The organism is Nonomuraea rubra (assembly GCF_014207985.1).
GTDB classification, from domain to species: Bacteria; Actinomycetota; Actinomycetes; order Streptosporangiales; family Streptosporangiaceae; genus Nonomuraea; species Nonomuraea rubra.
This window is the reverse complement of sequence record NZ_JACHMI010000001.1, coordinates 9,200,666-9,316,008: the sequence shown is the minus strand read 5'-3', so window position 1 is coordinate 9,316,008 and position 115,343 is coordinate 9,200,666. Positions and strand designations below refer to the sequence as shown.

At 73.2% G+C, this 115,343-nt stretch carries 98 protein-coding genes (2 of these 98 running past the window's edge); 40 read left to right on the top strand and 58 right to left on the bottom strand.

The annotated features are described in order from the left end of the window. From HD593_RS42505 to HD593_RS42485, 5 genes are all read right to left on the bottom strand, one after another. On the bottom strand, positions 1-1,135 hold the 5' portion of the coding sequence (locus HD593_RS42505; RefSeq protein ID WP_185108187.1) for a cytochrome P450 family protein. The gene continues 74 nt to the left of window position 1, outside the view; the window shows 1,135 of its 1,209 coding nt (coding positions 1-1,135); the start codon lies at positions 1,133-1,135; the stop codon falls past the left edge of the window. 66 nt (positions 1,136-1,201) lie between these two features. Further along, positions 1,202-3,382 (bottom strand): xanthine dehydrogenase family protein molybdopterin-binding subunit, encoded by a 2,181-nt coding sequence (locus HD593_RS42500; RefSeq protein WP_185108185.1) that lies wholly within the window; start codon positions 3,380-3,382, stop codon positions 1,202-1,204. 40 nt (positions 3,383-3,422) lie between these two features. Next, positions 3,423-4,427: an FAD binding domain-containing protein gene (locus tag HD593_RS42495; RefSeq protein WP_185108183.1), complete on the bottom strand. Its 1,005-nt coding sequence runs from the start codon at positions 4,425-4,427 to the stop codon at positions 3,423-3,425. 3 nt (positions 4,428-4,430) lie between these two features. After that, positions 4,431-4,925 carry a (2Fe-2S)-binding protein gene (locus HD593_RS42490; RefSeq protein ID WP_185108181.1) on the bottom strand — a complete coding sequence of 165 codons (495 nt, stop codon included), beginning with the start codon at positions 4,923-4,925 and terminating at the stop codon, positions 4,431-4,433. A gap of 89 nt (positions 4,926-5,014) precedes the next feature. Beyond that, on the bottom strand, positions 5,015-5,476 hold the full coding sequence (locus HD593_RS42485) for a hypothetical protein (RefSeq protein WP_185108179.1): 462 nt from the start codon (positions 5,474-5,476) through the stop codon (positions 5,015-5,017). Positions 5,477-5,699: 223 nt separating this feature from the next. Between HD593_RS42485 and HD593_RS42480 the strand changes: the two genes are divergently transcribed. The 3 genes from HD593_RS42480 to HD593_RS42470 all read left to right on the top strand — a co-directional run bounded on the left by HD593_RS42480 (position 5,700) and on the right by HD593_RS42470 (position 8,892). Continuing rightward, a complete protein-coding gene (locus HD593_RS42480) occupies positions 5,700-7,370 on the top strand; it encodes a purple acid phosphatase family protein (protein ID WP_221525266.1) in 1,671 nt (556 codons plus the stop codon). Positions 7,371-7,453: 83 nt separating this feature from the next. Next, positions 7,454-8,107 (top strand): hypothetical protein, encoded by a 654-nt coding sequence (locus HD593_RS42475; protein WP_185108176.1) that lies wholly within the window; start codon positions 7,454-7,456, stop codon positions 8,105-8,107. Then, entirely contained in the window at positions 8,104-8,892 is a 789-nt protein-coding gene (locus HD593_RS42470; RefSeq protein WP_185108174.1) for a nickel/cobalt transporter, read from the top strand. The genes HD593_RS42475 and HD593_RS42470 overlap by 4 nt, the downstream gene beginning before the upstream one ends. Here HD593_RS42470 and HD593_RS42465 read toward each other — a convergent pair. Together HD593_RS42465 and HD593_RS64750 are read right to left on the bottom strand one after the other, a co-directional pair. After that, positions 8,873-9,847, bottom strand: a complete 975-nt coding sequence (locus HD593_RS42465; protein WP_185108172.1) for an NAD(P)-dependent alcohol dehydrogenase — start codon at positions 9,845-9,847, stop codon at positions 8,873-8,875. The genes HD593_RS42470 and HD593_RS42465 overlap by 20 nt on opposite strands. A gap of 21 nt (positions 9,848-9,868) precedes the next feature. Beyond that, positions 9,869-11,341 carry an IclR family transcriptional regulator domain-containing protein gene (locus HD593_RS64750; RefSeq protein ID WP_185108170.1) on the bottom strand — a complete coding sequence of 491 codons (1,473 nt, stop codon included), beginning with the start codon at positions 11,339-11,341 and terminating at the stop codon, positions 9,869-9,871. 179 nt (positions 11,342-11,520) lie between these two features. Here HD593_RS64750 and HD593_RS42455 point away from each other — a divergent pair, with 179 nt between their 5' ends. Genes HD593_RS42455 through HD593_RS42420 form a run of 8 tightly spaced genes read left to right on the top strand, consistent with a single transcriptional unit; the run spans position 11,521 to position 18,314 of the window. Then, the gene (locus HD593_RS42455) at positions 11,521-12,273 is read left to right on the top strand and encodes a CoA transferase subunit A (protein WP_185108168.1); all 753 of its coding nucleotides are present in this window, start codon (positions 11,521-11,523) and stop codon (positions 12,271-12,273) included. Further along, on the top strand, positions 12,270-12,902 hold the full coding sequence (locus HD593_RS42450) for a CoA transferase subunit B (protein WP_185108166.1): 633 nt from the start codon (positions 12,270-12,272) through the stop codon (positions 12,900-12,902). The genes HD593_RS42455 and HD593_RS42450 overlap by 4 nt, the downstream gene beginning before the upstream one ends. Continuing rightward, complete coding sequence (locus HD593_RS42445) at positions 12,899-14,047, top strand: thiolase family protein (RefSeq protein ID WP_185108164.1); 1,149 nt, start codon at positions 12,899-12,901, stop codon at positions 14,045-14,047. Before HD593_RS42450 ends, HD593_RS42445 begins: the two co-directional genes overlap by 4 nt. 5 nt (positions 14,048-14,052) lie before the next feature. Beyond that, positions 14,053-14,793 carry a protocatechuate 3,4-dioxygenase subunit beta gene (gene pcaH / locus HD593_RS42440; RefSeq protein ID WP_185108162.1) on the top strand — a complete coding sequence of 247 codons (741 nt, stop codon included), beginning with the start codon at positions 14,053-14,055 and terminating at the stop codon, positions 14,791-14,793. Next, the gene (gene pcaG / locus HD593_RS42435) at positions 14,790-15,314 is read left to right on the top strand and encodes a protocatechuate 3,4-dioxygenase subunit alpha (protein WP_185108160.1); all 525 of its coding nucleotides are present in this window, start codon (positions 14,790-14,792) and stop codon (positions 15,312-15,314) included. Before pcaH ends, pcaG begins: the two co-directional genes overlap by 4 nt. Further along, positions 15,301-16,503, top strand: a complete 1,203-nt coding sequence (gene pcaB, locus HD593_RS42430) for a 3-carboxy-cis,cis-muconate cycloisomerase (protein ID WP_246547014.1) — start codon at positions 15,301-15,303, stop codon at positions 16,501-16,503. Before pcaG ends, pcaB begins: the two co-directional genes overlap by 14 nt. Further along, positions 16,503-17,597: a bifunctional 3-oxoadipate enol-lactonase/4-carboxymuconolactone decarboxylase PcaDC gene (gene pcaDC, locus HD593_RS42425; protein ID WP_185108158.1), complete on the top strand. Its 1,095-nt coding sequence runs from the start codon at positions 16,503-16,505 to the stop codon at positions 17,595-17,597. Before pcaB ends, pcaDC begins: the two co-directional genes overlap by 1 nt. A gap of 57 nt (positions 17,598-17,654) precedes the next feature. Further along, positions 17,655-18,314, top strand: coding sequence for a TetR/AcrR family transcriptional regulator (locus HD593_RS42420; RefSeq protein ID WP_185108156.1), 660 nt, complete (start codon positions 17,655-17,657; stop codon positions 18,312-18,314). A 51-nt stretch (positions 18,315-18,365) separates the two neighbouring features. Here HD593_RS42420 and HD593_RS42415 read toward each other — a convergent pair whose 3' ends face one another. Next, positions 18,366-19,481, bottom strand: a complete 1,116-nt coding sequence (locus HD593_RS42415) for an acyltransferase family protein (protein ID WP_185108153.1) — start codon at positions 19,479-19,481, stop codon at positions 18,366-18,368. Positions 19,482-19,548: 67 nt separating this feature from the next. Then, entirely contained in the window at positions 19,549-20,121 is a 573-nt protein-coding gene (locus HD593_RS42410) for a TetR family transcriptional regulator (protein ID WP_185108151.1), read from the bottom strand. 36 nt (positions 20,122-20,157) lie between these two features. On the opposite strand from HD593_RS42410, the gene HD593_RS42405 reads away from it, so the two are divergent. Next, positions 20,158-21,078 carry an SDR family NAD(P)-dependent oxidoreductase gene (locus tag HD593_RS42405; protein ID WP_246547011.1) on the top strand — a complete coding sequence of 307 codons (921 nt, stop codon included), beginning with the start codon at positions 20,158-20,160 and terminating at the stop codon, positions 21,076-21,078. Here HD593_RS42405 and HD593_RS42400 read toward each other — a convergent pair. Continuing rightward, positions 21,070-21,330, bottom strand: coding sequence for a hypothetical protein (locus tag HD593_RS42400; protein WP_185108149.1), 261 nt, complete (start codon positions 21,328-21,330; stop codon positions 21,070-21,072). The two genes, HD593_RS42405 and HD593_RS42400, sit on opposite strands and share 9 nt — an antisense overlap. Here HD593_RS42400 and HD593_RS42395 point away from each other — a divergent pair. Then, positions 21,329-24,310, top strand: a complete 2,982-nt coding sequence (locus HD593_RS42395) for a helix-turn-helix transcriptional regulator (protein ID WP_185108147.1) — start codon at positions 21,329-21,331, stop codon at positions 24,308-24,310. The two genes, HD593_RS42400 and HD593_RS42395, sit on opposite strands and share 2 nt — an antisense overlap. Positions 24,311-24,337: 27 nt before the next feature. Here HD593_RS42395 and HD593_RS42390 read toward each other — a convergent pair whose 3' ends face one another. After that, on the bottom strand, positions 24,338-24,520 hold the full coding sequence (locus HD593_RS42390) for a hypothetical protein (RefSeq protein WP_185108145.1): 183 nt from the start codon (positions 24,518-24,520) through the stop codon (positions 24,338-24,340). Positions 24,521-24,729: 209 nt separating this feature from the next. Here HD593_RS42390 and HD593_RS42385 point away from each other — a divergent pair, with 209 nt between their 5' ends. The 7 genes from HD593_RS42385 (at position 24,730) to HD593_RS42360 (ending at position 30,584) form a co-directional block, all read left to right on the top strand. Then, on the top strand, positions 24,730-26,193 hold the full coding sequence (locus tag HD593_RS42385; RefSeq protein WP_185108143.1) for an FAD-dependent monooxygenase: 1,464 nt from the start codon (positions 24,730-24,732) through the stop codon (positions 26,191-26,193). Positions 26,194-26,278: 85 nt separating this feature from the next. Beyond that, positions 26,279-26,824 (top strand): hypothetical protein, encoded by a 546-nt coding sequence (locus HD593_RS42380; RefSeq protein ID WP_185108141.1) that lies wholly within the window; start codon positions 26,279-26,281, stop codon positions 26,822-26,824. A gap of 168 nt (positions 26,825-26,992) precedes the next feature. Then, positions 26,993-27,430: a M14 family zinc carboxypeptidase gene (locus HD593_RS60705; protein ID WP_221525265.1), complete on the top strand. Its 438-nt coding sequence runs from the start codon at positions 26,993-26,995 to the stop codon at positions 27,428-27,430. 23 nt (positions 27,431-27,453) lie between these two features. Further along, positions 27,454-27,621: a hypothetical protein gene (locus HD593_RS60700; protein ID WP_221525264.1), complete on the top strand. Its 168-nt coding sequence runs from the start codon at positions 27,454-27,456 to the stop codon at positions 27,619-27,621. Next, positions 27,600-27,818 (top strand): hypothetical protein, encoded by a 219-nt coding sequence (locus HD593_RS42370; RefSeq protein ID WP_185108139.1) that lies wholly within the window; start codon positions 27,600-27,602, stop codon positions 27,816-27,818. Before HD593_RS60700 ends, HD593_RS42370 begins: the two co-directional genes overlap by 22 nt. A gap of 60 nt (positions 27,819-27,878) precedes the next feature. Continuing rightward, positions 27,879-28,709 carry a hypothetical protein gene (locus HD593_RS42365; RefSeq protein ID WP_185108137.1) on the top strand — a complete coding sequence of 277 codons (831 nt, stop codon included), beginning with the start codon at positions 27,879-27,881 and terminating at the stop codon, positions 28,707-28,709. 156 nt (positions 28,710-28,865) lie between these two features. Beyond that, entirely contained in the window at positions 28,866-30,584 is a 1,719-nt protein-coding gene (locus HD593_RS42360) for an ABC-F family ATP-binding cassette domain-containing protein (RefSeq protein WP_185108135.1), read from the top strand. Between the two features lie 8 nt (positions 30,585-30,592). Here HD593_RS42360 and HD593_RS64745 read toward each other — a convergent pair whose 3' ends face one another. The 11 genes from HD593_RS64745 to HD593_RS42305 all read right to left on the bottom strand — a co-directional run bounded on the left by HD593_RS64745 (position 30,593) and on the right by HD593_RS42305 (position 43,079). Beyond that, positions 30,593-31,468, bottom strand: coding sequence for a carbohydrate ABC transporter permease (locus HD593_RS64745; RefSeq protein WP_221525263.1), 876 nt, complete (start codon positions 31,466-31,468; stop codon positions 30,593-30,595). Then, the gene (locus tag HD593_RS42350; protein WP_221525262.1) at positions 31,465-32,391 is read right to left on the bottom strand and encodes a carbohydrate ABC transporter permease; all 927 of its coding nucleotides are present in this window, start codon (positions 32,389-32,391) and stop codon (positions 31,465-31,467) included. Before HD593_RS42350 ends, HD593_RS64745 begins: the two co-directional genes overlap by 4 nt. Positions 32,392-32,406: 15 nt before the next feature. Next, positions 32,407-33,714: an ABC transporter substrate-binding protein gene (locus HD593_RS42345; protein ID WP_185108133.1), complete on the bottom strand. Its 1,308-nt coding sequence runs from the start codon at positions 33,712-33,714 to the stop codon at positions 32,407-32,409. 63 nt (positions 33,715-33,777) lie between these two features. Continuing rightward, positions 33,778-35,874, bottom strand: coding sequence for a glycoside hydrolase family 36 protein (locus tag HD593_RS42340; protein ID WP_185108131.1), 2,097 nt, complete (start codon positions 35,872-35,874; stop codon positions 33,778-33,780). Between the two features lie 164 nt (positions 35,875-36,038). Next, positions 36,039-36,866 carry a hypothetical protein gene (locus HD593_RS42335; RefSeq protein ID WP_185108129.1) on the bottom strand — a complete coding sequence of 276 codons (828 nt, stop codon included), beginning with the start codon at positions 36,864-36,866 and terminating at the stop codon, positions 36,039-36,041. A 51-nt stretch (positions 36,867-36,917) separates the two neighbouring features. Continuing rightward, positions 36,918-37,973 carry a LacI family DNA-binding transcriptional regulator gene (locus HD593_RS42330; RefSeq protein ID WP_185108127.1) on the bottom strand — a complete coding sequence of 352 codons (1,056 nt, stop codon included), beginning with the start codon at positions 37,971-37,973 and terminating at the stop codon, positions 36,918-36,920. 27 nt (positions 37,974-38,000) lie between these two features. Continuing rightward, positions 38,001-39,518 (bottom strand): acyl-CoA synthetase, encoded by a 1,518-nt coding sequence (locus HD593_RS42325; RefSeq protein WP_185108125.1) that lies wholly within the window; start codon positions 39,516-39,518, stop codon positions 38,001-38,003. Between the two features lie 12 nt (positions 39,519-39,530). Beyond that, entirely contained in the window at positions 39,531-40,835 is a 1,305-nt protein-coding gene (locus tag HD593_RS42320) for an MFS transporter (protein ID WP_185108123.1), read from the bottom strand. A 35-nt stretch (positions 40,836-40,870) separates the two neighbouring features. Then, positions 40,871-41,329 (bottom strand): MaoC family dehydratase, encoded by a 459-nt coding sequence (locus HD593_RS42315; protein ID WP_185108121.1) that lies wholly within the window; start codon positions 41,327-41,329, stop codon positions 40,871-40,873. Further along, on the bottom strand, positions 41,326-42,204 hold the full coding sequence (locus tag HD593_RS42310) for an amidohydrolase family protein (RefSeq protein WP_185108120.1): 879 nt from the start codon (positions 42,202-42,204) through the stop codon (positions 41,326-41,328). The genes HD593_RS42315 and HD593_RS42310 overlap by 4 nt, the downstream gene beginning before the upstream one ends. Then, positions 42,201-43,079 (bottom strand): SDR family oxidoreductase, encoded by an 879-nt coding sequence (locus tag HD593_RS42305; protein ID WP_312904112.1) that lies wholly within the window; start codon positions 43,077-43,079, stop codon positions 42,201-42,203. The genes HD593_RS42310 and HD593_RS42305 overlap by 4 nt, the downstream gene beginning before the upstream one ends. Before the next feature lie 114 nt (positions 43,080-43,193). Here HD593_RS42305 and HD593_RS42300 point away from each other — a divergent pair, with 114 nt between their 5' ends. Then, entirely contained in the window at positions 43,194-44,030 is an 837-nt protein-coding gene (locus tag HD593_RS42300; RefSeq protein ID WP_312904110.1) for a PaaX family transcriptional regulator, read from the top strand. A 239-nt stretch (positions 44,031-44,269) separates the two neighbouring features. Further along, positions 44,270-44,710 (top strand): proteasome activator, encoded by a 441-nt coding sequence (locus HD593_RS63880; protein WP_185108116.1) that lies wholly within the window; start codon positions 44,270-44,272, stop codon positions 44,708-44,710. Positions 44,711-44,725: 15 nt separating this feature from the next. Here HD593_RS63880 and HD593_RS42290 read toward each other — a convergent pair whose 3' ends face one another. Beyond that, positions 44,726-45,898 (bottom strand): serine hydrolase domain-containing protein, encoded by a 1,173-nt coding sequence (locus HD593_RS42290; RefSeq protein WP_185108114.1) that lies wholly within the window; start codon positions 45,896-45,898, stop codon positions 44,726-44,728. Between the two features lie 139 nt (positions 45,899-46,037). Next, on the bottom strand, positions 46,038-46,880 hold the full coding sequence (locus HD593_RS42285; protein WP_185108112.1) for an SDR family NAD(P)-dependent oxidoreductase: 843 nt from the start codon (positions 46,878-46,880) through the stop codon (positions 46,038-46,040). Between the two features lie 72 nt (positions 46,881-46,952). Here HD593_RS42285 and HD593_RS42280 point away from each other — a divergent pair, with 72 nt between their 5' ends. Continuing rightward, positions 46,953-47,912, top strand: coding sequence for a LysR family transcriptional regulator (locus HD593_RS42280; RefSeq protein WP_185108110.1), 960 nt, complete (start codon positions 46,953-46,955; stop codon positions 47,910-47,912). Here the strand turns inward: HD593_RS42280 and HD593_RS42275 are convergent. From HD593_RS42275 to HD593_RS42255, 5 genes are all read right to left on the bottom strand, one after another. Continuing rightward, positions 47,899-48,480, bottom strand: a complete 582-nt coding sequence (locus HD593_RS42275; RefSeq protein WP_185108108.1) for a GTP-binding protein — start codon at positions 48,478-48,480, stop codon at positions 47,899-47,901. The two genes, HD593_RS42280 and HD593_RS42275, sit on opposite strands and share 14 nt — an antisense overlap. Then, positions 48,461-48,811, bottom strand: coding sequence for a DUF742 domain-containing protein (locus HD593_RS42270; protein WP_221525261.1), 351 nt, complete (start codon positions 48,809-48,811; stop codon positions 48,461-48,463). Before HD593_RS42270 ends, HD593_RS42275 begins: the two co-directional genes overlap by 20 nt. Further along, positions 48,808-49,233, bottom strand: coding sequence for a roadblock/LC7 domain-containing protein (locus HD593_RS42265; RefSeq protein WP_080041457.1), 426 nt, complete (start codon positions 49,231-49,233; stop codon positions 48,808-48,810). The genes HD593_RS42270 and HD593_RS42265 overlap by 4 nt, the downstream gene beginning before the upstream one ends. Further along, positions 49,226-51,667: a sensor histidine kinase gene (locus HD593_RS63875; protein WP_185108106.1), complete on the bottom strand. Its 2,442-nt coding sequence runs from the start codon at positions 51,665-51,667 to the stop codon at positions 49,226-49,228. The genes HD593_RS42265 and HD593_RS63875 overlap by 8 nt, the downstream gene beginning before the upstream one ends. Positions 51,668-51,892: 225 nt before the next feature. Then, positions 51,893-53,068, bottom strand: coding sequence for an acyl-CoA dehydrogenase family protein (locus HD593_RS42255; RefSeq protein WP_185108104.1), 1,176 nt, complete (start codon positions 53,066-53,068; stop codon positions 51,893-51,895). A gap of 113 nt (positions 53,069-53,181) precedes the next feature. Between HD593_RS42255 and HD593_RS42250 the strand changes: the two genes are divergently transcribed. Further along, complete coding sequence (locus HD593_RS42250) at positions 53,182-54,369, top strand: aminotransferase class I/II-fold pyridoxal phosphate-dependent enzyme (protein WP_185108102.1); 1,188 nt, start codon at positions 53,182-53,184, stop codon at positions 54,367-54,369. Positions 54,370-54,375: 6 nt separating this feature from the next. Here HD593_RS42250 and HD593_RS42245 read toward each other — a convergent pair whose 3' ends face one another. From HD593_RS42245 to HD593_RS42205, 9 genes are all read right to left on the bottom strand, one after another. Then, the gene (locus HD593_RS42245; protein WP_185108100.1) at positions 54,376-56,067 is read right to left on the bottom strand and encodes a hypothetical protein; all 1,692 of its coding nucleotides are present in this window, start codon (positions 56,065-56,067) and stop codon (positions 54,376-54,378) included. Then, the gene (locus HD593_RS42240) at positions 56,067-57,071 is read right to left on the bottom strand and encodes a hypothetical protein (RefSeq protein WP_185108098.1); all 1,005 of its coding nucleotides are present in this window, start codon (positions 57,069-57,071) and stop codon (positions 56,067-56,069) included. Before HD593_RS42240 ends, HD593_RS42245 begins: the two co-directional genes overlap by 1 nt. Further along, positions 57,068-58,069 (bottom strand): protein kinase family protein, encoded by a 1,002-nt coding sequence (locus tag HD593_RS42235; protein ID WP_185108097.1) that lies wholly within the window; start codon positions 58,067-58,069, stop codon positions 57,068-57,070. Before HD593_RS42235 ends, HD593_RS42240 begins: the two co-directional genes overlap by 4 nt. Next, positions 58,059-59,894, bottom strand: coding sequence for a hypothetical protein (locus tag HD593_RS42230; protein WP_185108095.1), 1,836 nt, complete (start codon positions 59,892-59,894; stop codon positions 58,059-58,061). Before HD593_RS42230 ends, HD593_RS42235 begins: the two co-directional genes overlap by 11 nt. Before the next feature lie 2 nt (positions 59,895-59,896). Next, positions 59,897-63,010 carry a tubulin-like doman-containing protein gene (locus tag HD593_RS42225; RefSeq protein WP_185108093.1) on the bottom strand — a complete coding sequence of 1,038 codons (3,114 nt, stop codon included), beginning with the start codon at positions 63,008-63,010 and terminating at the stop codon, positions 59,897-59,899. Between the two features lie 7 nt (positions 63,011-63,017). Beyond that, entirely contained in the window at positions 63,018-65,195 is a 2,178-nt protein-coding gene (locus HD593_RS42220) for a vWA domain-containing protein (RefSeq protein WP_185108091.1), read from the bottom strand. 321 nt (positions 65,196-65,516) lie between these two features. Next, a complete protein-coding gene (locus tag HD593_RS42215; protein ID WP_185108089.1) occupies positions 65,517-68,156 on the bottom strand; it encodes an MGH1-like glycoside hydrolase domain-containing protein in 2,640 nt (879 codons plus the stop codon). Between the two features lie 140 nt (positions 68,157-68,296). After that, on the bottom strand, positions 68,297-69,244 hold the full coding sequence (locus HD593_RS42210) for a pectate lyase family protein (protein WP_185108087.1): 948 nt from the start codon (positions 69,242-69,244) through the stop codon (positions 68,297-68,299). Positions 69,245-69,412: 168 nt separating this feature from the next. Then, on the bottom strand, positions 69,413-71,131 hold the full coding sequence (locus tag HD593_RS42205) for an HAL/PAL/TAL family ammonia-lyase (RefSeq protein ID WP_185108085.1): 1,719 nt from the start codon (positions 71,129-71,131) through the stop codon (positions 69,413-69,415). A 182-nt stretch (positions 71,132-71,313) separates the two neighbouring features. Between HD593_RS42205 and HD593_RS42200 the strand changes: the two genes are divergently transcribed. Continuing rightward, positions 71,314-71,667 carry an ArsC/Spx/MgsR family protein gene (locus HD593_RS42200; protein ID WP_185108083.1) on the top strand — a complete coding sequence of 118 codons (354 nt, stop codon included), beginning with the start codon at positions 71,314-71,316 and terminating at the stop codon, positions 71,665-71,667. A 153-nt stretch (positions 71,668-71,820) separates the two neighbouring features. Here HD593_RS42200 and HD593_RS42195 read toward each other — a convergent pair whose 3' ends face one another. Further along, on the bottom strand, positions 71,821-73,401 hold the full coding sequence (locus HD593_RS42195; protein WP_465264304.1) for an MDR family MFS transporter: 1,581 nt from the start codon (positions 73,399-73,401) through the stop codon (positions 71,821-71,823). Between the two features lie 109 nt (positions 73,402-73,510). On the opposite strand from HD593_RS42195, the gene HD593_RS42190 reads away from it, so the two are divergent. Beyond that, a complete protein-coding gene (locus HD593_RS42190; RefSeq protein WP_185108081.1) occupies positions 73,511-74,092 on the top strand; it encodes a TetR/AcrR family transcriptional regulator in 582 nt (193 codons plus the stop codon). A gap of 46 nt (positions 74,093-74,138) precedes the next feature. On the opposite strand, the gene HD593_RS42185 is transcribed toward HD593_RS42190, so the two are convergent. The 4 genes from HD593_RS42185 to HD593_RS42170 form a co-directional block, all read right to left on the bottom strand. Further along, positions 74,139-76,220: an iron ABC transporter permease gene (locus HD593_RS42185; RefSeq protein WP_185108079.1), complete on the bottom strand. Its 2,082-nt coding sequence runs from the start codon at positions 76,218-76,220 to the stop codon at positions 74,139-74,141. Next, positions 76,217-77,230 carry an ABC transporter substrate-binding protein gene (locus HD593_RS42180; protein ID WP_185108077.1) on the bottom strand — a complete coding sequence of 338 codons (1,014 nt, stop codon included), beginning with the start codon at positions 77,228-77,230 and terminating at the stop codon, positions 76,217-76,219. Before HD593_RS42180 ends, HD593_RS42185 begins: the two co-directional genes overlap by 4 nt. Positions 77,231-77,241: 11 nt before the next feature. Continuing rightward, positions 77,242-78,060, bottom strand: a complete 819-nt coding sequence (locus HD593_RS42175; RefSeq protein WP_185108075.1) for an ABC transporter ATP-binding protein — start codon at positions 78,058-78,060, stop codon at positions 77,242-77,244. A 62-nt stretch (positions 78,061-78,122) separates the two neighbouring features. Beyond that, positions 78,123-78,824, bottom strand: coding sequence for a helix-turn-helix domain-containing protein (locus HD593_RS42170; protein WP_185108073.1), 702 nt, complete (start codon positions 78,822-78,824; stop codon positions 78,123-78,125). A 130-nt stretch (positions 78,825-78,954) separates the two neighbouring features. Between HD593_RS42170 and HD593_RS42165 the strand changes: the two genes are divergently transcribed. Continuing rightward, the gene (locus HD593_RS42165; RefSeq protein ID WP_185108071.1) at positions 78,955-80,100 is read left to right on the top strand and encodes an MFS transporter; all 1,146 of its coding nucleotides are present in this window, start codon (positions 78,955-78,957) and stop codon (positions 80,098-80,100) included. A gap of 57 nt (positions 80,101-80,157) precedes the next feature. On the opposite strand, the gene HD593_RS42160 is transcribed toward HD593_RS42165, so the two are convergent. After that, positions 80,158-80,754 (bottom strand): cadmium resistance transporter, encoded by a 597-nt coding sequence (locus HD593_RS42160; RefSeq protein ID WP_185108069.1) that lies wholly within the window; start codon positions 80,752-80,754, stop codon positions 80,158-80,160. Between the two features lie 166 nt (positions 80,755-80,920). Between HD593_RS42160 and HD593_RS42155 the strand changes: the two genes are divergently transcribed. The 7 genes from HD593_RS42155 (at position 80,921) to HD593_RS42125 (ending at position 88,365) form a co-directional block, all read left to right on the top strand. Next, positions 80,921-82,285, top strand: coding sequence for a glycoside hydrolase family 43 protein (locus HD593_RS42155; RefSeq protein WP_312904108.1), 1,365 nt, complete (start codon positions 80,921-80,923; stop codon positions 82,283-82,285). A gap of 82 nt (positions 82,286-82,367) precedes the next feature. Then, positions 82,368-83,885 (top strand): alpha-N-arabinofuranosidase, encoded by a 1,518-nt coding sequence (locus HD593_RS42150; RefSeq protein WP_185108065.1) that lies wholly within the window; start codon positions 82,368-82,370, stop codon positions 83,883-83,885. 68 nt (positions 83,886-83,953) lie between these two features. Then, positions 83,954-84,949, top strand: a complete 996-nt coding sequence (locus HD593_RS42145) for a LacI family DNA-binding transcriptional regulator (RefSeq protein ID WP_221525259.1) — start codon at positions 83,954-83,956, stop codon at positions 84,947-84,949. A 17-nt stretch (positions 84,950-84,966) separates the two neighbouring features. Next, a complete protein-coding gene (locus tag HD593_RS42140) occupies positions 84,967-85,836 on the top strand; it encodes a helix-turn-helix transcriptional regulator (protein ID WP_185108063.1) in 870 nt (289 codons plus the stop codon). An 83-nt stretch (positions 85,837-85,919) separates the two neighbouring features. Then, the gene (locus tag HD593_RS42135; RefSeq protein WP_185108061.1) at positions 85,920-86,927 is read left to right on the top strand and encodes an alcohol dehydrogenase catalytic domain-containing protein; all 1,008 of its coding nucleotides are present in this window, start codon (positions 85,920-85,922) and stop codon (positions 86,925-86,927) included. A 15-nt stretch (positions 86,928-86,942) separates the two neighbouring features. Continuing rightward, positions 86,943-87,839 (top strand): SDR family NAD(P)-dependent oxidoreductase, encoded by an 897-nt coding sequence (locus tag HD593_RS42130; protein ID WP_185108059.1) that lies wholly within the window; start codon positions 86,943-86,945, stop codon positions 87,837-87,839. Between the two features lie 10 nt (positions 87,840-87,849). After that, the gene (locus HD593_RS42125) at positions 87,850-88,365 is read left to right on the top strand and encodes an XdhC family protein (protein WP_185108057.1); all 516 of its coding nucleotides are present in this window, start codon (positions 87,850-87,852) and stop codon (positions 88,363-88,365) included. A gap of 87 nt (positions 88,366-88,452) precedes the next feature. Here the strand turns inward: HD593_RS42125 and HD593_RS42120 are convergent, their stop codons facing one another. From HD593_RS42120 to HD593_RS42105, 4 genes are all read right to left on the bottom strand, one after another. Next, positions 88,453-89,658 carry a cytochrome P450 gene (locus HD593_RS42120; protein WP_185108055.1) on the bottom strand — a complete coding sequence of 402 codons (1,206 nt, stop codon included), beginning with the start codon at positions 89,656-89,658 and terminating at the stop codon, positions 88,453-88,455. A 39-nt stretch (positions 89,659-89,697) separates the two neighbouring features. Continuing rightward, on the bottom strand, positions 89,698-90,186 hold the full coding sequence (locus HD593_RS42115) for a GbsR/MarR family transcriptional regulator (RefSeq protein WP_221525258.1): 489 nt from the start codon (positions 90,184-90,186) through the stop codon (positions 89,698-89,700). 65 nt (positions 90,187-90,251) lie between these two features. Continuing rightward, positions 90,252-90,722: a hypothetical protein gene (locus HD593_RS42110; RefSeq protein WP_185108053.1), complete on the bottom strand. Its 471-nt coding sequence runs from the start codon at positions 90,720-90,722 to the stop codon at positions 90,252-90,254. A gap of 90 nt (positions 90,723-90,812) precedes the next feature. After that, positions 90,813-91,850 carry a methyltransferase gene (locus HD593_RS42105; protein WP_185108051.1) on the bottom strand — a complete coding sequence of 346 codons (1,038 nt, stop codon included), beginning with the start codon at positions 91,848-91,850 and terminating at the stop codon, positions 90,813-90,815. Between the two features lie 139 nt (positions 91,851-91,989). Here HD593_RS42105 and HD593_RS42100 point away from each other — a divergent pair, with 139 nt between their 5' ends. Beyond that, complete coding sequence (locus HD593_RS42100; RefSeq protein WP_185108049.1) at positions 91,990-95,430, top strand: AfsR/SARP family transcriptional regulator; 3,441 nt, start codon at positions 91,990-91,992, stop codon at positions 95,428-95,430. A 56-nt stretch (positions 95,431-95,486) separates the two neighbouring features. On the opposite strand, the gene HD593_RS42095 is transcribed toward HD593_RS42100, so the two are convergent. Together HD593_RS42095 and HD593_RS42090 are read right to left on the bottom strand one after the other, a co-directional pair. Continuing rightward, complete coding sequence (locus HD593_RS42095) at positions 95,487-96,458, bottom strand: hypothetical protein (RefSeq protein WP_185108047.1); 972 nt, start codon at positions 96,456-96,458, stop codon at positions 95,487-95,489. Continuing rightward, complete coding sequence (locus HD593_RS42090) at positions 96,458-97,858, bottom strand: phenylacetate--CoA ligase family protein (protein WP_185108045.1); 1,401 nt, start codon at positions 97,856-97,858, stop codon at positions 96,458-96,460. Before HD593_RS42090 ends, HD593_RS42095 begins: the two co-directional genes overlap by 1 nt. Positions 97,859-98,212: 354 nt before the next feature. On the opposite strand from HD593_RS42090, the gene HD593_RS42085 reads away from it, so the two are divergent. Further along, positions 98,213-99,274 (top strand): Glu/Leu/Phe/Val dehydrogenase, encoded by a 1,062-nt coding sequence (locus HD593_RS42085; protein ID WP_185108043.1) that lies wholly within the window; start codon positions 98,213-98,215, stop codon positions 99,272-99,274. 14 nt (positions 99,275-99,288) lie between these two features. On the opposite strand, the gene HD593_RS42080 is transcribed toward HD593_RS42085, so the two are convergent. Next, positions 99,289-100,461: an MFS transporter gene (locus HD593_RS42080; protein WP_185108041.1), complete on the bottom strand. Its 1,173-nt coding sequence runs from the start codon at positions 100,459-100,461 to the stop codon at positions 99,289-99,291. Positions 100,462-100,746: 285 nt separating this feature from the next. Between HD593_RS42080 and HD593_RS42075 the strand changes: the two genes are divergently transcribed. From HD593_RS42075 to HD593_RS42060, 4 genes are all read left to right on the top strand, one after another. Beyond that, a complete protein-coding gene (locus tag HD593_RS42075; protein ID WP_185108039.1) occupies positions 100,747-102,552 on the top strand; it encodes a rhamnogalacturonan lyase family protein in 1,806 nt (601 codons plus the stop codon). Between the two features lie 82 nt (positions 102,553-102,634). Then, on the top strand, positions 102,635-105,346 hold the full coding sequence (locus HD593_RS42070; RefSeq protein ID WP_312904106.1) for an exo-rhamnogalacturonan lyase family protein: 2,712 nt from the start codon (positions 102,635-102,637) through the stop codon (positions 105,344-105,346). 84 nt (positions 105,347-105,430) lie between these two features. Next, positions 105,431-105,892, top strand: coding sequence for a hypothetical protein (locus HD593_RS42065; RefSeq protein ID WP_185108037.1), 462 nt, complete (start codon positions 105,431-105,433; stop codon positions 105,890-105,892). A 62-nt stretch (positions 105,893-105,954) separates the two neighbouring features. After that, positions 105,955-106,497: a dihydrofolate reductase family protein gene (locus HD593_RS42060; RefSeq protein ID WP_185108035.1), complete on the top strand. Its 543-nt coding sequence runs from the start codon at positions 105,955-105,957 to the stop codon at positions 106,495-106,497. 16 nt (positions 106,498-106,513) lie between these two features. Here the strand turns inward: HD593_RS42060 and HD593_RS64740 are convergent, their stop codons facing one another. The 7 genes from HD593_RS64740 to kdpA all read right to left on the bottom strand — a co-directional run. Continuing rightward, positions 106,514-107,521 (bottom strand): hydroxyacid dehydrogenase, encoded by a 1,008-nt coding sequence (locus tag HD593_RS64740; protein WP_185108034.1) that lies wholly within the window; start codon positions 107,519-107,521, stop codon positions 106,514-106,516. Positions 107,522-107,757: 236 nt separating this feature from the next. Continuing rightward, a complete protein-coding gene (locus HD593_RS42050; protein ID WP_185108033.1) occupies positions 107,758-108,621 on the bottom strand; it encodes a hypothetical protein in 864 nt (287 codons plus the stop codon). A gap of 130 nt (positions 108,622-108,751) precedes the next feature. After that, a complete protein-coding gene (locus HD593_RS42045) occupies positions 108,752-109,387 on the bottom strand; it encodes a TetR/AcrR family transcriptional regulator (RefSeq protein ID WP_185108032.1) in 636 nt (211 codons plus the stop codon). Between the two features lie 43 nt (positions 109,388-109,430). After that, entirely contained in the window at positions 109,431-111,950 is a 2,520-nt protein-coding gene (locus HD593_RS42040; RefSeq protein ID WP_185108031.1) for a sensor histidine kinase, read from the bottom strand. 1 nt (position 111,951) lies between these two features. Then, positions 111,952-112,758, bottom strand: coding sequence for a potassium-transporting ATPase subunit C (locus HD593_RS42035; protein ID WP_185108030.1), 807 nt, complete (start codon positions 112,756-112,758; stop codon positions 111,952-111,954). After that, the gene (gene kdpB / locus HD593_RS42030; RefSeq protein WP_185108029.1) at positions 112,759-114,858 is read right to left on the bottom strand and encodes a potassium-transporting ATPase subunit KdpB; all 2,100 of its coding nucleotides are present in this window, start codon (positions 114,856-114,858) and stop codon (positions 112,759-112,761) included. A 1-nt stretch (position 114,859) separates the two neighbouring features. Beyond that, positions 114,860-115,343 carry the final stretch of a potassium-transporting ATPase subunit KdpA gene (gene kdpA / locus HD593_RS42025; protein ID WP_185108028.1) on the bottom strand. The gene runs 1,178 nt beyond the window's last position, so 484 of the gene's 1,662 nt are visible here — the last part of the coding sequence; the start codon falls outside the window, past its right edge; its stop codon occupies positions 114,860-114,862.

Here is a 115,343-nt window from a genome sequence, read left to right as displayed (position 1 = left end):
CCACCGCCAGCCGCATCCCGGGGAACCGGCCGAACAGCGCGGGCAGCGCCACCGCCGCCTCCAGCCTGGCCAGCGGGGCGCCGAGGCAGAAGTGCATGCCGTACCCGAAGGCGAGGTGCTGGCGGTCGTGCCGGTCGATGTCGAACCTGGCGGGGTCGGGGTTCACCAGCGGGTCCCGGCCGTGGGCGCCGAACCCGATCAGGATGAGCTCGCCCTTGGCGATCGTGACGCCGTCGCCGAGGTCGATGTCCGCGGTGGCGAACCGCAGCGGCAGGTGCATGACCGGCGAGTCGCGGCGCAACGACTCCTCGATCACGTCCGTCCAGCGGGCCGGCGTGCGCAGGACGGTCGCGAGCTGGCCGGGATGGGTCAGCATGGCGACGATCGCGTGGTCGATGAGCGACACCGCGGTCTCGCTGCCCGCCCCGATCATCAGGAGCAGGGTGCTGACCACCTCGTCCATGCCGAGCCGGTCGCCGTCGGCCTCCTGCGCGGTCAGCAGCAGCGTCGTCATGTCGTCGCCGGGCTCGGCCCGCTTGGTCTCGATCAGCCGGTGCATCGCCGCGTACATGCCCTGCTGGACCGCCGTGGCCTGCTCGGGGGTGAGCGTGTTGTCCAGGACGGAGTCGATGGCCGCCAGCATGGCCGGGCGCTGGTCGCCGGGCACGCCGAACAGGTCGCAGATGACGCCGCTGGGGATCGGGTAGGCGTACCGGGCGCGCAGGTCCACCGGCTCGCCCGGCGGGGTGGCGGCGAGCTCGTCCAGCAGCGTCGCGGCGATCCGCTCGACGGACGGGCGCATCGCCTCGACCCGGCGGGCCGTGAACGCCTTGCCGACCAGGCTCTTCAGCCGCGCGTGGTCGTCGCCGTCGGCGGTCAGCATGCTGACGACGTCCACCCAGGCGGTCAGCCAGGCGATCGCGAACGGCTGATAGCCCGGCCACGACCTGCGGGCGTCCTTGGAGACGTCCGGGTGGGTCAGCAGGTGCCTGACCACGTCGCCGCGGGTGACCGACCAGGCGACGAGTCCGGCGGGCAGCCGTACGGGGACGGCGGGGCCGGCCGCGCGCAGCCGGTCGACCTGGTCGTAGAGGTGGATCCCCGAGGTGTCGAGGATCGTCGGCGCATCGGTCACGGGGACCTCCTGCGGGCACGGTTGGGGGGAATCCGGCGGTAGAGGTCTACCCCGCGCGGACCCCCGCTACAGCAGGTCCTCGATGCGGATCGGGAGGCGGCGCGGGCGGTGGCCCGTGGCGTGGAAGACGGCGTTGGCGATGGCCGGGGCGACGCCCACCAGGGCCACCTCGCCGAGGGTCTTGACGCCCATCGGGTTGAGCGTGAAGTCGGGCTCGTCGATGAAGTCCACCTCGATCCCGCCCACGTCGGCGTTGACCGGGATCACGTAGTCGGCCAGGTCGGCGTTGACGAAGCCGCCGTAGCGGGGGTCCACCTCGCTGTGCTCGCTCAGCGCCGCGCCGATGCCCCACACCACCGCGCCGCGCACCTGGGCGTCCGCGGTGACCGGGCTGGCCACGCGTCCGCAGTCGGCCACGCTGACCACCCGCGAGACCCGTACGCGCGGCGCGGCCGGCTCCACCCGCACCTCGACGAAGTGCGCGATGAAGCTGAACGCCACGTGATCCGGATAGTCGGGGCCGGCGGGGGCGACCAGGCCCGCGCGCATCCGGTCGATCGCCTCGGGCGGCTGCCCGGGGCCCTGGGTGACGGCCTCGGCCACCACCTCCTCCGCGCCGGTCGCCCGGACGGCGGCGGCCACGTCCACGGGGCCCTCCGACGGCACCCTCAGGCGTTCGCGCAGGTCGCGCAGGGCGGCGTGGACCGCCAGCAGCGTGCTGTTGGTGCCCCACGCACCCGCCGTCAGGTGGTGGGGCACGGCCCGGGTGTCGCCGACGACCACCCGTACGGACTCCGCGCCGATCCCGAGATCACCGGCGACGGCGCGGACGAGGGCGGTCGTCATCCCCTGACCCATCTCGTGCCCGCCCACCTCGGCCACCACCCCGCCGTCCGCGCCGGCCCGCAGGCGGGCGAGCACGGGCACCGTCATCGCCGGGTACGCCCCGGCCGCCACCCCCCAGCCCACCGGCGTGCCGTCGGGCGCGCGCATCGAGCACGGGTCCGGCGAGCGGCCCGCCCAGCCGAACAGTTCCGCGCCCCGCCGCAGGCACGCCGCCAGGTGCCGGGAGGAGAACGGCTTGCCCGTGACCGGGTCCGCCCCCGCGTCGTTGGCCAGGCGCAGCTCCACCGGGTCCCGGCCCGCGGCGTGGGCGAGCTCGTCCACCGCCGACTCCAGCGCGAACGCCGCCGGATGCTCGAACGGCGCCCGCATGTAGCCCGGCGTCTGGGTGTCGGTCCTGACGTGGCGCTGGCGGCCGCGGAAGTTCCTGATGTCGTACAGGCGAGAGGTGATCTCCGTGTACGTCGCGGGCAGCAGGTCGTGGCGGGAGGCCTGCTGGTCCACCTCGTGGATCGCGGCCAGCAGCCGGCCCGACCGGTCGGCGCCCAGGCGGACGCGGTGCCGGGTCATCGGGCGGAAGCTCGCCGCGTGGAACGTGTGGGCGCGGGGCAGGACCAGCTTGACCGGCCGGCCCAGCCTGCGGGCGGCCACCGCGAGGGGCGCGAGGTGCGGCTGCAGCGAGTTCTTCTGCCCGAACCCGCCTCCCACGTACGGCGCGATGACCTCGACGTGCTCCGGGTCGATGCCGAGCTGGCGGGCCAGGCCGCCGCGCAGCGCGCCGACGCTCTGCGACCCCTCGTGGACCACCACCGTGTCCCCGTGCCACTCGGCCACGCCGCCGATCAGCTCCATCGGCACCTGGTGCTGCGGGCCCGCCTCGTAGACGGCGTCCACCCGCAGAGGGCTGCGGTCGTAGGCGCCGTCGGCGTCGCCCACGACGACGTCCGCCAGGAACGGCAGCGGCAGGGCCTCCTGCTGGAGCACCGTCTCGGTGCCGTCCGCGTCCAGCTCGACCGCGAACGGCTCCTCCTCGTACGCCGCCCGCACCAGCCCGGCCGCCTCCGTGGCCGCGACCAGCGTGTCGGCCACGACCAGCGCGATCGGCTGGCCCCGGTAGGCGACGCGGTCGTCCAGCAGCGGCTGCAGGCTCTGGAAGGCGTAGCCGCCGGCCATGATGTAGCCGGCCGGAGTGATGTCCAGCTCGTCCAGGTGGGACAGGATGAGCAGGACGCCGGGGACGGCGGCGGCCTCGGCGGTGTCGAGACCGGTGATGCGGCCCTTGCCCACCGTCGAGACGACCGGCATCGCGTAGGCGACGCCGGGCGGCGTGTGGTCGGCGCCGTAACGGGCCGACCCGGTGACCTTCTCCCGCGCGCCGACGCGCGGCATCCCTGCGTTCGTCATCGCACGACCCGCCCTCCGGCCCGTGGTATTCCTCGACTGGTCATCGCACGGCTCGCTCTCCCGCGATCCGCAGCGCCTCGGCGACGGTGCGGATGCCCAGCTCGACCCGGAACGCGTTGTGCCTGCCCGGACGCGCGCCGGCGAACGCCGACTCCCCGGCCCGCCGCGCGCTGCGCCTGTCCAGCACCGCCCCCACCAGCTCCCGCTCGGCGGAGTGGCAGCGCCAGGGCCGGGTGGCGACGCCGCCCACCGCGATGCGGCACTCCTCCACGGCCCCGCCCTCGCCCAGGGTGACGGCCACGGCCGCCGAGGCCAGCGCGAACGCGTACGACGCCCGGTCCCTGACCTTGTGGAACGTCGACCCGCGGCCGGCGGCGGTGACCGGCACGCGGATGCGGGTGACGATCTCGTCCCAGGCCAGCGTGTGCTCCCGCTCCGGCCTGTCACCGGGCTCCACGTGCAGGTCGGCGAGCGGCAGCGTGCGCCGGCCGCGCGGCCCCGCCACGTCCAGCGCGGCGTCGAACGCGATCAGCGCGACCGCCCAGTCACCCGGGTAGGTGGCGATGCACGCGTCGCTGCCGCCGAGCAGGGCGTGCCCGCGATCCAGCCCCCCGATCGCCGCACACCCGCTGCCGGGCCGCCGCTTGTTGCACGGGAACGCGAGGCCGCCGCGGAAGTAGGGGCACCGGGTGCGCTGCAGCAGGTTCCCGCCCACGGTGGCCATGTTGCGCAGCTGCTGGGACGCCGCCTTGGCCAGCGACTCGGCCAGCGCCGGATAGTCCCGCCGCAGCACCGGGTCCGCCGCCACGTCGGCCATCAGCGCGCCCGCGCCGAACGACAGCTCGCTCGATCCGGCCGTGTCGATGCCGGCCAGCTCGGGCAGCGCGCGGATGTCCACGACGGCGGGCGGGGTCTCGACGTCCAGCTTCATCAGGTCGTAGAGCGTGGTGCCGCCGGCCAGCACCTTCGTGCCGGGGCCGGACTCCGACAGGGCGCGGAGGGCCTCGTCGAGGGTGGCCGGGGCGGCGTAGCCGAACGGGCGCACGCCTCAGCCCTCGCCCGCCGGCGCGTCCGTCCGCCCGGCCGCCGCGCGGATGGCCGCTAGGATGCCCGTGTACGCCCCGCACCGGCACAGGTTCCCGCTCATGTGCTCGCGGATCTCGTCGTCGTCACCGGCGTTCCCCTCGGCGATGCAGGCCAGCCCGGACATCACCTGCCCGGGCGTGCAGTAGCCGCACTGCAGCGCGTCATGATCCACGAACGCCTGCTGGAGCGGATGCAGCGCCCCGTCGGGCCCCGCCACGCCCTCGATGGTCCGTACCGACCGGTGGTTCGCCTGCACGGCGGGGAACAGGCAGGACACGACCCGCCGCCCGTCCACGTGGACCGTGCACGCGCCGCACTGCCCGTGATCGCAGCCCTTCTTCGACCCGGTCAGCCCCAGCCGCTCGCGCAGCACGTCGAGCAGCGACTCCCGCGGATCGAGGTCCAGGCGCACGTCCTGGCCGTTGACCGTCAGCTCGGTCGCTACCTCCGAGGTCATACGCGCCACGCTAGTGCCGAACGCCGCTTTTATCCCCATATGGCGGGATAAGGGCCGGTCAAGACACCTTTGGCGACGCGACCGGCGGGTCAGGGCAGCACTGAGCCCGTGAGGCGCCCGGTGCGGCGGTAGACGGCGCACATGATGTCGCGATCGCCGTCCGCCCACGTCTCCACCGTGGGCATGATCGGGTAGTACGGCAGGTCCGCGCGATCCCGCCCCCACAGCTCGGCGTGCCGCTCACCGCAGCTCTTCCAGGCGAACGCCGCCAGCGCCGCCCGGTCGTACGGGCCGTCGGCGGCGTGCGTGAAGCCGTACGACTGGTTGTCGGCCCCGCCGTCGCACGGCGTGTAGAGCACGATCCGCTCGCCCGCCCCGCGCGAGTACGCCGGATCGCTGAAGCACTCGCCGCCCTCGATCAGCAGGATCCCGGTCGTCTCCGCCGTGATGAACGACTCCGTCTTGGTCACCGGCTGCGCGGGCGGCACCACGAACAGGGTGCCGAGCGCGGCCACGGCGGGCAGCAGCCCCCAGCGGCGGGTCGCCGCCATCCGTTCACCTCCCGCTCACGCGCACGATCATCCGGGGCCGATCGTAGGCGGCGGCCGGAGAACGGCGGGCCAACGCCCGATGACGCCCACATTTCCGATCGTGAATTCATCTCGCGGACAGTCTTGGGACAGATGAGTGTCAGCGATGCCTGGGTGAATGCGCTGGCGCCCATCTCGCACTCGCGGATGGGCGAATACCGCTTCTCGATGGAGTGAACACGAAGTGAATCAGCCCACGAAGCCGCGGGCCTTCGGCTCCCGGCAGACGAAGCTCGCCGCGGCCGGCGCCGGCGTGCTGCTGGTCGGCGCGTTAGCGTTCGGCCCGGCGGCCGTCGGTGCGGCGGCGCCGCCCGTCTATCCGGCTGCCGAGGTCCACAAGCCCACGCCGATCCCCGACCGCGTCATCCTCATCCCGACGACCACGCCCGCCACCACCCAGCGCGTGTCGTGGCGCGCCGAGGCGACGGCCGACACCGCGCAGGCCCAGATCCTGGAGGCGCCGCGCGCGCTCGGCCAGGTCCAGCCCGCCGCGGGCGCCGTGGCCACCGTCCGGGCGCTGGCCAGCACCCCGGTCAACACCACGCTCGGGTACGCCTCCACGTACCACACCGCCGAGTTCACCGGCCTGAAGCCGGACACCCGCTACACCTACCGGGTCGGCGACGGCACGAACTGGAGCGCGTGGACCGACTTCACCACCGCCGCCGAGGGCTTCGAGCCGTTCTCGTTCATCTACTACGGTGACGCGCAGAACTACCTCGACTCGGCCGTGCCGCGCGTGTTCCGCCAGGCGTTCGCCGACCGGCCGCAGGCCAAGGCGATCGTCAACGCCGGCGACCTCATCGACTCCGCCAACAGCGAGGAGCAGTGGGGCCAGTGGTTCAAGGCGGGCGGCTTCATCGACGGCCAGGTCAACAACATCTCGATCCCGGGCAACCACGAGTACAGCGGCGGCCTGTCGGCCTTCTGGCGTCCCCAGTTCCCGTATCCGGACAACGGCCCCGGTAACGCCGAGCTCAAGCAGACCGCCTACACGCTCGACTACCAGGGCGTACGGTTCATCGGCCTGGACACCAACTACCAGAGCAACGCCACCCTCATGGCCGCGCAGACCGCGTGGCTGGAGAACCTGCTCAAGGACAACCCGAACAAGTGGACCGTGGTGACCTTCCACCACCCCGTCTACTCGACCACGGGCACCCGCAACAACCCGAACGTCCGCGCCCAGTGGGCGCCGCTCTTCGAGAAGTACGGCGTGGACCTGGTGCTTCAGGGCCACGACCACTCGTACGGGCGCGGCAACCCCGTCTCCGCCCGCAGGTCGGCGACGGTGCACAACGGCGTCGCGTACGTGGTGTCGGTCTCGGGCGGCAAGATGTACGCGCTCAACGGCGGCGAGAACTGGACCGGCAACGGCGCCGAGGTGCGCAGCACCAGCCAGAACACGCAGCTCTACCAGCTCGTCGACGTCACCGGGGACACCGTCACGTTCGAGGCCCGCTACGCCAACGGCGAGCACCACGACGGGTTCGTGATCCGCAAGAACGACAAGGGCGAGCGCACCGTCAACGACCTGCGCACCCCCGAGAACACGGTCGGCGAGCAGGTCACCGTCGACAAGACCTCGGTCCGGCGGCTGGAGACCCTGAAGGTGTCGGCCTACGGGTACGACCCGGGCGAGAGGGTCGCCATCTGGTGGCGCGAGAAGGGCGGCGACGAGGCTCGCCACGGCCGCGACGGCACGCTGATCGGCTACGAGAAGGCCGATGAGCTGGGCCGGGTCGAGGAGACCGTCCGGGTGCCCGCGATGGTGAAGAGGGGCGGCGTCTACGAGGTGTACCTGGACAGCCAGAACCAGAAGATCACCAGCCCCGCCATCACCGTGACCAAGTGATCCACCCTGGGCGGGGCCGCGACGCCGTGCCGCCTGCCCGGTGACGCGGCCCCGCCCAGGCGCCTTCGTACAGGAGCTTCCCCTTGATCTTCCCGCTCGTCGCACGCCGGCTGTGCGTGCTGCTCATCACCGCCGCCGCGGTTCTGGCGCCCGCGCACGCGGCCGTGGCGCACCCGTTCGGGCCGCCGTCCACGGCCAGGGTCGGCGCCGACGGCAACCGGGTGACGCTCGCCTGGCTGCCCGCCGAGGACGACTGGGTGGCGCTCGGCCGCTCGGTCGGTGCCTTCGAGGACCCGGCCGCCGGGGCCGACACCTCCCTGACCGGGGAGCAGAAGCTGGCCCGCTCCGCCGCCGTCCGCACGTACCTGCTGGCCCGCGTGGGCGTCACCCAGGCGGGACGGCCCTGCGCCGCCGAGCTGGCCCCGCTGGAGCGGCTGCTCGCCGAGGGGGCCCGGTTCAGCTTCGAGTGCCCGGAACGGGTGGTGGACGTGGACGTCCGGGTCGGCGCGCTGACCGACCTGCACGAGGCGTACCGCACGATGCTCACCGCCGAGACGCCGGCCGAGCCCGCGAAGGCGCTGCTCACGGCGGAGGCCGACACCCGCAAGCTGCGCTTCGACCCGTCGGCGGCCGGCGGGGTGCCGCTCGTGGTGCCCGCCGTCGCGCTGGTGGCCGTGCTCGGCGTGCTGGCCGCCCTCCTCGTCCGCCGGCGGCGGCACTCGGACGTGCGCGCATGAGCGGCCTCACCGGGCCGGAGAGCTACCTGATCGGGCTGTTCGACGGGGCGGGCGCGTTCTGGCTGGCCCTCGTCGTCGCGCTCGGCGTGGGCGCGCTGCACGCGGTCGCACCCGGGCACGGCAAGAGCGTGACGGCCGCGTACCTGATCGGCACCCACGGGCGATACCGGGACGCGCTGCGGCTGGGCGTGGTCGTGGCGTTGATGCACACGGTCTCGGTGCTCGCGCTGGCGCTGGCGTGGGTGGGGCTGAGCAGCGCGGCCGCCGTCGGCACCGAGGCCGTCACCGCGTGGCTGCAGGTGGTGGCGGGAGTGGTCGTGATCGGCGTGGGAGCCCACCTGACCTACCGCCACCTCCGGCAGCGCACCACGCACGGGTATGGGCACGGTCATGGGCATGGGCATGGCCACGGTCACGGTCACGGTCATGGCCACGGGCATGAGCAGTTGGACGACCCGTGGTCGGCGCGGGGGCTCACCGCGCTCGCGCTCTCCGGCGGCCTGGTGCCGTCGCCGTCGGCGTTCATCGTGCTGGTCAGCGGCCTGCTCACCGGGCGGTCGGCCGGCGCGGTCGTGCTGGTGCTGGCGTTCGGCGCCGGGATGGCCGTCACGCTGACCGCCGTCGGGATCGTGACCGTGCGGGGGGCGGCGGTGCTGAGCAGCCGTACGCCCCGCGTGCGCCTGCTGCGGACGGTGGCGGCGTGGATGCCGGCGCTGGCGGGCGTCGCCGTGGCGATCGGCGGCTGCCTCTACCTGGCCACGGCGGTCACGACTCTGGCGTCGTGACCGTGATCACCACGTTCCCCGTCTTCTGACCCGTCTCGACGTAACGGTAGGCGTCGACGATCTCGTCCAGCGGATACTGCCGGTCGATGACGGGCCGGAACTCGCCGGACTCGATCAGCTCCTTGAAATGCCGCGCCGTTCCCGCGTCGTGCTTGGGAAACGGGAACCTGACCCGCCTGCCGCCGAACAACGGGGTGACGGCCGTCAGGAACAGGTTCTGCCATAAGGGGCCCACGTCGGAGGCGACATAGATGCCGCGCGGCTTCAGCAGCCGCCGGCACCGCCCGAACGTGCTCTTGCCCACCGCGTCGATGACGACGTCATATCGCTGCTCGTCCGCGGTGAAATCGGTGGCCGTGTAGTCGACGGCCCTGTCCGCCCCGAGGCGCCTGACCAGGTCGAGGTGTTTCGTGCCGCAGACCGCGGTGACCTTCGCGCCGGCGTTCTTCAGCAGTTGCACCGCCGCCGAGCCGATGGCCCCGGTGGCGCCGTACACGAGCACGTCGTGCCCGGCGCGGACCTTCGCCCACGTGATCATCGACAGCGCGTAGTGCGCGCCCTCCGTGCCGGGAGCGGCCTCCTCGTACGACAGGCCCCGCGGGAGCGGCGCCAGCGTGCCGCCCTGCGGGATCACCATGTACTCCGCGTGCGCCCCGAACCGCGCGTCGTTGTAACCGAACACCTTGTCGCCCGGTCTGAACGCGGTGACGCCGCCGCCCACTTCTTCGACGTCCCCCGCGAATTCCGTGCCGAGAACGGGGACGTTCGGCCTGACGAGCCCCGTCATGAATCGCCAGATGAAAGGCTGGGCGGCCCGCATCGCGCAGTCCGTACGGTTGACGGTCGTCGCCCGTACCTTGACGAGCACGTCACCGTCCTTGACGACCGGCTTTTCGACGTCCGAAACGCTCACCACTTCCGGCGGGCCATATCTGGCGCGCACTGCGGCCTTCATGCCCGGGATTCTAGCCACCGATCAGCCGTCGACAGCGGCGTGAACGTGCGCGAGATCCGCCTCCATGCGCGCCGCCGTCTCCCTGAGCGCCGGCAGCACGTCGCGCAGGAGCGTGGCGTTGGAGGCGCGGCCGGCGTGCGTGGCCACGTTCACCGCCGCCACCGTACGCCCCCGCCGGTCGCGGACCGGCACCGCGATGGACCGCACGCCCTCCTCCAGCTCCTGGTCGACCAGGGCGTACCCGTCCTCGGCGGCCTGGCGCACCAGGGCCCGCAGCTCGGCCTTGGAGGTGACGGTCCTGGGCGACAGGCGCCGCGGCACGATCGCGGCCAGCCGCTCCCCGGGCAGCTCGGCCAGCAGCACCCGGCCCATGGAGGTCGCGTACGCGGGGAACCGCGTGCCCACCGTGATGTTGATGCTCATCAGGCTGACCGTCTGCACCCTGGCCACGTACACGACGTCGTCGCCCGACAGCACCGCCACGGACGCCGACTCCCGTACGCGGGCCACCAGGTCGGCCAGGTGCGGCTGGACGACCTCCCCGAACGTCAGCCCGGACAGGTGCGCGTACCCCAGCTCCAGCACCCGGGGGAGCAGCGTGAACCGGGCCCCGTCGGCGCCGGCGTAGCCGAGCCGCTCCAGCGCCTGCACCGCCCGCCGCACGGTCGCCCTGGGCAGGCCGGTGGCCTTGGCGCAGTCGGCGAGGGTCAGGCCGCCGCGGGCCGTGCCGAGGGCGACCATGACGGCCAGGCCGCGGGCCAGCGACTGCAGGAATCCCATCCCCAGCTCCTGCTTGTCGCCGCGCGAACGATCGACCCCGCCTGTCAGCCCCGCCCGAGCCGGATCCGGCGTGGGGGCGGCGAGTGCCGCTTCCATCTCGCCCACCGTCTTGCGCAACGCGCCCGCACAGTGGTCACGCAGCTCGCCCACGGTGTGCCTGCTGGTGTGGCTGACCACGCTGACCGCGCAGACGGCCCGCCCCTCCCCGTCGCGCACCGGCATCGCCACCGCGATCAGCCCGGGCTCGATGAGCTGATCGTCCTCCGCCCACGGCGTCGCCGGGTCGAGCAGGGCCAGGCCGGCCGCGCACCGGTCCGCGGGCAGCAGGTCGCCGACGCGGAAGGTGACCGACATGGTGCGCCGCCGGGTGCACTGCACGATGAACCGCACCCCGTCCCCATCGCGCACGGCCAGCGACACGGACTCGTCCAGCTCGTCCGCCAGCCGGCTCGCCAGCGGCGCGAGCGCGTCGCGCAGGCCGCTGCCCGCCAGGTACGCCTCGCCCAGCTCCATCAGGCGCGGCGCCGGCAGCACGTCGCGCCCCTCGGCCCGCACGTAGCCGAGGTGCGCGAGTGTCGCGAGCACCCGGTCCACGGTGGACCTGGCCAGGCCGGTCGCGCGGACCAGGTCCGTCGCCCGGACGGGCCGCCGGGGGCCGGTGGCCAGCGCGCGCAGCACGGCGAGCCCGCGCTCCAGGGTTCCGGCCGCTTCCATCGGCTCCTCCTCCAGGCGGTGAGGCGACGGGCGGGCCCTTCGTGGCGAGGCACCCGTCCCGACGGGGTCACCTAACACCACGAGAGGGGACCTTTGACAGCCCGCTCCTCGATCCACATACTGAAAACACATAATAGTGAACTAAAGTTCGCAGAGCGAACACGTCCGAACGGAGCGTCGTGCGCAAGGACAAGGTGGTCGCCACGCCCGAAGAGGCGCTGGCCGGCGTGCGCGACGGCGCGTCGTTCGCCGTCGGCGGCTTCGGCCTCAGCGGCATCCCCAACGTGCTGATCAAGGCCCTCTACGACACCGGCGCGACCGGTCTCGGGGTCGTGTCCAACAACTGCGGCGTCGACGGCGGCGGCCTGGGCATCCTGCTGGCGGCCGGGCGCATCGCCCACGTCACCGCCTCCTTCATCGGCGACAACAAGGAGTTCGCCCGCCAGTACCTGGCCGGCGAGCTGGAGGTCGAGCTGACGCCGCAGGGCAGCCTGGCCGAGCGGCTGCGCGCCGGCGGCAGCGGCATCCCCGCGTTCTACACGCCCGCCGGTGTCGGCACGCCCATCGCCGACGGCGGCCTGCCGCTGCGCCACAACCCCGACGGCTCGATCGCGGTCGCCTCGCCGCCGAAGGAGGTGCGGGAGTTCGACGGCCGCCAGTACGTGCTCGAACGCGGTATCCGTACGGACTTCGCGCTGGTCCGCGCGGCCAGGGGCGACCGCTTCGGCAACCTGGTCTTCAACAAGTCCAGCAGGAACTTCAACCCGCTGGCCGCCATGGCCGGGCGCGTCACGATCGCCGAGGTCGAGGAGCTGACCGAGCTCGACCCGGACGAGGTGCACCTGCCGGGCGTCTTCGTCCAGCGCGTGCTCGTCCTGACCCCCGAGCAGGCCGCCGACAAGGGCATCGAGAAAAGGACCATCACCGAATGAGCTGGACCCGTGACGAGATGGTCGCGCGGGCGGCGGCCGAGCTGCGCGACGGCGACTACGTCAACCTGGGCATCGGCCTGCCCACCCGCATCCCCTCCTTCCTGCCGCAGGGCGTGGACGTGGTCCTGCACTCGGAGAACGGCGTGCTCGGCGTCGGCCCGTACCCGAAGGCCGAGGAGATCGACCCCGACCTGATCAACGCCGGCAAGGAGACGGTCACCGTGCTGCCGGGCGCGTCGTTCTTCGACTCCTCGCTGTCGTTCGGCATGATCCGCGGCGGTCACCTCGACGTGGCCGTGCTCGGCGCGATGCAGGTCTCCGCGCGCGGAGACCTGGCCAACTGGATGGTGCCCGGCAAGCTGGTCAAGGGCATGGGCGGCGCCATGGACCTGGTGCACGGCGCGCGCAAGGTCATCGTGATCATGGACCACAACGCCAAGGACGGCTCGCCGAAGCTCGTCGAGGTGTGCACGCTGCCGCTGACCGGCAAGGAGTGCGTCCACCGGATCATCACCGACCTCGGCGTCTTCGACGTCACCGCGCGAGGGCTCGCGGTGGCCGAGCGCGCGCCGGGAGTGAGCCTGGACGAGGTGCGCGAGCGCACCGGCGCGGAGGTGAGCCAGGCATGAAGGACGTCTACATCGTCGATGCCGTACGCACCCCGTTCGGCCGCTACGGCGGAGCCCTGTCCGGGATCCGCCCCGACGACCTGGCCGCGCACGTCGTCAGGGCGCTGGCCGAGCGCAACGGCCTGGAGGCCGCCGACGAGGTCGTGCTCGGCAACGCCAACGGCGCCGGCGAGGAGAACCGCAACGTCGCCCGCATGGCCGCCATCCTGGCGGGCCTGCCCGTCACCACGCCCGGCGTCACCGTCAACCGCCTGTGCGGCTCCGGCATGGAGGCTGTCATCCACGCCTACCGCGCGATCGCGGTCGGCGACGCCTCCACCGTGATCGCGGGCGGCGTCGAGTCGATGACCCGCGCCCCGTGGGTGCTGCCCAAGCCGGAGAAGGCGTTCCCGGCGGGCGGGCAGGAGCTGGTCTCCACCACGCTCGGCTGGCGGCTGGTCAACCCGGACATGCCCGCCGAGCACACCGTCCCGCTCGGCGAGGGCGCCGAGCTGATCGCCGACAAGCACCGCATCACGCGGGCGGAGCAGGACGCGTTCGCGCTGGCCAGCCACCAGAAGGCGGCCAAGGCGTCGTTCGAGCGCGAGATCGTGCCGATCGCCGGCGTGACCCGGGACGAGGGGATCCGCCACGACACCTCCCTGGAGGCGCTGGCCAAGCTCAAGCCCGCCTTCCGCAAGGACGGCGGCACCGTCACCGCAGGCAACTCCTCCCCGCTGAACGACGGAGCCGCAGCCCTGCTGCTGACCGACGAGGCCGGCCTGCGCGGGCGCGAGCCCCTGGCCAGGATCGTGGCCAGCGGCGTCAGCGCGCTGGAGCCCCGCTACTTCGGGCTCGGCCCGGTCGAGGCGGCGGGCAGGGCGCTGGCCAAGGCGGGCAAGCGGTTCGAGGACCTGCACACCGCCGAGCTGAACGAGGCGTTCGCCGCCCAGGTGCTGGGCTGCCTGGCCGAGCTGCCCGGCCTCGACCCCGCGATCGTCAACCCCGACGGCGGCGCCATCGCCATCGGCCACCCGCTCGGAGCCTCGGGCGCCCGCGTCACCGGCGCGGTGGCCCACCGGCTGGCCGCCGCCGGCTCCGGCGCCGGTCTCGCCTGTCTCTGCATCGGCGTCGGCCAGGGGCTGGCCGTCGTACTCGAAAGGTAGCGATGATGTCCGAACCCCTCAAGCAGGCCGACATCGATCAGGAGATCGCGGCCCGCGCCGGCGAGCAGGGCGACCACCCCGCCCGCGACTACGCCCCCTACCGCAGCACCCTGCTCCGCCACCCCCACCAGCCGCTCGTCGCGATCAAGGACCCGGAGGCGGCCGAGCTGGCGGGGCCGGTGTTCGGCGTGAGCGACGTGACGCCGTTCGACAACGACCTCACCAAGCAGCACCTGGGGGAGCCGCTGGGCGAGCGGATCACCGTGCGCGGGCGCGTGCTCGACCGCCAGGGCCGCCCCGTACGCGGGCAGCTCGTCGAGGTCTGGCAGGCCAACGCCTCCGGACGCTACCTGCACCAGCGCGACGACCACCCCGCGCCGCTCGACCCCAACTTCTCCGGCGTGGGCCGCTGCCTGACCGACGACGACGGCAACTACCTCTTCACCACGATCAAGCCCGGCCCGTACCCGTGGCGCAACCACCTCAACGCCTGGCGCCCCGCGCACATCCACTTCTCGCTCTTCGGCACGTCCTTCACCCAGCGGCTGGTCACCCAGATGTACTTCCCCGGCGACCCGCTGTTCCCGTACGACCCGATCATGCAGTCGGTCACCGACGAGCGCGCCAGACAGCGGCTCGTCGCCGACTACGTGCACGACCTGTCCGAGCCGGAGTTCTCGCTCGGCTACCGGTGGGACATCGTCCTCGACGGGCCCACCGCGACCTGGATGGAGGAAGGCCGTTGAACCCCACCCCTTCGCAGACCGTCGGCCCGTTCTACGGGTATGCGCTGCCGTTCCCCGGGGGCGGCGACCTGGCGTCCGGCGGGATCGCCGTGCACGGGTACGTCTACGACGGCGCCGGTGACCCCGTGCCGGACGCGCTGCTGGAGTTCTGGCAGCCCGACGAGCACGGCTCCCTGACCGGGTCGCCCGGCACCATGCGCCGCGACCCCACGAACGGGGCCGTACTCGGGCGCGACGGCGTGCGCTTCACCGGCTTCGGGCGCGTGGCCACCGACCTCGACGGGCACTGGGCGTTGCGTACGGTCGTGCCGGGGAACGGGTACATCAGCGTGTGCGTCTTCGCCCGTGGCCTGCTGCACCACCTGTACACGCGCATCTACCTCGGGCAGGACGCCTTCCTCGACTCGCTCCCGCCGGAGCGGCGGCAGACGCTGGTGGCGGTGGAGGAGCGTGACGGGGTGCACCGGTTCGACATCCATCTGCAGGGCGAGAAGGAGACGGTCTTCCTTGACTTCGGCTGATCCCGAGCCGCGGTCCGACCTGGGGTTGTTGTCCCCCATGCGGGGTGCCGCCGAGGCCACGGGCGACGTTGCCGTGCTCCAGGCCATGCTGGACGCCGAGGCCGCCCTGACCCGTGCCCAGGCGGCCCTCGGCCTCGTCCCGGCGGAGGCGGCGGAGGCGGTGTCGGCCGCCGCCCGCGCGGGCGCGTTCAGCCTGCCGGACCTCGTGGCGCGGGCCCGCTCCGGCGGGAACCCGGTCATCCCGCTGGTACGGGACCTGCGCGAGGCGGCCGGGCCCTACGGCGAGCACGTCCACCTGGGCGCCACCAGCCAGGACATCGTCGACACCGCCCTCATGCTCGTCGCCCACCGCACGCTGGGCCCGGTCCTCGCCGACCTCGACCGGGTGATCGGCGGCCTCACCGAGCTGGCGGCCCGGCACCGTGACACCCCGATGGCCGCCAGGACGCTCACGCAGCAGGCCGTTCCCACGACGTTCGGGCTCAAGGCGGCGGGCTGGCGCGAGCTGGCCGCCGCCGCCCGCACCCGCCTGGCCGCCGCCCGCGCCACCCTCCCGGCCCAGCTCGGCGGCGCCGCCGGCACACTGGCCGCCTTCCAGCCCCCCACGAACACGCCGCCTCCCGCCGCGAGCGGGCCGGGCGAGGCGGTGGCGGTGGCGTTGCGGCTGCCTGGGCGGTTCGCGGCCGAGCTGGGCCTGGCCGAGCCGCTGCTGCCCTGGCACGTCCTGCGCACCCCCATCGCCGACCTGGCCGGGGCGCTGGCGTTCACCGCCGGGGCGCTGGGCAAACCGGCGGCCGACGTGCTGGTGCTGTCGCGTACCGAGATCGGGGAGCTGTCCGAGGGCGTCGGCGGCGGGTCGTCGTCGATGCCGCACAAGCACAACCCGGTCAGGGCCACGATGATCACCGCCGCCGCCCGCCAGGTGCCGCCGCTCGCGGCCGTCCTGTACGGCTCGCTCGCCGCGGAGGACGAGCGCCCGTCCGGCGCCTGGCACGCGGAGTGGCAGCCGTTGCGCGAGGCCCTGCGCCTGGTGGCGGGCGCCGCCCGCGACGCCGCCGAGCTGGTCGCGGACCTCCGGGTCCACCCGGACCGGATGCGCGCCAACCTGGCCGTCCCCGGCGACCCGGGCCCGGCCCCGGCGCTCGTGGACCTCGTACTCAACCATGATCAAGACAAGGCCCCGCACTGATGCTGCTGCACTACCGGCTGGACGGCCCCGAGCACGGTGAGCCGCTCGTCCTCGCCCCCTCCCTCGGCACCTCCACCCGCCTGTGGAACCGCCAGATCACCGCCCTGGCCCGCACGTTCAGGGTGCTCAGGTTCGACCTGCCCGGCCACGGCGACTCGCCGGCGCTCCAGGCCGGCACCCTGGACGGGCTCGCCGCCCTGGTCCTGGACGTGGCGGACGCCGAGGGCCTGGACACCTTCCACTTCGCGGGCGTCTCGATCGGCGGCGCGATCGGCGCCACGCTGGCGGCCCGCCATCCCGGCCGGCTGCGTTCCCTGGCCATGATCTGCTCCAGCGCCAGGTTCGGCGACCCGGAGGCGTGGCACGAGCGGGCGAAGCTGGTCCGTGAGCAGGGCACCGCGCCGCTGCTGGAGGCCACCGCCCGCCGCTGGTTCGCGCAAACGCCCGACCGGGCGCTGCTGGACGACCTGGCCGCCACCGACCCCGCCGGGTACGCCGCCTGCTGCGACGCCCTGGCGGCCTACGACCTGCGCGCCGACCTCGCGGGGATCACCGTCCCCACCCTGGTCGTGGCCGGTCGCGAGGACCCGGCGACGCCTCCTGCCCACGCCAGGGAGCTGGCCGACGGCATCCCCGGCGCCACGCTCGTCGAGCTGCCGGGCGCCGCGCACCTGGCCCCCGCCGACCAGCCGGAGCGCGTCACCCAGGCGCTGCTGGCCCACCTGCCCGCCCTGCCCGGCATGCGGGTACGGCGCGAGGTGCTGGGCGACGCCCACGTGGACCGCGCGGTGGCCCGTACCACGCCCTTCACCAGGGACTTCCAGGACCTCATCACGCGCTACGCCTGGGGCGAGATCTGGACCCGCCCCGGGCTCGACCGCCGCACCCGCAGCTGCGTCACGCTCACCGCGCTCGTCGCCCGCGGGCACCTCGACGAGCTGGCCATGCACGTACGCGCCGCGCTCCGCAACGGGCTCACCCCGGACGAGATCGGCGAGGTCCTGCTGCAGAGCGCCATCTACTGCGGAGTCCCCGCGGCCAACGCCGCGTTCGCCGTCGCCCAGCGCGTGCTCGCCGAGGAGGACCACGCCTGACCGCGGGCGTGGGAGCGCCGTCGCCGGGCAGCGTGCGGGCCAGCCTATGATGAGCCAATGACCTCGCCCCCCGCCACCACCGAACGCCAGCGGGACGCCGACCGTACCAAGGCGGAGATCCTCGAGGTCGCGCAGCGCGAGTTCGCCCGCTACGGCTACGCGGGGGCGCGCGTGGACGAGATCGCGGCCCGCATGCGCACGACCAAGCGCATGATCTACTACTACTTCGGCAGCAAGGAGCGGCTCTACATCGCCGTGCTGGAGAAGGCGTACGCCGAGGTGCGCGAGGTCGAGCGGACGGTCGACGTCCAGCACCTCGCGCCGGTCGAGGCCATCCGCACGCTGGCCGAGCTGACCTTCGACCACCACGACGCGCACCGGGAGTTCATCCAGCTCGTCGCGATCGAGAACATCCACCAGGCCGAGCACATCCGCAAGTCCGAGGTGCTGGGCAACCTCGGCACGCCGGTGCTCGACCTGATCTCCCGCATCCTCGACGCGGGGCAGGAGTCGGGCGATTTCGTCACCGAGGCCGACGCCATCGACGTGCACATGATGATCAGCGCGTTCTGCTTCTTCCGGGTGGCGAACCAGCACACGTTCGGCGCGCTGTTCGGGCGCGACATGACCGCGGCCGAGCATCGCGACCGGCAGCGGCGCATGGTCGGGGAGATGATCGTCGGCTACCTGTGCGGCAGGGGCGCGCCCCGCGCCTAGCCCGCCCCGCGCCTAGCCCGCCCCGCGCCCAGCCCGCTCCGTGCCCCGCGCCTAGCCCGATCTTCCGGTCAGGCGCCTGCCCAGCCGCTGGCCGGGCAGCTCGATCAGGCGGTAGGTCAGGGCGCTGAGCGGGATCAGGGCGAGGAAGAACAGCGGCAGGTCCGGCAGCACGTGCAGCAGGATCGGGTGCAGCAGGTAGACGGAGAAGCTGATCAGCCCGAGCCACGGCAACCAGAGCGGGAACGTCCGGCCGCGCAGCGCGTACGCCAGCCCGGACGCCGCGAACGCCAGCACGATCGCCGTCGCCCAGGCGGGATCGTCCTTGGCCGGGATCCCGCAGCCCAGCACCACCGCGAGCGTGACCCCCGCGGCCCGCCACGAGATCGTGCCCTGCTCGGCCCGGTACACCGCCGTCCCGGCGAACATCGTGGCCAGGATGATCATCCCCTGCCAGGTGCCGCCCCGGCTGCCCAGCACCACCAGCGCCAGGCCGAGCAGCCCGCCCGCGACCGCCGCCACCGTACGCGCGCCCTCGGACGCCAGCACGGTCACCGCGATCGCCGCGACCACCGCCAGCCCGAGCAGCACGGCGACCAGGTCCGCCCGGCCGCCGATCGTCGCCTTGGGCAGCAGCAGTCCCAGCGGCACTGCCGCCGCCGCCAGGCCGAGCGCGATCCCCGCCGACCTGTGCGCCTGCCGCACCGCGAACAGGGCCACGCTCATCAGGTAGAACGCCATCTCGTACGAGAGCGTCCAGGTCACGCTGATCAGCGCGGGAAGGTTGACCAGCTCCTGGAGCATCGTCACGTTCCCGAGCGCGACCACCGGCCACGGGCGCTCGCCGAGCCCCGGCGGTAAGGGCAGCACGCCTGCCGCGGTGAGGAGCAGCGCCAGGCAGCAGGCGGCCAGGAGCAGCGGGAGGAGGCGGAAGGCGCGGCCCGCCCAGAACGCGCGCAGGTCGCCGCGCCGTTCCAGGGAGGCGGGGATGATGTAGCCGCTGACCAGGAAGAACACGAACACGCCCCACGAGCCGAGATCGATGCGGCGGTCCACCTCGGCCCAGACGCCGGGGATGAACGTCCAGCCGGCGTGGTGCATGGTGACGGCCAGCGCTGCCGGTCCCCGCAGGGTGTCCAGCCAGGCCAGCCGGGCGGGGGCCGGGAACATCTGCCGCAGTCTAGGCCATAAGGGACATAAGCCTGGCCTGGTCACCCCGCAGATGCGGGCCCGGGGATCAGTCGCCGGCGCAGGACGGGCGGAGGCGGGTGAAGGCGGTGTCGACGAGCCCCATGTGGTCGGCGTCCGGCCCCGTCCTGAGCCATTCGCGGGAGGCGCAGTCGACGGCGGCGCCCGCGGCCGCGGTCAGGAGATCGACGGTGAACGGATCCAGCCCGGTACGGGCCGCCAGTGACTCGGCGATGCGCGAGCGTACCTCCTCGCGCTTCTGCTGGAAGCGGGCCCGCAGCGAGGGCGTGCGCTCGATCAGCCGCAGGGTGGCGCGGCTCTCGGCGTCGATGCGCGCGACCCACTCCCGCAGCACCGCGTGCAGCGAGTCCCAGGGCCGCTCGCCCGCCGGCCGGGCGGAGAGTTGCTCGGCGATGTCGTCGCCCATCACCTGGACGCCGCCGAACACCGCGTCCTCCTTGGCCGGGAAGTAACGGAAGAAGCTGCGCTTGGACACCCCGGCGGCACGCGCGATGTCGTCGACCGTGACCTCGTCGAAGCCCCGCTCCGTGAACAGCTCCAGCGCCACCGCGGCCAGCTCGGCCTGTACGGCCCGCCGCGCCCGCTCTCTCAACCCAGCCATGCGCCCGAGTGTATCGCTAGGCATATAGTGTCGTTTATGACACCGAATGACATGAACGGCAGCGTGGCGCTCATCACTGGCGGCACCGGCGGGATCGGCCTGGAGACCGCCCGCGGCCTGGCCAGGCGCGGAGCCTCGGTGATCCTCGTCGGGCTCGACCCGGCGCGGGGCCTGCGGGCCGCGCGGGACATCAGGGACAGCGCGGGGCACGACCGGGTGCACGCCGTCTCCGCCGACGTCACGCGGCTCGACGGCCTGCGCCGCCTGGCCGGGGAGGTCGGCGAGCGCCACGACCGGCTCGACGTGCTGGTCAACAACGTCGGCGTGAACCTGCCGGACCGCGAGCTGACCGCCGACGGCGTGGAGAAGATGTTCGCCGCGCACGTGCTGACCCCGTTCACGCTCACCCACCTCCTGCTGCCGCTGCTGCGGCGCGCCCCCGCCGCCCGCGTGGTCAATCTCACCGGCGGCATCCCCGGCGGCCCCATCGACCGCACCGACCTCCAGGGCGAACGGCGCTACCTCGGCTGGACGTTCAGCCACTACAACCACACCAAGACCATGACCATGGCGATGACCCACCGCCTGGCCGGGCGGCTGCGCGGCACCGGCGTGACGGCGAACGTGGTCTACCCCGGGCACGGCCACACGCCGATGAACCGGTCCACGCCGATCAGGGCGTTCCCGATCGCCTACCGGCCGATCGCGCCGCTGGTGCTGAAGGTCGTCGCGCCGCTGTTCCTCTCCGACCTGACCAGGTCCGCCCGGTCCAGCGTGTACGCGGCCACGAGTGCCGAGCTGGAAGGCGTGAGCGGCGCGTACGTCGACGACAGGTGCCGCAGGAAGCCGCTGCCCGCCTCGGCGCTCGACCCCGGCAACCAGGAGGCGGTCTGGGAGCTGTGCGTCAGGCTGAGCGCGCCCGTGCTGCGGGCTGCGGGAGAGCCGCCCTCAGCCTGACGCCGGCAGGAGCTCCGCCAGGCGCGCCGGCGGTGCCGCGCAGCGCAGGTCGCCGATCCGCCGGAACCCGGGCAGGAGCGCGCCGAAGCGCGCGGACGCGACCGGGTGCTCGCCCAGGTGCTCGACCAGCGTCAGCTCGTCGGCGGCGCGGAGCTGGGCGGCACCGTCCCCATGTGGCAGTGGATCGGCGACGAGGGCGCCACCACCTTCAGCTACCAGCCGGAGCGGGCGGCGGTCGTACGATCGGGGCATGCTGCATGGCCGGGAGCGGGAGTGCGCTCTCATCGCGCGGCTGCTCGACGGCGCTCGCGAACGGCGCAGCGCCGTCCTGGTCGTCAGGGGAGAGGCGGGCATCGGCAAGTCCGCCCTGCTCGGCTACGCCGCCGCGCGGGCGGACGGCATGCGGGTGCTGCGGGGCGGCGGCGTCGAGTCCGAGTCCGAGCTTCCGTACGCGGCCGCGCACCAGCTCCTGCGCCCCGTGGCGGACCGGCTCGCCGCCATCCCGGCCGGCCAGGCCGCCGCGCTGCGGGCGGCGTTCGGGCTGGGGGAGCCCGTCGAGGGGGATCGGTTCCTGGTGTCGGTGGCGGTCCTGAGCCTGCTGTCGGAGGCGGCGGAGGAACGGCCGCTGCTGTGCCTGGTGGACGACGCCCACTGGCTGGACGGCGGCTCCGCCGACGCGCTGGCGTTCGTGGCCAGGCGGCTGGAGGCCGAGGGCGTCGTCCTGCTGTTCGCGGCCCGCGACGAGGAACCGGGCCCGCCCTCCCGCACCGGCACCGGGCCGCCTACCGCGAGAGCCCTCCACCCACCCGCTGGGCCGCCGCTCGCGGGCACCGGCGTCCCTCGCCCGCTGGCCGGGCTGCCCGAGCTGCGGTTGGGCGGGCTGGACGCCGGCGCGGCCCAGGCGCTGCTGGCCGAGCGCACCTCCGTGTCGCTCGCGCCCGAGGTCGCCGCCCTGCTCGTGACCAGCACCGCCGGCAACCCGCTCGGCCTGCTCGAACTGCCCGGCTCCCTCTCCGCCGAGCAACTCGCCGGCACCCGGCCACTGCCCGAACGGCTGCCGGTGGGGGAGGTGGTCGAGCAGGTGTTCCTGGCGCGGGTGCGCCGGCTCGGCGCTCCGGCACAGACCCTGCTGCTGATCGCCGCCGCCGAGGACAGCGGCGACGTCGGGCTCGTGCTCAGGGCCGCCCGGACGCTCGCCCTGGCCCCGGACGCGCTGGACGAGGCGGAGCACGCCGGCCTCGTACGGGTCGACGGCGGCGCCCTGACCTTCCGCCACCCGCTCGTACGCTCGGCCGTCTACCGGGGTGCCACGTTCCTGCAACGCCAGGCCGTGGAGCAGGCCCTGGCGGCCGTGCTGGCGGACGAGGACGCCGACCGCCGGGCCTGGCACCTGGCCGCCGCCGCGACAGGCCCGGACGAGACGGTGGCCGGCGAGCTGGAGGCGTCGGCCGAACGCGCCACCCGCCGAGGCGGGCACGCCTCCGCCGCCAGCGCCCTCCACCGCGCCGCCGACCTCACGGGACATCCGGAGCCCCGCGCCCGCCGCCTCACGCTCGCCGCCGAGACGGCCTGGCTCGCCGGCCAGCCCGACCGCGCCCGCACCCTCCTGGACGAGGCCGCCACCCGCACGGCCGAACCCCGGCTCCGCGCCAGGGGCGAGCACGTCCGGGGCGCGATCGAGGGCCTCTGCGGCCGCCCCGACCTCGCCTACGCGATGCTCGTGGCCGGCGCCGAACTGGTATCCCCACCGAACCCCGCAGCTGCCACCCCGGCCTCCGGCGCGGGCGGGCCCGCCGACCGTGCGATGGGACACGACCCGAGCACCGGTGTCGCACCGGGGCGCGAGCCGGGCGAGGCGCCGGGGCCTGACCCGGGTGAGGTGGCGGGTGTCCCATCGGGCCGTGAGGCGGCGCAGGCCGCACGCATGCTGATCGAGGCGGGCCGGCTGGCCTTCACCGCCGCCGACCTGCCCAGGCTGGCCGAGGCGGGGCGGCGGCTGGCCGGGCTGCCGCCGGTCGAGGAGGCCGTCACCGCGGGCGGCAAGCTGATGATCGGGCTGGCCGCGCTGCTGGAGGGCGACGCCGAGCGGGCCGCCACGCTGCTGCGCGAGGGCCGCGCCCTGGCGAAGGACTCTGCCGACCCCCAGAGTCTCACGATGGCGGCGGGCGCGGCGATGTTCGTCGGCGAGGACATGACGGCGCTCGACCTGTTCACCACCGCCGCCGTGCGAGCCAGAACGGCCGGCGCGGTCAGCGCGCTGCCGCTGGTGCTCGCGCCGCTCGGCGCGCTGCAGATGTGGACGGGCCGGTTCGCCGCCGCCCGCGCCACCGCGACGGAAGGGCTGCGGCTGGCGCTCGACACCCGGCAGGACAACATCGCCGCGCACCACCGCGCCGTGCTCGCCTGGATCGCCGCCGTCCAGGGCCGCGCCGAGGAGTGCCGTACGGAGGCGGACGCCGCGCTGTCCCGCGCCATCGGGCAACGCCTCGGCCCGCCGGCCGGCATCGCGTCCTGGGCCCTGGCCCTGCTGGACCTGGGCGAGGGGCGGACGGGGGAGGCGTTCGACCGGCTGACCGCGCTGGCGGACGCCGCTCCCGGCGAGGGGCATCCCATCGTGAAGATCTTCGCCGCCGCCGATCTCGTCGAGGTCGCCGTACGCGCTGACCGCCCGGACCGCGCGGCCACCGCCCTCGACCTGCTCCGGCGCTGGGCGGGCCCGGCCCGCTCCGCATGGGCGGACGCGCTGGTGTCCCGCTGCCGCGGCCTGGTCGAGAACGCCGACGACCACTTCACCGAGGCGCTGTCGTCGCACGCGCAGGCCGGCAGGCCGTTCGACACGGCCAGGACGGCGCTGCTGTTCGGCGAGGCGCTGCGCCGGCGCCGTCGGCGTGCCGAGTCGCGGCGTCACCTGCGGGCGGCGCGCGAGATCTTCGAACGGCTGGACGCCGCGCCCTGGGCCGCGCTCGCCCGCGTCGAGCTGCAGGCGACCGGCGAGACGGCACGCAAGCGGGACCCCAGCACGAGCGCCGACCTCACCCCGCAGGAGTCGCAGATCGCGCGCATGGTGAGCGAGGGCGGCACGAACAGGGAGATCGCGGCGTACCTGTTCCTGAGCCCGCGCACCGTCGACTACCACCTGCACAAGGTGTTCGTGAAGCTGGGCCTCTCGTCCAGGGCCGAACTGGTGCGCCTCGCCCTGGAACGGCCGGGCCTCCTGGACGGCGAACACTGACGAACGGCCATTCGCCGGCCCCGCCGTTCAGCGGTCGGGGGCTGGGGCCGGGGGCAGGAAGGCGGCCAGCTTCTCCGCATCGCGGCCGGGCGGGTCGCCCAGCACGAGCACCGGGCAGGTGACGCCACCCAGCCGGCCGACGAGCCTGGTACGCGTGCCGCACACCGCCACCCGGCTGACCCGGTGCGGCAGGTCGAGCGCCGCCCACACCGGCCCCCAGGCCCGCCGCGCGCCTCCCGCGCGCGCCTGCCGCGCGCCTCCGCCTGCCGCGCGCCTCCGCCCTGGCCCGCAGGCCCACCGGCGGCGGCCCCCGTATCCCGCCCGACCCCGGCCGGTCCGACTGTGTACTTCACCGATTCGACCGCCCGATCCCGGGCGCATGGTGGTGAGCATCCGAATCCGGAGGGAATGTGATCCCGATGAACCCGACCGACGTGCTGGTGGTAGGCGCCGGCCCCACCGGCCTCATGCTGGCGTGCGAGCTGGCCCAAGCCGGCGTCCGGTGCAAGGTGCTGGAGCGCCGCACGGAGCAGCCCAACCTCACCCGGGCGTTCGCCGTGCACGCCCGCACCCTGGAGCTCCTGGACGCCCGGGGCCTGGCCGAAGACCTGCTGGAACGCGGCGTCCCTGTGCGCCAGGTCGCCCCCGCCCCCGGCGCCACGCTCGACCTGCGCAAGCTGCGGACCAGGTACCCGATGGTCCTGATCGTCCCGCAGAGCGGCACGGAGCACCTGCTGGAGGCCCGCGCCCGGGAGCTCGGCGTCGAGATCGTGCGGGGCGCCGAGGTGGTGGGGCTGCGGCAGGACGATCGGCGCGCGGTGCTGGAGCTGGCCGGCGGGCGGACGGAGACGGCGAGCTACGTCGTCGGCTGCGACGGTGCCCACAGCACGGTGCGCGGCCTGGTCGGCATCGAGTTCGCCGGCAAGCAGTACGAGACGCACATCCTGCTCGCGGACGTACGCGTCACCGAGCCGCCGCAGGACGCGCTGTTCGCCGAGGCGAGCAACGAGGGCGTGGTGCTCATGGTCCCGTTCGGCGACGGCTGGTTCCGCGCGATCGCGTGGGACCGGCTGCGCGAGCAGGTGCCCCTGGACGTGCCGCTGCCGATGGAGGAGATGCGCGACGCGTTCCTGCGCATCGCGGGCACCGACTTCGGCATGAGCGAGCAGCGGTGGAGCTCGCGCTTCCTGAGCGAGCGCCGGCAGGCCGCGCGGTACAGGGCCGGGCGCGTGTTCCTCGCGGGCGACTCGGCGCACGTGCACTCGCCGCTGGGCGGCCAGGGCATGAACACGGGCATCGGCGACGCCATGAACCTCGGCTGGAAGCTGGCCGCCGCACTCCACGGCCGGGGCCCCGACGGCCTCCTCGACAGCTACGAGCGCGAACGGCACCGCGTGGGCGCCCAGGTGCTCACCCTGACCGACGCCTTCAACCGCCTCGTGCTCGGCCGCTCGGCGATCCGCCGCGCGCTCAGGAACCTGACGCTCCGGCTCGCTCTGCGGTACGGCCGCTCCCGCGGCTTCCTGGCCGGGCGGCTGACGGGCCTGGGCATCCACTACCCGCCCGCCGACCGCCACGCCCACCCGTGGACCGGCCGCCGCATGCCCGACCTGCGGTGCGCGGAGGGCCGGCTGTACGAGCTGCTCAGGGACGGCCGCCACCTGCTGGTGGACTCGACCCCGTCGGGCGCGGTCGCGCGGGCGGCCGGGGACGCCGTCAAGGTCGCCCGCCACGAGGGCCCTGGCGTGCCCGGCGCGGTCCTGGTCCGCCCGGACGGCTACGTCGCCTGGGCCGCCGACCGCGGCGATCTGCCGGCCGAGGCGATGGCGGCGGTGACCCGCTGGTGCGGCACCCCCGCGTCCACCCACCCGGCCCGCCCGTGAGCCTGGCGGATCAGGTATCCGGTATCGGATCAAAGCCGCTTTACTCTATCTTTACCGTGACCATGCGTCACGAAGGAGATGTTCTGTGAAGAGGCTTCTCGAAGGAACCGCCATGCGCACCGGTGTCGTGGCCGCGGTCGCGCTGGCGGGCGGGCTGCTGACCTCGCCCCCGGCCGCCGCAACCACCGTGACCGGCGGCACCGCCGCCACGACGGTGACGTTCACGGCCGAGTCGGCCGCGCTGGCCCGCCCGCGCAACGGCACGATCCTCTACGACCGCATCAGCGGCGGCCAGGGGAGGCTGAAGATCAAGAACGGCCTCTCCCGGGACGGCGTCGTCGCCCTGGTCAGGGGCAAGACCAAGGCGATCAGCATCTACGTGCGCGCCAAGTCCACGGCCACCATCAACGACGTCAGGGACGGCACGTACCGGATCTACTTCACCACCGGCACCAACTTCAGCAGGTCGAAGGGCAGGTTCACGCGGAACGCCGTCTACCAGCGCTTCAACGACAGGCTGACGTACAGGACCACCGCCACCCGGATCCCCGGCTGGTCGCTGACCCTCAACCCGGTCAGGGGCGGCAACGCCGGGACCACCGGGGTCAACCCGAAGGACTTCCCGGCCTGATCCGGTCCCGCGGTCACGACCCCGCCGCGGTCACGGCCCCGCCCCGCCGGGGCCGTGACCCGCGCGGGACGAATCGTACGAAATGTGTGCACACTTGGATGTGCTCGATCGCCTGACCGAAGAACTCGACACCGTCCCGACCACAAGACGTTCGCCACCGTCGACGAGGTGCACGAGCGCCTGGCCCGCCTGGCGGACGATCATCCCGGCGTGGCGACGCTGCGCCGCATCGGCACCTCCCGCCTCGGCGACCCCATGCTCTGCCTCACCGTCGGCGACGGCCCCCGCCACGCCGTCGTCGCCGCCGGGCCGAACCCGAACGAGCCCATCGGCGGCCTGACCGTCACGCACCTGGCGGGCCGCCTGTGCGCCGACGCGGGGCTGCGCCGCGCCGAGGGCTACACCTGGCACATCGTCGGCTGCCTCGACCCCGACGGCACCCGGCTCAACGAGGGCTGGTTCGCGGGCCCGTTCACCCGGGCGCAGTACGGCAGGCACTTCTACAGGCCCGCGGGGAACGAGCAGGTCGAGTGGACGTTCCCGTTCGCGTACAAGCGGGCCTACTTCGACCGGGTGCTGCCCGAGACGCTGGCCCTGATCGGCTGATCGACGACACCAGGCCGGCGTTCATGACCACGCTGCACAACGGCGAGTCCGGCGGCGTCTTCTACTACCTCAACCGCCCCGAGCCCGAGCTGCAGGCCGTGCTCAGGGAGCTGCCCGGCAGGTACGGCGTGCCGCTGCACGCAGGCGAGGCCGAGCACCCGTCAAGCAGTTGGAACGGGCCTTCTACCTGACCCCCACCATGGAGGACGCCTACGACTACCTGGAGGCGCTCGGCCAGGACCCCGTGGAGCACGTCGGCGGCGCCGCCGGCGACCGAGGCGGCCACCAAGGCGGCCACCAAGGCGGCCACCAAGGCGGCCACCAAGGCGGCCACCAAGGCGGCGGCAGCCAAGGCGGCGACCCAGGCCTGATAGGCGATCCGGCTTGACGGACGATCTTAGATGCACCAGATTGTTCGCGTCTTTCCGGACCGTTCCCAAGGAAACCAATGAAGCGAACCATCGTGGGTGTCGCCGTGGTCGCGGGCATGGTGCAGCTCACCGCCGTGCCGGCGCAGGCCGCATCCGCATCCGACCCGGTCAAGGCGCTCCAGGCCGAGTTAGCACCCGGCAGGGCCGTCAACCTGCAGGCCACCGCCAAGATCACCTACCCGGGCGACCGGGTCGTCACCTCCACCGTCGACGGCACGGTGGGCTTCGGCTCGCGTGGCCCGGTGGCCTCCGACCTGGGCCAGAGCGTGCAGTACAGCGACAGGCTGCTGCGCGAGATGAAGAGGTCCAGCCCCAAGGAGACCGAGGGCCTGCAGGCGGGCCCCGTCCGGCTGGTCTCCTCGGGCAGCGTGAGCTACGTCTCCGGCCCGGTGGTCGAGCAGGCGCTGATGATCGCCGACGCGAGCCACGTGCGCTACAGCGGCGTCAAGCAGCCGCCGAGCAACCTGCTCCTCGAGGTCCTCGACCCGGCCACGCTCAAGGCGCTCGTGGCCGCCCGTACCTCCTGGAAGGACGGGATTCTCAAGGGCGCCATCAAGCCCGCCAGGCTCGCCGCCGTCTCCGACCCGTTCGCCTCGCGGTACGGCACGCGGTTCAAGAGCGGCAAGATCTCCTACACCCTGTACTTCGGCGAGAAGGGCCTGGTACGGCGGGTCGCGGTCAAGGCGACCCTGCCCGTCTCCAAGACCACGGTCCAGGTCGAGTCGGACACCCGGTTCACCGACTGGGGCCGCGAGGTCACCGTGAACGTGCCGCTGCGCGGCGACGCGATCGACCGCGCGGAGGTCAAGGACGAGGTGCCCGCCGGCGTTCCCGGGATCTGGAACTAGCCCGCCCGGCGGCATCCCGCGCCGGCCTGATAATCGGTGGCAGGCCGGCGCGGCGCCCTCCTACACTGGCCCCATGTCCACGCCCCGGACCTCTTAGCCAGGACACCAGCTTCCACGCCACCCTTGTGTCCTTGAGCTGTTCCGGAGCGTATTCCCATGCTTACCTTCCGTGGTGTCGAGCTGCGTGCCGGCGCCCGTCTCCTGATGTCCGGCGTCACCGCCCACGTCGCCCCCGGCGACCGCGTCGGCCTGGTCGGCCGTAACGGTGCCGGCAAGACCACCCTCATGAAGACCCTCGCCGGGCGGCTCCAGCCCGCCGGCGGCGACATCGTGCGTACCGGCCCCGTCGGCTACCTGCCGCAGGACCCGTCCGCCGCCGACCCCGCCCTCACGGTCCTCGACCGCATCCTGTCCGCGCGCGGCCTGGACCAGGCGCTGCGCGAACTGCGGGCGGCCGAGACCGCACTCGCCGAGTCCGCGCTCGCCGAGTCCGCGCGGGCCGATTCCGTGCGGGCCGATTCCGTGCGGGCCGATTCCGTGCGGGCCGATTCCGTGCGGGCCGATTCCGTGCGGGCCGATTCCGTGCTCGCCGGGACAGGGGCGGCCGGGCACTCCGGCGAGCGGTCGATGAACCGCTACGCCAGGGCCGAGGCCGAGTTCCAGGCCCGCGGCGGGTACGCGGCCGAGGCGGAGGCCGCCCGCGTCGCCGCCGGCCTCGGCCTGCCCGACCGGATGCTCGACCAGCCGCTCGGCACCCTGTCCGGCGGGCAGCGGCGGCGCGTCGAGCTGGCCAGGGTGCTGTTCGCCGAGCCGGGCGTCATGCTGCTCGACGAGCCGACCAACCACCTGGACGGCGACTCGGTCGCCTGGCTGCGCTCGTTCCTGCTCGGCTACCCCGGCGGCCTCGTCCTGATCAGCCACGACACCGGGCTGCTCGCGGACGTGGTCAACCGCGTCTGGCACCTGGCCGACGGAACGCTGGAGGTGCACAACACCGGCTGGCACACCTACCTGGCCGACCGGGAGGCCGACGACCGGCGCAGGACCCGGCTGCGCGCCGCCGCCGAGCGCAAGGCCGCCGCGCTGCACGCCCAGGCCGACCGCATGCGTTCCAGGTCCGCCACCGCCGTCCGCGCCCGGGACATGGCCAGGCGGGCCGACCGCATGCTGGCCGAGACCCGCCCGGCGCGCCGCGCGGCCAAGGTGGCGCGCATCCGGCTGCCCGAGCCGGCGCCCAGCGGCCGCACGCCGCTCGGCGCGATCAGCCTGACCAAGTCGTACGGCACCCTGCCCGTGCTGACCGGCGTGGACCTGGCCATCGACCGGGGCAGCAGGCTCGTGGTGCTCGGGCTCAACGGCGCGGGCAAGACCACGCTGCTGCGGCTGCTGGCCGGGCACGAGCGGCCCGACTCCGGGCGCGTCGTGCCCGGGCACGGGCTGCGGCTCGGCTACTTCGCCCAGGAGCACGACACGCTCGACCCGGCCACCACCGTGGGCGGCCACCTGGCGGCGGCCGCCCCGCAGCTCACCGACGGCGAGGCCAGGGCGGTGCTCGGGTCGTTCCTGTTCGGCGGGGACGACGTGGACAAGCCGGTCGGCGTGCTGTCGGGCGGGGAGAAGACCCGGCTGGCGCTGGCCGGCCTGGTCAGCTCCCGGGCGAACGTGCTGCTGCTCGACGAGCCGACCAACAACCTCGACCCCGCCTCCAAGGCCGAGGTGCTGGCGGCCGTGGAGGCGTACCAGGGGGCGATGGTCATGGTCACCCACGACCAGGAGGCCGTGGAGGCCCTGCGGCCCGAGCGGGTGCTGCTGCTGCCCGACGGGGCCGAGGACCTGTGGCACGACGGCTACGCCGACCTGGTGACCCTGGCGTAGGGACACGCCTACTTCACGGCGCCGCCGGTGATGCCGGAGATGATCCTGCGCTGCGCGATCGCGAAGACGATCAGCAGCGGCAGGCTCATCAGGATGATGTAGGCGAAGATCAGGTGCCAGTTGTTGAGGTAGAGCCCCGCGTTGGCCACCTGGAACAGGTTCAGCGGCAACGTGTCCAGCCGCCCGCCGACCACGAAGAACGCGTAGAAGACGTCGTTCCACACGTACAGGCAGATGAGGATGGTCGCGGTGGCCAGCACGGGGCGCAGCAGCGGCAGGATCACCGAGAAGAACACCCGCACGGGCCCGGCGCCGTCCATGCGGGCCGCCTCCTCCAGCGACAGCGGCACGGTGCGGACGAAGCCCGTCACGAAGAAGATCACCGTGGACAGGTAGATGCCGACGTAGACGCCGATCATGCCGGCGGGGCTGCCGGCCAGGCCGAGCTGCCGCAGCAGGAGCACGATGGTGACCACGGCCGGCGGCAGCACGATCCCGCTGATGGCCAGCGCGTACAGCACCGCGTTCAGCCTGCCGGCGCGCCGGGCCAGGATCCACGACGCCATCGAGCCGAACGTGAGCACCAGCACCACCGACGGCGCGACCACCAGCAGGCTGCCCAGGAACGCCATGGGCACCTCGCCCTGCTGCCACACCTGCGCCAGGTTCTCCCACAGCCGCCACTCGGCGGGCGGCGACAGGTCCGGCGACAGGGCCTCGCCCTGCGACTTGGCGGCCGTGACGACGACCAGCCAGAGCGGCACCCCCATGACGGGGACGACCAGCGCGACGACCGCGAACGGGCGCAGCCGGGCGGCCAGGCCCCGCGCCACCGGGGACGCGCTACGGCGGCGGGCGGGGGAACCGAAGGCGGGGACGGTCACAGGATCTCCTCCCTCCTGCGCAACACGCGGATGACGGGGAAGGCCAGCAGCGCGACCATGAGGAACAACACCAGGCTCATGGCCGTGGCCTGGGCGAACAGCCCCTGGCCGAAGGTGCGGTAGATGAAGATGTTCAGGATCTCGGTGCTGCGGGCCGGGCCGCCGCCGGTCAGCGCCTGCACGATGTCGAAGCCGTTCATCGAGCCGAGCAGCGCCGTGGCCACGTTGAAGGTGACGGCCGGGGCCAGCAGCGGGAACCGGATCGCCCAGAACGCCTGCCACGGCGTGGCGCCGTCGATGCGGGCGGCCTCCGCCACGTCCTCGGGGACCGTCTTGAGCCCCGCCAGGTAGATGAGCATCGACAGGCCCATCCACTTCCAGGCGTGGATGACCGCGGCCAGCACCAGCGTCCACGTCGTGCTGCCCAGCCAGGCCACGTCCACCCGCTGCCCGGTCAGCGCCGACAGCAGGTCGTTGAGGCTGCCGTCCGGCTTGAGCAGGGCCTGGAAGACGTACCCGACGGCCAGCGCCGACATCAGCACCGGGACCAGGAAGGCCAGGCGGGCCGCGCGGTTGAGCCAGGTGTCCTTCTCCAGCAGCACGGCCAGGCCGAAGCCGAACAGGTTCTGGAACAGCGCCACCAGCGCGGCGTAGATCACCGTGATGCGCAGCGCGCTGAAGAGCGTGCCGTCCGACAGCAGGTTGGCGAAGTTGTCGAAGCCCGCGGGACGGATCTCGCTCTTGAAGCTGGACCAGTCGGTGAAGGCGTAGACGAAGTTGAACAGGGTCGGCAGGAAGAAGAAGACGAACAGGATCGCGAACGCCGGCAGGAGGAACCACATCGGATGCGTCCGGCCGCGCGCGACGGCCGCGGCCGGCGCCCGCTGGGCGGCTCTCCTGGGGCGGGCGAGCGTCTGCTGCACGGGTGACTCCTCGCGTCAGAAGCCGGTCGCGCCGGCGGCCTTGGCGAGCTGGGCGAACTGCTTCTGCGTGGCCGCCGCCACCTGCTCGGGGGTCAGGCTGCCGGTGATCATGTCGGCCAGGTTCAGGTACAGGTCGGGGTTGGCCACGGCCAGCGCCTGCATCGACCCGACCGACCCGCCGAGCGAGGCGTGCACGTCCTTCAGCGCCTGCGGCACGCCGTCCGGGTCCGGCACGTCCGTACGTAGCGACACCGTCTTGCGGTCGGCCACGAACCCGGCGTAACCCGGCCCCATCCAGTACGCCAGGAGCTGCCGCGCGGCCTCCTCCCGCCTGGCGTCACCGGTGCGGAAGGCCACCAGCGCGTTCGACTGGTCGGGGATGAACGTGCCCACGTTCCCCGACGGCGAGATCGGGAAGAAGCCGATCCTCTCGTCCAGCTCGGCGGTGTCCGCCTTGGCCTGGAGCTGGCCGAAGAACGAGTTCACCTGCATCACCATGGCCGCCTTGCCGGACAGCAGCGCCTCGCCCTGGTCCTCGAACGTCGCGGTCTTGATGTCGGCGTTGAACAGCCCCTCGTCGATCAGCGCCCGGTACTTTTTGATCGCGTCCAGGATCGTGCTGTCCTCGAACGTCTCCTTGCCCGTGTTGACCCGCTCCCACAGGCCGTCCTTGGCGGCGTCGGCGAGCTGGACCTGCACCCACCACTGGGTGGCCCACTTGTCGCCGGCCATCTCGAAGAACGGGGTGACGCCCTTGCCCTTGAGCGCGCGCGCCACCTCGACCAGCTCGCCGAAGTTCTTCGGCGGCTCCTTGACGTGCTGCTTGTTGTAGTAGACGCCCTGCACGGCCGGGCTCGTGATCAGCGCGGCGTAGCGGGTGCCGTCCAGCAGGCCCGTCATGTCGCGCAGCTCGGGGGAGAGCGTGGAGAGCCACGGGGCGCCGTCGAGCGGCTGGAGGTTGGCGCGGGCGTTGAGCGCGGTGAGCATGGACGCCGTCGGCTGCCAGAACGCCAGGTCGGGCTTGTCGCCGGTGGCCACCTTGGTCTGCACGCCCTGCTCGTACGGGTCGGGGATGGTGACGACCTCCACCTTGGCCCCGGTCACCCGGGTGAAGGCGTCGGTCACGGCCTTGGGCACGGTGTTGCTGTTCTGGGCGGCCCAGATGGTGAGCGTCACCCCGTCCAGGCGGGCGGCAGGCGAGGGCCACGCGGCCGGCGAGCCGCCGGTGGCGGGGGCCGGAGCGGGCCCCGCCGAGGGGTCGCTGCAGGCCGTGACGGCCAGGACGAGGGCCGACGCGGCGGCGACACGCTGTGCGAGCTTCACGGTTCGGCTTCCTTCGGTTCAGAGGGCGCGGGTTCAGAAGGCGCGGTTCAGAGGGGGGGCGGTTCAGAGGGCGCGGAGACGGAGGATGCGGGCGGTGGGAGGGGGGACGGTGGCGGTGACGGTGAGCTCGGCGGCCCGCGGGTCCCAGGAGCAGGCCCAGCCGTCCGCCGCCGGGTAGGCGAACTCGGTGGTGAGGTCGTGTCCGGCCAGGTGGGGGAGGCGCAGGACGGTGGTCTCCGGGGCTCCGGGGCGGCGCCAGAGGCCCAGGTGGGTCACGCCCTCCGTGCGCAGGCCGAGGGCGAGCCAGGGGTCGTCCCAGCCGGGCAGGCCGAGCGGCCAGCACGGGGTGGCGCGCAGCAGGCCGGCGCGCAGGCTCCGGTGCAGCCGCACGCCCCGCTCGACCAGCCGGAACTGCTCCGGCGTCATCCGGTGCAGGTTGCCCGACAGGTAGAGGCGGCCGAGGATGCCGGTGACCATGGTGAACGCGATCTCCTCGCCGCTCATCCCCGGCTGCGGGTAGGCCCAGTTGGCGGCCTGCTCGGGCAGCATCGACAGCGGCGCGGCGACCGCGATCGGCGGGTAACGCAGGAAGTCCTGCTGGTCGCTGGTGGACTGCAGCTGCAGGCGCGAGAGCATCGCGTAGTCCATGCGCATCGCGCCCGAGCCGCAGTTCTCCAGCACCAGGTGGGGGTGCCGGTCCAGGACGCCCTCCAGCCAGGCGAGGTGGGCCCGGTTGTGGGCGAGCAGCCCGGCGCCGACGCTGGTGGCGTCCCTGTCGGTGCCGGCGCCAGGATCTATGTTGTAGTCGAGCTTGAAGTAGCCGACGCCCAGCTCCTCGACCAGGCGGTCCACCACCTGGTCCAGGTGCGCGACCGCGGCGGGATGGCGCAGGTCCAGGTGGTGGCGGCCGTGCTCGGCCAGCCGTACGCCGCCGCGCTGCAGGAACGCCTCCGCGGGCAGCTTGCCGGCCATCGGGCTGCGTACGCCGATCACCTCGGGCTCCAGCCACAGGCCCGGGATCATGCCGTGGCTCGTGATGCGGGCCAGGACCTCCTCCAGGCCGTGGGGGAAGCGGGTCTGGGAGGGCAGCCACTCGCCGACGCTGTCCCACCAGTCGCCGCCGTCGTCGTACCAGCCGGCGTCCACGCAGAACACCTGCGCGCCCGCCGCGGCGGCGGCGTCGATCAGGGGCAGCAGCTTGTCCGTCGTGGGGTCGCCCATCAGCGTGTTCATGTAGTCGTTGAACACGACGGGCAGCGCGGCCCTGTCGGGGTGCGGGCGCACCAGCGCGCGGCGGTACGCCGTCAGCGCCGCCGCCGCCTCCTCCACGCCGCCGCCGGAAACGGCGATCGCGACCGGCACGGTGGTGAACGACTCGCCGGGGGCGAGCAGCTCGCTCCACTGGTGGTCGAGGTCCGTCGGGCCGGACAGGACGACGTACGCGCCGTCCAGCCGCTCGCCCGTCTCCCAGCGCCACGGGCCGTTGTGCTCGATCTGCCACAGCCACGTGCGGCCGGTGCCGCGGTCGGTCAGGCCGCCCATGGGCACGTGCCGGCCGCTCGACCAGGTGCCCTGGCTGGTCAGGGCGAACGTGCCCTTGCCGTGCTGGCCGTGCTCGCGCAGGCCCAGGCCGGGGACGTGGTCGGCGAGCGGGCGCCTGGTCCAGCGGTTCTCGCCGAGCCACTCGCTGCCGGCGTACAGGACGTCGAGGCCGCTCATCCCGCTTCCGGGGAAGACCGCGGCGAACGAGGTGACCGCCAGCAGGGGCACCGGGTGCTCGCCGGTGTTGGTCACCCGGACCTGCGCCCGCACCGCCGGCACGCCGTCGGGCGAACGCATGATCAGCTCGGCGGCCAGGCCTGAGACCTCGTCCCGCATCCGGACGCGCAGCTCGTGCCAGCCGCCGTCGCCGGACTGCTCCGAGCCCGCGTACCGCAACCGGCAGCCCACCGCCGTCTCCGACAGCCGCTGGGACGCCCTGGCCCGGCCCTCGCCGGGCACCAGCACCTCCACCAGCGGCTGGGACGCGCGGGCCGTCAGGACGGGTGGCGCTCCCGCCGACAGCTCGCGCAGCGCGACCGGGCGATCCGGGTGGATCTCCACGACGGCGGTGAGGCCGGTGTGCCCCCAGCGCACGGTCTCGACGACGTCAGCAGGCATCAATGAACTCGCTTTCCCGAGGCATGTGACCGGTCACATGCTTGAGCCTCAGTGTGAGCGGTCACACGCCAGCGGGGGAACCCTCTTTGCTGGATCGTTACACGCGCGTTTCGCCGCGGGATCCCGTGCTCAGAAGCCGACGGGATTCCGCGCCTGAGCCGCTGCTACGGCGTCGTCAGGCTCTTCAGCGCGGCGGCCGGGTCCTCGGCGTAGAAGCGGATCGAGGTGACGTGCTCGCGGCGGCCGAGCGGCCTGGTCACGGCGATCGGCCGCGTCAGGTGCACGATCAGGTTGGTCTGCGCGTCCACCCCCACCATGAGGCCGCCGTCCCGGACGCTGACCACGCCGCGCGCGTCGAAGCTGCGGCTCGCCCTGACGGAGGCGATGAGCTCGCGCGGGACACGCAGGTCGAAGTAGGCGGCGTACCGGATCCGCAGCTCGTCATCGGTGACGACGTGCGGCCGGGTGGCGCACGCCGCGCCCAGGCCCAGCACGAACAGCACGCTGTAGACGTCGGCCGCCAGGACGACCGCACGCAGCCCGGCCGGCGCCTCCATGGCCGCCACCATCCACTCGAGCGCGACCGCCTGCACGACCACGGCGAACAGCAGCATCCACAGCAGCGGCCGCTGCTCCCTCGCGTACGGCAGCGCGGCACCGCCCGGCGGTACCCCGTCCACCCGCCGCCTGGCCCACAGCCCGACGCCGGCCAGGTTCGCGCGCTCCGCCCGCATCAGCATGCGCACCGGCAGCGGCACCAGAGCCTCGCCGATCGCCCCCAGCGCGTCCCGGGGTGCGGCGCCGGCCTCACGGGCGGACCTGAACAGCCGGTACGCGGTCACGTATCCCACGAGGGAGAACGGCGTGACGAGTGCCGCGGCCACCACCCCCGCCGGCGTGACGGCCAGCAGGCCCGAGACCACCACCAGCGCCACGAGCAGGTCCGCGGCAGCCACCGTCATGAAGGCCCTGCGGGGAAGGGTGGGCACCATCGTCATTCCCTCCGTCGGCGCGGCTTACCAAGATCGTAGCCCGCCTCGGGGTCAGCCGGGCGGCGGGGCGGTGGACTCGCGCAGCACGAGGGCCGGCGGGGTGAGCGCGGGCTCGGGCTGCGGCCCGCCGGTCAGCTCGGCCACCGCCGCGTGGAAGCAGGCCCGGCCCAGGCCCGCGAAGTCCATGCGCACGGTGGTCAGCGCCGGCGTCCAGTACGCCGACCCGGGGATGTCGTCGAACCCCACGATGCTGACGTCACCCGGCACGTCCTTGCCCGCGTCGTACAGCGCCCTGCGCACCCCCTGGGCGATGTCGTCGTTGCCGCACAGGATCGCGGTGACGTCCGGCGAGGCGGCCAGCCGCTGCCCGGCGGCGTACGCCGAGCGGATGTCCCACCCGCATCCGATCAGCTCGGGGATGCCGGCCCCCGCCGCCCGCAGCGCGTCACGCCACCCGGCCAGCCGCCCGCCGGGCACGGCGCCCCCGCCCTCGGACGGGATGGCGACGTGGTGGACGGTGCGGTGGCCGAGGTCCAGCAGGTGCTGGGTGGCGTCGGCGGCGGCGCGGCGCTCGTCGAGCGCGATGGCGACGCGGCCCCGGTCGGGCGCGGCCGGCTCGGCGGCTGCCACGGCCGGGACGTGCTCGGGCAGCGCCTCCAGGACCGCCACGCCGAGCGGGTCGAACGCGATCACCACCACCCCGCCCGCGCTGGCGTCGGAGACGTGCTCGACGGTCTGCTTCACCTCGGCGGGCGCGGCCGACTCCACGACCCTGATGCCCATGGCCATGCCCTCGGCCCTGGCGGCCTCCTCCAGGCCCTGCAGCGTGGCCGCGTAGCCGTACAGGATGGTGTTGGAGGTGACCACGGTGATGCCGCGGGCGCGGCCCAGGCTCAGGGCGCGCGCGGTGCGGCTGGGGCGGAAGCCGAGGCTCTCGATCGCCGCCAGCACCGCCGTGCGGGTCTCCGGCCGCACCCGCGGCGACTCGTTCAGCACGCGCGAGACGGTCTGGTACGACACTCCCGCGGCCGCCGCGACATCCCGGATGCTGGGTGCGGCTGCGCCGCGGGCGGCGGAGCGGGGCGCGCGCCGAGGAGTCGGAGTCACGATCACATCGTAGGGCGGGCGTGCCGCCTAGCGGGCCGCGCGGGCGCGCAGCTCGGGCTTGCGGATCTTGCCGGAGCCGGTGCGCGGCAGGTCCTCCACGACGTCGAAGTAGCGGGGGATCTTGTACTTGGCCAGCCGGCCGAGCAGGAAGCCGCGCAGCCCGTCGCCGGTGACGCGCGCGCCGGGCCTGGGGATGACGAAGGCGTGCCCGACCTCGCCCCAGGTCGCGTCGGGCACGCCGACCACGGCCGCCTCCGCCACGCCGGGATGCTCGGCGAGCACGCCCTCGACCTCGGCCGGGTACACGTTCTCGCCGCCGGAGATGAACATGTCCTTGGCCCGGTCCACGATGTGGAGGTGGCCGTCGGTGTCCCGGGTGGCGAGGTCGCCGGAGCGGAACCAGCCGCCCTCGGCGAACGCGGCCCGGGTGGCGGCTGGATTGTTCCAGTAGCCGGGGGTGACGTTCGGGCCCTGGATGAGGACCTCGCCCGGCTCGCCGGGAGCGGTGTCGGTGAGGTCGGGGCGGACCACGCGCACGTTCGCGAAGAAGACCGGAACCCCCGCCGAGCCGGCCTTGCGGACGCTCTGGCTCGGCTCCAGGAACGTGGCGCCGGGGGCGGTCTCGGTGAGGCCGTACCCCTGGCAGAACACCAGCCCGCGCTCCTGGTAGGTGCGGATCAGCGCAGGCGGCACGGGCGCGCCCCCGGCCATCAGCGTGCGCACGGAGGACAGGTCGGCGCCGGCCCAGCGCGGCGAGCGGGCGAGCGCCGCGAACATCGTCGTCACGCCGAACATCCAGGTGACGCCGTGCTCGGCGATGAGGTCGTAGCAGCGGTCCACGTCCCACGACGGCATGATCACCGAGCGGCCGCCCTTGAGGAACGTCGGCAGCAGCGTCTGGTTCAGCGCGGCCACGTGGAAGAGCGGGGCGCTGACCAGCGTCACCTCGTCGCTGCGCAGGTCCACGCCGACGAGCAGGTTGTAGCAGTTCCAGACCAGGTTGCCGTGGGTGAGGACGGCGCCCTTGGGCCGCCCGGTGGTGCCGGAGGTGTAGAGGATCAGGGCCGGGTCGTCGAGGGTGACCGGCACGTCGATCACCTCGGCCCGGCCGTCCTCCGCCAGCCAGTCCTCGTACGCGTGCTCGCCGGGCCCGGGATCGGCCAGGGCCACCACGGTGGCGGGGGTGTCCCGGAGCCCGCGTACGGCGGCGGCGCACTCGGGGGCGTGGACCAGCACGGCCGCGCCCGAGTCCGCCAGCATGTACGCGATCTCGGGCGCCGCCAGGCGGAAGTTGAGCGGCACGAACACGGCGCCGAGCACGTGCGCGGCGAACAGGGTCTCGGCGAAGGCGACGTGGTTGGGCCCCAGGTAGGCGACCCGGTCCCCGGCCGCCACCCCGGCCCGCCGCAGCCGGGCGGCCAGGCGCGTCGTGCGCTCGTGGACCTCGGCGAAGGTGACGACGCGCTCGCCGGAGACGAACGCCGTGCGGTCCGGGGTCATCAGGGCGCGGCGGGCGGGCCAGCCGCCCAGTCCGGCGTTGCGCATGAGGGTCTGCTCCTAGCGGGGGACGCCGCTGTGGCCGGCGGCGGACACCAGATCGGTACGGCTCGTCTCCCGCAGCGCCACCGTGCACACCACGGTCAGCAGGCAGAACCCGGCGATGACGGCGGAGATCAGCCCGGTGCCGCCACCCCCGGTGGAGGCCTGGATCTGGGCGAACAGCAGCGGGGCCAGCCCCGCGCCGAGCCCGGCGATCTGGTAGCCGAGCGAGGCGCCGGTGTAGCGGCTGCGCGTGGCGAACAGTTCGGCGTACAGCGCGGCGAGCGGCCCGTACGTCATCGGGTGGATGATCGACTGCCCGAGCACGAGGGCGAGCGTGAGCAGCCCGACGCTGCCGGAGCCGGCCAGCGGGAAGATCGCGAACGCGTACGCGGCGGCGGCCACGGCGCCGGCCAGCACGATCGGGCGGCGGCCCACCCGGTCCGACAGCGCGGACCAGCCGACGATGCCGAGGACCGCGAGCCCGGACGACAGCGTGAGCCCGTTGAGCACCTGCTGCCGCGCGAACCCGGCCTGCACCCCGTACGAGACGAGGAACGTGGTCAGCGTGCCCTGCAGCACGAACGGCGACAGCCCGACCCCGATGCCGAGCAGCAGCGCCCTGGGGTGGTGGCGCAGCACGTCCAGCAGCGGCGCGGGGCGCGGCGCCGAGTCCGACGCGGCGGAGGCGAAGACGGGCGTCTCCTCGACCCTGGCCCGCACGAACAGGCCGATCGCCAGCAGCACGATGCTCAGCAGGAACGGGATGCGCCAGCCCCAGCTCAGGAACGCCTGCTCGTCCATCATCGCCGCGCTGCCGTTGAGCGCCGCCGTGGACAGCAGCATGCCGAACGGCGCGCCGGCGTTGGTGAAGCTGGCCCACAGGCCGCGCCGGCCGGTCGCGTGCTCGGCCGACATGAGCACAGCGCCGCCCCACTCGCCGCCGACGGCGACGCCCTGCGCCACGCGCAGCAGCACGAGCACGACGGGGGCGAGGGTGCCGATCTGGTCGTACGTCGGCAGCACGCCGATGAGGGTGCTGGCCACGCCCATGAGCGTCATGGTCAGCACCAGCATGCGCTTGCGGCCGAGCCGGTCGCCGAAGTGGCCGAAGATGACGCCGCCGAGCGGCCGCGCCAGGTAGCCGGTCGCGAACGTGCCGAGGCTGGCGACCGTGGCGGCCAGCGGGCTCAGGTTGGAGAAGAAGACCTTGCCGAACACCAGGGCGGAGGCGGTGGCGTAGAGGAGGAAGTCGTAGTACTCGATGACGCTGCCGAGGAAGCTGGAGGCCACGGCGCGGCGTAGCTGGGTGGGGTCGGACATGCGTGATCCCGTTCGTGGGGGGGCGGGGAAGGGGCTCAGGCGTAGTGGCGGTAGATGGCGCGGGCGACGCAGGCGGGCTTGGGCTCGCCGTCGATCTCGACGGTGAAGTCCATGTGCATCTGGACGCCGTCGCCGGGCACGTCCTCGACCTCGGCGACCCGGCCGGCCAGGCGGATCCTGGCGCCGACCTTGACCGGGGCGGGGAAGCGCACCTTGTCCAGGCCGTAGTTGATGCTCATCCGGACGCCGCCGATCTCGAGCAGCTCGCCGAAGAGCGGGATGACCAGGGCGAGCGTGAGGTAGCCGTGCGCGATCGTGCCGCCGAACGGGCCCGCCTTGGCCTTCTCCTGGTCGGTGTGGATCCACTGGTGGTCGTCGGTGGCGTCGGCGAACGTGTTCACCCGGTCCTGGCCGATCTCCAGCCAGCCGGTGTGGCCGAGGTCCTGGCCGGCCAGGGCCCTGATCCCGGTCAGGCCGTCGGCGGTGGTGGTCATTCCTGGGTCTCCTTCGAGGTGAGGCCGAGCAGGCGGGCGGCATTGTCCTTGAGGATTTTGGGGCGGACCTCGGGTTTGATGTCGAGGGCGGCGAAGTCCTTGAGCCAGCGGTCCGGGGTGATCACGGGGTAGTCGGAGCCGAACAGCACCTTGTCCTTGAGCAGGGTGTTGGCGTAGCGGACGAGCTGGGGCGGGAAGTACTTGGGCGACCAGCCGGACAGGTCGATGTGGACCGACGGCTTGTGGGTGGCGACGGCCAGGGCCTCGTCCTGCCAGGGGAACGACGGATGCGCGAGGATGATCTTCAGGTGGGGGAAGTCCACGGCCACGTCGTCGACCAGCATCGGGTTGGAGTGCCTGAGCCGTACCCCGGCCCCGCCGGGCACGCCCGCGCCGATGCCGGTCTGGCCGGTGTGGAACAGCGCGATCGCGCCCAGCTCCTCGATCACCTCGTACAGCGGGTAGGCCAGCCGGTCGTTCGGGTCGAAGCCCTGGATGCTGGGGTGGAACTTGAAGCCCTTGACGCCGTGCTCCTCGACGAGCCGGCGGGCCTCGCGGGCGCCCGCCCGGCCCTTGTGCGGGTCGATGCTGCCGAACGGGATCAGCACGTCGGCGTGCTCCGCGCAGCTCTCGGCGATCTCCTCGTTGGAGATGCGCGGGTGGCCGGTGGCGTGCTCGGCGTCCACGGTGAACACCACCGCCGCCATCCGCCGCTCCCGGTAGTAGGCGGCCATCCGGTCGATGGTGGGGCGCTCGTGCGAGCCGAAGTACTCCGCGGAGGCGCCGAACAGCTCGTGGCTGAGCGAGGTGTGGCCGTCCCTGGAGATCTCGGCGTGGGTGTGCACGTCGATGGCGGTGAGCTCGTCGAGGTTCACGGCGCCGGCACCTTGGGTGCGGGGATGCCGTACGTCTCGGGCTCGAAGTCGCCCCAGGCGGCCGCGATGGCGTCGGCGCTCCAGCCGCCGTCGGCGTAGGCCACGGCCTTCTCGGCCGGATGCGACCAGAGGGCGAGCCTGTCGCCGCCGATCCCGATCGCCTGCCCCGTCACCTCCGCCGAGGCGTCGGAGGCGAGGTAGACGATCAGCCCGGCCACGTCCTCGACGGTGCCCAGGCCCTCGTCCCTGCGCAGCCAGCCGGGCAGCGGCGCGCCCGTGCGCTCGGCCTCCTCCAGCACCGGCGCGAACGCGGGGATGGTCCTGGTCATCTCGGTGGCGGCCACCGGCACCACCGCGTTGACCGTGATGTGCGCCCTGGCCAGCTCCATCGCCCAGGTGCGGGCCATGGCGACGATGCCGGCCTTGGCGGCGGCGTAGTTCGTCTGGCCGAAGTTGCCGCGCTGCCCGGCGGGGGAGGAGATGAGGATCAGCCGCCCACCCTCGCCCTGCTCGCGCATCCTGGTGGCCGCCGCCCTGGCGCAGCTGAACGTGCCGCGCAGGTGCACGTCGATGACGGTGTCGAAGTCGTCGTCGGACATCTTCCACAGCACCCGGTCACGCAGCACGCCGGCGTTGGTCACCAGCACGTCCAGCCGGCCGAACTCCGCCACCGCCGTGGCCACCAGGCTCTCGGCCACCTCCGTGCCGCCGACCGCCCCCGGCGCCGCCACCGCCCGGCCGCCCGCCTCCCGGATCGCCGCGGCCGCCTCGGCGGCGGTCGCGGCGTCGGCGTCGTTGACCACCACGGCCGCACCGGCTCCGGCCAGCGCCTCGGCGTACGCGCGGCCGAGACCCCGGCCGGCACCGGTGACCACAGCAACTTTCCCTGACAAATCCATACACGTCACCTCGTGTCCGAAAACGTGGGGCAAACTTGCGACCTGCGTCAAAGTTTTGCCCAATATCTCGGATCCGTCTACCCTCGGCTTGTGACTTTCCGCGAGGGGGACGACCTGCCCCCGTCCACGCGCCCCCAGTCGCTGATGTTCAGCTTCCTCGGCGTCTACGTGCTGGGCCGCGACGTCGCGGTCTACTCCGGCAGCGTCATCGACGTGTTCGCCCGCCTCGGCGTGACGGAGGAGGCGGTGCGCTCGACGCTCACCCGCATGGTCAAGCGGGGGCTGCTGGCGCGGCACCGTTCGGGGCGCAAGACGTACTTCGGGCTCACCGCGCACGCCACCGCCGTCCTGGAGGACGGGCGGCGGCGCATGTGGGAGACCGGCGCGGTCAACCGCGACTGGGACGGCGCCTGGACCCTGGTCGGCTTCTCGCTGCCCGACGACCGCCGCGCCACCCGCCACGACCTGCGCTCCCAGCTCAGCTGGGCGGGGTTCGGGCTGCTGCAGAGCGGCATGTGGATCGCTCCCGGCGTCAAGGACGTGCGCGCCATCGTGGCCGGCCTCGGCCTGCGCGACCACGTCACCGTGCTGACCGCCAGCGCCGCAGAGCCGACGGAGTCGGCCGACCTGGTACGCAAGGCGTTCGACACCGAGCAGATCGCCGCCCGCTACCACGCCTTCCTCGACCGCTGGGACATCCCCGACCCCCAGGCCGCGCTGCCCGACGACCTGGCGCGCCAGCTTCTGCTGCACACCGACTGGCTGCAACTCGTCCGGCAGGACCCGCACCTGCCCGCCGAGCACCTGCCGCCCGACTGGCCCGCCATCCGGGCCGAGCAGGTCACCCGCACCCTCGCCCGCGCCTATGAGCAGCCCGCCCGCGACCTGGCCGCCAAGGTCCTGGACGAGCTGCGGCCAGGGGCTTGATCGCCGGCCGGTGGCGTGAGCAGCGCGAACGTGGGCAGGGTCGTCATGACCGCGCTTTCGAGCGATCCGCGACCTCACAGGACGCCGACATGACACCACCACCCGGCCCGCACCAGCCGGACGGACCTTCGGGCCCGCGCCCCACGTACGGGCCCTCCGGCCCGCGCCCATCGGATGTGCCGCCTGACGCGCGTCCGTCCGGCGCGCGTTCGCCCGGCGCGCATCCGTCCGATGGGCCCGTGCGCCCGCCCGGCGGGCTGCCCGGCGACGACGGCCCGTCCGCGGAGTCGGCGGTGGAGGTCGAGATCGGGCGGGTCAAGGAGCCCGCCCGGCTGCTGCGCGTGAGCACCATGGCGCGCTCGCTGCTCGACGAGGCCCGCGGCCTGACCCTGGACGAGCACGCCCGCGACACCTTGCAGCACATCCACGCGCGCGCCGTCGAGGAGATCGGCGACTCGGTCGCGCCCGAGCTCAGGGACGAGCTGGAGCGGCTGCTGCCCGCCTCCTCCGAGACGCTCACCCAGTCCGAGATCCGGATCGCGCAGAGCCAGCTCGTCGGCTGGCTGGAAGGCGTCTTCCAGGGCATCAGGATCGGCCTCACCCTCCAGCAGGCCGCCCGCCCCGACCTGCCCCGCCCGCCGGGCCCCGCGTCCGGCCCCGGCGCCGGTCCCTACCTCTGACCGGCCGCTCCCAGGTCAGCCGCAGGCGGAGCGGTGGGTGGCCTCGACGAGGTGCCTGACCCGGTCGTCACCACCCTCGATGAGCTCCGTCATGCGGTTGGGCACGTACGCGAAGCCCAGCTCGTGATCCGGGTCGGCGTAGGCGAAGACGCCCGTGACACCCGGGTGGCCGAAGGCCGTGGGAGAGCAGTCGCCCGGCCACATCGGCCCGCCGGGGAGCATGAAGCCCCGCCCGTACGAGGTGTGGCAGCGCAGCACCAGATCCAGGCCGCTGGCCTCCACGGTACGGGCCCGGTCGGCGCTCTCCGGGCGGAGCAGGCGGATGCCGTCCACCTCGCTGACGAGGGCGGCGTACATGCGGGCCAGCCCCGACGCGTTGCCCGCACCGCCGCACGACGGGATCTCCGCCTGCGGCAGGCCGGCGGCGGCGAGGGGGTCGCCCGCCAGGCTCAGGCTGCCGAACGTCGAGCGGTGGAACAGCGACGCGGGGTCGCAGATGGCCCGGTTCAGCCCGGCCAGCTCGGGGTTGGCCCGCCCCTGGAGCAGCTGCTCCCCGGTGGGCGGCACGAGGCAGGCCAGCGACCTCTCCCGGGTGTCGGGCAGGCCGATGTGCAGGTCGAGCCCCAGCGGGCCGGCGATCTCCTGGGCGAAGAAGCGCTGCACCGACAGCCCCGTGACCCGGCGGATCACCTCGCCGACCAGCCATCCCATGGTCAGGCAGTGATATCCGTGCGCCCGGCCCGGCTCCCACGCCGGCACGGCGGCGGCCAGCGCCTCGGTCACCGCCGTGCCCCCTTCGAGGTCCAGCATGGTCAGCGGCGGATCGACGGTCACCACTCCCGACCGGTGCCCCAGCACCCACCGCAGCGGGATGTCCCCCTTGCCGCCCGCCGCGAACTCCGGCCAGTACTCCGCGATCGGCGTGCCGAGGTCGAGCAGGCCCCGATCGACCAGCACCATCGCGGCCGTGGCGACCAGCCCCTTGGTGGCCGAGGCGAGGAGTGTGATCGTGTCCTGCCGCCAGGCGGCGTCCCGGCCTGCCCGCCCGCCCCACAGGTCGACGACGGCCCGCCCGCGCTGGTAGACGGCCACCGAGGCGCCCAGCTCCCGCCCCTCGTCGAAGTTGCGCGCGAACGCCTCCCGCACCGGGCCGAACCTGGGCTCGCACACGCCGTGGATCTCGCTCAAGGCCCCCTCCTCACGACCCTCGCCGGTTGTTCCGGGCGCCGGGGGTCGCCGAAGGGGGTGATGGCACGGGGCGCCGATGTGACGCCTCCCGACTACCCGGCTGACCAGGCGCGAAACCGGAGGCCGGGCGCCTGCCCGGCTACGCGGCGGGGCGCCAGGGCAGGGTCTTGCCGTACCGGACGAGCTCGCCGTAGTGGGCCGGGTCGAGCGGGTTCAGGGCCAGGTCGAGCAGGGGGACGGCGGCCTCGGCGGGGCTGGCGGCGCCGGAGACGTCCCACCACAGGCCCGAGGTGGGTGTGTTGATCATGCCGGGGCAGACCGCGGCGAGCAGGATGCCGCGCCGCAGGTCCTCGGCGCGGCGCTCCGCGGCGAGCGCCCGTACCGCGGCGACCTGGGCGATCTTGGACGGGATGTTGATGAAGGCCGGCCAGGCACCGGCGGCGGCGCTGCCGTCCTCGACCGCGTCGCGCCAGGCCGCCACCTGCTTGTCCACCTCGTCCAGCGACGCCGCCCGGTCGAAGCGGCCGTGCAGCACGGGCGCCAGGTGGTGCAGCGTGCCCAGCGAGCTGGCCACCACCAGGAACCGCCCGCCGTCGCGCAGCAGCGGCACGAACGCGCGCATCAGCCGGGTGGTGCCGAAGTTGTTCACCTGGGTGTACTCGTCCATCACCGCCCGCGGGTCGTCATCGGGCCCGACCCGCATCACGGCGTTGCCGAACACGAGGTCCACGCCGCCGTGGCGCTCGCCGATCACGCCGGCGAGGCGGGCGGCGGCGTCCGGGTCGGCGACGTCCAGCAGCTCACCAAGTACGCGGGCGCCCGTCTGCGGCATGCCCGCCACGGCGCCGGCCACGCGCCCGGCGTCGCGGCCGGTCAGGTAGACGGTGCCGGCCGGGCCCAGCCGCCTGGCCAGGCCCTCCACCAGGGCCAGGCCGAGTCCCTGGGTCGCACCGGTCACGAGGGCTACACGAGGATTCGTCATGGGGACGAGGGTAGGAATGCCGTAGGTCATGCGTCCAACGAGAGTTCCTCATCTGTGGTATGCGTAATCGTCATGGCTCTCACCGACGCCTCGCTCACCGCGCTCCGGGTCTTCCGCGAGGTGGCCGAGCGGGGCACGCTCACCGCCGCCGCCACCGCGCTCGGCTACACGCAGTCGGCCGTCTCCCGCCAGATCGCCGCACTCGAACGCGCGGCCGGCGCCGCCCTCCTGGATCGGCGGCACGACGGCGTCCGGCTCACCCCGGCAGGCCGGATCGTGCTGCGCCGCGCCGCCGCCGTCGTCCAGCAGGTGGACGCGGGCGCGCGCGAGCTGGCCGGGCTGCCCGACGAGCCCGGCACGGTACGGCTCGGCTGGTTCGCCAGCGCGGGCGCCGACCTCGTGCCCCGGGCGCTGGCCGCCCTTCGCGCCACGCACCCCGCCATCACCGTGAACACCCGCGAGGGCCCCACGCCGGTGCTGGTCCGCGCGTTGCGCGCCGGCACGCTGGAGCTCGCGCTGCTCGGCTCGGCCCCGCCGTTCCGGCCGCCCGACACCGAGACGCCGGCGCTGGAGGTGCTGACCCTCAGCGAGCGCGGCCTGCGCGTGGCCGTGCCGGCCGGCCATCCGCTCGCCCGCGGCGACTACCTCGACGTCGCCGACCTGCACGGGCAGCGCTGGATCGCCGGCCCGGGCAGCGCCGCGGCCGGGGGAGCGGGCGACAGCACGGGCATGGGCGCCTGGCCCGGCCTCGACGAGCGTCCCGAGATCGCGCACTCCGCGCGCGACTGGCTGGCCAAGCTCGCCCTGGTGGCCGCCGGCTGCGGCCTGACCACCGTGCCAGCCATGCTGGAATCCGTCGTGCCGCCGGGCGTGCGCGTCCTCCCGGTACGCGGCGGCCCCCAGGAGCAGCGCCGCCTCCTGCTCGCCAGGATGCCGGGCCCGATGACCGAGGCCGCCGCCCGCCTGGCAGAGGCGCTGCGCGAGGCCGCCCTGGCTTCGGGAGATGAGGCCGCGCCGGTCAGAGTCCCTTGACCGCGTACGTGACCAGCGTGGTGAGCACCTCCTTCACCGACGCGCGCCGCCGCACGTCGCACAGCACGATCGGGATGTGCTCGCTCAGCCCGAGCGCCCGCCGCACCTTGCCCGGCTCGTACCGGCGGGCGCCGTCGAAGCAGTTCACCCCCACCACGAACGGGATCCCGCGCTGCTCGAAGTAGTCCACCGCCGGGAAGCAGTCCTGCAACCGGCGCGTGTCGGCGAGCACGACGGCCCCGAGCGCTCCCAGGGCCAGCTCGTCCCACATGAACCAGAACCGGTCCTGCCCGGGCGTGCCGAACAGGTACAGCCACAACCCGTCGCGGATGGTGATGCGGCCGAAGTCCAGCGCCACGGTCGTGGTGGTCTTGGACTCCACGCCCGAGGTGTCGTCCACCCCGATGCCGCGGTCGCTCAGCAACTCCTCGGTGTGCAGCGGCCGGATCTCGCTGATCGTGCCGACCATGGTCGTCTTGCCGACCCCGAAGCCGCCCGCGATGAGGATCTTGATGGCCAGGGCCGAAGGAGCCCTGGTCGTACCAGGCTCAGAGACTGCGTAGCCCATCCAGCACTTCCCTGTAGATGCGTTCGTCGATCGTCTGCGCGACGGGGCGCGGGCGCTCGATGCTGACCAGGCCGTCCCGCCGCAGATCGCCGAGGATCACGCGGGTGATGTTGATCGGCAGCCTGAGGTGGGCCGCGACGTCCGCCACCGGGGTGGGCCTGCGGCACAGCGACAGCACGGCACGATGCTCGGGGAGCAGGTCCCCGGACTGGGGGAAGTCGGTGACCGTCGCGACGATCGCCACCAGGTCGAACGACTCGCCCTGCGGGCGCGCCCGGCCCCCGGTCAGCCCGTACAGCCGGATCAGCGGCCCGGGATCCTCCCCTGTCACGGTCTCGCGCCGTTCCAGGCGGGTGCCGGTGCCGCTCCCCTCGGATGCGCGGACAGGTGCTCGCCGACCCGCTTGACCATGAGCGCCATCTCGTACGTGACCATGCCCAGCTCGGCGTCGGCCGTGGCCAGCACGGCCAGCCGCGCCCCCTGCCCCGCGGCGGTGACGAAGAGGAAGCCCTCCTCCATCTCGATGATCGTCTGCCGTACGCCGCCCAGCCCGAAGTGCCGTCCCGCTCCCATGGCGAGGCTGTGGGAGCCGGCGGAGATGGCGGACAGGTGCTCGGCGTCCTCCCTGGTCAGGCCGCGGGAGCTGCCCATGGACAGCCCGTCGGCGGACAGCACGATGGCATGCCGGATGCCGGGCACGCGCTGGATGAGGTCGTCGAGCAGCCAGCTCAGTTCGCTTCTGGGGTCAGGCATCGGGTTGGTCGTCCTTTCGATTCCACATGTCGGGCTCCTGCTTCGCCTGCTGGCGTCCTTCCTGCCAGCCGCGTTGCATGGACGACATGAGCTGTGCAAGCTCTTCGGGCGAGCGTTCGCCTGTGCCGCGCCGCTCCGGCCGCGCGTCGACGCGCAGCTGGGGAGCGAGGCTGGCCTGCGGGATCCGCATCGGCAGCCCGTCGAGATCCTCGTCCGCCTCCTGGGGCGGCACGGTGACGCTCCAGCCCGCGGGCGGGCCGGAGGTCGTGAAGGGGGCGGAGCCGTTCCCGAGCCCGATCATCGGCTCCAGGTCCGGGTGACCGCTCAGCGGCGTTCCGGCCAGCGGCGCCGGGCCGCCTTCCGGCGGGAGCGCCTGTGAGGGCTCGGGCACGGAGTCCGTCCTGTTCTGTGCGGGGCCGGGCTCGAACCAGGTGCCGCGTACGGGCCGGGTCGCGCGGCCGTTGACGGCGTCAGGCCCGGTGGCCTGCACGGCGGTCTGCCCGGTGGTCTGCCCGGTGGTCGCGGCCGGTCCCGCGGTGAGGGCCAGCGGCTCCGCCTCGGCCAGCAGGCTCGCGGGCAGCAGCACGATCGCGGTCGTCCCGTCGTACGGCGACCGCCGCAGCACGATCTTGATCCCGTGCCGCGCCGCGAGCCGCGACACCACGAACAGCCCGAGCCGGTCGCTGTCGGCCAGGTCGAACTCGGGCACCTCGGCCAGCCGGTCGTTGAGGTCGCGCAGGGTGGCGTCGTTCAGGCCCAGGCCGCGGTCCTCGACCTCCAGCGCCATCCCGTTGGCCGCCGTCACGCCGCGTACCTGCACGGTCGTGTTGGGCGGGGAGAACACGGTGGCGTTCTCCACCAGCTCGGCGACCAGGTGGATCACGTCGGTGACCGCGGCGCCGACCAGTAGCGGGGCGTTCGGCATCGGCGCGACGGTCACGCGGGTGTAGTCCTCGACCTCCAGCACCGCGGCCCGCACCACGTCGAACAGCGGCACCGGGTCGCGCCAGCGGCGCGCCGGGGAGGAACCGGACAGGATGATCAGGTTCTCGGCGTGCCGGCGCATGCGGGTGGTCAGGTGGTCGAGCTTGAACAGGTCCTCCAGGACCTCGGGCTCGTCCACCCGCCGCTCCATGGTGTCCAGCAGCGAGAGCTGGCGGTGCAGCAGCGCCTGGTTGCGCCGGGCCAGGTTGAGGAAGACCTGGCCGACGCCCTTGCGCAGGGCCGCCTGGCCGACCGCGGCCTCGACGGCGGTGCGGCGTACCGCGGAGAACGCGTGCACCACGCGGTCCACCTCGGCGGTCTCGGCCCGGTCGAGGCCGGGCGCCTCGGTGGCCGGGTCCACGTCGTCGCCGCGGCGCAGCCGCTCGACCAGCCGGGGCAGCCGCTGCTCGGCCAGCTCCACCGCCGAGCCCTGCAGCCGCCGCAGCTCGACGATCAGCGACCGGCCGAACCGGTACGACAGCCACACCGAGAGGATCACCATGGCCAGGCCGAGCAGCAGCACGCCGCCGATCCGCCAGTACGCCGCGGTCTTCTGCGCCTCGCCCGAGGCCGCCGCGCGGGCCAGCTCGGCCTGCGTGTCACGGTTGATCTGGGTCAGCACGGCCTCGGCGTCGCCGCGCCACTCGGCGGCCGACAGCGGGGGCGGCCCGCCGGTGTCGTACGAGAACAGCTCGTCCTCGACCGACACCACCCGCTTGTAGGGGGCACTGGCCACGAGCCGGTCGTAGGCGGCGCGCAGTTCGGGGCTCGCGTCCCGCTCGGCGTTGGCCAGGGCGAGCCTGCGCCCGGTCATCGCGGCGACGAACGCCGCCCGGTCGGTCGGGGTCATGTTGCGCTGCACGATCGTGGTGGTGAGCACGGCGTGCTCCCGCCACAGGTACTCCGCCGAGGTGCTGTAGGCCGTCATGCCGCGCACCGACTGGTAGGCCGAGGCGTCGCTCATCGCGTCGCGGTCGGTGAACTGCTGGTTGGCCACGGCGATCAGGTTGTTGTACGCCTCGATGATCGTCAGCGCGGGCGCCAGCACGCCGCCGTCGGCCGAGGCACGCAGCGACTGCAGCCCGTCGAGGGACTGCACCATCGCCTGCACCTGGGCCGGGGTCTCGCCGACCGCGTCGGAGTCGAGGGTCGCGATGATCTCACGCAGCCGCTTGACCTGGTTGTCGGTGACCCGCCGCTGCTCCGTCAGCGGCTTGTACGCCGCGGTGCCGTCCGGCGCCTCCGCCGAGAGCTGCCGCTCCTTCTGTAACTCCACGATGAGCTGGAGCACCGGCGAGCCGATGGACTCCCACCGGTTCTGGATCTGCGAGACCGTGGAGATCTCCGCCACGCTGGAGTAGGCGATGAACCCCCAGAGGGCCACCATGGAGACCAGCGGAAGCAGGAGGATCCTGAGCAGCTTGGTGCTGAGAGGCGGGGGCGAGCTCATCCGTCATGTCCAATTCCGCGCGTGGGGTTGCGCCGGGCGGTCGTGACCTGGCTACCGCCCCCCGAGGTTGCCCGCCACGACCGGGTGCGCCTGTGGTCCGTCCACTATGCCGATGGGGCAGATGGACTTCAAGGTACGGATGCGAAGAAACATCCCGAAAGTAATGTTGACTCTTTGTCAGCACACCGTTCGTGACCGTAGTCGTGCCGAGTTCACCGTGGGTAGTCAGACAAAGGCGCTCATCCCGGTCACCGCGCGGCCGACGATGAGCGTGTTGATCTCCCGGGTGCCCTCGTAGGAGTAGATCGCCTCGGCGTCGGCGACGAACCGGGCGATGTCGTAGTCGAGGATGATCCCGTTCCCGGCGAGCAGCTCGCGGGCCCAGCCGACGACCTCCCGCATCCGGCTCGTGCAGTACGCCTTCGCCAGCGCCGAGTGCTCGTCGCGGAAGACGTCCTCGTCCTGGAGCTGCGCCAGGCGCACCACCATGCCCAGGCAGGCGGTGGCGTTCCCGAGCATCCTGACCAGCAGGTCCTGCACGAGCTGGAACTTGGCGATGGGCCGGCCGAACTGCTCGCGCTCCCGGGCGTAGCGCAGCGCGATCTCGTACGCGGCCAGCATGATGCCGACCGCCTGCCAGGCCACCCCGCTGCGGGTCCTGCGCAGGATCCTGGCCGTGTCGCGGAACGAGCCCGCGTTCCGCAACCGGTTCTCCTCGGGGACCCGGCAGCCGGACAGCGTGATGTCGGCGTTCTGCACCGTACGCAGCGCCATCTTGTTCTCGATCTTCGTCGCGGTGAACCCGGGCGTGCCCCGCTCCACCACGAACCCCTTGACGTGCCCGTCCGCCACGTCCCTGGCCCAGACGACGATCAGATCGGCGAACGTGCCGTTGCCGATCCAGCGCTTGGCCCCGTCCAGCACCCACTCCTCACCCTCGCGCCTGGCCGTGGTCCGCATGCCGCCCGACACGTCCGAGCCGCCGGCCGGCTCGGTGAGCGCGAACGCGCCGATCCGCTCCATCCTGCTCATCCCCGGCAGCCACCGCTCCCGCTGCGCGGCCGACCCGCAGGCGGCGATGCTGCCCATGGCCAGGCCGGTGTGCACGCCGAAGAACGTGGCCATCGACGGGTCGGCGCGGGCCATCTCCAGCGCCAGGAAACCGCTGAGCAGGCCGCTCGGCTTCGGCCCAGGGCACTCGGGGTAGGCCAGGCCCGCGATGCCCAGCTCGGCGTACTCCTTCACCAGGTCGACGGGGAACTCCGCACGCACCCAGCACTCGTTCGCGATGGGCACGACCTTCTCCGCGAGGAACTCGCGGACCCGCAGCAACGTCGCGCGCTCCTCGCCGGCGAGCAGGCTCTCGAACGCGTAGAGGTCTCCGGTCAGCAGCTCAGACATGGCGGGACAGCTACCCGTGGCGGGTGCGATGACACGAAGCACGGCACGGGCCACACCGGTCACGGCAGACTGGCGCATCGAAGTCCGCCCCAGAGAAGGGCAGTGAATCGCCGATGCTCGACGCGTTCGACAGATGCCGCCTCCACGACGACTTCCAGCCCGTGACCGAGCTGGGCGCCTACCCGTACTACCACCCGGTCGAGGAGCGGCTGGCCACCGGCGAGGTGGTCGTCGGCGGGCGCGTGCTGGTGGCGGCCGGCTCCAACGACTACCTCGGCCTGTCGGCGGACCCGCGGCTGAAGGACGCGGCCTGCCGGGCGATCCGGTCGCTCGGCACCGGCACCTCCGGATCGCGCCTGGTCAACGGGTCACTCGCGTTGCACGAGACCCTGGAGCAGCGGCTCGCGGCGTTCCTCGGCCAGGAGGCGGCCATGGTGACGCCGACGGGCTTCCTCGCCAACCTCGCGCTCGGCGCCCTGGTGGGGCCGCGCGACACCGTGCTGGCCGACCAGCTCATCCACGCCTCCCTCATCGACGCGATCCGCCTGTCCCGCGCCCGCCTGCGCCGATACCGGCACAACGACCTCGATCACCTGGAGCGGCTGCTCGGCGGGTGCGACCCCGCCGCGGCCGGGCTGATCGTCACCGAAGGCATGTTCTCCACCACCGGCTCCCTCTGCGACGTGCCCGGCACCGCCGCCCTGGCCCGCCGCCACGGCGTCCGCCTGGTCCTGGACGGCGCCCACGACCTCGGCCTGCTCGGGCCCGGCGGGCGCGGGGCCGCCGAGCACCACGGGCTGTTACCGGCGGTGGACCTGCACACCCTGGCCTTCTCCAAGTGCTTCGGCACGACCGGCGGCGCCGTGGCCGGGCCCGAGCAGATCGTGGTCTACCTGCGGCACCACGCCCGGTCGATGGTGTTCTCCGCGGCGCTGTCGCCGGCGAGCACCGCGGCGGCGCTGGCCGCGCTGGACATCATCGAGACCGAGCCGGAGCGCCGCCACAGGGCGCTGGCCGCCGCCGTCAGGCTCCGGGCCGACCTGGCGGGGCTGGGCTTCGGTACGGGCGCCTCGCCGACCACGATCATTCCCGTGCACGTGGGGGACGTCGTGCTGTGCTGCCGGTTGTGGCGGGAGCTGTTCGACGAGGGGGTCTTCGCCACCGCGATGGTGCCGCCCAGCGTGCCGGACGGGCAGGCGCTGATCCGCGTCAGCACCACGGCCCTGCACACCGACGCGCAACTCGACCGCATCGCCTCCGCCTTCGCCACCGCGGGCCGGCGGCTCGGGCTGATCCCCTAGCCGTCCTCAGACGAGGAGGACCAGGGTCACGGCCACGAGGATCACCAGGACGGCCAGCATCGCGACGATGACCAGCCACTTGGGGTCGAGCCAGTTCGGCCTCGCGGCGTGGGGCTGGGCGTCCGGGTCCAGGAGGGCGCGCAGGACCGGGTTGATCTGGCTCTCCTGCAGGCGGCTCTCCAGGACGGGGATCAGGCGGGGCAGGCGCGCACGCATCTCGGCCGGCTGCCGCCTGGCGGCCCAGGCGCGCATCTCCTGCAGGATCGTCGTGACCTCCTTGGCGGAGGACGCCTGGAGCAGGTCGGTACAGAGCATCTCGAACGCATCCTGCTCCGCATACTGCTGCACCCCACCCGCCCCACCGACCGCCCCGCCCGCCACGCCGCTGGGCGCGCTGCGGCCCGTGCCGCCGGCCGCAGCACCGCCAGCTGCCCGGCCAGCGGCAGCACCAGCCGAGCCTCGGCCGCGGCTCTCCGGCGCGTGGGGCGGCGGCTCCTCCTCGCCGTGGCTCCCCGATGAGAGCGGCTCAGCGGGCTGGCCGGGCGGGGCGGGGGCCTCGCCGTGCGGCGCCTGCCTGCCGGCCACGCGGCCCGGGGCCTGCCCAGCCGCCGTCCGCGCCGGGTCGGTGGTCGGTGTGCCCCGCGCCGACACCGCCTGGCCCGCGGCTCGAGGCCGCTGCAACTCCGCGGTCTGCCCCGCCTGCGCGGCCGCTGCCTGTGCGGACGGCGGGGCCGGTGCTGCCTGGTACGGAGGCTCGCCTCGGGCCGGGGTCGCGGGCTCCGGGCGGCCGGGAGGCTGTGGCGACCAGACCAGCTCGTCCCCCGCCTCCTCCGCCACCGGCGGCCGGGCCACGAGCGCGGTCGAGTCGGGCGTGACGGACGCGAGCCGCCGCAACCGCTCCTCCATCGGCGTCTCGTCACTGATCCGCAGCCGCTTCACCAGCCCCACGAGCTGATCCCGCGCGTACGCCTCCACCAGCATGGACGCGATCCCGGCACACCGATCCCCCTGATCGGGAGAACGCGGATCCACCCGGGTCCGGTAGGAGCTCTGCGACGACACCCCCGGCCACTGCCGCAGAAAGATGATCTCCGCCCCCTGCTTGAGATCATCGCTCTCGTACGTGGAGAACGTCTCGGGGAAGCTCCCCAACGCCAGATCCAGGATGTCCACCAGCCCCCACAGCTGCACGATCGGGTTCCCGCCCGAGGCCACCGACAGCGGCGCCCCCGGCCGCCGCAGGCACTCGGACACGATCGGCGCGAGCGCCGAAGCCGCCGCCCGCGACTCCCGGTCGAGCGCGGCCCGCGCGCCGTCGTACGAGCTGATCAGCTTGCCCAGGTCGAGCGGCTCGTCCTTGTCGGGCAGCCGGGCGGCCCAGCCGGCGGCCAGCGCGAGCGTCTGCCGCACGTTCGGCATGGCCATCGGCCGGGAGGCGGAGCCGCCCAGATACGCCTGGACGCGGATGGTGCGCCGGCTGTCGGCGCCGCCGGTCCGGGTCCTGGCGAGCACCACCACGCGCCCGTCCACGAGCAGCCGGCAGAGGCTGACCCCGGGCTCGGGCCCGGGATCGAGCCAGGGCCCGAGCCGGTGGTACCAGCCGCCGGTCTGCTCCAGCGAGGTGCGCCCGGGGCCGAGGCCGGTGCGCTGCTCGTCCCATTCGAACTGGATCCAGTCGACGCTGGCGTACCGTCCCATCAGAGCCCCACCTCCGGGTAGCCGCGCAGGACGCCGGTCATGGCGAAGAGCGAGATCAGGGGTTCGAGGACGCGCCGGGGCCGCACTCCCCGCCGGTAGCGGCCCTCGGTGGCGGCGGCGCCGGTCGCCGAGACGAAGTGCAGGGTGCACTTGCGGCACTTGTCGTACGGGCTCAGCCACGCCTGCGCCCCCCGCCGGTGCAGGTAGGCGTAGACGTCGCGGCTCTCCCGCAGGACCGCGGCCGGGTCCAGCCCGTCGGGCTCGGCGTACAGCCACGTGTCGACCGGCGCCTGGAAGCGCACCGCGTCGCTCTTGGTGACCGCGATGGCGGCGGGGATGTCCAGCCGGCCGCCGGTCTTGGGCAGCCGGTCCAGCACGGCCCTGAACGACTCGTCGCCCATCCTGGCCGACCTGGTGGCAGCGTCGATCACGAACAGCAGCCCGCCGAGGGCAGGCACGAACCTGGTGGCCTCGTGGGTGGCGCTGCGCAGCAGCTCGCCGGCAATGTCGAAGAAGGCGACCGCGGTGGTGTGCCGGCCGTCGTTGACGAGCAGCGCGTCCACGGGCTCGGCGGTGGCCCGGTGCGTGGTGCGGCTCAGCGCGGCCCGCTCGACGAGCAGCGGGCGGACGTAGGAGTTGACGTACTCGGCGTGCCGCTCGATGTCGACGGCGTCGGTGGTCAGCCCGTACGGCCGCAGCCCGCCCTGCTCGATGGCGCCGATCATGGCGGCCAGCAGGTGGGTCTTGCCCGTCTCCGGGCCGCCGACCAGGCCGATCACCAGGGGGCGGCCGTGCCGGACGTAGGTGTAGGGCAGGTGGTGTTCGAGGCCGGAGTCCGGCACGGGGGCGGGGCAGCGGACGTGCGCGGCCCGCAGGAGGTCCTCGCGGCGGGGCCCGGTCACGTGCTCCAGGGAGAGCGGCTGGTACTGGCCCGCGGGGGTGCGCTCGTAGAGCTCGTCCTCGCTCCAGGCGAACTCGTGCAGGCAGATGGGGCAGAGGATCACCGGGTCACCACCCAGAGGACGATCAGCAGGGCGAGCAGGACGGCCAGCGGCAGCCACCGGGCCCACCAGGGCAGCGCCCTGCCCTGGACCTCCGGCTCCGGAGGGACGGGATGGATCCGGGTGGCGTGCTCCTCGGCGTGCTTCTCGGCGGCCACCGGGTCGCGCCTGGCCTCGCGCGCCCGGTCGAAGGCGGCGCGGCCCTCCTCCAGCCCGAGGTCCCGCTCGACGGCGAGGGTCTGCATCGGGTCGGGCACGCGCAGCCGGGCCAGCACCTCCCGCGCCGACGGCGGCGAGTCGGAGAAGATGTCCTTGAGCGGTTGCAGGGCCGGGGTGGCCGACAGGTCGGGCAGGTCGGCGATCTCGCGGCCGGTGACCGTACGGTAGATCACCATGCCCGCGCCCCAGAGGTCGTCGGCCGTGGCGGCCAGGCCCTCGCCGGAGCGCTGGGCGGGGGAGGCGTAGGGCGCCTCGCCGATCCGCAGCCGGCGGGTGCCGATCAGCGTCGCGTGGCTGAGGTCGGTGAGCTGCACGGTGGTGCCGTCCCAACGCACGGTGGCGGGCTCGACGCGCCGGTGCACGACGTCGCAGGCCGACAGGATGCGGATGGCGCGGAAGAGGCTCGCCTGCAGCGTGCGCTGCTCGCTGATCAGCAGCGCGCCGAAGTGGCGGCTGACGGGCTCGCCCCGGTAGTCGTAGAGCAGCACGAACGGCTCCTCCTCGTCGAGGCTGTAGCCGATCAGCCGGGGCAGCTCGGGCGGGTAGGCGCGGCGCAGCCGGGTGAGCAGCCTGGCGCCGATGCGGGCCTCGTTCTCCAGCAGGTCGTACAGGTACTCGCGGTCGCGGCCCTCGGCGCGCGGCACGCGCCGCTGCACGAGCTTGGTGCCGGAGGCGAGGTGGGTGACCCGGCGCTCGAACGGGTTCTGCCACGGCTCCGCCTCCACCTCCCAGCTCACCGGGTCGCCTTCGGGGGAGGTGAAGTCCATCGGCTCAGGCTCCATCACCGCTCCAGTTCTCCTCCACCGTCCCCGGACGCAGCGGCACCAGCCGGAGCGTGCCGGCGTACTGGCCCGACCGGGTCCACACGACTCCGGGCGGGTTGCCCTGGCCCCGCACGGCCCTGGGCGCGAACCGCACCGCGTACGCCTGCCGCAGCAGCAGCGACAGGTCACGATCGCCGCAGAGCTGCAACATCTGCCCGCCGGGCGGGGCCTGAAGGGCCCGCACGACCTGCTGCGACTGCCGCCACACCGCGTCCACCAGCTCCTGCCGGCCCGCGTCGGCGGTGCCGAAGTCGGGTTTCTCCTGCACGCCCCGGTGGACCAGGTGGTAGCGGTACTGCCGGAGCGTCTCGTCGACCCGCCGTTCCAGGCCCGTCCGCGCGTCGCGGTAGTCGCCGTGCTCCAGCGCCGGCCAGCCGGGCTCCAGCCAGCCCGTCACCGCGTCGAGCAGGTCGCCGGTGATGACCTCGCGGAGCTGGCCGCCGCGGTCGCGCAGGCGCACGGTGACCTCCTCGTCCAGGGCCTCGGCGGCGGCGGCCTGCCCGGCCTCGGCGCTGCTCCAGTCGTACAGCGTCGCCGACACCTGCGCGCAGATCTCGGCCAGCGTCGCCGCGATCGTGCGGGCCGCGTCGGAGGTGTGCATGCGGGCCTGGCCGAGCGTCCACTCGCTGGCGGCGACCCGTTCGAGCAGCGAGCGCAGCTCGTCGAGCGCGGTCCTGGCCGGGCCGAGCGAGAGCTGCTGCCGCCACCAGTCGCGCGAGCGCCGCCAGAGCAGGAAGCGGTTCACCAGCCCCCGGGGGAACTCGGCGGGCGCGTGCAGCTCGTTCAGCAGCTCGTCGGGGCACCTGCGCCCGCAGCCGGGCACGAAGGCGGCGCTGCCGATGGGCGCGCTCTGGTCGGCCAGCGCGCGCAGCCGCGAGACCAGCCGCATCAGGCTCCTGCGCTCGGCCAGGGCCGAGTCCACGTCGGCGCGCAGCTCCGCGACGATCTCGGCGTGCCCCATGCCGGCCGGGGTGGCGAACTTGACGCCGTTGGCGGCCAGCACGGCGGGGGCGTCCTCGTCGCCCTGGTCGATCTCGGCGAACAACCGGACGACCGCGTCGCGGAACTCGGCCAGCGCCCGCCCGGCGGCGATCACCTCGTCCGCGAGCGCGGCCCTGACCGGGGCGGTGCTGAAGTAGCCGAGGTCGTCCAGTGCCCGGCCGGCGCGGTCGAGGCGGTCGCGGGCCTGCCGGTAGAGCCGGTCCATCCGGCCGTCGGGGACGAGCGCGTCGAGGAGGTCGGCGGGCAGGTCCGCGCTGCCGCTGAGCACCGGCAGCGCGGTGGCCAGCGGCGAGCCGAAGAGCCCGGGGTCCTGCTGCGGCGGCCCGGCGAACCGCTCCGCCACGTCGGTGAAGGCCTGCGCCAGCACCTCCGGGTCGATGCGGCCCGCCACGATGCGCCAGCCGGGGGAGGCGGTGCCGTACGGGATCTCGCCCAGCTCGCCGACCACCTGGTCGAACACCTCGGGCTGGGACAGCAGGTCGATCAGGATGGCCTCCGAGCTGGTCTCGGGCCCGTGCGCCGCCTCGCCGGTGTCGGCGTTCCACAGGATGCCGCAGGGGTCGCCCACCCACAGCACCCTGCGGCTCTCGCCGTTCAGCGCGGGAGGCAGGCGCGGCTCGGGCCCCAGCGCCACCACCAGCACCGACCTGACCAGGCGCGAGCTGAGCACCTCCTGCAGCGCCTGCTGCCCGGCGGCCAGCCGCTCGGTGTCGGTCACCACCAGGACCCGGGGGCCGAGCCTGGACACCTCCTCCTTGCGGAGGTCGAGCACCACGACCATGCTCACTCCCCGGCGAGCGCGTCCAGGTCGCGCAGGTTGTAGGCGACGGCCTCGGCGACCCGTTCGAACGGCAGGTCCAGCGCGGCGGGCAGGGTGCTCGCCCAGAACGCGACGAGCTGGTCGGCCCGGTTGCGGGCGCCGGACGGCAGCTTCGGCATCATGATCTCCAGCAGCCCGAGCTGGTCGGCGGCCATGCCGGTGACCTGCTGGTAGAGCGGGTGGGGGACGCTGAGCGTGCCCGCCAGGCCCTTCGGCAGGGCGTCCATGAGCTGCTCGCTCACCAGGCCGCGGAACTCCTCGTCGCCGCCGATCACCCACTGCTCGTAGGCCCGCAGGATGCTCGGCCACGAGGACGCCTTGCCGTAGCCGGTCAGCGGCAGCGTCATCGAGCCGCCCTCGACGTCGATCCTGATCCGCGACGGCGAGTGCGGCTCGCCCTCGACCACGCTGACCTGCCCGTTCCAGAGCAGGCAGAGCAGCCGGTGCAGGATGCGGACCCGGTGCTCCTCGGTGGTGGCCAGGTAGCCGAAGTCGTAGCCGAGCCGCTGGCGCCACTTCAGGTGGTCCTGCGCCTGCTCGTGCTGCAGGGCTCCGGCCCAGCTGTGCAGCACCTCGCGCAGCTCGCGCACCTGGGTGACGCTCATCGAGGTACGCACCTGCACGATCGTCACCGAGTCGGCGTCGATGTTGCGGAAGTCGGGCACGCCCGGCAGGTCGATCCGCTCCTTCAGGAACCGTTCGAGCTCGGGGTCCTTGGCCGGAGCCGGGTAGGAGACGAGCACCTTCAGGTCGCCGCTGCCGTCGGGGGTGAAGCCGCCCGGCACCAGGTCGGCCAGCTTGAGCTGGAACTGCCGCACGTGCGGGTCGTCGCCGCCGCCCTTCGCGGCCTGGGCGAGGATGTCGGCCAGGGACGGCAGCAGTGGCTGCTCGCCCAGCACGGCGGCCTCGTCGCGGTCCTTGAAGAGCTTCTTGACCTCCAGCTTGAGCCGCTCCCGCACCCAGGCCAGCGCGTCGGCGGGCTTGCCGGTGCGCCAGGCCACGTCGTAGGCGTGCCGCCAGCCGTCCGGCCCGATCAGCGCGTTGACCACGCCGGCCTCGCCGTCGGTCGGCCGCAGGAGCTGACGGGCCACGTACACGTCCACGAAGCGGCGCACGACCGCGTCGTAGAAGGACTCGGCGCCCGCCGGTGGCAGCAGGTGGTAGACGCCGACGCGGGTCTCGTACAGCTCGCCCGCGCGGCGCGCGAACCGCTCGGGGTCGGCGTCGGCGTGCTCGGCGAACACCTCGGTGAAGTCGCGCACCTCGCGGATGAGCTGCTTGCGCAGCGGCTCCCAGCGCGGCATCTGGTCGGCCCAGGCCCGGTGCCAGAGCGCCTGGCTGCGCCACAGGTACCAGGCGTCCTGGTCGTGCAGCGACGCCTGCACCTCGGGGTCGCTCCACTGCACCTTGCGCAGCAGCCGGTCGCGCATCGGCCGCGGCTGCGGCGGCGCCTCCGTCATGTTCTCGTACGGCTTGCGCGGCTGCGCCCTGCGCTGGTCGAGCAGCCCGGCGAAGCCGAGCTTGTCGGCCTCGTGCACGTCGCCGGGCAGGCCCGTCACCACCCGCCGCAGCCGGAACGGATCGACGTGGCCGAGCCCCTCCATCGCGCCGCGCCGCACGTCCATGTCCTTGGCCATGGCCGGGACGGCGCGGCTGAGCTGCCGCTCCAGCGAGGCCAGATTGTCCTCCATCGCGCGCAGCCGGTTGGCCAGCGACTTCTGGATCTCGGTCGCGCCGGTCGCGGTGCGCGCCTCGGGCAGCGGCAGCGGCTCGCGGGTGTTGAGCGGCTCCAGGTTGGTGGTGGTGAACAGGCGCCGGATCTCGTCCACGTTGCTCTCGGCGGCGCCCGGCGGCACGGCTTCGAGCTGCGCCACCGCGCGGGCCAGCAGCCGCGAGCTGACCAGGTCGGCCAGCTCCTCGACCGGCACGGTCATCGAGGAGACGAACGCCGTGGACACGCCCCGGTTGCCGATCCCGGAGGCGGCGGGCACCTCGCGCTCCACGGCCCGGTTGATGAAGTCGTCGGCGAAGGAGGACTCGCCGCGGTCCTCCATGCCGCCGTTGGCCTCGCCCGCGGTGGTCGGCCGGGTGCCGGCCAGCGACACGATCAGCGAGGCGATCGAGCGGTGCAGGTCGTCGCGCTCGACGCCGGGCGGCATGGTGAACAGGAACGCGGTCTGCACCGTGCCGGTGGCCAGGCGCACCTCGCCCCTGCCCGGGTAGCGCACGCCCAGCTCGCCGACGATGCCCTGCTCGTCCACCTGCGTGCCCGCGTGCGGCGCGTTCTGGTCGTCGACGAGCCGGAACAGGTCGAGCAGGCTCGCCCCGGCGTTCAGCCGCGCCCGGCGCCCGCCGCCCTTGCCCTCGACGAACGCCGACGGCATGACGACCAGCGGGTGGATCCTGGCCCTGATGTGGTTGCGGGCGAAGGCGTCGCCGATCAGGTGCAGGTAGTCGTAGAAGATGCCGCTGCCGGTGCCGCCCGCCACCGAGAAGGCCACGAACACGTCGCAGGTGCGCCGCAGCCGGCCGCCCAGCGCGGCCAGCTCGCTGCCGGAGTTGCTGATCGCGCCGATGGCGTCCTCGATGCCCTGCACGACAGGCCCGGTGCCGTGGCGCATGCGCTCGAACAGCGCCGCCCTGGCCACCGTCGGGAGCTGCCCGGCGCCCCGCATCAGCGGTGCGACCAGCGGCTCCTGCTCGCGGGGCGGCAGCCAGTCCTTGACGTGGTCGCCCAGCGTGGCCCGCAGGCTCCGGGCCACCTCCGGGTAGGAGTCGAACTTGGGCACCACGTCGTGGATCAGGTGCGCGGTCCGGCCCGCCGCCGGCAGCTCCCGCTCGGTCGGCACCACCCGGCGGCGGGTACGGTTCAGCTCGTCCTCGTTGAGGTCCACGTAGACGAACTGCAGGCAGGAAGGCAGCTCGTAGGGCTGGTAGTTCTGCCAGCTGAAGTTCCTGATCAGATCCATGCCGTCGGGACCGCACAGCTCGTCTCGCAGCCAGCGCTCCAGCTCCACCCCGACCCGGCAGCCGGTGCCGCCGAGCCCCACGAACATCATCGGATCGAAGATCCTCATGCATCCCTCACAACAGGTCGTCGCCTGGCATCGGTCGGTCGGTCCTGCTCCGGTAGGGCTCGGCCGAGCCGTAGGCGGGCTGCTCGGCGCCGCCGCCCCTGGCCCGGCCGTCGTCCACGCCGAGGTACATGCCGTTCGGCAGGGCGATCGGCCGGCCCGGGATGAGCGGGTCCAGCTCCCGCCCCGACGGGTCGCGGACCAGCACGGTACGGCCCTGCCCCCGGCGTACGGCGTAGCCGGTCCCGTAGGTACGCACCAGCCGCCCGTCGCTCACCTCGAACATGAACTCCGGCCCCTCGCCCAGCGGCGCCTGGAGCCGGCTGATGTACGGCTCGCCCGGCCGGTCGAACAGGTGCAGGGTCAGCTCGCTCGGATCGGCCGCCCGCCGCCGCGCCCGCCTCCTGGCCAGCAGGAACGGCAGCGCCACCGCGAGGATCACGAGGAGGATCAGCAGGGCCTGCAACGCCCGCTGCCACAGCGGCGTCGGCGGCCGCACGTCCACGTCCACGAACTCCTCGGCCACGACCTGCCCGGCCAGGTCGAGCACCTGGACCACGCCGCTCACCGTGCCCTCGCCGGCGTCGGCGCCGACGCGCAGCTCGAAGCCCTGCTCGGAGCTGCCCGTGGGCGCCTGGAGCTGCTGGGCGGACAGGCTCACGGTGCCGGGGACGTCCACGAGCCGCAGGCCGAGCTGGACGGGTTCGGCGTCGTTGGTGACGCGGACGGTGCCCGCGAGCGTGCCGCCCGGCTCGACGGTGGCGGAGCCGAGCTCCACCTGGGCGCGCAGCCGGTCGGCCGGCCCGGCGATGCGGGTCTCGTACGGCCGCTCGTCACCGGCCACGCCGGGCCCGGTCACCCTGCCGACGAACGACAGCGCGCCGGTGGCCGTGGCCGGGATGACGATCTGGCCGGAGTACTCGCCGTCGCCCTGTCCCCGGTCGGCCCCCTCGCCGGTGTCGCCCAGCTCGACCGGGACCTCCTGGAAGCCCTCGCCGGACATCCGCGCGCTGAACCGCAGGCCCTCCAGCGCCGCCGGGTCGGTGATCGTGCCCGTCCTGGTCTGCAGGCGCAGCCGCACGTTCACCTGCTCGCCGGGGCGCGGCCGGGGGTTGCTCAGCGAGATCGAGGCCCGCAGCGCGCCCTGCCAGACGACGGTCGCGCTGACCTCCTGGCGGCTCACGCCGGGCGGCGACTTGAGCTGGATACGCCACTGGCCCGGCAGCGGGTTGCGGATGCGCAGCGACTCCACCGGGCCGGCCTCGCCCGCGGCCTGGAAGGTGGACTCCTTCAGCTCGCCCTGCTTGGGCACCTGCGTGCCCTCGGGGTCGAAGTAGGTGGCCTGGATGCGCTTGTCGCGCTTGACCACCACGATCGAGCCGTCGGTGGCGATGATCGGGATGTTGACGTGCAGGTCGATGGTGGCGCCCGCGTCGAGCGAGTCGGTCACGGACTCCTCGATGCCGGCGCACCTGGCGTAGGCGAACGCCTCCAGCAGCGAGCGCTCCACGTCGGCCGAGGTGGCCACGACGCGGGCCCTCGGGGTGGTGGTCCGCTGGTCGCCGCAGGGCTGGACCCAGCCGCCGGCCGCGAAGTCGTCGAGCGCGGACTTGTCGGCGGCGCCGAAGCCGAGCGGCCAGATCTGCACCCGGCCCCGCTTGGCGTCGTCGAGGCTGCGGGTGATCTGCGCCTGGGCGTTGGCGTTGCGGGCCTGGGCGTCGGCGCCGTACTGGGGGCTGTTGCGCACGTCGAGCACGCCGTCGGTCAGCAGGAACACGATCTTCGCGCGCTGCTGGTCGTCGGGCTGGTCCATGATGGCCAGCGCCTGCTCCAGGGCGGCGGCGTGGTCGGTGTCGTTGCCCTCCTCCGCGGCACGCAGGCGCAGCTTCTCCACGCACCGGCCCAGCGACTCGCGGTCCTGAGCGGTCTGCACCCCGGTCAGCGGGCACACGATGTCGACCGCGGACTGGCCCGGCCCGTTGGAGCTGCCGAAGCCCACCACGGCCACCTGCGACTGCGGCGAGAGCTCGCTGAGCGCGATGAGCTGGGCGGCGGCCCGCTCGCGGGTGACGTCCTGGTCCTTGAGGCTGCCCGACTCGTCGACCAGGATGACGACGCGGACGGGCTTGACGTCGGAAGGTGGTGCGGCGTGCGCGGCCGTCGGGGAGAACGCCCCGGCAGTGGTCACGGCAGCGGTCACGGTCAGCGCGAAAAGAAACCTGAGGGATGAAGTGACGCGCACATTTCCTCGCAGTTGCCGTTTTTCTTATCCGCAGAACGGAGAGAAGCCCCGAGAAGTTTCAGCCCCATTTCCGGTCACGACGTCTGTCGGATTGTGCATGTCCGTAATCGCCGGTGTCTACCCCGCATACAGGGATTCTATGGGGAAGGTCACGAGCGTGGGACTGCTGAGTCAAGAGTTCAGTAAATACGGGTTTATGCGCATTTATCCGTCAAAAACGGCATCCGCCCCGGTTTTGGGCCGGGGCGGAGGGAAACGACCATCCGGCTAGAAGTCGGTGGCGGAGAGCCGGCCGTAGACGATCATGAGTACGGCCACCAGCGACGTCCACCCCGTCTGGTGCGCCGCGCCCAGCCCCGCGCCGTTGTCGCCGTGGAAGTACTCGTGGAACTGGATCAGGTCCCGCCAGTGCGGGTCCTCCTGGAAGACGCGCTGCCCGCCGTACACCGGACGCCGCCCGTCCCGGCCGCGCAGGAACGTGCGCACGAGCCGGTCGGAGATCTCCCTGCTCACCTCGAACAGCGTCATCCGGTTGCCGGAGCCCGTCGGGCACTCCACGGTGAAGTCGTCGCCGTAGAAGGCGTACAGGTGCAGCAGCGCCCGGATGAGCAGCACGTTGACCGGGAACCACACCGGCCCCCGCCAGTTGGAGTTGCCGCCGAACATCCGGCTGTCGGACTCGGCCGGCTGGTACGCCACCTTGTACTCGCGGCCGGCCACGTGGAACGTGTACGGGTGCTCGGCGTGGTGCCGCGACAACGACCGGATCCCGTACGGGCCGAGGAACTCGTTCTCGTCGAGCATGCGCGCCAGCAGCCGCCGCAGCTTCCGCTCGTCCAGCAGGGACAACATCCGGCGGCCCGCCACGCCCGGCCGGTCGGCCGCCGACATGCCCGCGGCCAGGTCGGGATGCCGGTCCGCGAACGCCCTGACCCGGTTGAACAGCCGGGCCTGCGACTCATCGGCGCGCGGCGTGAAGACCGTGGTCGCGCAGAGCGGCAGCAGCCCCACCAGGGAGCGCGCCCTGAGCCGGGTGGCGTCGCCGCCGGGCAGCCGCAGCACGTCGTAGAAGAAGCCGTCCGCCTCGTCCCACATCTCCTCCTTCAGGTCGCCGACCCGGTCGGTGGCGGCGGAGATGCGCAGGAAGGCCATCGCGAAGCGCACGGCCAGATCCTCGTACGCGGGCGCCCGGTCCGACAGCTCGGCGGCCATCTGCAGCATCGTCTGCGCGTAGAACGCCATCCACGCCGTGCCGTCGGCCTGGTCGAGCGTGCCGCCGGTCGGCAGCTCGGCGCTGCGGTCGAAGACGCCGATGTTGTCCAGGCCGAGGAAGCCGCCCTGGAACACGTTGCGCCCCTCCGGGTCCTTGCGGTTGACCCACCAGGTGAAGTTCACCAGCAGCTTCTGGAAGACCCGCTCGACGAAGTCCAGGTCGCTCCGGCCGTCGAGCCGCCTGTCCAGGCTGTTGACGAAGCGCGCCGCCCACGCCTGCACCGGCGGATTGACGTCGCCGAACGCCCACTCGTACGCGGGCACCTGGCCGCCCGCGTGCAGGTACCGGTCGCCCAGCAGCACCTCGATCTGGTGCTTGGCCAGGTCGAGGTCCACCACGGACAGCGCGACCGCGTGGAAGGCCAGGTCCCAGGCGGCGAACCAGGGATACTCCCACTTGTCCGGCATGAGCAGCACGTCGTCGGCGGTCAGGTCGAACCAGCCGTGGTTGCGCTGCCCGGTGCGGGTCCACGGGTCGGCGCCGTGCTCGGCCAGCCAGGTCTCGACGTCGAAGTGGTAGTACTGCTTGCTCCACAGCAGGCCCGACAGCGCCTGCCGGAGCACCATCGCCTCGTCCCGCCCGAGGTCCGCCGGGGTGAGCTCGGCGTAGAACGCGTCCGCCTCCGCCCTGCGCCGGCGCAGCACCTCGTCGAAGCCCGATCCGAGCGGGTCCGGGCCCGCCTCGCCCGCGGCCAGCCGGACGCGTACGGTCACCTCGCCGCCCGCCGGCACGGTCAGCACGTGATGCACGGCGGCCTTGGTGCCCGCCCGCTCCGGGTTCACCGCCCCGCTCTCCCCGCCCACGACGTGGCGGCCGATGCCGTCCTTGACGTACGGGGAGGCGTTCGGGCCGCCGGACAGCCGCTCGTGGTTCGTCTCGTTCTCGGTGAACAGCAGCGGCGCGTCCGCCGCGCAGTACAGCCGGTACGTCCCCAGCCCGGGATGCTCGGCCAGGATCACCCCCGGCTCCGCGGCCCGCAGCGTTGGCTTGGCCGTTCCGGCCCCCCACGACCAGGTGTTGCGGAACCACAGCGTCGGCAGCACGTGCAGGGTGGCCGCCTCGGGGCCCCGGTTCGCCACGGTGACGAGCATGAGCAGGTCGTCGGGGGCGGCCTTGGCGTACTCGGCGAACACGTCGAAGTACCGGCCGCCCTCGAAGACGCCCGTGTCGAGCAGCTCGTACTCGAAGGCGTGCGCGTCCCTGGCCGCGTTCGTGGTGACCAGGTCGTCGTAGGGGAAGGGGGCCTGCGGGTACTTGTACAGGTACCGCATGTAAGCGTGGGTGGGCGTGCTGTCGAGGTAGAAGTAGTACTCCTTGACGTCCTCGCCGTGGTTGCCCTCGCCGTTCGTGAGCCCGAACGGCCGCTCCTTCAGTATCGGGTCCTTGCCGTTCCACAGCGCCATCGACAGGCAGAGCCGCTGCTTGTCGTCGCTGACGCCGCCGAGCCCGTCCTCGCCCGACCGGTAGGCGCGGGAGCGGGCGTGGTCGTGCGGGAAGTGGTTCCACGCGTCGCCCGCCGCGCTGTAGTCCTCGCGGACCGTGCCCCACTGCCGCTCGCTCAGGTACGGCCCCCATCGGCGCCACGGGGCGTCAGGGGCGGCCGACTGCGCCAGTCGTTCTCGTTCGGCATCCATGGGCGCAGCATCCTCCGAAGCCCGCCCCCTGGCTCCTCCCCGGGAAGTGAGGTTCGTCAGCCGCGTCCAGCCGGCGGTACAGCCTGCCTTCCGGTGGCCGTGAGCGCGGGAGGCCGGCCGCGCTCACGGCCCGGGGATGGTCAGACGGAGATGCGGCCCGCACCGGCGCCCGCCGTCACGATCGACTTGACGCTGGAGGCGCTGTCGAGCGAGTACGAGTACGGGATCGACCGGACGCTGCCGCCGCTCTGGCCGCTGCCGGAGTTGACGAAGTGGTTGTTGCGGGCCACCAGGCTGCCGGCGGGGGAGCTGCCCTCACCCAGGTGGAACGGATCGTCGGTGTTCTCGAAGTAGTTGCCCTCGACGAGCACGCCGGCCTCCTGGGTGGAGGCGACGCCGTAGCTGCCGACGTTGCCGTAGTAGTTGTTGAAGACGTGCACCGGGTTGCCGAAGCGGACGCGCGGGTGGCGCTGGTTGGTGCCGTCGAACCAGTTGTGGTGGTACGTCACCCGCAGGCGGCCCCGGTCCTCGGCGCCGTTGCTGTCGCTGTGGCCCAGCAGCATGGTCTTGTCGTGGTCGAAGAACCGGTTCCAGGACACCGTGATGTAGTCGCTGGACCGCTTGATGTCCAGGGCGCCGTCGCCGCCGTTGCTGAAGGAGTTGTGGTCGATGTAGACGCGGGTCGAGTACTGGACGTTGATGCCGTCGTCGCCCCAGTTCCTGAAGTTGAGGTTGCGGATGATGACGTTCGACGCCTGCGAGACGTTGAAGCCGCACCCGGAGATGGTCGCGCCCGAGTTGCCGATGACGGTCTTGTTCGAGGCCACGCGGAGCATGCCGGAGCAGGAGATGGTGCCGGAGACCCTGATCACGGCGGCGGAGCCGGACGACAGCGCGCTCGACAGCGCGGACGCCGAGGAGACGGTCGTGGCGGGCACGCTGCCGCCGCCGGTGGTCCCGCCGCCCTGCGTGGCCCAGCCGACCAGCGGGGTGTCGGCCGCGGCCGGTGCCGAGGCCGCCGCCGTCAGCCCGGCGGCCGCGGCGGCCAGGCTGGTGAGGAGGGTGAGGACACGTCGTGATGTGCTCATGAGATGCGCTCCTACCTACTGCGGGTTGTCTGTAGGTGCTGTCTGTGCCTGCCGTTCACGTATGTGAACGCCAGGCATGTGAGTGAACGACAGTGAATCTAGGAAAGCGCTTTCCGGTCGTCAATCAAGCGCCGGAGATCCTTTCGGCGCATCCGGCGTCGTGGCCGGTCAGGGCATTACAACCGGGGTTGACGATGGTGAAACTTTCAGGTCGGACGGCACCAGCCGCCGGTTGCGCACCAGCCAGACGGCCCGCTCCAGGTCGGGCGTCTGGTAGCGGTCGTCGCCGAGCGGCGCGACGTACCGCCTGAGCTCCGCCCGCAGGCGCCCCGTGATGGTGCCCAGCGGCAGGCCCGCCATCCGCCCGGAGATGAGGTCGATGCCCTGGGCCGCCATCAGGTACTGGACGGCCAGGACGATCTCCAGCCGGTCGAGGTTCTCGTGCAGGTGGCGGGCCGAGGCCATGGCCATCGTGTTGTGGTCCTCCTGCCCGTCCTTGACCGGGCGCGACAGGGTGCCCGCCGGGGTGGCCCTGGCCTGCATCTCGGGGATCAGCGCGGCGGCCACCGTCTGCACCTGCACCAGGCCGGAGTTCAGGCCGACGGGCGGGCCGGCCAGGTTCGCCGGCAGGCCGTAGCTCCACCTGGGGGACAGCAGCCGGCCCGACAGCTCCTGCGACAGCACGCCGACGTCGGTGATCTCCGCGTTCAGGGTGTCGGCCAGGTGTCCCATGACGGAGCCGTCCCAGTTGCCGCCCATCACGAACTCGTACCCCTGTCCCCGCTCACGCCTGAAGACCAGCGGGTTGGAGGTGGAGGAGTTGGCCTCCCGCGTCAGCGTGCGGCGGGCGTCGGCGAGCGTGTGCCGCAGGCCGGCCAGGATGTGCGGCGCCGCCCGTACCGACACCGCGTCCTGGACGCGCGGCTCGGGGCTGAGGCGGCGACGGCCCTCGTCCGTCATCCAGCGCGAGCCCGCCACCATCGCGCGCAGCCGCGCGGCGACCGCGCTCTCCTCGGGGATGTGCCGTTCGGCATGGGTACGGGCGTCCAGCGAGCTCCGCTCGGCCCTGGTCGCCTCCATGAACAGGGCGAACGCCCCCTCCGCCTGGTCGGCCAGCGCGGCGGCGCGGTGCACGGCGTGCGCCAGCGTGGCGGCCAGCACGGTGCTGCCGCTGACGATCGGCAGCGCCTCCCCGGCCTGGAGGGTGAAGTCCCTGGCCAGCCCGGCCCGGGGCAGCAGCTCGGAGGCGGGGCCCTCCTGGCCGCGGAACCGTACCGGCGCGTCCTCGCCGATCGCCGCGAGGCCGGCCGCGGCCTGGGGTTGCAGGTCTCCGGTGCCCAGGGAGCCGATCTGCGGCATCCGCGGCACGACGCCGGCGTTCACCAGGTCCAGCAGCCGCTGCGGCACCTCGGGGCGGACGCCGGAGCGGCCCCTGGCGAGCTGGTTCGCCTTGAGGATCAGGGCCAGCCTGACCACGTCGTCGGGCAGCGGGGCGCCGACGCCCGCGGCGTGGGAGCGCAGGATGTTGCGCTGGAACCGTTCCTGCTGCCCGGGCGTGAGCGGGCGGTCCTTGAGCGGCCCGAGCGCCTGGTTCCAGCCGTACACCCGCTGCCCTTCCAGGGCGGCCAGCGCGCCCGCGCGGGCCCTGGCCATGGTGGCGCGGGCGGCCGGGGCGAGGGAGGCGGAGACGGGACGGCCGTCGAGGATCGCGAACGCGTCCCGCAGCGAGAACGAGGCGCCGTCCAGCACCAGGCTCAGCGGGCGAGGCGCCGGAGCCGGAGCCGGAGCCGGTGCCGGCGCGGCCGCGGGGGCGGGCCCGGCGACCGCCTGCCCGGGCACGCACAGGGCGGCGACCAGGACGAGGACGGTGGCGATGCGTCGGGTCATGGCGGCTCCCTCGGGGGACATCGGTGCCGTTACGTTCTAGCGGGGCACCGGCGTCCGCGGAGGACGACCCGGCCCCGGAGGGAGGAGTGCTGACCCGATCTCGACCCTTTCCATGACAACTTCCTGGGAATGCTCCCCTCGAGGGAGGACGGAGGGCGATCGGCCCGATACGGTCGTCTGCCATGGAGATCTGGATCAACCCCGCGTGCTCGAAGTGCAGCTCCGCGCTGTCCGTCCTGGACGCCGAGTCCGCGCAGTACACGGTGCGCCACTACCTGGAGGACCCGCCGAACGAGCCCGAGCTGCGCGAGGTGCTGGCCAGGCTCGGCCTGGACCCGTGGGACATCACGCGGGTCGGGGAGGCGCGGGCGGCCGAGCTGGGGCTGGACGAGTGGCCCCGGGACGCCTCCGCGCGTGACCGGTGGATCAGGGCCCTGGCGCAGAACCCGATCCTGATCCAGCGCCCGATCATCACGGCCGACGACGGTTCGGCGGTCATCGGCCGGTCCGAGGACGCGGTGCGGTCGATGTTGTGAGCCCCGCGCGTCCGGCGGGGCGGGCGGTCGGTGTTGTGAGTCCCGCGGATGGGGCCGGGCGGGCGGTGTTGTGAGTCCCGCGCGTCCGGCCGGGCAGGAGGAAGGCCGCGTCCCCGCGGGCGATACGGGGAACGCGGCCTTCCTGGCCGGGAGTCACGCGCCGGCGACGGCCTCCTCCTTGGCCGGCGGCGCGGGCAGGTCGAGGCTGTCGCGGAGCCTGGCGGGCTTGAGGAAGGCCGCGGCGACCAGGCCGACGGCGGCGATGGCCGTCGAGATGAGGAAGATGTGGCCGGTGGCGTCGCCGTACGCGGACCTGACGATCTCCTTGACCGGCTCGGGCAGGGCGGCGATGTTCAGGCTGCCACCGGCCGCGGCGGCGTCGCCGCCGGCCGGGATCCCGGCCTTGACCAGCCCCTCCGAGATGCTGGTCGCGACGCGGTTGGCCAGCACCGCGCCGAGCACCGACACGCCGACGGTGCCGCCGAGCGAGCGGAAGAACGTGACCGCGCCGCTGGCGGCGCCGATCTCGCTGAGCGGGACGGTGTTCTGGATGACCAGGACGAGGTTCTGCATGGACATGCCGACGCCGATGCCGACGGCGAGCATGTAGACGGAGACCAGCACCAGCGAGGTCTCGTGGTCGATGGTGGACAGGCCCGCGAAGCCCGCCAGCAGGACGACCAGGCCGACCAGGATGTACGGCTTCGTCCGCCCGGTGTTGGACACCATCCGCCCGCTGATCGTGGACGACAGCAGCACGCCCGCCATCATGGGAATGGTCAGCAGGCCCGCCTCGGTGGGGCTGAACCCGCGGCCGATCTGGAAGTACTGCCCGAGGAAGACCGAGCCGCCGAACATGGCCATGCCGACCGCGAGGCTGGCCAGGATGGCCAGCGCCGGAGTGCGCCGCCGGATGACGTGCAGCGGCACGACCGGCTCCCTGACGACCGACTCGACCCACGTGGCCAGGGCGAGCAGCACCACGCCGCCGCCTGCCATCGCCGCCGTCTGCCACGACAGCCAGTCGAAGTCGTTGCCGACGAAGGTGACCCAGATGAGCAGGATGCTGACGCCGGCGGCGATGAGGGTGGCGCCCCAGTAGTCGATGCTCACGTTCGCCCGCCGTACGGTCGGCAGGTGCAGCGTCTTGGCCAGCAGCGCGAAGGCGGCGATGGTGAACGGCACGGCGATGAAGAAGCACCAGCGCCAGCCGAGCCAGGAGGTGTCGGCGATGAGGCCGCCGAGCAGCGGGCCGCCGACCGTCGCCACGGCCATGACGGCGCCGAGGTAACCGTTGTAGCGGCCGCGCTCCTTGGGCGAGATCATGGCGGCGATCACGACCTGCGCGAGGATCTGCAGCGCGCCCATGCCCAGGCCCTGCACCGCGCGGAACGCGATGAGCTGGCCGGTGTTCTGGGCGAACCCGCAGGCCAGCGAGCTGACCATGAAGATCACGATGGAGATCTGGAGCAGCAGCTTCTTGTTGAACAGGTCGGCGAGCTTGCCCCAGATGGGCGTGGAGGCGGTCGAGGCCAGCAGGGATGCCGTGACGACCCAGGTGTACTGCGACTGGTTGCCCTCCAGCGCGCCGATGATCTGGGGTAGCGCCACCGAGACGATGGTGCCGCTGATCATGGCGACGAACAGGACGAGCAGCAGGCCGCTCAGAGCTTCGAGGATTTGGCGGTGGGTCATCGGCTCCGCCGTGGACGGCGCTGCCGGCTGTGCACTCACGCGCAACCTCCGTTTCTAGGAAGAAGAGATCAACCCGGACACCCTACATGCACATGGGGCAACTTTGCGCATTGAGCATTTATTCCCATTGGGTAAGCTGTGGGGCATCATGGGCAGCACAGCAGGTTTGCGGGAGCGCAAGAAGGCCGAGACCCGGCAGGCGGTGCACGAGGCCGCGCTGCGGCTCACCATCGAGCACGGCCTCGACAACGTCACCGTCGAAGCCATCGCCGACGCCGCCAACATCTCGCGGCGCACGTTCTCCAACTACTTCGACGGCAAGGAGGACGCGCTGCTGTACGGCGACGAGGCGCGCCTGGACAGCCTGGTGCTGCGCGTACGCGAGCAACCGGAAGGGCGGACCGCCTGGCAGGCGCTGCGCGGGGCGCTGCAGAGCCTCTACGCCGAGACCGGCGGGCCCGACCGCGAGTGGCACCTGCGTGCCCGCCTGGCCATGAGACACCCGTCCCTGCTGGCCAGGCAGCTCGCGGGGCGGGTACGGCTGGAGCACGAGCTGAGCCGGGCGGTGGCCGAGCGCGACCACCGAGACGTCGGCCCTGAGCTGATCACCGCCGCGTTCCTGGCCGCGATGCGGATCGCCACGCAGCGGTGGTGCGCCGAGCCGGAGACCCGGTCGCTGGACGAGCTGACGACGCTGGCACTGGACGAGATCGCCCGGCCCTTCACCTGAGCCTGGACGGTCACAGGCCTCGGAAGGACCGGGCGAACGAGGGTGATCAGGCGCGCGCCCGCCACAGCAGGTAGACGAAGTACGGCGTGCCGATCAGCGCCGTCACCAGCCCCGCCGGCACCTGCGCCGGCGCGATCACGGTCCGCCCCAGCGTGTCGGCGAGGCTGACCAGCAGCGCCCCGAGCAGCGCCGCGACCGGCAGCACCCGGGAGTGGTGCGCGCCGACCAGGGCGCGGGCGGCGTGCGGGGCGACGAGGCCGACGAAGGCGACGACCCCGACCGCCGCGACCGCCGTGGAGGTGAGCAGCACGGCCCCGGCGAGCGCGCCCAGCCGTACCGGCTCCAGGGGGACGCCCAGGATGCGCGGCGTGTCCTCGTCCAGGGCCAGCAGATCGAGGTCGCGGCGCAGCCACACCAGCAGCGGGGTGACGATCGCGAGGGCGAGCACGACGGGGATGAGCTGCTCAGGGATCCGCCCGTACGTGGAGCCGGACAGCCAGGTGAGGGCCTTGGCGGTGTTCCACGGGTCGGACAGCACGATGATCAGCACGGTGACGGCGGTGCAGGCGTTCTGCATGGCGACGCCGATGAGGACCAGCCGGTCGGAGCTCAGCCCGCCGCGCCACGCCAGCCCGTACACCACCGCGAACGCGATCAGCGCGCCCGCGCCCGCCGCGGCGGACATCGACCAGATGCCGGCCATCGGCGCCAGCGTGAGCAGCGAGATCGCGCCGACGCCCGCGCCGGTGGTGACGCCGAGCACGCCGGGCTCGGCCAGCGGGTTGCGGCACACGGCCTGCACGGCCGCGCCCGCCACGGCCAGCGCCGTGCCGGCCAGCAGGGCGGCGGCCACCCGCGGCCAGCGCTGGTCGAGCACGAACGTCAGGGCCCGCCCGCTGCGGCCCTGCAACCAGTTGAGCACGTCGCCGGTGAGCAGCCACCGGTCGCCGCCGAGCAGGCCGAGCACGGCCGCGCCGGCCACCAGGAAGGCGCAGAGGGCGACCACGGTGAGGAAGGCGGTGCGCGAGCGGGCCCCGCCCGTACGCACGGAGGGCGGCTTGCGGGTCGGTCCTGCGTCGCGGTAGCGGCGGGCCAGCCAGATCATCACCACGGCGCCGATCACGGTGGTCACCACGCCGGGCGGCACCTCCACCCCGGCCTGCGCGCCCAGCACGGCACGCAGCACGATGTCGGAGCCCAGCATGATCAGCACGCCCGCCAGCCCGGACAGGGGCAGCAGGCTGCGGTGCCTGTGCAGCCCGGGGATGGACTTCGGCAGCAGCCGCACGACGACCGGCGCGCACAGCCCGACGAACCCGATCGGCCCGGCGATCGTCACCGCCGCCGCCGACAGCAGCACGGCCAGCAGGGTGAGCCACAGGCGCAGCCGCCGCACGTTCACGCCGAGGACCGTGGCGGTGTCGTCGCCCAGGCCGAGGATGTCCAGCCGGGGCCCGGCCACCACCGCCGCGGCCAGCGCGATCGCGATGAGCGGGCCGAGCTGGGTGACGGCGTCCAGGTCGCTCTGCACGAGCGAGCCGCTGCCCCAGCCGAACAGCCCGGTGGTCTCCTGCTCGAACAGGATCATGACCAGGTTCGTCAGCGAGCTGAGCGCCAGCGACGTGGCCGTACCGGCGAGGATCAGCCGGGTGGTGCCGGTGCGCCCGCCCGCCGACAGCGCCAGCACCAGCGCGGCGGCGGCCAGGCCGCCGGCCAGCGCGAGCCCGCCCGACACGGGCACGGGCAGCGCCAGCCCGAAGGCGGCCGCGGCGGCGACCGCCAGGTACGCACCCGAGCTGACGGCCAGGGTGTCCGGCGCGGCCATCGCGTTGCGGGCGACGGACTGCAGCAGCGCGCCCGCCACGCCCAGCGCGACGCCGACGCAGATGCCGGCCAGCAGCCGGGGCAGCCGCGAGGCCAGCAGCACGCGCGCGGCCTCCTCGGCGTTGTCCGAGCCGCCGAACGGCAGCGCCAGCAGGTCCAGCGCGCCGATCGACGAGGTGCCCTGCGTAACGTGCACGGCCGACACCAGGACGGTGGCGGCCAGGGCAAGGAGGAAGACCCCGGCGGTGCCCAGCCGCCGCAGCGGCGTGGTGGGCGGCGCCGGGGTCAGGACGTCCGTGCTCAACCGGTGTACGCCTTCACCAGCGCGTCGGCGTACTGCTGCGCGGACAGGGGGCCGCCGAAGGTCCAGATGCCGTCAGGCAGCTTGGTGACCTGCTGCTTCTCGACGAACGGCAGCGACTTCCAGATGGCGTTGTCCTTGAGCCCGTCGGCGAAGACGTCTTCGCCGTCGGAGGCGTTGTAGAAGAAGCGGGTCTCCGGGTCCTTGAGCACGCTCAGGCCCTCGACGTCGGTGGTGCCCAGGCCCCACTGCTCGTCGACCTTGCCCGTCCAGGCGTTCTTGAGGCCGAGCTGCGTGGCCACCTCGGAGACCAGCGAGCCCTTGCCGAACAGGCGGACGGAGATCGTGCTGCCCTGCTTCCACCCGTCGGCCATGACGAACGGCTTGCCGGCGCCGCCCGCGGCGGCGATCTTCGCCTTGCCGTCGGCGAGCGCCGCGTCGAAGTCGGCCAGTTGCTTGGCGGCCTCGTCGGTCTTGCCGACGGCCGTGGCGATCATGTTGAGGTCGTCGCGCATGCGCTTGAGGTTGTCGGTGGCGTCGCTGCCCTTGGCCACGATCACCGGCACGAACTTCTCGAGCTGCGCGGCCAGCTCCTCGTCGTCGGACTCCATGACGACCAGGTCGGGCGACAGGGCGCTGATGGAGTCGATGCTCGGCTCCTGCCGCATGCCGACGTCCTTGACCGAGGAGTCGAGCTTGACGGCGGTGTCCCAGGTGGCGTACCCCTTGACGTCGGCCGCGCCCACCGGCATGACGCCCAGTCCGGCCAGCATCTCGGTCTCGGCCCACTCCAGGCTGACGACCTTGGTCGCCGGGGCGTCGAGCTTGACCTCCTTGCCGCGGGCGTCGGTCACGGTGATGGGCCCGGCGGCGGTCGCCGAGGCCGTGGCGCCGGCCGCGGCGGGGGACTGCTCGGTCACGGGGGCTTCTGTCGTGCCGCAGGCGGCGAGGGCGACGATGGCGGCGATGGCCGTCAGGGGGGCGGTCAGGGGGGCCGTCAGGGCGCTGCGCATGGTTGTTCCTGTCATGTGGTTGCTGGGACGGTTCTGCTGTGGCGGCCGATGGGCCTGGTGGTCACGGTGCCCGTCCTCGGGTCGTGGCTGACCTCGATGCGGATGCCGTACGTTTCGGTGAGCAGGTCCTCGGTGAGGACCTCGGCGGGCGGGCCGTCCGCGCGGATGCGGCCCTGGTGCAGGAGCACGACGTGGTCGGCGATCTCGGCGGCCTGGTTGAGGTCGTGCAGGACCACGCCGATCGCCACCCCGTGCTCGTCGGCCAGGTCGCGGACGAGGTCCAGCAGCTCCACCTGGTAACGCAGGTCGAGGAACGTGGTGGGCTCGTCCAGCAGCAGGACGCCGGTGTCCTGGGCCAGGCAGGTGGCCAGCCAGACGCGCTGCAGCTCGCCGCCGGACAGCTCGTCCACCGGCCGATCGGCCATCCGCGTCACGCCGGTGAGCCGCATCGCCCGCTCGACGTGGTCGGCGCCGTCGGGGTCCGCGGCCCGCCAGCGCCGACGGTAGGGGTGGCGGCCGTAGCCGACGACGTCGCGCACGCACACGCCGCCCGGGGTGGGACGGCTCTGCGCGAGCAGCGTCACCCGGCAGGCGAAGTCGCGCGCGGACAGGGTGAGGGCGTCGGCGCCGTCACCGAGCGTCACGGCGCCGCTGTCGGGGCGGTGGAGCCTGGACAGCGCGCGCAGCAGCGTCGACTTGCCGCTGCCGTTGGGGCCCACCAGGGCGGTCACGTGGCCCGGCCGCAGGGTGATGCGACCGTCCTCGACCACGGGGGTGCCGTGGTAGCTGAGGCAAAGCTCCGCGCCGCGGAGAGAGATCTCCTCGGTCATGGGCCTAAGGTTAGGCTAACCTTGCCAAAGGTGCCATGCCGGGGTTGCTTTACCGCCTGTGATCAGGTCCTGTACAGGAGCGACAGCGGCTCGGGCGAGGTCCGTCCGGCCAGCTGGGTCGCGGTGCGCCCGACGTAGCGGGACAACGAGCGCGCCAGGTGCGGCTGGTCGAAGTAGCCCAGCCGGTGGATCACGTCGTGCGCCGGCACCCCGTCCTGGAGCAGCCCCGCCGCCTGCCTGGCGCGGCCGATCTGCCGGATCGTGCCCCGGGTGAGCCCGGTCGCCGCCACGAAGCGCCGCTGCACCGTGCGCGCCGACACGCCCGCCGGCCCGCCGCCGAGCACCGCGGCCACGACCGGGTCGAGGACCAGGATCTCCTCGCGCACCAGCCGCCGCACGAACCACTCCGCGTCGTCGTAGCCGGGCAGCCGCCAGGTGGACCCCTTCAGGTGGAACGACCTGCGCGTCGTGCCCGGGATCTCCACGTTGCCGTCGACCAGCCGCTCCATCGGGAAGTGCGGCATCGAGGCGCCGACGGCGAAGCTGATGCCGAAGAACGTGGCGTACTCGGGGACCGGGGCCGGGGTGGCCCGCGTCTCCGGCCCCTGCACGGCCGCGCTGACCTGCCCGCCGTGCTCCCAGAAGACCAGGTCCCAGCTCGCCGACGCGATGGACGTCATGCGCGCGACGTCGTCGCTGCGGCTGCGCCACACCCGCTCGACGTACGGCGAGTCGGACGGCCGGCTCTCGACCTCCAAGCCCATCGGACTCCCTCGCTGGAGTCGGGGATCACTGCTGTACGCCCACAGGATCGCACAGTTGACGGGACGCGCGGCCGGACCATAGCGTGCCACGGCACCGGCCGACGGCGAGGGGTCACGGAGGTGTTCAGGCATGTCCGCACCGGTCCGGGCCAGGGTGGCCGTGTCCCTGCTCTACGTGATCATGAGCGTGCCCATCGGCGGGTGGGCCGCCCGGGTGCCCGAGATCCGCCGGCAGGTGGGCGCGGACGACGCCCTCTGGGGCCTGGCGAACACCGTGCCGAGCCTCGGCAACGTCGCCGGCCTCTGCGTGATCGTGCTGCTCGTGGGCCGGGTCCCCAACCGGTTGCTCGGCGTCGCCGGGGCCGCGCTCGTCCTGCTCACCGTGCCCCCGCTCGCCGCCTCGGGCAGCTTCGCCGCGGTGGTGCTCGGCCTGTCCACGTGGGCCCTGGTCTCCTTCGTCATGGCCGTCCCCATGGGCGCGCTGGCCCTGGAGGTCCAGCGCCGCTACGGCAGGCCCCTCATGGGCGGCTTCGACGCCTGCTTCGGCGCGGGCACGCTGGCCGGCGGCCTGACCGGCACCCTGGCGGCGGCGCTGGAGGTGCGCCCGTGGGCGCAGTTCGTGCTGACGAGCGCGCTGCTCGGCCTCTGCCTGGCGGCCACGGCCCGCTGGTTGCCGCGCGAGGCGGGCGGGGGAGCGGGGCGGCTGCGCGGGCGCTTCACCCGCGGCGTGCTTCCGCTGACCGCGATGGCGTTCCTGTCCGGGTTCGTCTCGGAGGCGGCGATGCTCTGGAACGCCGTCTACGTCTCCGACACCATGGGCGCCGGCCCGGTCGCCGGAGGCGTCTCCTACACCGTCGCCGCCACGACCGGCACAGTGGCGCTGCTGGCCGTGGACCGGGTCACCGCCCGCCTGGGCCTCGCCCGCACGGTACGCGCGTGCACCCTGTTCGCGGCGGGCGGCTTCGGCCTCTGCCTGCTGATCGGCACCCCGGCTGCGGCGGTGGCAGGGTTCGTCGTGCTCGGGGTCGGCATGGCGGCCGTCAACCCCGCTCTCTACACGATGGCGGCCCACCAGGAGGGGCTGTCGCCGAGCGAGGGCGTGTCGATGGTCGAGCTCGGCCAGTTCCCCGGAGCGTCGATCGTGGCGCCCGCCCTGATCGGCGCGCTGAGCGGCCTGGCCGGCCTCCGCCTCGCCCTGGCCTCCATCGTCGTCGCGGCGCTGCTGCTCAGCGCGCTGGCCGTCCGGCTGCGCCCGGCCGGCGACCGGGTGTGGTGAGCGGCCTGCTAAAGGCCGGTCTGCCCGGCCGGCGACCGGCTGCGGTGGGCGGGTTCCCTACAGGCCGAAGGCGCCGCCCTCGGCGAGGATGACCAGGCCGAGCCCGATCAGGACCACCGGCAGCAGCACGTGCCCCCACCGGCCGAGCGCCCTGGCGATCACCGGGCGGGTGGCGAGGAACCGCCCCGCCGCGCACCAGACGGCCACCAGGACGAGGAAGACGGCGACGTAGACGGTCATACCGCCATGGCCCGAGGTGGCGAAGACGGGCACGTACACGCCGATGTTGTCGCCGCCGTTGGCGAAGGTCACCGCGGCCACCTCCAGCGCCCCCGGCCCGCCCCCGGCCCCGTCGGGCGGGTCCTCGCCGCCGTGACGGCCGCGCCACGCCCGCCATCCCGCCTTCACCCCCAGGGCGAGCGGGAGCAGCCCGAGGTACGGGACGACCGCGGCGGGCAGCAGGGCGGCGCCGAACGCGGCGGCCACCGCCACGGCGAGGATGGCGAGGAAGCCGAGATACTGCCCGGCCACGACCCGGGCGGCGGCCGAGCGCAGGCCGGCTCCCCGCGCGAAGAAGAGCGCGAGGACGAGGAGGTCGTCGACGTTGGTGACGGCGAACAGCCCCGCGGCCTGCCCGGCGATACCCAGATTCACGTGGCCCGTGCTTTCTCCCGGCCGATCCGTCCCGGGCGACCCTAACCCATTCCGGAGGCCCTTGACGGTCGCTCTGTTCGCGTTAACACTCGTGCACATCTCCACGTGCTCGGTCGTTACCGGTCCTTCGCCCGACAGGATGTTAACGCTAACAAGGGAGCTCGCCGTGAACCTCCGCCGAAGAGCACTCGCCCTCCTGGCCGCGTTATGCGCGGTGCTCGCCGTCAACGCCGCCCCGGCCTCGGCCGCGAACAGCGCGTACGTGTTCGCGTACTTCACCGAGTCGCCGAACATGAACGGCGCCAACTACGGCCTGCACCTGGCGGTCAGCCAGGACGGCCTGAACTGGACCCCGCTCAACCAGAACAACCCGGTCGTCACCCCCACCGCCGGCACCCTCGGCCTGCGCGACCCGTTCGTCCTGCGCAAGCAGGACGGCACGTTCGTCATCCTGGCCACCGACCTCAACGGCACCGACTTCGGCCAGCAGAACCAGTACCTGCACGTCTGGGACTCCACCGACCTGACGAGCTTCACCGGCTACCGCCGCATCCGGATGCACAACCTGGCAACCCACACCTGGGCGCCCACCGCGTTCTGGGACGCCGCCCGAGGCCAGTACGGCATCGTCTACTCGGCCCACAACGGCACCACCGACGTGTTCATGGTCAACTACACCACGGACTTCCGCACGGTCACCGCCAACCAGGTGTACTTCAGCCCCGGCTTCCCCGTGCTGGACGGCGACATCGTGGTGGACGGCCCGACCTTCTACCTGTACTACAAGAACCTCTCCAACGGGCTCCTCTACGGCGCCCGCTCCACCACCGGCGCCCCCAACAGCTACACCACCTACACCAGCGGCCTGCGCCAGGGCAGCGCCATGGAGGCGCCGCTGCTGATCAAGAACAACGCCGGCACCGGCTGGTGGCTCTGGGGCGACTCCTTCAGCCCGGTCAACAACGACTACTACGCCTGGTCGTCCACCAACGTCGGCGGCAACTCCTGGACGGCGCTCGACCAGCGCGCCTACACCCCGCCGCTGAACGCCAAGCACGGCTCCATCGCCGGCATCACCACCGCCGAGTACAACGCCCTGGTCAGCCGATGGGGAACCCCGGCCTGGACGCGGCTGAAGTCCTCCAACTTCCCCGACCGCTACGTCCGCCACGCCGACCTGGCCGGCCGCCTGGACGCCTACCCCTTCGACCCCTACCAGGACCAGCTCTGGCGCATGGTGCCCGGCCTGGCCGACTCCGCCGGGGTGTCGTTCGAGTCGGTCAACTATCCCGGCCGCTACCTGCGCCACTACAACTACGAGATCCGGCTCGACCCCGGCGACAACACCGCGGCCTTCCGCGCCGACGCCACCTTCCACCGGGTCGCGGGCCTGGCCGACTCCGCCTGGTCGTCGTTCCGCTCGCACAACTTCCCCGACCGCTACCTGCGGCACAGCAACTACCTGCTGCGCGTGGACCCGATCGGCACCGCCACCGACCGGGCCGACGCCACGTTCCGCCTGACCCCGTAGAGCGCTCTTGACACCGGCATGTGTATCGATAAAGTTGCCTCGCTTTATCGATACACATCCCGTGCGAGAAAAGGGTGCCCCCATGAGTGACCAGGTCGTGCCCGCTGTCATCAACCTCGACGTGCCCGGCCCGGTGATCAGCCGGCACCTGTACGGCCACTTCGCCGAGCACCTGGGCCGGTGCATCTACGGCGGCTTCTACGTGGGCGAGGACAGCGAGATCCCGAACGAGGGCGGGATCCGCCTGGACGTGGTCGAAGCGCTGCGCGCGCTGGACATCCCGAACCTGCGCTGGCCGGGCGGCTGCTTCGCCGACGAGTACCACTGGATGGACGGCATCGGGCCCAAGCAGGACCGCCCGTCGATGGTCAACACCCACTGGGGCAACGTCGAGGAGAACAACCACTTCGGCACGCACGAGTTCATGGCGCTGTGCGAGCTGCTCGGCGCGGAGCCGTACATTTCCGGAAATGTCGGGTCGGGCACCGTGCGCGAGATGAGCGACTGGGTCGAGTACCTGACCCGCGACGGCGACTCCCCGATGGTCAGGCTGCGCAAGCAGAACGGCCGCGAGGAGCCGTGGAAGATCCGCTTCTGGGGGCTCGGCAACGAGGCGTGGGGCTGCGGCGGCAACATGTCCGCCCAGCAGTACGCCGCCGAGGCCCGCCGGTTCGGCACCTACTGCCGCGACCACGGCGGCAACAAGCTCTACCGCATCGCCGCCGGCGCCAACTCCGCCGACTACGCCTGGACCGAGACGCTGATGAAGCAGCTCGGCGAGCTGGGCTGCGCCTACCGGCCGCAGCCGTTCATGCAGGCGCTGTCGTTCCACTACTACACGATCCCCGGCACCTGGCAGGACAAGGGCGACGCCACCGTCTTCGACACCGACGACTACTACCGCACGCTGGCCAAGGCCGCGTACGTGGACGAGCTGATCACCGGCCACGCCAACGTGATGGACTGCTACGACCCCGGCAAGCACGTCGGCCTGGTGCTGGACGAGTGGGGCACCTGGTGGAACGTCGAGCCCGGCACCAACCCCGGCTTCCTCTACCAGCAGAACACGCTCAGGGACGCCCTGGTCGCGAGCCTGCACTTCGACATCTTCCACCGCCACGCCGACCGCCTGGTCATGGCCAACATCGCCCAGACCGTCAACGTGCTGCAGGCCATGATCCTCACCGACCCCGACACCAAGGCCCTGGTGCTCACCCCGACCTATCACGTGTTCGAGATGAACAAGGGCCACCAGGACGCCGCCTCGCTCCGGGTCGACCTGCCCGCGGGGGTGCCTGCCCGAGAGACGCTGGCCACCGTCTCGCTGTCGGCCAGCCGCAAGGACGGCAAGGTGCTCGTCTCCCTGTCCAACCTGGACGCCGGCGCCCCCGCAGACGTCGAGCTCGACCTGCGCGGCGGCGCCCTGTCCGGCGTCCGCGCCCGCATCCTCACCGCCGGCAACCTCCAGGACCACAACACTCCCGGCGCGCCGGACACCATCGCCCCGCGCGCCCACGACCAGGTCACGGCCACGGCGAACGGGCTGCGCGTGCACCTGCCCGCCCACTCCTTCATCACGGTCGAGGGCAGGCTGGGCTGACCGTGCGCGCAGGTGGGGCGCGATAAGCTCGATGAGGAGCGCGGGGAGAGCGGAGCGTGGGGCACGGCATGGTGACCATGGGAGACGTCGCCCGGCTGGCCGGGGTGTCGAAGATGACGGTCTCCAACGTGGTCAACAACCGCGCCGGGGTCAGCGACCCGGTCCGCAGGCGCGTCCTGGAGGCCATCCGCGAGTCGGGCTACCGCGTCAACGTCTCCGCCCGCACGCTCAAGTCCGGGCGGACCGGCGTGATCGGCCTGGCCGTGCCGGACATCGAGGCCGCGTACTTCGGCCATCTCGCCTCCCACGTGATCGGCGAGGCGCGGCGGCGCGGCTTCCACGTCGCGGTCGAGGAGTCGGGCGCCGACGCCGGCGGTGAGGCCGACGCCATCGCCCGCTCCCGCACCCTGCAGTTCGACGGGCTGATCCTCAGCGCCGTCGAGCTCGACCGGGTGGAGGAGCCCGCCGACGCCCGCTATCCCGTCGTGATGCTGGGCGAGCAGGACTTCGGCGGCCGCTTCGACCACGTCGCCATGCCCAACGAGGAGGGCGCGCACGCCGCCACCGCGCACCTGGCCGGCCAGGGCTGCCGCCGGATCGCCATCGTCACCGGCGGCGGCCTCGACGGCGTGAACGTGGTGACCCGCCGCTACCGCGGCTACCGCGCCGCACTCGCCGAACGCGGCCTCGACGTGGAGCCGCCGCTGCTGTTCGCCCTCGACGGCATGGACATGGAGGCGGGGCGCGCCGCGGCTCACCGCCTGGCCGACTCCGGCCGCGAGGTGGACGGCGTGGTGGCGGTGACCGACACCGTCGCCCTGGGCGTCCTGCGCGGCCTGGCCGACCGCGGCCTGCGCGTCCCCGAAGACGTGCGGGTCGCCGGCTTCGACGACATCCCGGCGGCGGCGTACGCGGTGCCGTCGCTGACCACGGTGGCGCCCGACCATCGGTGGATGGCCGCCACGGCCGTCGAGCTGGTGACCCGGCGCATCGCCGCGCCGCTGCGCCCGACCGGCCAGTACGTGGCGCCCTTCGAGCTCGTGATCAGGGAATCGAGCCGCTGACCAACGGGGAGGAAACGGTGGATCTCGCGGAACTGGGCGCGTTCCTGAAGTCGCGCAGGGACCGGCTCGCCCCGCAGGCCGTCGGCCTGCCGCCGGGCACCCGGCGGCGGGTGCCCGGCCTGCGCAGGGACGAGGTGGCGGAGCTGGCCAGCATGTCCGCCGACTACTACACCGAGCTGGAGCAGGGCCGCGGCCAGTGCCCGTCGGAGCCGGTGCTGCACGCCCTGGCCCGCGCCCTGCGCCTCGACCCGGACGAGACCGCCCACCTGTTCCACCTGACCGGCCATCCGGCGCCGCTCGGCGCCGAGCCCGTGCCCATGCAGGAGGCGCTGCGCCAGCTCATGGACCGGCTCCAGGACACCCCTGCCATGGTGATCACCGACCTGCACGAGGTGGTCGTCCAGAACCACGCCGCGCAGGTGCTCGTCGGGCCGCAGGCGGGGCTGACCGGCGTGCGGGCCAGCTTCCTGTTCCACTGGTTCACCGTCCCGGCCACCCGCGACCTCTACCCGCCCGAGGACCACGAGTACCACTCCCGGCTGCTCGTCTCCGACCTGCGGGCCGCCGTCGCCCGGCGCGGCACCGCCGACCCGGCCGGCCGCGCGCTCGTCGATCACCTGCTGGGCACGAGCGACGAGTTCGCCGGGCTGTGGCGGGCACGCGAGGTCAAGGTGCGCCACGAGGAGTACAAGCGGGTCGTCAACCCCGCGCTCGGCACCCTCAAGGTCACCTGCAACAGCATCGTCACCGCCGACGCCGCCCAGCGGCTGCTCTGGTTCGTCCCCGACGACGCCGGCGCCGTGCGGAAGCTGGCCGCGCTCGACCCCGCCGAGGTCTGGCGCGACACCCCCGGGCCGGCGTTCGGGCTGTTCAGAAGCTGGGGTTGAGCACCCCAGGCTGTTCCGGCGCGGGTGCGGCACGCTGGTGACAGCGGGACGGGGGCGTCACCCGGACCGCGGGAGGAACCGTCATGCGAGCAGCACTCGCCACCGGGGTCGACACCCCGCTGTCCCTGATCGAACGCGAGATCCCGGAGCCGGGCCCGGGCGAGGTCCTGGTCCAGGTCACCGCCTGCGGCCTGTGCTTCACGGACCTCAACCTGCTGCGCGGGCACTACCCCTTCGCCCGCTTCCCCGTCGTGCCCGGCCACGAGATCACCGGCACGGTCGCCGCGCTCGGCAGCGGCGTCACGGGCCTGTCCGTGGGCGACGCGGTCGGCGCCCAGTTCCTGTACGACTCGTGCGGCCACTGCGACTACTGCGTGTCCGGCGACCAGATCCTCTGCCCGGCCAAGCGCGTCACCGGCATCGTCGCCGACGGCGGCTACGCCGAGTACGCCCTGCTCAAGGGCGGGTACGTGACCCCGCTCCCGGCCGGCCTCGACCCGGTGGCCGCGGCGCCGCTCATGTGCGCGGGCCTGACCGCGTTCAACGGCCTGCGGCAGGCCGGCGCCGGGCCCGGCTCCCGCGTGGCCGTCATCGGCAGCGGCGGCATCGGCGCCCTGGCCATCAGGTACGCCGCCGCCATGGGCGCCAGGGTCGCGGTGGTCGGCCGCTCGGCCGGCGGCGAGGCGACCGCCAAGGAGCTCGGCGCGGAGCTGTACGTGGCCACCCGCGACACCGACCCCGCCGCCGCGCTCAAGGCGTGGGACGGCGGCGCGAACGTCATCCTGAACGCCGCCCCCTCCAACGAGGCGGCCGCCGCCGCCCTGACCGGGCTCGCGCCCGACGGCACGCTCGTGCTCTGCGGCTACGACAACACGCCGCTCACCCTCGCCGCCCAGCCGATGGTGCTCAACCGGCTGCGCGTCATGGCCTCGCCGTCGGGCTCGCCGCACGACCTGCGCGACACGCTGGCCTTCTCCGCGCAGCACGGCATCCTGCCCCAGGTCACCCCGATCACGCTGGACGAGGCCCCGGCCGCGCTCGACGCCATGGGCGGCGGCTCCCCGGGCGGCCGTCGCGTCATCACGTTCTGACGAGGAGATCTCCCCATGAGCAAGACCATCCTGATCACCGGAGCGGGCTCCGGCTTCGGCGCGCTGTCCGCGCGCGCCCTGGCCCGCGCCGGGCACACCGTGTACGCCGCCATGCGCGCCACCGCCGGCCGCAACGCCGCCCGCGTCGCCGAGGCCGCGCGGTACGCCGGCGAGCACGGCGTCGACCTGCGCACCGTCGAGCTGGACGTGCTCTCGCAGGAGTCGGTGACCGCGGCGGTCGAGACCGTGCTGGCCGAGACGGGGGCCATCGACGTGGTCGTGCACAACGCCGGCCACATGGTGCTCGGCCCCGCCGAGGCGTTCACGCCCGAGGAACTGGCGGCCGTCTACGACACGAACGTGCTGGGCAGCCAGCGGCTCAACCGGGCGGTCCTGCCGCACCTGCGCGAGCGAGGGCAGGGCCTACTGCTGTGGATCGGCTCCAGCTCCACCAGGGGCGGCACCCCGCCGTACCTCGCGCCGTACTTCGCCGCCAAGGCGGCGGCCGACGCGCTCGCGGTGTCGTACGCGGCCGAGCTGGCCCGCTTCGGCATCGAGACCACGCTCGTCATCCCGGGCGCCTTCACCTCGGGCACCGACCACTTCGCCAACGCCGGCCACCCGGCCGACCGGAGCGTCGTCCCGGCCTACGACGAGCGGTACGGCGGGCTGATGGAGCAGGTGGGGGAGCGGCTGGCCGCGCTGCAGCCGCCCGGCGCCGACGTGTCCCTGGTCGCCGACGCCGTCGTCCAGGTCGTGGACACCCCGGACGGCAAGCGGCCGTTCCGGGTGCACGTCGATCCGATCGACGACGGGTCGGCGGAGGTGAGCGAGGTCGCCGACCGCGTACGGGCGCGCTTCCTGGCCCGCATCGGCCTGGAGGACCTGCTCACGCCGGCCCCCGCCGCGTAACGTACGGGGTATGACCCACACTCACGATGAGGACCCGGCGTGTGAGGTGGCCCACAGCGACGCTCCCGCCGAGGAGGGCGGGCGGACGCTGGTCGCCGTCTTCGCCTCCCCGGTGGCCGGCTGCCTGCTGAGGTTCGGGGCCGAGCTGGGCTACCGCACGGTCCTGTACGAGCCCGACCCCGCTCGCGCCCTGGACGGGTTCACGCCGGCACCGCGGCTGGCCGACCACCTGGACGGCACGGCGGACGTGGTGCTCACCGACCACCACCGCGACGAGATCGGCCCGATCCTGCGCGACGTGCTCAAGTTCCCCGTCCGCTGGGTCGGGATCATGGGCAGCCCCCGCCACAGCGCGCCGCACGTGCGGGCGCTGGCCGAGCTGGGGGTGCCGCCGGAGGAGGTCGCCCGGGTGCACCGGCCGATCGGGCTCAACATCGGCTCGCACACGCCGCCCGAGATCGCCGTCGCCACCCTGGCCGGCCTGATCGCCGACCGCAACGGCCGCCCGGGCGGCTTCGCCTTCTAGCACGTCGTCGTCCGGGCGGCCTCGCGTTCCAGTACGGTCCTGCACGTGCCGGCCGGAGCGGGGTGCGGTGGGGCACCCGGCGCCGCCTCAGCTCTGGATGAGCGAGAGCCGCCGCACGCCCGTCAGGGTCGGCGCCGGGATGAACTCCACCGGGTCCTCAGGATCCGTCTGGAGCCGGTCGAACCGGTCGAGCAGGATGTTCAGCGCGATCCGCCCCTCCAGCCGGGCCAGGGGAGCGCCGAGGCAGAAGTGGATGCCGCGCCCGAAGGCGAGGTGCGGGCCGGGGTCGCGGTGCGGGTCGAAGACGTCGGGGTCGGGGAACTGCCGGGGATCCCGGTTGGCCGCCCCCAGCCAGCACATGACCAGCTGATCGGCCGGGATGGTGACGCCGCCGAGCTCGACCTCCTGGGTGGTGGCGCGGCCGAGCGCGGAGAACGGCGTGAACAGCCGCAGCGACTCCTCGATCACGGCCGGGATCGAGGAGCGGTCGGCGCGCGCCCGGTCCTGCTGCTCGGGATAGGCGTCCAGGCACAGCACCGTGTTGCCGAGCAGCATCGTCGTGGTGATGTGCCCCGCGAGCAGCAGCACGATCGCGAAGTTGACCACCTGGCCGTCGGGCAGGCGCTCGCCGTCCACCTCGGCCTCGACCAGCCTGGTGAGCAGGTCGGCGCGCGGCTGCCGGCGGCGCTCCGCGGCGTGCGCCGCGAGGTAGTCGGACATCTCCTTCCACGGCTTCATCACCGCCTGGAGCTCCGCCTCCCGCTCGTCCGCAGGCCGGCTGACCGAGACCTTGGCGTCGCGCTGGAACATCGCGTCGGCCCACCGCTTGAACAGGGCGCGGTCGCTGCCGGGGATGCCCAGCAGCTCGGCGATGACGATCACCGGCAGGGGGTAGGCCAGGTCGGTCACGAGCTCGAACCGCTCCCGATCACGCGCCGCGTCGAGCAGCTCATGGGTGAGCGCGGCGATCCTGGGCTCGAGATCCGCGACGACCTTGCGGGTGAAGGCGCTGCTGACCAGCTTGCGCAGCTTGCCGTGCTCGGGCGGGTCGATCTGCGTGATGAAGCCGTCCAGCGAGAAGTCGTCCTTGGACGGCAGCATGGACTCGGGAACCACCCGCATGGTGTCGGAGGAGAACGCCACCGGGTCACCGAGCACCTCGTGCAGCTCCGGGTAACCGTAGACGTTCCACATTCCGGCGTCGGCCGCGAACTCGACCGCCGGGCCCGATCGGGGCCCGTGCAGCCAGAAGAGTTGTACGGGGATGTCGTACCGTTCGACGATGTCGGCCATCGCCTCTCCTTGTTGTCGATCCCTCGATGGAGACGTACGTCAGGATGACTTGTCGCGGTACTCCTGCCAGCGGTGGAGCATCTCGTCCCCGTCCTGCACGGTGAAGGCGAAGAAGTCCCGGGTCTCCTCCAGCCGGACGCGCTGGTCGGCCCGGTCCTCGCCGAGGATCGACAGGCCGTACTCCAGCGTCTCCAGGCTCTGCTTCACCATGCCGAGCTGGACCTTCAGGATCTGCGCCCACCCGCCGCCGACCGCGCGGTAGCGGTGCTCGCGGGTGGCCGTGGGGACACGTTCGATGATCCCGGCCGCCTCCAGTTGCCTGGCGACCGTGCTGACGGCGGTCTTGCTCAGGCTGAGCTCCGCCGCCAGGTCGGTGAGCGACGGGTCGGGCGGGTCGCAGATCATCAGCCACGCCCACAGGCGGCCCATCGAGCGGGTCGCACCCAGGCGCTCCATGACCAGCCCCATCCGATCGACGAACTCGCTCTCCGAAGGCTTCACGGGCGTCAACTCCGCAACGATCGTCAAGTACGTACTTTACGAAGTGTACGTCGAGAGGCGGAAGAGGGGAAGGGCCGGGGCCCCGCCGGGGATCAGCCCGCCTGGCCGGCGACCTGGTCGATGCGGACGAACGTGGCGCCCCCGGCTGCGGCGCGGGCGCCGAGGACGTGCCCGTCGCACATCCGGGTGACCGTCCCCGCCAGGTCGATCACCTTCCACGTGGCCGGCTCCTCGCACGGCCGGCCGAGCCGGTCGTAGCTCCAGGTGCGGTGGCACACCCGGCATTCAGAGATGCCCGCCCGGGAGGACAGCGTGTTGCCGTGCTCCTGGCACACCCCCCACGGCAGGCCGCACGGCCGCACCTGCAGCCTGGCCAGCTCCGCCGCCGAGCGCTGCAGGTCCTCGGCGGCCCTGGCCAGCAGGCCCGCCGCCTGGCGCGCCTCCACGAGGGGGTCGGGCTCGGGCGCCCCGCCGGGGGAGCCGCCGCACAGAGCCCAGACCTCGGCGGTGAGCGCCTCGGCGCGGGCCGCGAGGGCACGCAACTGCTCGGGAGTGACGGTCATGCGGGCTTCCATCTCGCGAGGGCCGTCGCCGGTACGGCCGGGGAACTGGTCGCTGGAACGGACCCTACGTCCTGCCGGCCGCCGCCGCGTCTAGGGCAGCGCCCAGGGCAGGGCCACGGCCTGCATGATGCCGTACCGCCCCGAGGTGGGGGTGACCTCCTCCAGCTCCCATCCGCCCGCCCGCAGCAGGTCGCCGTACTGCGACCGGGTACGCTCCCGGCCGCCCAGCAGCACCAGCATGGCCAGGTCGGACAGGTGCACGGGCGACGGCGCCCACGGCTCGGGCAGCAACATCTCGACCACCAGCAGCCGGGCGCCCGGAGCCGCGGCCCGGCGGCACGTGGCGAGGATGCGGACCGCCTGCTCGTCGTCCCAGTCGTGCAGGATCCACTTCAGCAGGTACAGGTCGCCCTTCGGGACCTCTTCCAGGAAGTCGCCGCCGACCAGGTCGATCCGGCCCGCGAGGGGAGAGCCCTTGAGCCGCTGCCCGGCCGCCTCGATCACCGGCGGCCGGTCGAACAGCACGCCTGTCGCGGACGGGGCCTTCTCCAGCAGCGCGGTGAGCAGCACGCCGTACGCGCCGCCGACGTCCACGAGCCGTTCGTACGCCGAGGGGTCCACAGTGGCCGCGACGTCGGCGGCGACCTGCGCCGACTGCTCGCCCATGCCCAGGGCGAAGTGCTCCGCCTCCTCGGGATGGGTGGCGAGGTGCTCCCAGAACGAGTGGCCGAGCACCGCGGGCGCGACCGGCCCGCCCGTACGGACCGAGTGCTCGAAGTCCCCGACGAGCCGCCACACCGTCGGGGAGCCGTAGGCGACGGCCAGCTCGCGGATGGCCGTGGGGGAGTCGGAGCGCAGGCACCCGCCCGCCTCCGTCAGCCGGTAGTGGTCCGGCTCGGTCTCCGCCATCAGCCCGATCGTGGCTGCGGCCCGCAACAGGCGCAGCAGGGCGCCGGGATGGGCGCCGACGGCCGCCGCCAGGTCCCGCACCGGACGCGGCCCGGCGGCCAGCTCGTCGGCGACGCGCAGCCGGGCCAGGACGAAGATGATCTGGGAGTGCCAGAAGCCGCTGAGCAGTCGCTGGACGTGCTCAACGGGCGCATCGTTCCCCGTGCCGGCGTACGACATGGACTCACTATGACATCCGGGACGGATGGTGTCAGCGGGCCCTGGCGTGGAGCTTGCGGCGATTGTCAAAACCCCGTAACGAGAGGTGTACTGCCTTGCGGAAAGCTGATCTTTCAGGATCGAGCACGAGGGAGGACCGGTGGACTTCGCGATCTTGGGAACCATCCGCCTCAACGGCCCCGCGGGCCGGGTCAGCCTCAGCCGCAAGCAGCGGGCGGTCATCGCGGCCCTCCTGCTCCATCCGAACTCCACCGTCTCCACGGAGCGGCTGATCTCCGCCCTCTGGGACGACCCGCCGCGCTCGGCCGTGGCCAACATCCAGACGTACGTCCACCAGCTCCGCCGCCGGCTGGAGGGCAGCGGGCTGGAGGTGCGCACCGAGGGGTCCGGGTACGTCTGCGAGGTGCCGCCGGGACGGCTGGACCTGCACGTGTTCGAGGAGGGGCTGCGGCGGGCGCGCGCGGAGCGGTCGGGCGGCGACCTGGCGGCGGCCGAGCGCGAGTACGCGGCGGCGATCGCCCTGTGGCGGGGCACGCCCGCCGAGGACGTGCCGCTCAGCGGGGCGATGGCGCCGCGGATCACCGAGCTGGAGGAACGCCTGGCGGTGGCCAGGTCGGAGTGGATCGACGTCCGGCTCGCCCTCGGCCGCGAGGACCTCGTCGCCGAACTGCGTGCGCTCGTCGCCGCGCACCCGCTGCGCGAGCGGCTGTGGGAGCAACTGGTGGTCGCCCTGCACCGCGGCGGCCGGCGCGACGAAGCCCTCGACGCCTTCCGCCAGGCCCGCGAGCTCCTGGTCGCCGAGCTGGGCATCGAGCCGGGTCCGGAGCTGCGCCGCCTCCACACCGCCCTGCTGTCCGGCGACGACGACCTCGACGCCCGGCCCGAACTGCGGCGGCTGCGCGCGGCGTTGACTGACGCGGATGGCGATCTCGGCGCGTGGCCTGGGCCGAGGGGCCCGCGCGCCGCGTCGATGGACGCGGGCGGTGATCTCGGCGCGCCGCCGGAACGGCGCCGCCCGCGTACCGCTGGGGGCGGCGTTGCCAGCGCGCGAGGGGAGGCACGACGGCGGCGTGCCGTTCCGCCGGACGGCGACCGGGAGCCCGGCGCGCGGGGGGAGGCGCGACGCTGGCGTGCCGTTTCGCCGGACGGCGATCGCGAGCCCGGTGCGCCGCCCGAGCCGCAGCCGTTGCCGGATGGGGTGGAGGAGGTGGGGCCCTGGCCCGCGATGCCCGCGGCGTTACGGCGGTTGTGCCAGTTGCCCGCCGACACCGCGGACTTCGTCGGGCGCGAAGCGGAGATCGCCGAGCTGACGGCCTTGCTGCGGTCGGGGGAGGACCGGCTCAGCCCGCCCATCGTGATCGTGTCCGGGCTGCCCGGCATCGGCAAGACGACACTCGCCGTGCACCTGGCCCACCTGCTGCGCTCCGACTACCCCGACGGGCAGCTCTTCGTCCGGCTCGGCCAGGACGAACGCGGCCCCCGCGAGCCGGGCGAACTGCTCGACATGCTGCTCCGCTCCCTCGGCCTGGACGGCGCGGCCATCCCGGCCACGGCCGAGGAGCGCGCCCGCCTGCTGCGCCAGCGGCTGGCCGACCGGGCGGTGCTCGTCGTGCTGGACGAGGCGGTCGAGGAGGCCCAGCTCCGCCACCTCCTGCCCGGCACTCCGCGCGGCGCCGTCCTGGTGACCTCCCGCTCGCGGCTGCCCGCCCTGGAGGGCGCCGTACGTCTCACGCTCGACCTCCCCGGCGAGCAGGACGCCAGGAAGCTGCTCGAACACGTGGCGGGCCCCGACCGCATCGGCATGGCACCCGGCGCGGCCGAGCAGATCCTGCGCTCCTGCGGACGCCTCCCGCTGGCCATCCGGGTCGCGGGCGCCCGCCTGGCCACCCGCCCCGTGTGGCCGGTCAGCGAGTTCGCCACCCGTCTGGCCGGGCGCGGGCTGGACGAGCTGGTCGTCGGCGGGCTGGACGTGCGGGCCACGTTCGAGCCGAGCTACGCGGCGCTGCCGGAATCGGCCCGCCACGCGTTCCGGCTGCTGGGCCTGGCGGGGCTGGACAGCGTCGCCGAGTGGTCGGTCGCCGCCCTGCTCGGCCCGCCACCGCCGGAGACAGCCGGCCCGGGGACGGGGGTGGTGGCGGTGGCGCATGGGCTGGAGGCGGATGCGGCGCTGGAGACGCTGGTCGCGCGAGGGATGCTCACCTCGACGGAGGTGGACGGCGCCGGGCAGCCCCGCTACCGGCTGCACGACCTGCTCAGGGTGTACGCGCGCGAACGGGCCGAGGCGGAGGAGTCCCCGGCTCGCCGGCGCGAGGCGCTGACCAGGCACGTGCTGGAATGCCTGCGCCGCACCAGGGCCGCGACCCGCCACATGCCCATCCCCCTGTCCCCGCCGTACCCGCGCGAGCCGGAAGCGGCCCCCGGCGTGCACGGAACCGCACCGCGCCCGGCGGACGACCTGCCGGTGAGCGTGCCGCGGTCCGTGGAGGACGTGCGGGCGAGCGTGCCGCGGTCCAGGGACGGCGTGCGGGCGAATGCGGCGTGGCTGGCGGCCGAGCGGCGCACGCTGATGCTCGCCCTCACCACGGCGGCCGAGCTGGGCCTGGTGGCCGCCGCCGCGGAGCTGGCCCACCACCTCACCGGCTACCTGCTCATGGACCGCTTCCTGGACGACGCCGAGCAGGTGCAGCGGATCGTGATCGGGATGGGCGACGGGTGCGCCACGCTGCGGGCCCGGCTCCTGCTGGCCGCGGTGCACATCGAGCGGGGCCGCTACGAGCGCGGCGAGGCGGAGTGCGCCGGGCTGCTGGCCGACCTCGGCCGCGCCGGCGACCCGCACGGCGCCGCGTACGCGCTGATCAGCAGGGCCGCCGCCCGCCACGGGATGGGCCGGCTCGACGAGGCCCTGGCCGACGCGTACGCCTCGATCGACCTGCTGGCCGCCCGCGCCGACACCGCCGGCCTGGAGTACGCGTGGACCTGGCCCGTCTGGATCCACATCGAGCGGGGCGAGCACGCCCGCGCCGAGGAGATCGCCAGGGCGCGGGTGGAGGTGACCAGCGACGAGGACCACACCATCCGCGGCAACCTGCTGCGTGCCCTCGGCACCGCCCTCTACCAGCAGGGGGAGACGGCGGAGGCCGTCGAGTGCTACCGGGAGAGCCTGCTGACCGCGCAGGCCGCCGGCGACCGGGGCGAGATGAGCAAGGTGCTGCGCCGCCTCGGCGAGGCGCTGGGCGCGCTGGGCCGCTTCGACGAGGCGGCCGAGACGCTGGTGGCGAGCCTGCGGCTGTTCGTGGAGTGCGGCGACACGCTCGGCGAGGCGCTGGCCGGGCACGCCCTGGGCGTCGTCCGCCTGCGCCAGGGTGACGCCGGCCAGGCACTGGGGCTGCTGCGGTCCGCGCTGGAACGGCTCGGCGCCGACGGCCCCCAGGTGTGGCGGGCCCGCACGCTCAAGGAGCTCGGCCGCGCCCACGCCCTGCTGGGCCGCCCCGAGGAGTCCGCGGCGGCGTGGCGCGGCTCCCTCGCCCTGTTCGGCGACGCGGCAGAGGCCAGGCAGGTGGCGAAGTACCTGGCGGAGTGACCGCACTGCCGGGGGGCTCCTGGAGGTGGCCTGGCGGAGTGACCGTTCTGGACGGGTTACTCCTGGAGGCGCCAGACCACGGGTGAGCCCTGGGCTCCGGCCAGCCGCGCCTCCCGGCGCGCCAGCCCCGGCGTGGCGCCCTCGGCGACCGGTGCGCCCGCCGGTGACAGCGCGACCCACACCCCGGCGGGCGCGTCCGCGAGCTCCAGCGCCCGGTTCACCTCGGGCCGGGTCGGCGCCGGCGTCCTGCTGGCCTGCCACCGCCGCCAGTACAGCCACTGTACGAAGATCAGCGGCCCGAGCACGGTCAGCAGCGGCATCGGCCGGCCGCCGGTGAGGACGAAGGCGATGGACACGGCCAGCAGCACGGCCTCCAGCCCCGCCGCCGACCACGCGGCCACCTTCCCGTACGCCCGCAGCGCCACGACCGGCCAGATCGACAACATCAGGCAGTCGCCGAGCCCGATCAGCGACGGGTTCGCGCCGTAGGAGGTGGCCAGCACGGGCGAGAACGGCAGCCCCTGCATGCGCTGCACGAAGTCGACGGTGAGCGAGCTGAGCCCGGTGGCCAGGGTGTCGTACACGGTGAGCGCCGCCGCCAGGGCGGCCACCTGCGCGGGCGTGACGGCCGCCTGTGCCCACAGGTTCACCACGCCGACCACGAGCAGGATCAGCAGCGCGTCGTTGACGACGAGCAGCGCGAGCGGCCATCCGGCGGCGTACGCGGCGACGTCGGCCGCGCACAGCGCCGGCGCCGCGATCATCGCCCACCGGCCGCCCAGCACGGGCGCCAGCATGAGCTGCGTCAGCGTCATGACGACCAGCCCGAAGACGGACACCACGACCCCGACGGGCACGTGCAGGTACGCGAACGGCATCACGACGAGCGCGGTCACCATGACCGCGATGTCCGCCCCGACCATCCGGCCGACCGGCGGGCGGGGGATGACGTAACGGCCCAGGTAGCCGGCGGCGAGCGCGACGGTCAGGGCGACGAGCGCGTACAGCGCCAGGACGTTCGGGGTCATCACAGTCCTCGCTCGAAGCTGAGCTCCAGCAGGTCGGCGCGGAGCCGGCAGGGCGCGGGCAGGTCCTCGGCGGTCTCGACCAGGACGATGCCGGTCAGCGGCAGCCCGTGCGCCCGCTCCTCCAGCCGCCCGAGCAGGCCGGGGTCGTGCTTGCCCGCCACCACGTAGAGCAGCTCGCCGTCCAGCGCGTACCGGGTGGGCAGCGGCAGCGCGTGCTCGGCCTGCAGCAGGTCGAGCACGTCCCGCGTGGTGAGCCCGCCGGGCGACCTGCGGCCGAGCACGCGGGAGGTGGCGGGCAGCGCGGCCAGCGCGCAGGTGGGGGTCTGGCCCTCGGGCAGGGTCCTGACCAGGTCGCCGGTGACGTGCCTGAGCAGGAGCGTGGTGTCGCGGAACGTCGAGTACGGCGTCACCACGATCGTGCCGATCTCCCCGGGAGCGGCCGGGGCCAGCGTGACGGGGTCGAGTATCTCGATCAGGCCCTGGTCGGGCGGCAGGTGGAGGTGACCGCCGGGGCAGACCCGGCCGGAGACGGGCGCGATCTCGGTCATGGAGTAGCCGTCGCGGACCTCCGCGCCGAACACCTGCTCCGCCCGCTCGCGCAGCGCGTCCGTGAGCACCTCGCCGCCGGACCAGATCGTGGTGAGGGCGAAGTCGCCGGCCTTCCAGCCGCCCCGGTCGGCCTCCTGGACGAGCGCCGCGAGGTAGGAGGCGGTCAGGTTCAGGTGGGTGATCTGCGGGCGCTTGCCGGGTACGTGCAGCGGCGTCGCCAGCCGGTCGAGCGTCGCCGCCGGGTCGATGGCGCCCAGGTGCGCGAACGCCGCCCCGGTACGGGTGACGGCCCGCTCGGTGAGGATCTGCGCGATGGAGCGGGAGCTGATCGCGTTGGCCCACACGTCGTCGGAGCGCAGGTTGCCGGCCATCATGAGCGCGAGCGCCGACAGCGCCGACATCAGCTCGATCTCGTACGCGGAGAACCAGACGAGCGTCGGCGTCCCCGTCGTGCCCGTGGTGTGCGCCAGCACGGCCGGCTTCGCCCGGTCGGAGACGAAGGCCGCGGGCCGGCCGCGCAGGTCGGCCTTGGTGGTGGGGGCGATCGAGGCCAGGGTGTGCGGCGTGATCGAGGCGGGGTCCACCCCGGTCGCCGCGAACCGGTGCCGGTAGTAGGGGCTCTCGGCCGCCGCGTGCCGCACCGTGCGCCGCAGCCGCCGCCGGGTGAGGTCCTCCTGCAGCTCGGGGTCGTTGCCCGCGAGCAGGTCGTCGGCTCCCTCACCGGGCGAGCCGAACGTCTCCAGGGTCTCCCGCATGTCGTCGACCAGCGCGTTCACGTCCCGCAAGCGGAACCTGCGCCCCGACATCATCGACCAGGCGTAGCCAAGCTGGCGTACCGCGGTCCCGAACACGCCTCGTCCCTCCGGTCGTGGGTGTCCCCCGGGAGACACCCTCCCGGGGGTTCACTCGTCCTCGTCAGCCGTTCAGCACGAAGATGGCGGTGGAGAGGGTGCTGATGGCGTACTTCGCGTAGCGACGGGCGGTCTTGACCATAGGGATCTCCCTGGTTCTTCCGGGGGCGCGCTGGTGGCGCCCGCTGCGATCAAGCATGTGAGCGGCCGCCAGAGAGTTCCTACACAGCCACTACAAAGGGCAAGATCCCAGCAGCGGGCCCCGGGGTTCCCGGCGGTGATCCGCAATGGACCTTGACCTACGGCCGCGTCTCGCCGATATTCGCGGTATCGGGCCGGGGATGAGGGGTGCGCATGAGGATCGTGGAGCTCGTCTCCGTGGACGGTTACGTCGCCTTCGACCTCGACTGCCCGACGAGTGCGGGCGGTACGCGGCTCGCCCCTGACGTCACCCCCGGTGAGGCGGGGCTGCTGGCGCGGGCGATGACGTACAAGCTGGCCGTGCTGGGGGAGCGGATCGGCGGGGCCAAGGCGGTGCTGCGGGCCACGGACGCGGAGCGCGAGGTCACCCTGGCGCGCTACTGCGAGGAGATCACCCCGCTGATCGAGAAGGGCGAGTTCCTCACCGCCTCTGACCTGGGCACCCGCACGCAGGACTTCGCCTCGCTGCCCGACTACCGCGCCGACTCGCTGATGCACCAGGAGGTCGGCGGCGAGCTGGTGGACACGATCGTGACCGGCCTGGGCGTGGTGGTCGCGGCGGAGACCGCACTGGGCGGGCTGGCGGGGCGGACGCTGGCGGTGGAGGGGTTCGGCAAGGTGGGCGGCGCCGTCGTCCGCGAGGCCGCGCTGCGTGGCGGGCGGGTCGTCGCGCTGTCCACCCTGTACGGCTGCGTCGCCGACCCGGCGGGGCTCGACGTGGACCGGCTGGCACGGCTGCGTGCCGAGCACGGCGACGCCTGCGTGGGCCGGCTCGGGCTGCCCGTGCTCCCGCCGGAGGCACTGTACGAGGTGGCCGCCGACGTGCTCGTGCCCGGCGCGCGCACCGGGACGCTGACCGCCGAGCGGGCCTCCCGGGTGCGCGCCGGCCTGATCGCCCCGGCGGCGAACGTGCCCTACACGGCGGCGGGGCTGCGCACGCTGCGGGAGCGGGGCGTGGTCACGCTGGCGGACTTCGTCTGCGGCGCCGGCGCCACCATCGGCTACCTCGCCGACCGCACCGGCCGGGTCCGCGACGCCGCCTCGGCGCGCGCCGTCGTGGAGGAGCGGATCGCCCGGCTCACCGCCGAGGCGCTGGAGCATCCGGACGGGCCGTTCGCCGGGTCGAGCGCGGTGGCCGAGCGGTTCCTGGCCACCTGGCGCGACCCCGCCGGCCTCCCCGACGGCCCGCCCCTCGCCCCCGACCCGCAGCCGTAACCCGTGACTCTCGTTCACGGGCCCCGGGTGCCGAACGCGGCCAGCAGCGCGAACGAGGCGACCCCGACGAGCGCCGCCGTCGCCCCCGCCGGCCCCAGGTCGAACAGCTGCCCCACCACGACCTCGCACACGAACGAGAACAGCCCGGCACAGCACGCCAGCACCCCGTAGTACGACCCGAACCGCTCGGGCGGCGCGTGCCGGGTGACGCGCTGGAAGATCGACGGCTGGATCAGCCCGTTGGCCACGCCGTTCAGCACGGCGGCGACCATCAGCGGCCCCAATTCGGTGCCGTCGAGCGGCGCGAGCACGAGGAACGCCGCCGCCGCGCACAGCAGCCCGGCCCGCAGCACCCAGGGCCGCTCGCCCCGCCGCCCGGCGGCGACGAACGGCTGGGCAGCGGCGGCGACCGCGGCCAGGGCGCAGAAGCTGAGCGTGGCCGCGCCCGGCGCGAAGCCGAGCAGCGGCACGGCCGTCATGATGTGCCCGGCCAGCAGCGTCGTGGGCGCGGTCATCAGCGCGAAGAGCAGGAAGGAACGGTCGCCGAGCACGGCCCGCACGCCGGGCAGCACCCCGCGGAAGGCGGCGGGCCGCCGCCCGGTCCTGGGCAGCAGGAGGAACAGCACGCCGGAGACCGCCCACGTGGCCGCGGCCGCCCCGGTCAGCAGCGCGAACCCGGGCTCCAGCGAGATCAGCGCCAGCCCCACGGGCGGCCCGGCGACGGTGGCGACGTGTTGCGCGGTGACGTACGCGGCGAAGCCCCCGGCCTGGTGCGGCCCGGCACCGGCCAGCAGGCTCTGCGCCGCCGGGTTGTAGAGCGCGCCGCCCACGGCGACCACGACGGCCGCGCAGAGCAGCGCGCCGACGCTCTCGGCCGTCCCGAGCAGGGCGAAGCCCGCCGCGCGTACGAAGCAGGCGATCACCCCGGTACGGCGCGCGCCGATCAGGTCGGTGAGCGCCCCCACCGGCAGCAGCAGCGCGAACTGCAGCCCGGTCCGCGCCCCGAGGATCAGCCCCGCCGTGCCCGCCATCAGGCCGAGGTCGTGCCGCAGGTGCGCGACCAGGTGCGCCATCACCGAGAAGAAGCCCAGGCAGCAGGCGAGCTGGATGGCGACCACCGTGACGACGACCCGGCGGCCTGCGGGGTCCACGGAGGGCGGAGGGGAGACGGGGGCGGCGACAGTCACGGGAACCGAGCACACCAGAGCCGTGACCGGCGGGTCCAATATCGAGATGCGGCCGGACCGATATCCGAATCCTTATCCGCACCTCCTTCGCGTAAACCGCTTGCACGCGATGATGGCGCACGCGCCGCCAGCCGTCAAACCCTTCGGGCCAGGCATGACAGAGATCTTGACTTCACACAGCGTTCGTGGTCCCATCCCGTCTATGTAAACGCTTCAACCCTCGTGGGTTTCGACCGGGTTACGCGACCCCCGCCCGGCACCCCCCTCGTGACCACGGAGGTCATCATGAACGCCACGAACCGCTTACGTGCCGTCGCCGCCACGGCGCTGCTCCTCCTCGGCGCCGCTCCGGTCGCCGCCCCGCCGCCCGCCGCCGCCGCGGCCGCCCGCCCGATGGAGAACCTCGACCGCGGGGTCGTGGCCGTCCGCAGGAGCGCCACGGAGGTCCTGATCACGTGGCGGCTGCTCGGCCTGGACCCGGCCGGGATCGCCTTCAACGTCTACCGGTCCACCGCCGGCGGCGCGGCCGTCAAGCTCAACACCGACCCGCTGACCGGCGGCACCAACTTCGTGGACTCCACGGCCGACCTCACGCGGCGCAACAGCTACTACGTACGCCCGATCGTCGACGGCGTCTGGCAGCCCGCCAGCAAGTCCTTCCTGCTGACCGCGAACCACGCCGCCGAGCCGGTGGTCCGCGTGCCGCTGCGGCCCGGCGGCCCGATCAAGTTCGTCTGGGTCGGCGACCTCGACGGCGACGGCGCCTACGACTACGTGGTGGACCGGCAGACCAGCCCCCAGACGATCGAGGCCTACCGCGGCGACGGCACCTTCCTGTGGTCGGCGAACCTGGGGCCGAACAGCACCGACCAGGACAACATCGAGGGCGGCTCGTCGGTCATCGACGTGGGCCACTGGGACGGCGTGACCGTCTACGACCTCGACAGCGACGGCCGCGCCGAGGTCGCGGTGCGCGTGGCCAACGGGGTCACGTTCGGCGACGGCAGCAGGTACACCGCCCCCGACGACACCCGGCAGGCCATCGCCATCCTCGACGGCCGGACCGGCGCGCCCCGCGCCACCGCCCCGGTGCCCGCGGACTACCTGGCGGACGGCCCGATGCCGGCCCGCCTCGGCGTCGGCCACCTCGACGGCGTGACGCCCAGCCTGGTGGCGTACATGAAGAACCGGGTCGGTGACGGCGGCTTCAACCTCATGTTCACCGCCTTGAGGTTCGACGGCAGCAGGCTGACCAACCAGTGGAAGTGGCTGCGCGGCGGCGCGGACCACGCCGACGGGCACAACACCCGGATCATCGACGTGGACGGAGACGGCAGGGACGAGGTCGCCGAGATCGGGTTCGTGCTCAACGGCGACGGGACCCTGCGCTACTCCCTGGCCGACGAGGGCGTCGTGCACGGCGACAGGTTCCACATCGGGGACCTGGACCCGTCCAGGCCGGGCCTGGAAGGGTACGGCGTCCAGCAGGACAACCCCAGCGGCCTGCGCGAGTACTACTACGGCGCGCAGCAGGGCACCATGCTCTGGCGGCACGTCGAGGACGGCGTCGGCGACGTCGGGCGGGGCATGGCGGGCGACATCGACCCGCGCTTCCCCGGCATGGAGGTCTGGTCCTTCTCGGGCGTCTACAACGCCCGCGGCAACACGCTCACCCAGGCCACCGGCCCGTGGCCGCACCTGGGCGTGTTCTGGGACGGCGACCTCGGCATGGAGCTGTTCAACGACGGCAAGATCGAGAAGTGGGACCCGGCCACCGGCGGCGTGTCGAGGCTGGTGACCACCTGGAACCACGGCGCGGTCAACGTCGGCACCCAGTACCCCGCGCTGATCGGTGACATCCTCGGCGACTGGCGCGAGGAGGTCGTGATGCCCTCGTCCGACCACGACGAGCTGGTCGTCTTCACCACGGACAGGCCGACGGCCACCCGGCTCTACACGCTCGCCCACAACCCGGCCTACCGCAACGACCTGACCGTCAAGGGCTACCTGCAGGACCACCACACCGACTACTACCTCGGCAACGGCATGACCACGCCGCCCCGGCCGAACATCGCCTACGCCGGTAGCTGACCCCCCATCTCAAGGAACAGCCGGGCCCGGCGCACCTTTGGAAAGCGCTTACCGGGCTCGGCCCGCGCAAGGAGACGACCCTGTGGTTGACATCAGCCGACGCACCATGCTCACCACGACCGCCGCGGGAACCGCGGCGGCGCTGGCCCTACGCGGCGCGAGCCCGGCCGCCGCGCAGGCCGCCCCGACACCGGCCGAGGTGCACGGCCATGACCCGATCCCGCTGAAGTGGCTGGAAGGCGGCGCCCCCGCCGAGGTGACCGGCGGCACGACGTGGGGCGTGCCGTGGCCGCGCGGCGCGTTCGCGCCAGGCCAGGAGTTCACGCTGACCACCGAGGCCGGCGCGCAGGTGCCGGTGCAGACGTGGCCGATCGGCTACTGGCCGGACGGCTCGGTGAAGTGGACCGCCCACGCGATCAGCGGAGCGGAGCCGCGGGCCGAGACGTACCGGCTCGGCGCCGGCACGGCCGCCAGGCCCGCCGCGCCGGTGGTCGTGAAGACCGACGGCGGGCAGGTCACCGTGGACACCGGCGTGGTCACCGTGGCGTTCGCACGCTCCGGCGAGCACGTCATCACGTCGATCACGCGGGGCGGCACGGTCATCGCCAAGGACGGCCGCCTGGTCGCCTCCCGCCAGGACAAGCCCGAGGAGCCGGGCAAGAGCGAATCGTTCACCAGCCGGATCTCCTCGGTGCACGTCGAGCAGTCCGGGCCCGTGCGGGCGGTGGTCAGGGTAGAGGGCAGGCACAAGAAGGGGCGCCGCGAGTGGCTGCCGTTCACGGTGCGCTGCTACCTGTACGCGGGCTCGGACGCCGTCCGCGTCGTGCACACCTTCGTCTACGACGGCAACGAGAACAAGGACTTCATCAACGGCCTCGGCGTGCGCTTCGCCGTGCCGATGCGCGGCGAGCCGCACGACCGGCACGTCCGCTTCGCCGGCGAGGGCGACGGCGTGCTGGCCGAGGCCGTACGCGGCATCACCGGCCTGCGCCGCGACCCGGGCCAGGCCGTCCGGCAGGCCCAGTACCAGGGCAAGGCCACCCCCGACCCGGCCACCTGGGACCAGCGCGTCACCACCCGCCTGCACTGGATCCCGGCCTGGGGCGACTACCGGCTGAGCCAGCTCACCGCGCACGGGTTCGAGATCCACAAGCGCACCGGGCCGGGCCACTCGTGGATCCGCGTGGACGGGGGCCGCCGCGCCTCCGGCCTGGCCTACGTCGGCGGCCCGACCGGCGGGCTGGCGTTCGGCATGCGCAACTTCTGGCAGCTCCACCCGACCGAGCTGGAGATCACCGGGGCCGCCACCGGCGAGGCGCAGGCCACCGTCTGGATGTGGTCGCCCCGCGCCGGCGCCATGGACCTGCGCTTCTACCACGACGGACTGGGCCAGGACACCTATCCCGAGCAGCTCGACGCCCTGGAGATCACCTACGAGGACTACGAGCCCGGCTTCGGCACGCCGTACGGGGTCGCCCGCACCACCGAGCTGACGTTCTGGGCGCTGGGGGGCACCCCTTCGAGCGAGCGCTTCGCGCAGCTCGCCGCCGCCAACGCCACCCCGCCCCTGCTGACCAGCCCGCCGCAGCACAACCACGCGGCCGGCGTGTTCGGCTCCTGGTCGCCCGTGGACCGCTCGGTCCCGGCCAAGGCCGCGCTGGAGGACAAGCTCGACCTGATGCACAAGTACCACCGCGAGCAGGTGGACCAGCGCTCCTGGTACGGCTTCTGGGACTACGGCGACATCATGCACAGCTACGACGGCGACCGGCACGTCTGGCGCTACGACGTGGGCGGCTACGCCTGGGACAACTCGGAGCTGTCCACGGACCTGTGGCTCTGGTACCACTACCTGCGCACCGGCGACGCCAAGGCGTTCCGCTTCGCCGAGGCGATGACCCGCCACACCAGCGAGGTGGACATGTACCACCTCGGCAAGTGGCGCGGCCTGGGCACCCGGCACGGCATCCTGCACTGGGCCGACAGCGCCAAGCAGGTCCGCATCAGCAACGCCGGCTACAAGCGCTTCTACTACTTCCTGACCGCCGACGAGCGCATCGGCGACGTCATGCACGACCTGATCGACTCCGACCGCACCTTCCTCGTCCTCGACCCCGGCCGCAAGATCAACGGCGGTGAGCCGTTCGACCCCGACCCCAAGGCGCTCGGCGTCGGGCAGACCACCGACTGGGGTTCGCTGGCCATGGCGTGGCTGGCCGAGTGGGAGCGGGGCGGCGACCCGATCGCCCGGACCAAGCTGGTCAACGGCGCCACCACGATCGCCGCGCTGCCCAACGGCTGGGTGCAGGCCGGCGTCACGTACAACCTCGCCGACGGCCGGTTCAACCCGATGACGGAGAAGTCGGTGAGCATCGGCAGCCTCAGCTCGGTCTTCGGCCTCATCGAGGTCATGACGGAGCTGATCGGCCTGATCGACGACCAGGCCGTGAAGGCCAAGTGGCTGGAGTTCTGCCGCCTCTACAACGCCACCAAGGCCGAGCAGAAGGAGGTCACCGGGGCCGACTGGGGCAACCTCAACCTGCGCCAGGCGTACTCGCGGGCCACCGCCTACGCGGCCAGGCAGCTCGGCGACCAGGCCCTGGCCGAGCGGGCCTGGCAGGAGCTGCGTACCGGCCACGCCGGCTACCCGGACAACCACCCGTTCGGCGCCAGGCGCGTCGAGGGGCCCGCCGTGCTGAACCCCGTCGACGAGGCGGACCTGAGCACGAACGCCAGCGCGCAGTTCGGCCTGGCCGCCTTCCAGTGCCTCGCGCTCGTCGGCGAGCACATCTGAAAACGGCGCGGCGGGAGTACGGTGGTCACCTGATCCCGTTTCCCGCCGCCACGGAGGCCGGCAGTGTCGCGATCGAGTGCGGTCATGGCGGTGGCTCTGCTGCTCGCGGTGGCGGGTTGCGCGGGCGGGGGAGCCCCCGTGACGCCGGCGCCGAGCCGGGCGGCGGCCCCGTGCGCGTCGAAGGTCGTCCAGGGCGAGCTGCCGGAGTGGGCGCGGGCCGGCTTCAGCCCGGACGCGGCGCCCCACCACGTGTTCAGCAGCCGGGGTGACATGGTGGCCGTGCTGTTCGGGTATCCGCTGGCGAGCCCGCCTCGCCCGGGCCGCGGCAACAAGATCCTCTGGGTGTCGAGGCTGCCGGTGGTCCCGTCCGATCCGCTGCGGATCGAGGCCCGCCTGGAGGGCGCGGGCACGCCCGTGCGCACCAAGGTCAGCGGCGGTCCCGGCCCCTCGGGCATCGACCTGCCGCGCGCGGGGTGCTGGCGGCTGGACCTGAGCTGGAGCTCGCACACCGACTCGATCGACCTGGAGTACGTCGCCCCGGCCTAGCCCGTCCCGGATGTCGTTTCTGTACAAGACCGCGGCGGCCGCTCCCGTCTAACCTCCTGGCCATGGCTAAGATCGTTTCGAGTTTCTTCATCTCGGTCGACGGCGTGGTGGAGTCGCCGGACCAGTGGCACTTCCCGTACTGGTGCGACGAGATGGGCACCATGGTCCAGGCGGGCATGGAGAGCGCGGCGGGCTTCCTCATGGGCCGCAAGCTGTACGACGAGTGGTCGGCGTACTGGACGGCGACGGACGCCGACCCGGAGATCGCCGCGCGGTACAACGAGGCCCCCAAGTACGTCGTGACGAGCTCGCTGGAGCGCGCGGACTGGGCCAACACCACGATCGTCTCCGGCGACGTCGCGGCCCGGCTGCGCGAGATCAAGGAGCGGGTGGAGGGCGACATCCAGGTCGCCGGCTCGGCCACGACCGTGCGGTGGCTGCTGGCCAACGGGCTGCTCGACGAGCTGAACCTGCTGGTCCACCCGATCGTCGTCGGCCGCGGCCAGCGGTTGTTCGAGGACACCCCCACCCACCCGCTGAAGCTGGTCAGGAACGAGACGTGGAAGACCGGCGTGCTCTACCTGACCTACGTCCCCGAGGCCTGAGGGGGCCGCGGGGGAGTCAGGCCGAGTACGGGAGCTGCTCGGGCAGCACCTGGCCGCGCAGGGGGTCGCCGGCCAGCAGCCGTTCGAGCTCGGTGACGGCGAACTCGCCGAGGCGGCGCAGCTCGCGGCCCTGCGCCCCGGCCAGGTGCGGGGTGATGAGCACGTTGGGCAGCTCGAAGAGCGGATGGCCGGGCGGCAGCGGCTCGGGGTCGGTGACGTCGAGCACGGCCGAGATCCGGCCGGACGCGCACGCCTCGGTGAGGGCCCGCGTGTCCACCAGCGAGCCGCGCGCGGTGTTGATCAGCACGGCGCCGTCCGGCAGCAGGGCGAGCCTGCGCCGGTCGAGCAGGTGGTGGGTCTCCGGCAGCGCGGGCGCGTGCACCGTGACCAGGTCGCCGCGCCGGCACAGGTCGTCGAGGTCCACCAGCTCGGCGCCCAGCAGCGCCGCCTCGGCGGGGGTGATCGTGGGGTCCGACAGCAGGACGCGTACGTCGAAGGCGCGCAGCCGCTGCAGGACGAGGCGGCCGATGCGGGAGGCGCCGATCACCCCGACCGTGCAGTCGTACAGCCCGGTGCCGTCGCCCGGCTGCCAGAGGGCCCTGTCCCGGCCGCCGGCGTAGTGGCGGGCGCGGCCGAAGGCGAGCTTGGCGCCCAGGACGAGCGCGGCGACGGTGTAGTCGGCGACGGGCACGGCGTTGGCCTGCGCCGCGGACGACACGGTGATCCCGCGCTCGAAGACGGCGGGGTCCACCAGGGCCTTGACGCTGCCGGCCGCGTGCAGCACGGCCCGCAGCCGGGGCGCGGCGGCGACGGCCCGCGTGTCGATGCGCGGGCAGCCCCAGCCGGTGAGCAGGATCTCCGCTCCGGCCAGCGCCTCGGCCGCGGCGGGCCCGTCGAAGGAGGTGAGCCGCACCGCGTCGGTCACGTCCGCGGAGCGGCGCAGCCGGGCGAGGACGTCGGGCGGGAAGACGCCGGGGAAGGCCCAGGGCGCGATGGCGAAGACCGCGACGGGTCGCCGTGGCACGGAGTGGTCTCCTTCTGGTTGACGCGAGAAGCGATGTAAACGCTTCCACGCATTCTGCCATGCCACGAGTCGAGATGGTGCAGGGCATATCCAGTAAGGCTCTTGGCTGGGTGAGAGCTCCTGGTCGTTGGTGTGTAACCGTTTTATGTTCTGGGTGTGGCTGACCTGCACTATCGTGGAAGCCGAGTCCGGCACACTGATCCTGTGCCGGACTCGGCCCTCCAGCGCGGTGCCCGTTAGCTCTTGCTCCAGACCGACGCGATCACGCCGTCCTCGGCGCTCAGGATCTGCGGCCGGTAACCCAGCGTCTTGAGCTGCGCCGCCTTGACCGTGTAGGTCACCTTCGACAGGCTCAGGTACTCCTTGACGCCGGTCGTGCTGCCCTTGCCCCACACCGTGGAGTACAGCTTGCCGGGCCCGACGGCCATGAGCACCGGGCGCAGGCCCTGCCTGGCCTTGGCCAGCAGCTCCTGGCCGCGCTGCTCCACGGTCTGGCCGAGCGTCACCTGCAGGGTGCCGGCGACCGCGCCCGTCACCCAGACGGCGGCGTAGAGCGGCTTCTCCACCGTGCCGTACACGTCCAGCGAGGCGAGGCTGTAGCCGGCGGCGCTCAGCTCGGCGTTGACCTTGACGAGGGTCTCCTTCGTCAGTGCCAGCTCGGACTTGACGAGCTGCGTGGTCTTCTCGAAGACCACCGCGAAGATCGCGCTCGGGCCCGTGCCCGTGCCGGTGATCAGCTTGGGCAGGAAGCCCAGCTTCGCCTGCTCGGCGATCCGCTGCGGCAGCTGGGTGGCGGACAGGCCCTGCAGCACGTTCACCTTGCGGGTGGTGTCCTTGACCCACAGGGACGTGTACTGCGGGCTGGCCGCGTTGCTCACGCTCAGGGCCTGGGGCACGTACCCCTTGCCCAGCAGCTCCTTGACCCGCTGCACCAGCTTCGAGCCGCTGAGCGCGTCGAGGGAGAGCCAGTCGAGCGCCTGGTTCTGCACGGTCCGCGTGGCCGTGCTCTCGGCTGTCGCCGGGGTGGCTACGCCCAGCAGGGGCGCGGCGGCGAGCGCCACGGCCGCGGTCAGGGTGGTTGCTCTGTTCTTGCCCCTCATGTTCCTCCTATGTAGGTAAAGGTCATCCCAATTGCGGACAAGAGGGGACCATAACAGAGCATGAGGGGAAGGCGACCTACCGTTACGGCGATCGTGACAAGGCTGTGTCAAAGCCGCTTACGGCTGAGCGTCACTCATGTTCTACGAGGTCACGCAGCAGGGTCTCGTACGCCCAGCGCTCGAACCGTTCCGGCGCCCAGCCGCGCTCGCGCACGAACAGCAGGTACAGGTCCGGGCTCAGCACCCCGTAGAGCAGGTCGGCGGCGTGCTCCACCGGGACGTCCCCGCGCGCGCCCGGCTTGGCCATGAGGCTGCGCGCCGCCGCCGTCGCCACGACGTGCCGCGGGTCCTCCGCGTCCGGCCACAGCAGCGGGACCTCGGGGTCGGTGGCCGCGGCCACCTCCAGCACCCTGGCCATCGGCGCCACCCGCTCCAGCACGGCCCGCGTGCCCGCCACGTAGCGCAGCAGATGCTCCGCGGCGGTGCCGGCGGCCAGCGCCTCGCGGAACCAGGGCCGGTCGAGGGTCGCCACCGGCTCGTCGTCGCCCGCGATCGTGACGTCCACGAGCTCCTTGAGCAGCCGGCGCTTGTTGCCGAACACGAAGTACACCGTCTGCACGGCCACGCCCGCCCTGTCGGCCACCTCCTGCAACGTGGTCGCGCCGTACCCCTGCGCCACGAACAGGTCGCCTGCGGCGGCCAGCACCCGCCGCCGGGTCTCCGCGGACTTCTGCGCCTTCTTGCCGGGCCTCTTGCCGTCGCTCACGCCGGCAACCTTAGTGGAACTCTAGAGCCCGGCTACGAGCCGGTCAGGGGCTCACGGGCATCCTGACGATCATCGTGAGGCCTCCTCCCGGGGTCTCCTCGGGGATGAGCGTGCCGCCCATGGCCTCGGTCAGCCCGCGCGACAGGGCGAGGCCGAGGCCGACGCCGGTGCCGTTGTCGCGGTCGCCGAGCCGCTGGAACGGCAGGAAGATGCGCTCGTGATCCTCGGGCGGGACGCCGGGGCCGCGGTCGATGATCCGGAGCTCGACCACGTCGTCGTGCCGGCTGCCCGTGAGCAGCACCCGGTGCTCCGGCGGGCTGTGGCGCACGGCGTTCGCCATCAGGTTCACCAGCACGCGCTCCAGCAGGGCCGGGTCGGCGACGATCTCGGGCAGCTCGACGGAGATGTCGCCCTCGACGCGGTCCCGCGCGGGGCCGAGGTCGTCGATCGCCCGGGGCACGACCTCCTCCAGGGCGACGGGCTGCAGGGCGAGGCCCAGCACGCCGGCCTGCAGGCGGCTCATGTCGAGCAGGTTCTCCACCAGCCGGTCGAGCCGGGCCAGGGACTCGTCGGCGGTGGCGAGCAGCTCGTCGCGGTCCTCGCCGGTCCAGGTGATGTCCTGGCTGCGCAGGCTCTCGACGGCGGCCTTGGCGGCCGACAGCGGGGTGCGCAGGTCGTGGCTGACGGCGGCGAGCAGCGCGGTGCGCATCCTGTCCGCTTCGGCCAGCGGTTTGGCCAGCTCGGCCTCTTCTTGCAGGCGTTCCTGGCGGAGCGCGACGGCGGCCTCGGCGGCGAACGCCTCCAGCACCCGGCGGTCACTGGCGTCCAGGAGCTTGCCGCGGGCGGCGAGCACCAGGTCGTCGCTGATCACGACGTCGGTGTCGGCCACGGCGGGCGCGGTGCAGGGGGCGGCGCCGGAGGTGGCGATGATGCGCCAGGCCGAGGGTTCCGCCTGGTCGTCGGGGGTGGGCTCGCCGGTGCGTTCGAGCAGGGTGACGGAGTCGAGGCCGAACGTCTCGCGCAGCCGTCCCAGGAGGGAGGGCAGCGCGGCCTCGCCGCGCAGGACGTGCCCGGCCAGCGTGGACAGCGCCTCGGCCTCGGAACTGGCGCGGGCGGCCTGGCGGGTGCGCCGGGCGGCCAGGTCCACGATCGTGCTGACCGCCGCCGCGACCAGGACGAACACGATCAGGGCGAGCAGGTTCTCCGGATCGGCGATGGTGATCCGCCCGATCGGCGGGGTGAAGAACCAGTTGAGCAGCAGCGAGCCGCCCACGGCCGCGACGATCGCCGGCCACATGCCGCCGATCAGCGCGACCCCGACCACCAGGCACAGGAACAGCAGGATCTCGCTGGGCAGCGAGATCACGTCGCGGAACGGCGAGAGCGCGGCGGTCAGCGCCGGCATGCCCGCCACCGCCACGATCCAGCCCAGGATCCGCCGCTCGCGGGTCAGCGCGGCCTTGCCGTGCACGCGGCGACGGCCCTTCTTGGCCGCCTCGTGGGTGACCATGTGCACGTCGATGCCGCCGGACAGCGCCGTCGTCTCCACGCCCACGCCCCGCGCGAGCACCTGGGCGAACCGGCCCCTGCGGGAGGCGCCGAGGACGAGCTGGGTGGCGTTGACGCCGCGGGCGAAGTCGAGCAGCGCGCGCGGGATGTCGTCGCCGACGACCTGGTGGTAGGTGCCGCCCATGCTCTCGACCAGGGCGCGCTGGCGGGCGAGGCTGGCCGGGTCGGCGCCGGCCAGCCCGTCGGCGCTGGTCACGTGCACGGCCAGCAGGTCGGCGCCCTTCGTCCTGGCCGCGATGCGGGCGGCCCGGCGGACCAGCGTGTCGCCCTCGGGGCCGCCGGTGAGTGCGACGACCACGCGTTCCCTGGTCTCCCAGGTGCGTTCGATGCCGTGGTCGGCGCGGTAGCGGTCGAGCTGGTCGTCCACCTTGCCCGCCACCCACAGCAGGGCGAGCTCGCGCAGCGCGGTGAGGTTGCCGACGCGGAAGTAGTTCGCCATGGCCGCGCTGACCTTCTCCGGCGCGTAGACGTTGCCGTGGGCCATGCGGCGGCGCAGCGCCTCGGGTGACATGTCGACCAGCTCGATCTGGTCGGCGCGGCGAACCACCTCGTCGGGCACGGTCTCGCGCTGCGGGACACCGGTGATCTCCTGGACGACGTCGTTGACGGACTCCAGGTGCTGGATGTTGACCGTGGAGATGACGTCGATGCCGGCGTCCAGGATGTCGTCGATGTCCTGCCAGCGCTTGGCGTGATGGGAGCCGGGCACGTTGGTGTGGGCCAGCTCGTCGATCAGCGCCACCCTGGGCCTGCGCGCGATCACCGCGTCCACGTCGAGCTCGGTGAAGGTGGCTCCCCGGTAGACGACGGTCCTGCGCGGGATGACCTCCATGCCTTCGAGCAGGGCAGTGGTGCGGGGGCGGCCGTGGGTCTCGACCAGGCCCACGACCACGTCCCTGCCGCGTTCCAGGCCGCGGCGGCCCTCGCTGAGCATCGCGTACGTCTTGCCGACCCCGGGCGCCGCCCCGAGGTAGACCCGTAGCCGCCCTCTCACGTCACCTCCCGTCGAGTGCCAGGTTGAGTTCGAGCACGTTCACCGCGGGCTCGCCGATGAAGCCGAGCGCCCGGCCCGTGGTGTGCTGCTGGATGAGCTGCTCCACCCTGGCCGGGTCGAGGCCGCGCTCCCTGGCGACGCGGGGGGCCTGGAGCCGCGCGTAGGCGACGGAGATGTGCGGGTCCAGGCCGGAGCCGCTGGCGGTCACCGCGTCGGCGGGGACCACCGCCGTGGCGTCGCCCCGGATCGGGACGGTGCGGCCGGCCGCGTAGTCCTGGCCCGGCTTCGCGCACTCGACCTTCAGCCCCTGGTAGCTGGTGACGAAGGGCGTGGCGGGACAGGCCTGGTTGACGCTGACGGCCCCGGCGGGGAAGACCTTCAGCACCGCGCCGACGCCGTCCGGGGTGCAGAACGGGCGGGCGCCGCTGACGCCCTCCAGCTCCCCGGCCGCCTTGGAGCGGGTGCAGACCTGGGTGAGCAGCGACGGCCGGTCCGGGGTGTCGATGACGTCTTCGGGGCCGAGGTTGCTCGCGCTGGTGGAGGTGGGGTCGTAGCCGTCGCCGGCGGCGGACGGGCGGGACTGGAAGTACTTCCTGACCGGGTTGCCGGCGGCGTCGGTGAAGGACTGGCCGATGAGCGAGCTGCCGTGCCCGCTCGCGACCATGGAGCCGTTGGCGTGGTGGTCGAACAGGGCCTGGGCGACGCCGGTGGTGACCAGCGGGTAGATCAGGCCGAGCAGCACGGTCAGGACGGCGACCGCCCGGAGGGCGGCGAGGTGCTGGCGGAGCCAACCGGGCAGGCGTTCCATTTATGACATCCCCGGAAGGAACTGGATCAGCAGGTCGATGAACTTGATGCCGATGAAGGGGGCGATGATGCCGCCGAGTCCGTAGACGTACAGGTTGCGGGACAGCAGCTTGGACGCGCTGGACGGCCGGTAGCGGACGCCTCGGAGGGCCAGCGGGATCAGCGCGATGATGACCAGCGCGTTGAAGATCACCGCCGAGAGGATGGCGGACTGCGGGCTGGACAGGCGCATGAGGTTGATCGCGTCCAGGCCCGGGTAGACGGCGGCGAACATGGCCGGGATGATCGCGAAGTACTTGGCGATGTCGTTGGCGATGGAGAACGTGGTCAGCGCGCCCCGGGTGATCAGCAACTGCTTGCCGATCTCGACGATCTCGATGAGCTTGGTCGGGTTGGAGTCGAGGTCGACCATGTTCCCGGCCTCCTTGGCGGCGCTCGTGCCGGTGTTCATGGCCACGCCGACGTCGGACTGCGCGAGGGCGGGGGCGTCGTTGGTGCCGTCGCCGGTCATCGCGACCAGCCGGCCGCCCGCCTGCTCCTTCTTGATCAGCGCCAGCTTGTCCTCAGGCGTCGCCTCGGCCAGGAAGTCGTCCACGCCCGCCTCGTCGGCGATGGCCTTGGCGGTCAGCGGGTTGTCGCCGGTGATCATGACGGTGCGGATGCCCATGCGGCGCATCTCGTCGAAGCGCTCGCGCATGCCCTCCTTGACCACGTCCTTGAGGTGGATGACGCCCAGGACGCGTCCCTTCTCGGCGACGACGAGCGGGGTGCCGCCGGAGGCGGAGATGCCGTCCACGAGGTGGCCGATGTCGTCGGTGGGGTGGCCGCCCGCGTCGCGTACCCACTTCATCACCGCCGTGGCGGCGCCCTTGCGCACCTCGCGGCCCTCGAGGTCCGATGCGCCCGAGCCCGGCGCGAAATTCACCCCGGACATGCGGGTCTGGGCGGTGAACGGCACCCATTCCGCGCCGTGGATCTCGCGCTCGCGCAGCCCGTAGTGCTGCTTGGCGAAGACCACGATCGAGCGGCCCTCGGGGGTCTCATCCGCCAGGCTGGACAGCTGCGCCGCCTCGGCCAGCTCCTGCTCGCTCACCCCGGCGATCGGGACGAACTCGCCGGCCTGCCGGTTGCCCAGGGTGATGGTGCCGGTCTTGTCCAGCAGCAGCGTGGACACGTCGCCCGCCGCCTCCACGGCACGCCCTGACATGGCCAGCACGTTGCGCTGGACCAGGCGGTCCATGCCGGCGATGCCGATGGCCGACAGCAGCGCGCCGATCGTGGTCGGGATCAGGCACACCAGCAGCGAGACCAGCACCACGCCGGTCACGCCGTCGGCGTTCAGCGCGAGCGAGTCGGGCACGCCCGGGTTGATCAGCTTGGAGTAGATGGCCAGGGGCTGCATGGTGACGGTGGCGACCAGGAAGATGATCGTCAGGGCGGCCAGCAGGATGTTGAGCGCGATCTCGTTCGGCGTCTTCTGCCGGTTCGCGCCCTCCACCAGGGCGATCATCCGGTCGATGAAGCTCTCGCCCGGCTTCTGGGTGATCTTGACGATGATCCGGTCCGACAGCACCTTCGTGCCGCCGGTGACCGCTGACCGGTCGCCGCCGGACTCGCGGATGACGGGGGCGGACTCGCCGGTGATGGCCGACTCGTCCACGCTGGCGATGCCCTCGACCACGTCGCCGTCGCCGGGGATGATCTCCCCGGCCTCGACGATCACGTGGTCGCCCTGCAGCAGCTCGGGGGCGCGGATGACGTCCCATTCGGTGGACGTGGGGCTCTTCAGCCTGCGGGCCTGGGTGTCGGTCTTGGCCTTGCGCAGCGTGGCGGCCTGCGCCTTGCCGCGGCCCTCGGCGACCGCCTCGGCGAGGTTGGCGAACAGAACGGTCAGCCACAACCAGACCACGATGGCCCAGGCGAAGAACGACGGGTCGAAGATCGCGAGGATGGTGGTGAAGACCGCGCCGATCTCCACGATGAGCATCACCGGGTTGCGCCACAGGGTGGCCGGATTGAGCTTGCGCGCCGCGTCGGGCAACGAGCGGACCAGTTGCCTCGGGTCGAGCAGGCCGGCGCCGGCCTGCTTGGGGGTTGACATGTCAGGACAGTCCTTCTGCGATCGGGCCCAGCGCCAATGCGGGGAGGAAGGTGAGGGCGACCAGGATGATCGTCACGCCGACGACCATGCCGACGAACTGCGGCCGGTGCGTCGGCAGCGTGCCCGCGCCCTCGGGGACGGGTGACTGCGCGGCCAGCGACCCGGCCAGCGCCAGCACCAGGATGATCGGCAGGAACCGGCCGAAGGCCATGCACAGGCCGAGCGCCACGTCGTACCAGGGGGTGTTGACGGTGAGGCCGGCAAAGGCGGAGCCGTTGTTGTTGGAGGCGGAGGTGAAGGCGTACAGGACCTCGGACAGGCCGTGCGGGCCGCCGTTGAGCATGCTCGCGCGCCGCTCGGGCGAGCCCATCGCGAACGCGGTGCCGACCAGCACCAGCACCGGGGTGACGAGGAAGTAGAGCGAGGCCAGCTTGATCTCGCGGGCGCCGATCTTCTTGCCCAGGTACTCCGGAGTGCGGCCGACC

Bases quoted from the DNA above. Each gene is read 5' to 3' on its own strand.
- HD593_RS42135 (WP_185108061.1), top strand. From the start codon at position 85,920: ATGCGAGCAGCACTCGCCACCGGGGTCGACACCCCGCTGTCCCTGATC.
- HD593_RS42190 (WP_185108081.1), top strand. From the start codon at position 73,511: ATGGGCAGCACAGCAGGTTTGCGGGAGCGCAAGAAGGCCGAGACCCGG.
- HD593_RS42095 (WP_185108047.1), bottom strand. From the start codon at position 96,458: ATGACCCCGAACGTCCTGGCGCTGTACGCGCTCGTCGCCCTGACCGTC.
- HD593_RS42235 (WP_185108097.1), bottom strand. From the start codon at position 58,069: ATGGAGCCTGAGCCGATGGACTTCACCTCCCCCGAAGGCGACCCGGTG.
- HD593_RS42035 (WP_185108030.1), bottom strand. From the start codon at position 112,758: ATGGAACGCCTGCCCGGTTGGCTCCGCCAGCACCTCGCCGCCCTCCGG.
- HD593_RS42110 (WP_185108053.1), bottom strand. From the start codon at position 90,722: ATGACCGTCACTCCCGAGCAGTTGCGTGCCCTCGCGGCCCGCGCCGAG.
- pcaDC (WP_185108158.1), top strand. From the start codon at position 16,503: ATGCTGCTGCACTACCGGCTGGACGGCCCCGAGCACGGTGAGCCGCTC.
- HD593_RS42175 (WP_185108075.1), bottom strand. From the start codon at position 78,060: ATGACCGAGGAGATCTCTCTCCGCGGCGCGGAGCTTTGCCTCAGCTAC.
- HD593_RS42275 (WP_185108108.1), bottom strand. From the start codon at position 48,480: ATGGGCTACGCAGTCTCTGAGCCTGGTACGACCAGGGCTCCTTCGGCC.
- HD593_RS42320 (WP_185108123.1), bottom strand. From the start codon at position 40,835: ATGTCCGACCCCACCCAGCTACGCCGCGCCGTGGCCTCCAGCTTCCTC.
- HD593_RS42485 (WP_185108179.1), bottom strand. From the start codon at position 5,476: ATGGCGGCGACCCGCCGCTGGGGGCTGCTGCCCGCCGTGGCCGCGCTC.
- HD593_RS42280 (WP_185108110.1), top strand. From the start codon at position 46,953: ATGGCTCTCACCGACGCCTCGCTCACCGCGCTCCGGGTCTTCCGCGAG.
- HD593_RS42420 (WP_185108156.1), top strand. From the start codon at position 17,655: ATGACCTCGCCCCCCGCCACCACCGAACGCCAGCGGGACGCCGACCGT.
- HD593_RS42265 (WP_080041457.1), bottom strand. From the start codon at position 49,233: ATGCCTGACCCCAGAAGCGAACTGAGCTGGCTGCTCGACGACCTCATC.
- HD593_RS42335 (WP_185108129.1), bottom strand. From the start codon at position 36,866: ATGGTGCCCACCCTTCCCCGCAGGGCCTTCATGACGGTGGCTGCCGCG.
- HD593_RS42245 (WP_185108100.1), bottom strand. From the start codon at position 56,067: ATGGGACGGTACGCCAGCGTCGACTGGATCCAGTTCGAATGGGACGAG.
- HD593_RS42180 (WP_185108077.1), bottom strand. From the start codon at position 77,230: ATGCGCAGCGCCCTGACGGCCCCCCTGACCGCCCCCCTGACGGCCATC.
- pcaH (WP_185108162.1), top strand. From the start codon at position 14,053: ATGTCCGAACCCCTCAAGCAGGCCGACATCGATCAGGAGATCGCGGCC.
- HD593_RS42125 (WP_185108057.1), top strand. From the start codon at position 87,850: ATGACCCACACTCACGATGAGGACCCGGCGTGTGAGGTGGCCCACAGC.
- HD593_RS42470 (WP_185108174.1), top strand. From the start codon at position 8,104: ATGAGCGGCCTCACCGGGCCGGAGAGCTACCTGATCGGGCTGTTCGAC.
- HD593_RS42285 (WP_185108112.1), bottom strand. From the start codon at position 46,880: ATGACGAATCCTCGTGTAGCCCTCGTGACCGGTGCGACCCAGGGACTC.
- HD593_RS42465 (WP_185108172.1), bottom strand. From the start codon at position 9,847: ATGAAGGCCGCAGTGCGCGCCAGATATGGCCCGCCGGAAGTGGTGAGC.
- HD593_RS42060 (WP_185108035.1), top strand. From the start codon at position 105,955: ATGGCTAAGATCGTTTCGAGTTTCTTCATCTCGGTCGACGGCGTGGTG.
- HD593_RS42205 (WP_185108085.1), bottom strand. From the start codon at position 71,131: ATGACCCGACGCATCGCCACCGTCCTCGTCCTGGTCGCCGCCCTGTGC.
- HD593_RS42225 (WP_185108093.1), bottom strand. From the start codon at position 63,010: ATGAGGATCTTCGATCCGATGATGTTCGTGGGGCTCGGCGGCACCGGC.
- HD593_RS42405 (WP_246547011.1), top strand. From the start codon at position 20,158: ATGACACCGAATGACATGAACGGCAGCGTGGCGCTCATCACTGGCGGC.
- HD593_RS64750 (WP_185108170.1), bottom strand. From the start codon at position 11,341: ATGGAAGCGGCCGGAACCCTGGAGCGCGGGCTCGCCGTGCTGCGCGCG.
- HD593_RS42165 (WP_185108071.1), top strand. From the start codon at position 78,955: ATGTCCGCACCGGTCCGGGCCAGGGTGGCCGTGTCCCTGCTCTACGTG.
- HD593_RS42365 (WP_185108137.1), top strand. From the start codon at position 27,879: ATGAAGCGAACCATCGTGGGTGTCGCCGTGGTCGCGGGCATGGTGCAG.
- HD593_RS42105 (WP_185108051.1), bottom strand. From the start codon at position 91,850: ATGTCGTACGCCGGCACGGGGAACGATGCGCCCGTTGAGCACGTCCAG.
- HD593_RS42395 (WP_185108147.1), top strand. From the start codon at position 21,329: ATGCTGCATGGCCGGGAGCGGGAGTGCGCTCTCATCGCGCGGCTGCTC.
- HD593_RS42215 (WP_185108089.1), bottom strand. From the start codon at position 68,156: ATGGATGCCGAACGAGAACGACTGGCGCAGTCGGCCGCCCCTGACGCC.
- kdpB (WP_185108029.1), bottom strand. From the start codon at position 114,858: ATGTCAACCCCCAAGCAGGCCGGCGCCGGCCTGCTCGACCCGAGGCAA.
- HD593_RS42250 (WP_185108102.1), top strand. From the start codon at position 53,182: ATGCTCGACGCGTTCGACAGATGCCGCCTCCACGACGACTTCCAGCCC.
- HD593_RS42075 (WP_185108039.1), top strand. From the start codon at position 100,747: ATGAACGCCACGAACCGCTTACGTGCCGTCGCCGCCACGGCGCTGCTC.
- HD593_RS42200 (WP_185108083.1), top strand. From the start codon at position 71,314: ATGGAGATCTGGATCAACCCCGCGTGCTCGAAGTGCAGCTCCGCGCTG.
- HD593_RS42050 (WP_185108033.1), bottom strand. From the start codon at position 108,621: ATGAGGGGCAAGAACAGAGCAACCACCCTGACCGCGGCCGTGGCGCTC.
- HD593_RS42085 (WP_185108043.1), top strand. From the start codon at position 98,213: ATGAGGATCGTGGAGCTCGTCTCCGTGGACGGTTACGTCGCCTTCGAC.
- HD593_RS42170 (WP_185108073.1), bottom strand. From the start codon at position 78,824: ATGGGCTTGGAGGTCGAGAGCCGGCCGTCCGACTCGCCGTACGTCGAG.
- HD593_RS42255 (WP_185108104.1), bottom strand. From the start codon at position 53,068: ATGTCTGAGCTGCTGACCGGAGACCTCTACGCGTTCGAGAGCCTGCTC.
- HD593_RS42490 (WP_185108181.1), bottom strand. From the start codon at position 4,925: ATGACCTCGGAGGTAGCGACCGAGCTGACGGTCAACGGCCAGGACGTG.
- HD593_RS42360 (WP_185108135.1), top strand. From the start codon at position 28,866: ATGCTTACCTTCCGTGGTGTCGAGCTGCGTGCCGGCGCCCGTCTCCTG.
- HD593_RS42340 (WP_185108131.1), bottom strand. From the start codon at position 35,874: ATGCCTGCTGACGTCGTCGAGACCGTGCGCTGGGGGCACACCGGCCTC.
- HD593_RS42315 (WP_185108121.1), bottom strand. From the start codon at position 41,329: ATGACCACCACCGCCGACGGCCTGACCGGGATCAGGGCCCTGGCCGGC.
- HD593_RS42385 (WP_185108143.1), top strand. From the start codon at position 24,730: ATGAACCCGACCGACGTGCTGGTGGTAGGCGCCGGCCCCACCGGCCTC.
- HD593_RS42065 (WP_185108037.1), top strand. From the start codon at position 105,431: ATGGCGGTGGCTCTGCTGCTCGCGGTGGCGGGTTGCGCGGGCGGGGGA.
- HD593_RS60700 (WP_221525264.1), top strand. From the start codon at position 27,454: ATGACCACGCTGCACAACGGCGAGTCCGGCGGCGTCTTCTACTACCTC.
- HD593_RS42210 (WP_185108087.1), bottom strand. From the start codon at position 69,244: ATGAGCACATCACGACGTGTCCTCACCCTCCTCACCAGCCTGGCCGCC.
- HD593_RS42410 (WP_185108151.1), bottom strand. From the start codon at position 20,121: ATGGCTGGGTTGAGAGAGCGGGCGCGGCGGGCCGTACAGGCCGAGCTG.
- HD593_RS42130 (WP_185108059.1), top strand. From the start codon at position 86,943: ATGAGCAAGACCATCCTGATCACCGGAGCGGGCTCCGGCTTCGGCGCG.
- HD593_RS42325 (WP_185108125.1), bottom strand. From the start codon at position 39,518: ATGCGCAACGCCGGACTGGGCGGCTGGCCCGCCCGCCGCGCCCTGATG.
- HD593_RS42145 (WP_221525259.1), top strand. From the start codon at position 83,954: ATGGTGACCATGGGAGACGTCGCCCGGCTGGCCGGGGTGTCGAAGATG.
- HD593_RS42450 (WP_185108166.1), top strand. From the start codon at position 12,270: ATGAGCTGGACCCGTGACGAGATGGTCGCGCGGGCGGCGGCCGAGCTG.
- HD593_RS42150 (WP_185108065.1), top strand. From the start codon at position 82,368: ATGAGTGACCAGGTCGTGCCCGCTGTCATCAACCTCGACGTGCCCGGC.
- HD593_RS42230 (WP_185108095.1), bottom strand. From the start codon at position 59,894: ATGGTCGTGGTGCTCGACCTCCGCAAGGAGGAGGTGTCCAGGCTCGGC.
- HD593_RS42500 (WP_185108185.1), bottom strand. From the start codon at position 3,382: ATGACGAACGCAGGGATGCCGCGCGTCGGCGCGCGGGAGAAGGTCACC.
- HD593_RS42445 (WP_185108164.1), top strand. From the start codon at position 12,899: ATGAAGGACGTCTACATCGTCGATGCCGTACGCACCCCGTTCGGCCGC.
- HD593_RS63875 (WP_185108106.1), bottom strand. From the start codon at position 51,667: ATGAGCTCGCCCCCGCCTCTCAGCACCAAGCTGCTCAGGATCCTCCTG.
- HD593_RS42400 (WP_185108149.1), bottom strand. From the start codon at position 21,330: ATGCCCCGATCGTACGACCGCCGCCCGCTCCGGCTGGTAGCTGAAGGT.
- HD593_RS42415 (WP_185108153.1), bottom strand. From the start codon at position 19,481: ATGTTCCCGGCCCCCGCCCGGCTGGCCTGGCTGGACACCCTGCGGGGA.
- HD593_RS42120 (WP_185108055.1), bottom strand. From the start codon at position 89,658: ATGGCCGACATCGTCGAACGGTACGACATCCCCGTACAACTCTTCTGG.